This is a genomic window from Vibrio tubiashii (genome assembly GCF_028551255.1).
Lineage (GTDB): Bacteria > Pseudomonadota > Gammaproteobacteria > Enterobacterales > Vibrionaceae > Vibrio > Vibrio tubiashii_B.
Window position 1 is genome coordinate 55,495 of the sequence record NZ_CP117030.1, and the last position, 113,805, is coordinate 169,299.

Annotated in this window: 111 protein-coding genes and 1 pseudogene (2 of these 112 cut by a window edge); 71 read left to right on the forward strand and 41 right to left on the reverse strand. The window is 45.5% G+C overall.

The features are described 5' to 3' along the window. Together LYZ37_RS15560 and LYZ37_RS15565 are read right to left on the reverse strand one after the other, a co-directional pair. On the reverse strand, positions 1–599 hold the 5' portion of the coding sequence (locus LYZ37_RS15560) for a YdcF family protein (protein ID WP_272787826.1). The gene continues 499 nt to the left of window position 1, outside the view; the window shows 599 of its 1,098 coding nt (coding positions 1–599); the start codon lies at positions 597–599; the stop codon falls past the left edge of the window. A 249-nt stretch (positions 600–848) separates the two neighbouring features. Next, the gene (locus LYZ37_RS15565) at positions 849–1,748 is read right to left on the reverse strand and encodes an AraC family transcriptional regulator (RefSeq protein ID WP_272787827.1); all 900 of its coding nucleotides are present in this window, start codon (positions 1,746–1,748) and stop codon (positions 849–851) included. A 145-nt stretch (positions 1,749–1,893) separates the two neighbouring features. Here LYZ37_RS15565 and LYZ37_RS15570 point away from each other — a divergent pair, with 145 nt between their 5' ends. After that, positions 1,894–2,745 (forward strand): helix-turn-helix transcriptional regulator, encoded by an 852-nt coding sequence (locus LYZ37_RS15570; RefSeq protein WP_272787828.1) that lies wholly within the window; start codon positions 1,894–1,896, stop codon positions 2,743–2,745. 95 nt (positions 2,746–2,840) lie between these two features. Continuing rightward, the gene (locus tag LYZ37_RS15575; protein WP_272787829.1) at positions 2,841–3,428 is read left to right on the forward strand and encodes a GNAT family N-acetyltransferase; all 588 of its coding nucleotides are present in this window, start codon (positions 2,841–2,843) and stop codon (positions 3,426–3,428) included. An 89-nt stretch (positions 3,429–3,517) separates the two neighbouring features. On the opposite strand, the gene LYZ37_RS15580 is transcribed toward LYZ37_RS15575, so the two are convergent. The 7 genes from LYZ37_RS15580 to LYZ37_RS15610 all read right to left on the reverse strand — a co-directional run bounded on the left by LYZ37_RS15580 (position 3,518) and on the right by LYZ37_RS15610 (position 11,206). Continuing rightward, positions 3,518–3,784, reverse strand: a complete 267-nt coding sequence (locus LYZ37_RS15580; protein WP_272787830.1) for a DUF2999 family protein — start codon at positions 3,782–3,784, stop codon at positions 3,518–3,520. A gap of 104 nt (positions 3,785–3,888) precedes the next feature. After that, positions 3,889–4,998 carry a lipocalin-like domain-containing protein gene (locus LYZ37_RS15585; protein WP_272787831.1) on the reverse strand — a complete coding sequence of 370 codons (1,110 nt, stop codon included), beginning with the start codon at positions 4,996–4,998 and terminating at the stop codon, positions 3,889–3,891. Beyond that, the gene (locus tag LYZ37_RS15590; RefSeq protein ID WP_272787832.1) at positions 4,998–7,526 is read right to left on the reverse strand and encodes an ABC transporter permease; all 2,529 of its coding nucleotides are present in this window, start codon (positions 7,524–7,526) and stop codon (positions 4,998–5,000) included. Before LYZ37_RS15590 ends, LYZ37_RS15585 begins: the two co-directional genes overlap by 1 nt. A gap of 4 nt (positions 7,527–7,530) precedes the next feature. Beyond that, complete coding sequence (locus LYZ37_RS15595) at positions 7,531–8,250, reverse strand: ABC transporter ATP-binding protein (RefSeq protein WP_272787833.1); 720 nt, start codon at positions 8,248–8,250, stop codon at positions 7,531–7,533. 20 nt (positions 8,251–8,270) lie between these two features. Then, positions 8,271–8,708, reverse strand: a complete 438-nt coding sequence (locus tag LYZ37_RS15600; RefSeq protein WP_069668809.1) for a GNAT family N-acetyltransferase — start codon at positions 8,706–8,708, stop codon at positions 8,271–8,273. 153 nt (positions 8,709–8,861) lie between these two features. After that, complete coding sequence (locus LYZ37_RS15605; RefSeq protein WP_004746437.1) at positions 8,862–9,107, reverse strand: DUF3297 family protein; 246 nt, start codon at positions 9,105–9,107, stop codon at positions 8,862–8,864. Between the two features lie 107 nt (positions 9,108–9,214). Further along, positions 9,215–11,206 (reverse strand): peptidase U32 family protein, encoded by a 1,992-nt coding sequence (locus LYZ37_RS15610; protein ID WP_272787834.1) that lies wholly within the window; start codon positions 11,204–11,206, stop codon positions 9,215–9,217. 202 nt (positions 11,207–11,408) lie between these two features. On the opposite strand from LYZ37_RS15610, the gene LYZ37_RS15615 reads away from it, so the two are divergent. From LYZ37_RS15615 to LYZ37_RS15625, 3 genes are read left to right on the forward strand one after another with little or no spacing between them, the layout of a single operon-like run. Further along, a complete protein-coding gene (locus LYZ37_RS15615; protein ID WP_004746441.1) occupies positions 11,409–11,780 on the forward strand; it encodes a GntR family transcriptional regulator in 372 nt (123 codons plus the stop codon). Further along, the gene (locus LYZ37_RS15620) at positions 11,777–12,646 is read left to right on the forward strand and encodes an ABC transporter ATP-binding protein (RefSeq protein WP_004746443.1); all 870 of its coding nucleotides are present in this window, start codon (positions 11,777–11,779) and stop codon (positions 12,644–12,646) included. Before LYZ37_RS15615 ends, LYZ37_RS15620 begins: the two co-directional genes overlap by 4 nt. Beyond that, positions 12,646–13,476 (forward strand): hypothetical protein, encoded by an 831-nt coding sequence (locus tag LYZ37_RS15625; RefSeq protein ID WP_272787835.1) that lies wholly within the window; start codon positions 12,646–12,648, stop codon positions 13,474–13,476. Before LYZ37_RS15620 ends, LYZ37_RS15625 begins: the two co-directional genes overlap by 1 nt. A gap of 66 nt (positions 13,477–13,542) precedes the next feature. On the opposite strand, the gene LYZ37_RS15630 is transcribed toward LYZ37_RS15625, so the two are convergent. Both LYZ37_RS15630 and LYZ37_RS15635 read right to left on the reverse strand, forming a co-directional pair. Further along, the gene (locus tag LYZ37_RS15630) at positions 13,543–14,406 is read right to left on the reverse strand and encodes a MurR/RpiR family transcriptional regulator (protein WP_272787836.1); all 864 of its coding nucleotides are present in this window, start codon (positions 14,404–14,406) and stop codon (positions 13,543–13,545) included. A gap of 93 nt (positions 14,407–14,499) precedes the next feature. Further along, positions 14,500–15,771, reverse strand: a complete 1,272-nt coding sequence (locus tag LYZ37_RS15635; protein ID WP_272787837.1) for an amino acid deaminase — start codon at positions 15,769–15,771, stop codon at positions 14,500–14,502. A 179-nt stretch (positions 15,772–15,950) separates the two neighbouring features. On the opposite strand from LYZ37_RS15635, the gene LYZ37_RS15640 reads away from it, so the two are divergent. From LYZ37_RS15640 to LYZ37_RS15675, 8 genes are all read left to right on the forward strand, one after another. Further along, positions 15,951–17,390, forward strand: a complete 1,440-nt coding sequence (locus LYZ37_RS15640) for an N-acyl-D-amino-acid deacylase family protein (protein ID WP_272787838.1) — start codon at positions 15,951–15,953, stop codon at positions 17,388–17,390. Between the two features lie 57 nt (positions 17,391–17,447). After that, positions 17,448–17,840 carry a RidA family protein gene (locus LYZ37_RS15645; RefSeq protein ID WP_038187972.1) on the forward strand — a complete coding sequence of 131 codons (393 nt, stop codon included), beginning with the start codon at positions 17,448–17,450 and terminating at the stop codon, positions 17,838–17,840. Positions 17,841–18,064: 224 nt separating this feature from the next. Continuing rightward, positions 18,065–19,579 (forward strand): sodium:solute symporter family protein, encoded by a 1,515-nt coding sequence (locus tag LYZ37_RS15650; RefSeq protein WP_272787839.1) that lies wholly within the window; start codon positions 18,065–18,067, stop codon positions 19,577–19,579. A 69-nt stretch (positions 19,580–19,648) separates the two neighbouring features. After that, a complete protein-coding gene (locus LYZ37_RS15655; RefSeq protein ID WP_272787840.1) occupies positions 19,649–20,611 on the forward strand; it encodes a sugar kinase in 963 nt (320 codons plus the stop codon). A gap of 14 nt (positions 20,612–20,625) precedes the next feature. After that, positions 20,626–21,270 carry a bifunctional 4-hydroxy-2-oxoglutarate aldolase/2-dehydro-3-deoxy-phosphogluconate aldolase gene (locus LYZ37_RS15660; protein WP_069668829.1) on the forward strand — a complete coding sequence of 215 codons (645 nt, stop codon included), beginning with the start codon at positions 20,626–20,628 and terminating at the stop codon, positions 21,268–21,270. A gap of 35 nt (positions 21,271–21,305) precedes the next feature. After that, positions 21,306–23,756 (forward strand): beta-N-acetylhexosaminidase, encoded by a 2,451-nt coding sequence (locus tag LYZ37_RS15665; RefSeq protein ID WP_272787841.1) that lies wholly within the window; start codon positions 21,306–21,308, stop codon positions 23,754–23,756. 331 nt (positions 23,757–24,087) lie between these two features. Continuing rightward, entirely contained in the window at positions 24,088–25,119 is a 1,032-nt protein-coding gene (locus LYZ37_RS15670) for a lactonase family protein (protein WP_272787842.1), read from the forward strand. Positions 25,120–25,126: 7 nt separating this feature from the next. Next, complete coding sequence (locus LYZ37_RS15675) at positions 25,127–25,489, forward strand: RidA family protein (protein WP_272787843.1); 363 nt, start codon at positions 25,127–25,129, stop codon at positions 25,487–25,489. 69 nt (positions 25,490–25,558) lie between these two features. On the opposite strand, the gene LYZ37_RS15680 is transcribed toward LYZ37_RS15675, so the two are convergent. The 3 genes from LYZ37_RS15680 to LYZ37_RS15690 all read right to left on the reverse strand — a co-directional run bounded on the left by LYZ37_RS15680 (position 25,559) and on the right by LYZ37_RS15690 (position 28,453). Further along, a complete protein-coding gene (locus LYZ37_RS15680) occupies positions 25,559–25,711 on the reverse strand; it encodes a hypothetical protein (protein ID WP_004746464.1) in 153 nt (50 codons plus the stop codon). A 142-nt stretch (positions 25,712–25,853) separates the two neighbouring features. After that, the gene (locus LYZ37_RS15685) at positions 25,854–27,446 is read right to left on the reverse strand and encodes a bacteriohemerythrin (RefSeq protein ID WP_272787844.1); all 1,593 of its coding nucleotides are present in this window, start codon (positions 27,444–27,446) and stop codon (positions 25,854–25,856) included. A gap of 134 nt (positions 27,447–27,580) precedes the next feature. Continuing rightward, positions 27,581–28,453, reverse strand: coding sequence for a LysR family transcriptional regulator (locus tag LYZ37_RS15690; RefSeq protein ID WP_272787845.1), 873 nt, complete (start codon positions 28,451–28,453; stop codon positions 27,581–27,583). Positions 28,454–28,613: 160 nt separating this feature from the next. Between LYZ37_RS15690 and LYZ37_RS15695 the strand changes: the two genes are divergently transcribed. After that, positions 28,614–29,603: a haloalkane dehalogenase gene (locus LYZ37_RS15695; protein ID WP_272787846.1), complete on the forward strand. Its 990-nt coding sequence runs from the start codon at positions 28,614–28,616 to the stop codon at positions 29,601–29,603. Next, on the forward strand, positions 29,600–30,202 hold the full coding sequence (locus LYZ37_RS15700) for a short chain dehydrogenase (RefSeq protein WP_272787847.1): 603 nt from the start codon (positions 29,600–29,602) through the stop codon (positions 30,200–30,202). The genes LYZ37_RS15695 and LYZ37_RS15700 overlap by 4 nt, the downstream gene beginning before the upstream one ends. An 80-nt stretch (positions 30,203–30,282) precedes the next feature. Here the strand turns inward: LYZ37_RS15700 and LYZ37_RS15705 are convergent, their stop codons facing one another. From LYZ37_RS15705 to LYZ37_RS15730, 6 genes are all read right to left on the reverse strand, one after another. After that, entirely contained in the window at positions 30,283–30,681 is a 399-nt protein-coding gene (locus LYZ37_RS15705; RefSeq protein WP_272787848.1) for an energy transducer TonB, read from the reverse strand. After that, a complete protein-coding gene (locus LYZ37_RS15710) occupies positions 30,682–31,098 on the reverse strand; it encodes a hypothetical protein (RefSeq protein ID WP_272787849.1) in 417 nt (138 codons plus the stop codon). A 40-nt stretch (positions 31,099–31,138) separates the two neighbouring features. Then, on the reverse strand, positions 31,139–31,498 hold the full coding sequence (locus LYZ37_RS15715; RefSeq protein WP_272787850.1) for a VOC family protein: 360 nt from the start codon (positions 31,496–31,498) through the stop codon (positions 31,139–31,141). Between the two features lie 95 nt (positions 31,499–31,593). Next, positions 31,594–32,058, reverse strand: a complete 465-nt coding sequence (locus tag LYZ37_RS15720; protein ID WP_272787851.1) for a DUF2846 domain-containing protein — start codon at positions 32,056–32,058, stop codon at positions 31,594–31,596. A 138-nt stretch (positions 32,059–32,196) separates the two neighbouring features. Then, on the reverse strand, positions 32,197–32,709 hold the full coding sequence (gene def, locus LYZ37_RS15725) for a peptide deformylase (protein WP_272787852.1): 513 nt from the start codon (positions 32,707–32,709) through the stop codon (positions 32,197–32,199). Positions 32,710–32,732: 23 nt separating this feature from the next. Next, positions 32,733–33,188, reverse strand: a complete 456-nt coding sequence (locus LYZ37_RS15730) for a GNAT family N-acetyltransferase (RefSeq protein WP_272787853.1) — start codon at positions 33,186–33,188, stop codon at positions 32,733–32,735. Between the two features lie 126 nt (positions 33,189–33,314). On the opposite strand from LYZ37_RS15730, the gene LYZ37_RS15735 reads away from it, so the two are divergent. The 12 genes from LYZ37_RS15735 (at position 33,315) to LYZ37_RS15790 (ending at position 45,945) form a co-directional block, all read left to right on the forward strand. Then, positions 33,315–33,914, forward strand: coding sequence for a hypothetical protein (locus LYZ37_RS15735; protein WP_216607145.1), 600 nt, complete (start codon positions 33,315–33,317; stop codon positions 33,912–33,914). Positions 33,915–34,139: 225 nt separating this feature from the next. Then, positions 34,140–36,083 (forward strand): ATP-binding protein, encoded by a 1,944-nt coding sequence (locus LYZ37_RS15740; RefSeq protein ID WP_272788409.1) that lies wholly within the window; start codon positions 34,140–34,142, stop codon positions 36,081–36,083. Further along, on the forward strand, positions 36,080–37,432 hold the full coding sequence (locus tag LYZ37_RS15745; protein ID WP_239823941.1) for a sigma-54-dependent transcriptional regulator: 1,353 nt from the start codon (positions 36,080–36,082) through the stop codon (positions 37,430–37,432). The genes LYZ37_RS15740 and LYZ37_RS15745 overlap by 4 nt, the downstream gene beginning before the upstream one ends. A 211-nt stretch (positions 37,433–37,643) precedes the next feature. Next, the gene (locus LYZ37_RS15750) at positions 37,644–38,855 is read left to right on the forward strand and encodes a glycerophosphodiester phosphodiesterase family protein (RefSeq protein WP_272787855.1); all 1,212 of its coding nucleotides are present in this window, start codon (positions 37,644–37,646) and stop codon (positions 38,853–38,855) included. Positions 38,856–39,108: 253 nt separating this feature from the next. Further along, entirely contained in the window at positions 39,109–40,149 is a 1,041-nt protein-coding gene (gene phnD / locus LYZ37_RS15755; protein ID WP_171320449.1) for a phosphate/phosphite/phosphonate ABC transporter substrate-binding protein, read from the forward strand. A gap of 102 nt (positions 40,150–40,251) precedes the next feature. Further along, positions 40,252–41,037, forward strand: coding sequence for a phosphonate ABC transporter ATP-binding protein (gene phnC, locus LYZ37_RS15760; RefSeq protein ID WP_272787856.1), 786 nt, complete (start codon positions 40,252–40,254; stop codon positions 41,035–41,037). Further along, complete coding sequence (phnE, locus tag LYZ37_RS15765) at positions 41,025–41,825, forward strand: phosphonate ABC transporter, permease protein PhnE (protein ID WP_272251133.1); 801 nt, start codon at positions 41,025–41,027, stop codon at positions 41,823–41,825. The genes phnC and phnE (LYZ37_RS15765) overlap by 13 nt, the downstream gene beginning before the upstream one ends. Beyond that, positions 41,825–42,628, forward strand: a complete 804-nt coding sequence (gene phnE / locus LYZ37_RS15770; RefSeq protein WP_272787857.1) for a phosphonate ABC transporter, permease protein PhnE — start codon at positions 41,825–41,827, stop codon at positions 42,626–42,628. The genes phnE (LYZ37_RS15765) and phnE (LYZ37_RS15770) overlap by 1 nt, the downstream gene beginning before the upstream one ends. Positions 42,629–42,832: 204 nt before the next feature. Then, entirely contained in the window at positions 42,833–44,776 is a 1,944-nt protein-coding gene (locus tag LYZ37_RS15775; protein WP_420794649.1) for an alkyl/aryl-sulfatase, read from the forward strand. A 13-nt stretch (positions 44,777–44,789) separates the two neighbouring features. After that, complete coding sequence (locus LYZ37_RS15780) at positions 44,790–45,248, forward strand: hypothetical protein (RefSeq protein ID WP_171320453.1); 459 nt, start codon at positions 44,790–44,792, stop codon at positions 45,246–45,248. Positions 45,249–45,385: 137 nt separating this feature from the next. Next, positions 45,386–45,571 (forward strand): hypothetical protein, encoded by a 186-nt coding sequence (locus LYZ37_RS15785; protein WP_069668850.1) that lies wholly within the window; start codon positions 45,386–45,388, stop codon positions 45,569–45,571. Between the two features lie 179 nt (positions 45,572–45,750). Then, entirely contained in the window at positions 45,751–45,945 is a 195-nt protein-coding gene (locus tag LYZ37_RS15790; protein ID WP_171320454.1) for a hypothetical protein, read from the forward strand. A gap of 30 nt (positions 45,946–45,975) precedes the next feature. On the opposite strand, the gene LYZ37_RS15795 is transcribed toward LYZ37_RS15790, so the two are convergent. After that, positions 45,976–46,761, reverse strand: coding sequence for an HAD-IIB family hydrolase (locus tag LYZ37_RS15795; RefSeq protein WP_272787859.1), 786 nt, complete (start codon positions 46,759–46,761; stop codon positions 45,976–45,978). Between the two features lie 90 nt (positions 46,762–46,851). Here LYZ37_RS15795 and LYZ37_RS15800 point away from each other — a divergent pair, with 90 nt between their 5' ends. Continuing rightward, positions 46,852–48,174, forward strand: coding sequence for an MFS transporter (locus tag LYZ37_RS15800; protein WP_272787860.1), 1,323 nt, complete (start codon positions 46,852–46,854; stop codon positions 48,172–48,174). Further along, the gene (gene yidZ, locus LYZ37_RS15805) at positions 48,149–49,102 is read left to right on the forward strand and encodes an HTH-type transcriptional regulator YidZ (RefSeq protein WP_272787861.1); all 954 of its coding nucleotides are present in this window, start codon (positions 48,149–48,151) and stop codon (positions 49,100–49,102) included. Before LYZ37_RS15800 ends, yidZ begins: the two co-directional genes overlap by 26 nt. Positions 49,103–49,189: 87 nt before the next feature. Here the strand turns inward: yidZ and LYZ37_RS15810 are convergent, their stop codons facing one another. After that, entirely contained in the window at positions 49,190–49,984 is a 795-nt protein-coding gene (locus tag LYZ37_RS15810) for a nucleotidyltransferase domain-containing protein (RefSeq protein WP_272787862.1), read from the reverse strand. Positions 49,985–50,191: 207 nt separating this feature from the next. Between LYZ37_RS15810 and LYZ37_RS15815 the strand changes: the two genes are divergently transcribed. Beyond that, on the forward strand, positions 50,192–50,509 hold the full coding sequence (locus LYZ37_RS15815; protein ID WP_272787863.1) for a cupin domain-containing protein: 318 nt from the start codon (positions 50,192–50,194) through the stop codon (positions 50,507–50,509). Here LYZ37_RS15815 and LYZ37_RS15820 read toward each other — a convergent pair. Further along, complete coding sequence (locus LYZ37_RS15820) at positions 50,506–51,108, reverse strand: HD domain-containing protein (protein WP_272788410.1); 603 nt, start codon at positions 51,106–51,108, stop codon at positions 50,506–50,508. The genes LYZ37_RS15815 and LYZ37_RS15820 overlap by 4 nt on opposite strands. A gap of 246 nt (positions 51,109–51,354) precedes the next feature. On the opposite strand from LYZ37_RS15820, the gene LYZ37_RS15825 reads away from it, so the two are divergent. The 4 genes from LYZ37_RS15825 to LYZ37_RS15840 all read left to right on the forward strand — a co-directional run bounded on the left by LYZ37_RS15825 (position 51,355) and on the right by LYZ37_RS15840 (position 54,790). Then, entirely contained in the window at positions 51,355–52,245 is an 891-nt protein-coding gene (locus tag LYZ37_RS15825) for a DMT family transporter (protein WP_272787864.1), read from the forward strand. 128 nt (positions 52,246–52,373) lie between these two features. Further along, positions 52,374–52,754, forward strand: a complete 381-nt coding sequence (gloA, locus tag LYZ37_RS15830) for a lactoylglutathione lyase (protein ID WP_272787865.1) — start codon at positions 52,374–52,376, stop codon at positions 52,752–52,754. 14 nt (positions 52,755–52,768) lie between these two features. Continuing rightward, complete coding sequence (locus tag LYZ37_RS15835) at positions 52,769–53,869, forward strand: alkene reductase (RefSeq protein ID WP_272787866.1); 1,101 nt, start codon at positions 52,769–52,771, stop codon at positions 53,867–53,869. A 186-nt stretch (positions 53,870–54,055) separates the two neighbouring features. After that, positions 54,056–54,790 (forward strand): RNA methyltransferase, encoded by a 735-nt coding sequence (locus LYZ37_RS15840; RefSeq protein WP_272787867.1) that lies wholly within the window; start codon positions 54,056–54,058, stop codon positions 54,788–54,790. A 113-nt stretch (positions 54,791–54,903) separates the two neighbouring features. On the opposite strand, the gene LYZ37_RS15845 is transcribed toward LYZ37_RS15840, so the two are convergent. Continuing rightward, on the reverse strand, positions 54,904–56,181 hold the full coding sequence (locus LYZ37_RS15845) for a serine hydrolase domain-containing protein (RefSeq protein WP_272787868.1): 1,278 nt from the start codon (positions 56,179–56,181) through the stop codon (positions 54,904–54,906). A gap of 211 nt (positions 56,182–56,392) precedes the next feature. On the opposite strand from LYZ37_RS15845, the gene LYZ37_RS15850 reads away from it, so the two are divergent. Together LYZ37_RS15850 and LYZ37_RS15855 are read left to right on the forward strand one after the other, a co-directional pair. Continuing rightward, complete coding sequence (locus tag LYZ37_RS15850) at positions 56,393–57,295, forward strand: LysR family transcriptional regulator (RefSeq protein ID WP_272787869.1); 903 nt, start codon at positions 56,393–56,395, stop codon at positions 57,293–57,295. A gap of 141 nt (positions 57,296–57,436) precedes the next feature. Then, on the forward strand, positions 57,437–57,868 hold the full coding sequence (locus LYZ37_RS15855) for a GNAT family N-acetyltransferase (RefSeq protein ID WP_272787870.1): 432 nt from the start codon (positions 57,437–57,439) through the stop codon (positions 57,866–57,868). Between the two features lie 224 nt (positions 57,869–58,092). Here the strand turns inward: LYZ37_RS15855 and LYZ37_RS15860 are convergent, their stop codons facing one another. After that, entirely contained in the window at positions 58,093–59,010 is a 918-nt protein-coding gene (locus LYZ37_RS15860; RefSeq protein WP_272787871.1) for a helix-turn-helix domain-containing protein, read from the reverse strand. 277 nt (positions 59,011–59,287) lie between these two features. On the opposite strand from LYZ37_RS15860, the gene LYZ37_RS15865 reads away from it, so the two are divergent. The 3 genes from LYZ37_RS15865 to LYZ37_RS15875 all read left to right on the forward strand — a co-directional run bounded on the left by LYZ37_RS15865 (position 59,288) and on the right by LYZ37_RS15875 (position 61,966). Continuing rightward, positions 59,288–60,445 carry an alpha/beta hydrolase gene (locus LYZ37_RS15865; RefSeq protein WP_272787872.1) on the forward strand — a complete coding sequence of 386 codons (1,158 nt, stop codon included), beginning with the start codon at positions 59,288–59,290 and terminating at the stop codon, positions 60,443–60,445. Positions 60,446–60,595: 150 nt separating this feature from the next. Then, the gene (locus LYZ37_RS15870; RefSeq protein ID WP_272787873.1) at positions 60,596–61,000 is read left to right on the forward strand and encodes a hypothetical protein; all 405 of its coding nucleotides are present in this window, start codon (positions 60,596–60,598) and stop codon (positions 60,998–61,000) included. A gap of 39 nt (positions 61,001–61,039) precedes the next feature. Then, positions 61,040–61,966 carry an alpha/beta hydrolase gene (locus LYZ37_RS15875; RefSeq protein ID WP_272787874.1) on the forward strand — a complete coding sequence of 309 codons (927 nt, stop codon included), beginning with the start codon at positions 61,040–61,042 and terminating at the stop codon, positions 61,964–61,966. 157 nt (positions 61,967–62,123) lie between these two features. Here the strand turns inward: LYZ37_RS15875 and fdxA are convergent, their stop codons facing one another. Continuing rightward, on the reverse strand, positions 62,124–62,447 hold the full coding sequence (gene fdxA / locus LYZ37_RS15880; RefSeq protein ID WP_004746605.1) for a ferredoxin FdxA: 324 nt from the start codon (positions 62,445–62,447) through the stop codon (positions 62,124–62,126). 181 nt (positions 62,448–62,628) lie between these two features. On the opposite strand from fdxA, the gene LYZ37_RS15885 reads away from it, so the two are divergent. Continuing rightward, a complete protein-coding gene (locus LYZ37_RS15885; protein WP_171320470.1) occupies positions 62,629–64,245 on the forward strand; it encodes an NAD(P)/FAD-dependent oxidoreductase in 1,617 nt (538 codons plus the stop codon). A 128-nt stretch (positions 64,246–64,373) separates the two neighbouring features. On the opposite strand, the gene LYZ37_RS15890 is transcribed toward LYZ37_RS15885, so the two are convergent. Next, positions 64,374–64,715 (reverse strand): hypothetical protein, encoded by a 342-nt coding sequence (locus tag LYZ37_RS15890; protein WP_272787875.1) that lies wholly within the window; start codon positions 64,713–64,715, stop codon positions 64,374–64,376. A gap of 162 nt (positions 64,716–64,877) precedes the next feature. Between LYZ37_RS15890 and LYZ37_RS15895 the strand changes: the two genes are divergently transcribed. The 5 genes from LYZ37_RS15895 (at position 64,878) to LYZ37_RS15915 (ending at position 67,956) form a co-directional block, all read left to right on the forward strand. Further along, positions 64,878–65,405: a DUF2975 domain-containing protein gene (locus tag LYZ37_RS15895; protein WP_272787876.1), complete on the forward strand. Its 528-nt coding sequence runs from the start codon at positions 64,878–64,880 to the stop codon at positions 65,403–65,405. Between the two features lie 10 nt (positions 65,406–65,415). Further along, positions 65,416–65,634, forward strand: coding sequence for a helix-turn-helix domain-containing protein (locus tag LYZ37_RS15900; protein WP_272787877.1), 219 nt, complete (start codon positions 65,416–65,418; stop codon positions 65,632–65,634). A 159-nt stretch (positions 65,635–65,793) separates the two neighbouring features. Next, a complete protein-coding gene (locus LYZ37_RS15905; protein ID WP_272787878.1) occupies positions 65,794–66,249 on the forward strand; it encodes a BLUF domain-containing protein in 456 nt (151 codons plus the stop codon). A 156-nt stretch (positions 66,250–66,405) separates the two neighbouring features. Then, on the forward strand, positions 66,406–67,200 hold the full coding sequence (locus LYZ37_RS15910; protein ID WP_272787879.1) for an MBL fold metallo-hydrolase: 795 nt from the start codon (positions 66,406–66,408) through the stop codon (positions 67,198–67,200). A gap of 24 nt (positions 67,201–67,224) precedes the next feature. Beyond that, entirely contained in the window at positions 67,225–67,956 is a 732-nt protein-coding gene (locus LYZ37_RS15915; RefSeq protein ID WP_272787880.1) for a substrate-binding periplasmic protein, read from the forward strand. Positions 67,957–67,990: 34 nt separating this feature from the next. On the opposite strand, the gene LYZ37_RS15920 is transcribed toward LYZ37_RS15915, so the two are convergent. Further along, on the reverse strand, positions 67,991–69,718 hold the full coding sequence (locus LYZ37_RS15920; protein ID WP_272787881.1) for an ABC-F family ATP-binding cassette domain-containing protein: 1,728 nt from the start codon (positions 69,716–69,718) through the stop codon (positions 67,991–67,993). 452 nt (positions 69,719–70,170) lie between these two features. Between LYZ37_RS15920 and LYZ37_RS15925 the strand changes: the two genes are divergently transcribed. After that, positions 70,171–71,256, forward strand: a complete 1,086-nt coding sequence (locus LYZ37_RS15925; protein ID WP_272787882.1) for an AarF/UbiB family protein — start codon at positions 70,171–70,173, stop codon at positions 71,254–71,256. A 23-nt stretch (positions 71,257–71,279) separates the two neighbouring features. Here LYZ37_RS15925 and LYZ37_RS15930 read toward each other — a convergent pair whose 3' ends face one another. After that, on the reverse strand, positions 71,280–71,624 hold the full coding sequence (locus LYZ37_RS15930; RefSeq protein ID WP_272788411.1) for a rhodanese-like domain-containing protein: 345 nt from the start codon (positions 71,622–71,624) through the stop codon (positions 71,280–71,282). 287 nt (positions 71,625–71,911) lie between these two features. Between LYZ37_RS15930 and LYZ37_RS15935 the strand changes: the two genes are divergently transcribed. Continuing rightward, on the forward strand, positions 71,912–72,655 hold the full coding sequence (locus LYZ37_RS15935) for an oligogalacturonate-specific porin KdgM family protein (RefSeq protein ID WP_272787883.1): 744 nt from the start codon (positions 71,912–71,914) through the stop codon (positions 72,653–72,655). A gap of 154 nt (positions 72,656–72,809) precedes the next feature. Then, a complete protein-coding gene (locus LYZ37_RS15940) occupies positions 72,810–73,658 on the forward strand; it encodes a DMT family transporter (RefSeq protein ID WP_272787884.1) in 849 nt (282 codons plus the stop codon). A 28-nt stretch (positions 73,659–73,686) separates the two neighbouring features. Here LYZ37_RS15940 and LYZ37_RS15945 read toward each other — a convergent pair whose 3' ends face one another. The 3 genes from LYZ37_RS15945 to LYZ37_RS15955 all read right to left on the reverse strand — a co-directional run bounded on the left by LYZ37_RS15945 (position 73,687) and on the right by LYZ37_RS15955 (position 77,176). Further along, on the reverse strand, positions 73,687–74,406 hold the full coding sequence (locus LYZ37_RS15945) for a GntR family transcriptional regulator (RefSeq protein ID WP_272787885.1): 720 nt from the start codon (positions 74,404–74,406) through the stop codon (positions 73,687–73,689). 183 nt (positions 74,407–74,589) lie between these two features. Further along, positions 74,590–76,215 carry a PTS fructose transporter subunit IIC gene (locus tag LYZ37_RS15950; RefSeq protein WP_272787886.1) on the reverse strand — a complete coding sequence of 542 codons (1,626 nt, stop codon included), beginning with the start codon at positions 76,213–76,215 and terminating at the stop codon, positions 74,590–74,592. A gap of 238 nt (positions 76,216–76,453) precedes the next feature. Beyond that, the gene (locus LYZ37_RS15955; RefSeq protein WP_272787887.1) at positions 76,454–77,176 is read right to left on the reverse strand and encodes a GntR family transcriptional regulator; all 723 of its coding nucleotides are present in this window, start codon (positions 77,174–77,176) and stop codon (positions 76,454–76,456) included. 271 nt (positions 77,177–77,447) lie between these two features. On the opposite strand from LYZ37_RS15955, the pseudogene LYZ37_RS15960 reads away from it, so the two are divergent. From LYZ37_RS15960 to manA (LYZ37_RS15970), 3 genes and pseudogenes are all read left to right on the forward strand, one after another. Continuing rightward, positions 77,448–77,918, forward strand: a pseudogene (locus LYZ37_RS15960) (fructose PTS transporter subunit IIA); the annotation flags it as partial. Between the two features lie 145 nt (positions 77,919–78,063). Then, positions 78,064–80,703: a mannosylglycerate hydrolase gene (gene mngB / locus LYZ37_RS15965; RefSeq protein WP_272787888.1), complete on the forward strand. Its 2,640-nt coding sequence runs from the start codon at positions 78,064–78,066 to the stop codon at positions 80,701–80,703. A gap of 189 nt (positions 80,704–80,892) precedes the next feature. After that, positions 80,893–82,080 (forward strand): mannose-6-phosphate isomerase, class I, encoded by a 1,188-nt coding sequence (gene manA / locus LYZ37_RS15970; RefSeq protein WP_272787889.1) that lies wholly within the window; start codon positions 80,893–80,895, stop codon positions 82,078–82,080. A gap of 167 nt (positions 82,081–82,247) precedes the next feature. On the opposite strand, the gene LYZ37_RS15975 is transcribed toward manA (LYZ37_RS15970), so the two are convergent. Further along, positions 82,248–82,895, reverse strand: coding sequence for a MurR/RpiR family transcriptional regulator (locus LYZ37_RS15975; RefSeq protein WP_004744128.1), 648 nt, complete (start codon positions 82,893–82,895; stop codon positions 82,248–82,250). Positions 82,896–83,071: 176 nt separating this feature from the next. On the opposite strand from LYZ37_RS15975, the gene LYZ37_RS15980 reads away from it, so the two are divergent. From LYZ37_RS15980 to LYZ37_RS16005, 6 genes are all read left to right on the forward strand, one after another. Then, positions 83,072–84,475: a PTS fructose transporter subunit IIC gene (locus LYZ37_RS15980; RefSeq protein ID WP_004744127.1), complete on the forward strand. Its 1,404-nt coding sequence runs from the start codon at positions 83,072–83,074 to the stop codon at positions 84,473–84,475. 60 nt (positions 84,476–84,535) lie between these two features. After that, entirely contained in the window at positions 84,536–87,157 is a 2,622-nt protein-coding gene (locus tag LYZ37_RS15985; protein ID WP_272787890.1) for a glycoside hydrolase family 38 C-terminal domain-containing protein, read from the forward strand. 11 nt (positions 87,158–87,168) lie between these two features. Then, positions 87,169–88,872, forward strand: coding sequence for an alpha-amylase family glycosyl hydrolase (locus LYZ37_RS15990; protein WP_272787891.1), 1,704 nt, complete (start codon positions 87,169–87,171; stop codon positions 88,870–88,872). A gap of 12 nt (positions 88,873–88,884) precedes the next feature. Beyond that, complete coding sequence (locus tag LYZ37_RS15995; RefSeq protein ID WP_272787892.1) at positions 88,885–89,481, forward strand: fructose PTS transporter subunit IIA; 597 nt, start codon at positions 88,885–88,887, stop codon at positions 89,479–89,481. A 9-nt stretch (positions 89,482–89,490) separates the two neighbouring features. Beyond that, positions 89,491–90,678, forward strand: coding sequence for a mannose-6-phosphate isomerase, class I (gene manA / locus LYZ37_RS16000; protein WP_272787893.1), 1,188 nt, complete (start codon positions 89,491–89,493; stop codon positions 90,676–90,678). Between the two features lie 173 nt (positions 90,679–90,851). After that, complete coding sequence (locus LYZ37_RS16005) at positions 90,852–91,418, forward strand: nuclear transport factor 2 family protein (protein ID WP_272787894.1); 567 nt, start codon at positions 90,852–90,854, stop codon at positions 91,416–91,418. 42 nt (positions 91,419–91,460) lie between these two features. Here LYZ37_RS16005 and LYZ37_RS16010 read toward each other — a convergent pair whose 3' ends face one another. Continuing rightward, complete coding sequence (locus tag LYZ37_RS16010) at positions 91,461–92,333, reverse strand: LysR family transcriptional regulator (protein WP_272787895.1); 873 nt, start codon at positions 92,331–92,333, stop codon at positions 91,461–91,463. A 161-nt stretch (positions 92,334–92,494) separates the two neighbouring features. Here LYZ37_RS16010 and LYZ37_RS16015 point away from each other — a divergent pair, with 161 nt between their 5' ends. Continuing rightward, positions 92,495–93,466, forward strand: a complete 972-nt coding sequence (locus LYZ37_RS16015; protein WP_272787896.1) for an aldo/keto reductase — start codon at positions 92,495–92,497, stop codon at positions 93,464–93,466. 18 nt (positions 93,467–93,484) lie between these two features. Continuing rightward, complete coding sequence (locus tag LYZ37_RS16020; RefSeq protein ID WP_272787897.1) at positions 93,485–93,877, forward strand: GlcG/HbpS family heme-binding protein; 393 nt, start codon at positions 93,485–93,487, stop codon at positions 93,875–93,877. Positions 93,878–93,947: 70 nt separating this feature from the next. Here LYZ37_RS16020 and LYZ37_RS16025 read toward each other — a convergent pair whose 3' ends face one another. Genes LYZ37_RS16025 through LYZ37_RS16035 form a run of 3 tightly spaced genes read right to left on the reverse strand, consistent with a single transcriptional unit; the run spans position 93,948 to position 97,868 of the window. Continuing rightward, complete coding sequence (locus LYZ37_RS16025; RefSeq protein WP_272787898.1) at positions 93,948–94,793, reverse strand: dimethyl sulfoxide reductase anchor subunit family protein; 846 nt, start codon at positions 94,791–94,793, stop codon at positions 93,948–93,950. A gap of 1 nt (position 94,794) precedes the next feature. Beyond that, a complete protein-coding gene (locus LYZ37_RS16030) occupies positions 94,795–95,415 on the reverse strand; it encodes a DMSO/selenate family reductase complex B subunit (RefSeq protein WP_239823972.1) in 621 nt (206 codons plus the stop codon). 11 nt (positions 95,416–95,426) lie between these two features. After that, positions 95,427–97,868, reverse strand: coding sequence for a DmsA/YnfE/YnfF family dimethyl sulfoxide reductase (locus tag LYZ37_RS16035; RefSeq protein WP_272787899.1), 2,442 nt, complete (start codon positions 97,866–97,868; stop codon positions 95,427–95,429). 200 nt (positions 97,869–98,068) lie between these two features. Between LYZ37_RS16035 and LYZ37_RS16040 the strand changes: the two genes are divergently transcribed. After that, positions 98,069–98,638 carry a molecular chaperone TorD family protein gene (locus LYZ37_RS16040; protein WP_272787900.1) on the forward strand — a complete coding sequence of 190 codons (570 nt, stop codon included), beginning with the start codon at positions 98,069–98,071 and terminating at the stop codon, positions 98,636–98,638. Beyond that, on the forward strand, positions 98,631–99,143 hold the full coding sequence (gene napF / locus LYZ37_RS16045; protein ID WP_272787901.1) for a ferredoxin-type protein NapF: 513 nt from the start codon (positions 98,631–98,633) through the stop codon (positions 99,141–99,143). The genes LYZ37_RS16040 and napF overlap by 8 nt, the downstream gene beginning before the upstream one ends. A gap of 24 nt (positions 99,144–99,167) precedes the next feature. On the opposite strand, the gene LYZ37_RS16050 is transcribed toward napF, so the two are convergent. Beyond that, the gene (locus LYZ37_RS16050; protein WP_272787902.1) at positions 99,168–99,662 is read right to left on the reverse strand and encodes a peptidylprolyl isomerase; all 495 of its coding nucleotides are present in this window, start codon (positions 99,660–99,662) and stop codon (positions 99,168–99,170) included. Between the two features lie 297 nt (positions 99,663–99,959). Between LYZ37_RS16050 and LYZ37_RS16055 the strand changes: the two genes are divergently transcribed. The 6 genes from LYZ37_RS16055 (at position 99,960) to LYZ37_RS16080 (ending at position 107,368) form a co-directional block, all read left to right on the forward strand. Continuing rightward, positions 99,960–101,657, forward strand: a complete 1,698-nt coding sequence (locus tag LYZ37_RS16055) for a sugar phosphorylase (protein WP_272787903.1) — start codon at positions 99,960–99,962, stop codon at positions 101,655–101,657. Positions 101,658–101,767: 110 nt separating this feature from the next. Next, the gene (locus tag LYZ37_RS16060) at positions 101,768–103,117 is read left to right on the forward strand and encodes an ABC transporter substrate-binding protein (RefSeq protein WP_272787904.1); all 1,350 of its coding nucleotides are present in this window, start codon (positions 101,768–101,770) and stop codon (positions 103,115–103,117) included. A gap of 90 nt (positions 103,118–103,207) precedes the next feature. Next, the gene (locus tag LYZ37_RS16065; protein ID WP_008073992.1) at positions 103,208–104,071 is read left to right on the forward strand and encodes a carbohydrate ABC transporter permease; all 864 of its coding nucleotides are present in this window, start codon (positions 103,208–103,210) and stop codon (positions 104,069–104,071) included. A 21-nt stretch (positions 104,072–104,092) separates the two neighbouring features. Beyond that, complete coding sequence (locus tag LYZ37_RS16070) at positions 104,093–105,055, forward strand: carbohydrate ABC transporter permease (RefSeq protein ID WP_272787905.1); 963 nt, start codon at positions 104,093–104,095, stop codon at positions 105,053–105,055. Positions 105,056–105,060: 5 nt separating this feature from the next. Next, positions 105,061–106,158, forward strand: a complete 1,098-nt coding sequence (locus LYZ37_RS16075) for an ABC transporter ATP-binding protein (protein WP_272787906.1) — start codon at positions 105,061–105,063, stop codon at positions 106,156–106,158. 202 nt (positions 106,159–106,360) lie between these two features. After that, positions 106,361–107,368, forward strand: a complete 1,008-nt coding sequence (locus LYZ37_RS16080) for a LacI family DNA-binding transcriptional regulator (protein WP_272787907.1) — start codon at positions 106,361–106,363, stop codon at positions 107,366–107,368. A 100-nt stretch (positions 107,369–107,468) separates the two neighbouring features. Here the strand turns inward: LYZ37_RS16080 and LYZ37_RS16085 are convergent, their stop codons facing one another. Beyond that, complete coding sequence (locus LYZ37_RS16085) at positions 107,469–108,368, reverse strand: LysR family transcriptional regulator (RefSeq protein WP_272787908.1); 900 nt, start codon at positions 108,366–108,368, stop codon at positions 107,469–107,471. Positions 108,369–108,482: 114 nt separating this feature from the next. Between LYZ37_RS16085 and LYZ37_RS16090 the strand changes: the two genes are divergently transcribed. Both LYZ37_RS16090 and LYZ37_RS16095 read left to right on the forward strand, forming a co-directional pair. Continuing rightward, positions 108,483–109,004 (forward strand): NADPH-dependent FMN reductase, encoded by a 522-nt coding sequence (locus LYZ37_RS16090; RefSeq protein ID WP_272787909.1) that lies wholly within the window; start codon positions 108,483–108,485, stop codon positions 109,002–109,004. A gap of 21 nt (positions 109,005–109,025) precedes the next feature. Next, complete coding sequence (locus LYZ37_RS16095) at positions 109,026–110,414, forward strand: MATE family efflux transporter (protein WP_272787910.1); 1,389 nt, start codon at positions 109,026–109,028, stop codon at positions 110,412–110,414. A gap of 123 nt (positions 110,415–110,537) precedes the next feature. On the opposite strand, the gene LYZ37_RS16100 is transcribed toward LYZ37_RS16095, so the two are convergent. Continuing rightward, positions 110,538–111,149, reverse strand: a complete 612-nt coding sequence (locus tag LYZ37_RS16100; protein ID WP_272787911.1) for a LysE family translocator — start codon at positions 111,147–111,149, stop codon at positions 110,538–110,540. A 101-nt stretch (positions 111,150–111,250) separates the two neighbouring features. On the opposite strand from LYZ37_RS16100, the gene LYZ37_RS16105 reads away from it, so the two are divergent. After that, complete coding sequence (locus LYZ37_RS16105; protein ID WP_272787912.1) at positions 111,251–112,138, forward strand: LysR family transcriptional regulator; 888 nt, start codon at positions 111,251–111,253, stop codon at positions 112,136–112,138. A 23-nt stretch (positions 112,139–112,161) separates the two neighbouring features. Here the strand turns inward: LYZ37_RS16105 and LYZ37_RS16110 are convergent, their stop codons facing one another. Further along, positions 112,162–113,190 carry a LacI family DNA-binding transcriptional regulator gene (locus tag LYZ37_RS16110; RefSeq protein WP_272787913.1) on the reverse strand — a complete coding sequence of 343 codons (1,029 nt, stop codon included), beginning with the start codon at positions 113,188–113,190 and terminating at the stop codon, positions 112,162–112,164. Between the two features lie 250 nt (positions 113,191–113,440). On the opposite strand from LYZ37_RS16110, the gene LYZ37_RS16115 reads away from it, so the two are divergent. Beyond that, on the forward strand, positions 113,441–113,805 hold the 5' portion of the coding sequence (locus LYZ37_RS16115; RefSeq protein ID WP_004744111.1) for a PTS sugar transporter subunit IIA. 79 nt of this gene lie beyond the right edge of the window; only the first 365 of its 444 coding nucleotides appear in the window; its start codon is at positions 113,441–113,443; its stop codon lies beyond the right edge, outside the window.

The window sequence follows — 113,805 nt, forward strand, 5'->3', positions numbered from 1 at the left end:
TAACCCAGAGTAACAATCGCTCCCTTGTCTTCTAACTTACCTTGCGCTGCTTTCTCTTTTAGTGGTGTCTCTAGTACGCGATCCACTGTCGAGAAAATTCGCTTCATGTCAGCCGCTTTGCCTGCATTGAGTTTAGATAAAGCATCCATGTGTTTGTTTGACTCAGCTTGGTTGCCTTTAAAGCGTTGCCATACCGCTAGGTAGGCATGTAGATCCACATCATCCGGTGCCACCGTCAGTGCTTGCTCAAATAGCTCAATCGCACGATCAACATTCTTGTTATAAATCTGAGCATTAGCCGCTGAGATAAGAAGATCAGTACGGTATGGTTCCAGTTCGTATGCCTCTAGTAAGCGATCGGTAACAATCTCCATATTACTTGGCATTTTCGCAGTGAACCCAGCATGCGAGATTCGAGCGGGGGATTTAAAGGCTGTCACGGCATCGCTCAGAAGCTGATCAACCACTTGTCTTTTCGTTACGAGCTGGGCGTAATCTGTTGTGGCTTGTACTGTAGAGTCATTAGCAGCAAGAGAGTATGGCGCAGCAGTTAAAGCGATAACGCTACCTAGGGCGAGGGCAATGATGTTCTTCTTCATTAGGAGATCCTAGTGTTGTTATGTGTCGATCTACGTCGACGAATTTTTTGCAGTGTAAAATTACCTCTCAGATAGTCTGTGAATTGGTTCTCACTTTAAATGAAACACTCGACATATGGTTGTGGTTTACGAACTAAGATCACGAACTGTAATTTTAACTCATTGATATAAATGATATTTATGTCATTAATGCATAAGTTGTGAGGGATGAGAAAAGCGGAAAAGCCTGCTTATTCGCAGGCTTTATGGTTACTTAATCGCAGTACAAAAACTGACGTCAGCATGCTGGGTTTGTGGGTCGTAGCTGTGGTAGAGCTCGAAACAAGGTCTGTCATCGTTTTCTAGCCCTGTTTCGATAACTTTACTCATCAAATCATCCCAAGCGAGCGCGTATTGGCTGTGCTGTGTGATGTTTTGGCGCATCACTGCGTACTCCCCTCCGGGAAAGTCTTGCAGTTCTATGCCATTTATTACGTCTGTCTCTTCAGGCACCATCAAACAGATATCGGTACGACATTTATCGCTTGGGGTGATCTCAGGGTTGTCGTGATAGATGAAGATACAAGTATTCTCTGCTAACCCTTTCATTCCAGCCCATTGGTAGAGTCGACCACTGGCTTCTTGATAACCTTCGCCGTAAGGGCCTGTTACTCGGACATAAGCCAGTTTTGTTGCTGTAAAGTTTTGCGTTTCCATTTTGTTGCTCCACGTTGTTAGTTCAGAGCCAGTATATGAATCGCTAGGTTTATCTGCGTTTCCATTCTTGCGCAGCGTGTGTCCAATCTTGCTGTTTCGCGATAATTCAGAAAATTGCTGGTAGTTTTCGCAATCACGAAAAGCGCTCGGCGTTACCCCATAATGTTGCTGAAACGCTTTAGCTAGGCTCTGTGAAGAGGCAAAACCATACTCCAATGCGATGTTTAGTACTGGTTGTTTTGATTTAAACAAATCGTCGGCTGCTGACTGCAATCGCAAACGTCTGACAAAATCAGCGAGGGTTTCTCCTTGCACGGCTTTAAAGGTGCGATGGAAGTGATAAGGAGACAGGTTCGCTAGGGCTGCGACTTCTGGCAAATTGAGGGGTTGGTTGAAGTTCTTTTCCAGATATCGAATCACTGGAATCAGCCTCTTTTGATAATCAACGCGCATTACTGAGCTCACCCTTGCTTAAAAATGACTGTATAAGCGTACAGTAAGTGGGCTCAATTTAAAAATGGAGTTTTGATAAATGCGTAGCGCACAGTGACGAATTGAGTCACACTTATTGCTCATTTCTCCGTAAGCAAGGACAACCATGATCGCTTGGAAGCAGCATTTAGCAGGTTACGAGTGGCTTATTCACCAAGTCTGGTACTTGGAGGTTGAACATGGTGAAGTAATTGATCCAAAACCTCATCTTATTCCCAACCCGCGCGCTCATCTGCTGTTCACTCCTAAGCATCAAACCTACAGCTATGACAACGGTGAAACCTTACTTCGTGTCAAAGGAAGCCACCTACTGACTGCGAATGAAAGCCTCCTTCTATTAGAGGATGAGGCTCCGATCAAACGCATCGGTATTACCTTTAGACCTGAAGGGCTCTATGCCCTCCAATCTGCTTTTCACGATGATGCCCGTGTTAATGCGCTTAACCAGTGTCAGTGGTTTGATTGGCTGAGCCCTTTAATTGATGAGGATTTTCAACAAGCACTATGGCAACAAGATTCACGAGAAGCGTTGTTAGATTCGATAAAACGTCACTTAGACTTTTTAAGGATTGAACCCTGTCGAGCCAAGCCGTTTTTAGTATCGCAGAAGGCAATCTCAGTGATGGACGCGCAAGCTCTAAGTTCACCGGATCTCGCGATAGATATGGAACAGATTGCCAAGCAGTGCGCGTGTTCTCGAAGAACGTTAGAGCGTAGTTTCAAGCAGGTGGTTGGTCTGAGCGTTAAGCAGTATCAGCAAATGGCCCGTCTTGAGCAGATGATTTTGGCACTCTACAAACAACAAGATGCGATCGATTGGGTGAGTTTTTCTCAGCAATTTGGCTTTAGTGATCAGTCGCACTTAATACGCACACTCAAGCAGCAGCTTAGAAAAACGCCGAACAAGTACTTGCAAAAACGCGACCTGACGATAGATATCTACGGTGACTTCGAATAGGAACTTGCGGCGACCAAGACAAGCAAGTTGTCGCAAAAGTCCAATTATTGTCTGGTTGGTTCCACTAAGATAGTTGCCAGATAACGAGGTAACACATGTCATATCAAAAACTAAAACAAGGCCAAACCATTCCATTTAATGAGTCGTTGAATATTCAACTGATTCAAGCGTCTGATCTGCAAGATATTATCGAAATGCTCAATGACGATAAGGTCAACAAGTATCTGTTCTTCGCCCCGGCAGACGATAGCTTATATGAAGGTTTCTTTGGCCCAATCATTGAGAACACAGCTCAAGCGTTCAAAGATGACGTTTGGCCAGAGAGTCCGACGTTTGTCATTCGTGATCAGCAAGGTAAATACATGGGGATGTGTGCCGTGACGTCGGTAATGTTCCTAACGGGTAATTATGAAGTCGGTTATCAGCTACCGACTTGCGCATGGGGCAAAGGTATTGCGACTCGCGCGTGCCAAATGATGACGGAGATTGGGTTTACCGAGCTCAAGGCGCATAAAGTCAGTGCAGATTGCTACTCATCGAATGTGGGTTCATACAAAACGTTAGAGAAATGCGGCTTTAGCCAAGAAGGACGTCAGAAAGACTATTACAAGGTAGAGCAAGGCTTGGAAGACAAACTTTACTACGGTATGACCGCAGAGCAATTCGCCTCTTTCAGTCGTTAAGTGATCAATCGACGCGTTTAAGCAGCAAACAAAAAGGCCGCTATGCCCATGGTCGGGTTAGCGGCCTTTTCTAAATTAAGTGCTAAGTCTTAGCTGCCTTGATTTTGGCTTTGAAGCTTCTCTTTTGCTTCTTCAACTTTTGAGAAATCCAATCCCAACTCATCGACGGCTTCTTTGATTAGCGCAGGGTTTTGCATTACTTGCGCCATCAGCATTTGTAGCTTGTCTTGTGGCAGGCCTAGTTGGCTGATCGTTGCCATCGCTGCAAGAGGGTTTTGCGTCAGAGTTTGGAAGATTTCGTTGATCTGTTCATCGCTGATGTTGTTCTCTTTCAGCAGTGCAATAATCGGGTTCATCATATTTCCTTTTTAATCTATTGATGACTTTGCGCAGCAGTTTATCACTAGGATAGCGTGGATTGAACTAGCGCAAATCTAATTAGCTGAAACTAGATTGCGGCTTAATAACCCGTTAGCTCCATATACCCTGAGCCAGAGTGAGTGCCCTCGATGCGAACCGGGCCTTCCCAATAGGGGACTGAAAGGGGCATTTTCGCTTTTGGGTTGAGCGCTGAAACCACAAGCTCGATTTGCTGGCTCGGAATAGCCACTTGCCACTCGGTTGGGTAATTACGCCCTTGGATTTCAGTTTGTTTGGTCGCGTTTAATTGAATCTCATTGGGTGAAAGGGCGATACCAGAACCGTCTTGTCGCATCAGTCTGGCGCTAGAGTAACTGGCTTTTCCGGTCTTGGAATCTCGCAACTGGAATACCACCAAGCTGGTTTCGTCACTGAGCCTTAAGGCAAACCAGTCCCAACCTTGTTGTGAGTCGAGCAAGAACTGCGAGCTCCATTCTCTGTCGATCCAACCTTTACCCGTTACCTGATGAGTGTTGCCATCAATAATGACTTGGCCAGAAACATCAATAAACGGTTGGCTATAGTAATACGAAGCCACCTGACCATCGGCGCTTTTGGTACTGTAACCTTGCTCGCCCTGTTTTTGATAAGGTGCACTATTAGTGAGTGTCAAAGAGTAGCCAAACTGCTCTGAATTGGCATTGAGTGTGGCGGGGAAGAGGTCGTCGGTTGAAGAGCGCCACTGCCAATCGTCTAGATAAACCCGAAATGGCGATGCATCGACGCCTGCTAGCGAAGCTTGATCGCGTGACCATTTCTCATCGGCATAATGCTTGTCTGGCGTGGTTACTGCGCTATGCGCCATATAAATTTGTTGGCTTTGCCATACGGTTTTTTGCTCTTTGTTTTTCCCATCTTCTGGCGCGGCAGCAAAACGAAACTGTGTCCACTGAACACCGAGCGGATTGCCATTTTCATCGATTAAGTTCGCCGTTAAATACCACCATTCATGACGAAAACTAGGGTGCGCTTGATGATCAGCAGGGAAGTTGAGTTCAACGTCCTTAACCACAGGAGTGAATGGATTGCTCTCGCTTTGAGCCTCTCCACTGCCTAATAGCATTGCCATATTTTGCTGCTGAGGCTTTTCACAGCCAAGCAGCAACAGGCTGCCCAATAGCCAAGTGAGGTTGCGTGCTAAACGATTCATTACAACACCTCGCTTTGCAAACTAGATACGACAGGTTTGCTGACCAATCGCCACAGCGGAATCAGGGTCGCAACTACCGCGACTAAGATAGTGATTGCTGCAATGCTTAGGGCATCACTCCAACTCCACAGGTAACTTAAGCTCCAACCAAAGGCGCGTAGGGTAACGATGTCCGTTAGCACATAACCGACCATAGCGCCGAGGGGTAGAGCGATAATCAAAGTAAAGCTAATCAAAGCGACGATTTGCCCGATGACCATAGTCATTAGCTTACGGCGACTAACGCCAAGCGCGTACAACCTCGCAATGGCGGCTTTGCGCGCGTCGAGCAACATAAAACAAGCGCTAAATAAACCAATCACCGCGACCATTAGAGTCACGCCATTGAGGGCGCGCGTAATGGCGAAGGTTTGCGAGAAAATATTGAGCGCGATGGATTTGATTTGCGCCTGATCATAAAGCTGACTTGGGTGCAGATTCAATTGCTTTCGCAGTTGGTCATAGACGAGATCGGGGTTGCCAGAGACTTTGACGCCAAGGCTGGTGGGCAAGTTGGTAAAGCCGCTTTCACGCCACAACTTTGGAGCCAATAATACTTCACCATTGGGGGAACCGTAATCATGGAATATCGCCCCGACACGCAGAGTTTGGTTTGGAATTGCATCGAGCTCAAGTTCGCTATCGAGCGATAAGCCGAGTTTGACCGCAGTTGGTTCACTGATGGCGACCAACTCACCTTGGTAAAAGCGCTGCCAGAAGTTATCAAGGTGCGACTTGAACACCATGGTTTGCTCTAAGGTATCCTTGTCTTTGGTACCGAGCAAAGTGGGTAAGCCTTGTAGGTTATCTTCAACATAGTATTGCTTGTAGACCGTCTCAACCCCGTCAAATTGCTCTAATGCGCGTTCTACATTGGCTATCTCTCCCTGTGCGGGGCTAACGTAAATATCGGCATGAAGCCTCTGTTCGAGCCACTGCTTTAGCGTCGATTCAAAGCTGCCAACCAAGGTGTTCATTCCTATATTGGCTGTTACCGCAAGTAGCAGTGCCATCATGGCGAGAGAAAGCGGAGAAATGAGCTCGCGCAGTTCAGCGAACAGGTATTGGATCAAACCGGAACGGGTACGCGTTTCACATTCGTTGGCGAGCACGCTGAGTGTTTTGGGCAGATACAGAGGAATCGACACGACAAGTACGCCGAGCCAAGCCATAGTAAAACGGTGATGCTCACTCAGCCATAATCCAGCGAGCGCCGCAGCAGTCAACACAATACCAGTCATGAACAGTTGGTTTTCGTTAGACGTTTCTGGGGCTTGATAAAAACCGCCATGAGAAGAGAGCGGCTGGTTCACTCGCTGTTTAAAGTGCTGCCAACAAGCTAATAGTGTTGCCGCTAGGGTTAGCAGCAGCGCTTGTGCCCACCATTGCCACTGCCAAGTGCCGGGAAGCAGTGTTGCTCCGTAAAGCTGTTCAAGTGTGAGCGCAACGGTTGGGTGCAGCCAATGACTAAGCTGCATGCCCAATACAAAACCGAGTGAAGCACCGAGGGTAACCAGAATGGTCAGTTCAATCAGCAGTGCCGTGAACACCATGTTTTGCCCAACCCCCGCTTGCTGGATTTGGACTAACAGCCGATTGCGTTTGAGTAAGCTGTACTTCACGCCGTTATAAGCGATAAATAGACCAACTAGAAATGCCAATAGGCTCATCGCGGTAAGGTTGAGGTGGAAGCTATCAGTGAGTGAGCCAAGGTCATTGCTTTGATTGTTGGCGATCCATTGTCCTTGCTCGCCGATGAGGTGTTGCCATTTTGCTTGTGCGTTATTACCTGCATTGAAGCCAGCGTCGAAAACGGCAATGTAACTGAGCTGTCCTTGTTTGTTGAGCAACTGCTGGGCAAAGCCAATATCCATCAACATTCGGCTGCCTAATTGCCACTCATCGGGTAATACGACGACACGGGTCGGGACTTCATCCAGAGTCAGCGTTTCTACTTCGCCTAAGTTCTGGTGCTGCGACAAGCTCATCATCACTATGGGTTCACCAGCTAAAAGCTCAGGGAGCGGTAAAGCACTGTCGAATAGAGAAACGTTTTGCTCGCTGTCTGATGATTGTTCGTTGTGGGTTGAATAGCGAGAGCGTGACGAGATAGCAGCAATCAATTCGCTACCTTGTACTGACCAGCGACGACCTTTCTGGTCTCGAACTCGCCCTTCAATTACTGGTAAGGCTGCACTGAGTCCGTTTTGTCTGAGGCTGAAGTAAAGCGATTCAGGCAAATAGTTTTGCCCCGCTGCTGGAATAATCAGGTTTTGCGCTTGAGCACTCAGTTGCTCGGTAGATTCCGCATAGCTGCGCTTAGCATTGAGGTTGATCGCTTGCACGGCAACAAACAAGGTTACCGCCAGCACGATACCAATCAGAATTGCAGCTGCTTGCAGGGGAGCTTGGCGATAATGCGCCGCAAACAGATTCAATGTGAGTCGAGTCTGTGTGAGTCTGATAGGCGAGAATCTAACCTGAGTCATGGTGTTACCCTCGGTCGCATTGCTCTTGCAAAGTAGGGAGGGGTTGCTGCAAATCACCATTGCGTAATTGACCGTTTTCTAGCCGCAAACGAGTCTGCATAAACTCTGCGCAATCGGGGCTGTGGGTCACTAATAGCACTGCAGTGTTGCCTTGTGCGGTGATTTCATTCAATAGCTTCATCACCTCCAATCCCGCTTTTTGGTCGAGATTCCCTGTCGGTTCATCGGCAAGCAGAAGCTTAGGCTTATGAGTCAATGCGCGTGCGATGGCGACTCTTTGCTGCTGGCCGCCAGAAAGGGCAGAAACGTGCCTATCAAGAAGCTGACTGATGCCCAATGTCTCGATGAGAAAATCGCACCAATCGTTCCATTTTTGTTGGTTTAGATGCAGAGGAAAGGCGATGTTTTGTTTTACGTTGAGTGGTGTTAACAGGTTGAATTGTTGAAAGATAACACCGAGCTTTTGATGGCGGAACTGGCTCCATTGCGGATCTTTCCAAGCTGCTGTGTTATCGCCATCTAACCACAATTCACCACCGGAAAGCGGCTCAAAGCCAGCAATAACATTGAGTAGGGTACTTTTTCCGCTACCACTTGCACCTGTCAACGCCACACTCGCACCTGCCGCTAAAGTGAAGTCGACGCCTTCCAATACGCGATGGGTTTCTTTGCCATCGACGAAACTTTTGTTGGCGTGTTTTAGTGACACTAACGGCAAATCCATGCGCGGCTCCTTGCTACTTTTTAGGCTTTGAGTTCTAAGTTGTACTCGTATTCCGTTTCCGAGATCTTTTTAAATCCAAGACGTTGGTATAACTGATAAGCAGGATTGGTTTTTATCACACTTAAACCAACTCGTGATTGGCTAGCTTGAGCTTTTTCGATCAGGTTTTTTACTAATCTGCTGCCAATACTCGCGTTTTGGTAACCCGGATGAATCTGAATTTGGATGAGATACCAGAGGTTTTGATCGGCTTGGTATTCCGCTTTAAACAAACCAATAGGCACTTGATCTAAGGTAATGATTTGAGCACATTCGAACTTGTACTGAATGCGATTCAAATAGTCGTCGAGGCTAATTGGCATGCCGACTTGTTCAAGGTAGTCACGCATTGTGGCGTTGCGTAGGTCGACTAAAAAATCTATGTCTGATTCGAGTGCAGGTCTTAGGGAAATGTTCATCTTTCGTCCGTGAGATGTGAAGGCTTCATATGCAATGAAGCATGACACTTATTCAAGGTCGAGACAAATCGTACTGCAAAGCTATGGGATTAAGCCTCAGATTAAAAACAAAAAACCACCTCAAGCGGTGGTTTAGTTTACAGTCTTATGCGATTAAACGTAGTACGCTTCAACTTCGCCTTTTAGTTGGATAAGCATTGGGTTACCAAAGCGGTCTTTCGCTTTTGGTGATGCGATTTTTACCCAACCTTCGCTAACGCAGTACTCTTCAACGTCTGTGCGCTCTTGACCTTTAAAACGAATACCGATTTGGTGATCGAAGCACTCTTTTACAAAGAAAGGGCTACGTGGGTTACCTGATAGGCGATCTGGTAGAGCTGGTTTAGCTGTATCTGTCATGTTTTTCGACCTTGAAGTCCGTAAAAAAAGTGCGCCATTGTAAGTCACAGATTGCTATAGGTTCAAGACATCTAATGACAGTTATCACAAACGATCTAAGTTTGAACCTACAACCCCTTCAAATACTGGGCATTGGCCGTTGGCTGAATCATGCGATTGATGTTACTCACGTTGTCGTTATTGTGTTGTACTAGGAGCACTAAGAAAGCATCAATCAATTCTGGTTTACTGGCTGTTACTTGTGTTTCGGTTTGAATATCACGCAGATCGATCAACACATCAGTGAACAGTTGCGGTAAGTCTTGCAATACTTGCAGATTCAATACGTTGTGTTCACTGTAGATTGAGTTGTGGCTACCCTTTTGTTTTTGCACTACGTACGGGTTGTCTTTGAGATTAATGATAGATGTACGTTTGTCACAACGCTTCAAACAACCTTTATTGACTTTAATCTTGCGGCAGCCTTCGGTCTGTTGGAACAAGCATTGGCGGCTAGTCAGCAGTGTATTTGGATGGTAGATGCTGTAATAGCTGCGCATGTTTTGCGGACGCTTAATATGGCGCATCTGCTTCATGTTCAACTCGTTGGAGATAAATGCGCCGCTTGCGGCAAACTCTTGTTGTAAACATTTGAATGAGTAAGAGTTGACCGTATTTATCTGCGGGCCTGCGATCCAATCCAGCCCAAGTTCTTGAGCCAAAATGCCTACTCCGGAGTTGTTAGTGATCGAGAGCATGGGTTTTACTGCCTCTAACAGTGTGCGTGCAGCTTGGTAATCGTCACCAATCAAAATCGCAGGAAACCAAGGTTTTAACTGCGGGTTTGCTTGGAACAGCTCGATCATTGCATTCAGTTCAGATGCCAGCCCCATCGGCAGCTGAAAATAGACGTCAACATCAGTGTATTCGCACAGTGCAGCTTCTTGTGGTGATGAGATCAAAACCGATAACTTTGGCGCTCCTTGACGTATTTCTGGCTGAGGTAGCAGGGGCAAAGTAGGTACATCAATCGCCCCTTTTAGGCTGCTAGCAGAAGTTTGTGTTGTAGTGACGTCAAAGTCTTGGGTCTTTTCAGCTACTTTCTCGATGATTGCTGTTTTGTCGTCGTAGAGCTTTTTCTTCACTACTTTTACATCGTCGGCGGATTCGCATTTATAGATTTTCGAAAAGTGTTTCACCGCATGGTCTCGGGGGTTGTCGATGTACATTGCTTTACCGAAGTCACCTTGCAAAAATGCATTGGAGAAATCACGGTTGAAGACGGTGTACAGTTCCGTGGTGTCGTTCGACAGTTCTACGCCATCGCACAAGCGGTCAATCTGTTTACGCCAGTTGTCGACCACGGTGTAAACGTAGTGAGATTTCTTGATGCGGCCTTCCACTTTCAACGAATACACGCCGGCATCCGCAAGCGCTGCCAAATCGCCAAAGGCCGAGTTGTCTTTCATATTGAGTGGGTAGCTATTACCGGTTTTGGTGGTTTGGTACTCTTCACGACAAGGTTGACTGCATCGACCACGGTTGCCTGAAGCGCCATTACGCGCAGAGCTGATGTAGCAAATACCCGAGAAGCCGATGCAGTATGATCCGTGGACAAACACTTCCATCATTACATCATGCTCACGACCAAACTGAGCTAAATGCTTAATCTCACTGATGTTCAGCTCGCGCGATAGATTGACGCGACTTGCCGTCAATCGATTGAGAAACAAAATCTGCCCCTCGTTATGGGTATTGAGCTGAGTTGATGCATGTATATCTAAATCAGGAAAATAGTTTTTGAGAATGTAGGCCAAACCAAGGTCTTGCACGATCACGCCATCAATCGCCGTGGTGTTCAATTGACTAAGCAAGCGCACGATAGCTGGAATTTCGCTTTCTAGAATCAACACGTTAAGAGTCAGGAAGATCTTACAGGTGTGCTGATGCGCAAGCTGCAATACGCCATTCAAGTTATCTAAGGTGAGGTTGGTGGCTCGGTTACGCGCATTGAAACGGTCTAAACCACAATAGATAGCATCCGCCCCAGCGGCAATGGCTGCCTTAATCGAATCTAAATCTCCGCCCGGTGCTAATAACTCAAATTGATCGCGTGTCACTACTTATCTCTTACTCAATAAAATAGGAGCGGTATTTTACGGGGATAAAAAGTGTGATCTAGCGCTGATTAAGGCTTTGTTAATCTGCATCAATTAATTTGTTATCTAAGGCGAGAATTCAGTTAATGGTTGCAATCACTGCGAATTGCTTTAGTGTTATGCTCATGTATAACACTAAAGCGCAATTGATAAGGCAAGCTTCATGACAGATTGGAACGAAACGCAGCCTATCTTTCGTCAACTAGCGGATCGAATTACAGAGCAAATCCTGCAAGGCATTTGGAACGAAGGAGAGGCATTACCTTCGGTTCGAGCCGTAGCAGGAGATTTGAAAATCAACCACATCACTGTGATGAAAGGTTATCAGCTACTGGTGGATGAAGGTCTCGTAGAAAAAAAACGCGGTCAGGGAATGTTCGTGGCACAAGGCGCACTGAGTCAGTTAAAAGCGTCGCAAAAACAGGATTTTATTCAGCAGCAGATCCCGTCAATCGCGGTGAAACTGCAGCAGCTAGACATTCCACTTCAAGAATTTATTGAGCAGTTAACACTGCATGTTGAGGGCAAACAATGAGCGTATTAATTGAAGCTCGGCAGGTAACCAAGCACTACTCAGGTCGAGCCAAAGAGCAAGGCGAAGCGATTAAAAACATTAGTTTTGAACTCAAAGCGGGACAAGTCCTCGGTTTGCTTGGTCACAATGGTGCAGGTAAATCGACCTTGATTAAAAGCCTGCTCGGTGCTCACGACTATCAGGGTGATATTCAAGTACTGGGGCTTGAGCCTATCTCACAGCGCGCCAAAGTGATGGAGCACCTGTCTTATATTTCAGACGTGAACGTGCTGCCTGACTGGATGACGGTAAGACAAATTCTTCGTTACACCGCTGGTGTGCACCCAAGTTTCGATGTGAACAAAGCGCGTGCTGTACTTGAGAAAACCGACATCAAGCTTAATAGCAAAATCAAATCGCTCTCAAAAGGCATGAAGGTACAACTACATCTTGCGATTGTGATTTCGACTGACACCAAAGTATTGATTCTCGATGAGCCGACCCTTGGCTTGGACCTTGTCTACAGAGACACCTTTTATCGCCATCTCCTTGAATGGTTTCATGATGGAGAGCGTGCCCTGATTATTGCTAGCCATGAGGTGTCTGAGATTGAACACCTGCTAACTGATGTGTTGATCCTTAAGCATGGTCAAGCAGTGTTGCAATCGTCAATGGAAAACATTGCCGAAGATTACGTGATCGTAGAAACCACCGATGAACAACGCGCACAAATGGAAGCATTGAAGCCGCTTTCTAGTGAGCGCGCTCTTGGCAGTACGCGTTGGCTGATTCGCAGTGAACAAGCGCAACAACTCGATAGCGTAGACAAAATTTACAATGTAAAACTGGCAGATCTGTTCTTAGCTCTACAGAAGGAGGCAGCGTAATGAATCCTTATTTCTATATGCTAGAGAAAGAGTGGCTAGAACATAAAGTGATCACACGTATTCCTTTGGTGTTGCTCGTGTGTGGTGTGCTGCTACTACTTTCGATCTTGATGAATTCGACCATCCAAAGCAATGTTACTTACGAGCTAACGTATGATGTTAATGGGTTCGAATCTGGTTATGAATTAGGTAAGCAGTTAAGTGGCTTGGCTTTTGGCTTTACTGGCTTTTTGTCGATTCTATTGACCAGCCTTTATTTCCCGAAGACATTACGTAAAGAGCGCCAAGAGGGCAGTGTGATGTTTTGGCGTAGCATGCCTGTCTCTGACCTGACGACGCATTTAGTGAAGCTTGGTTTTGGTTTGCTGGTGACACCTATCATTTGCTCGATGCTAGTGGTGTCTGCTGACTTCCTAATGTGGCTGATTAATCTTGTCATGTCGGAGAAGTTCCCACTGTTCTTCACCGGTGAGTCAATCTTATATGTCTTTACCCATTGGTTTGAGTTTATTGCTCGCATGTGGTTAGTGGGCTTGGCGCTACTGCCACTTGCAACTTTGGCCATGGCCATTTCTCAGAAGGTTAATTCGCCTCTGTTAGTCATGGTGATTGGTTTTTACGTGATTAAACTGCTTTCCACAAACCTGCTAGGGACGTACGCAGTGAGCCATTTTTTACAGGCTGTAACGACCTTGCCATTTGATCTGCTTATAGAGGGCAATCCACTTGTTGCCTTTGCAAATGTTGGTACCGTTAACTTGGTCATCTACTTTGCATTCGGCGTGTTGGGTTTGCTAGCAAGCTTAAGATTAAGTCGCTCAGTTGACTAGAACGCTTTGAAAATAGCAAAGGCGCTAACGGTTGGTTAGCGCCTTTTTGTTTGCGGTGGATTGCTATTAGTCTCCGAGCGGCTGACGGTCTAAGCCACCTCGATATGAGTCTAACGCCAACTTAAGCCGTCGTAGTTTGTCTCTTGAGCGTCGCTTATGGTTGACGGCAAGCGCCATCGAAAGGACATCAACCAAGGCTAACATTGCGTAACGAGACGCAGAAGGTTTGTAGATAAAATCTGTTTCTTGGTGCTCAATCGGCAGTGTGAGATCGGCAATGTCAGAGAGCGGCGTTGAGCTCGGTGTGATGGCGATGATCTTCACCCCGTATTGCTTTGCTAGCTCTGCAGTTTCGACGATGGTCGGGGTGTATCCCGTTGCGGATAGCATAACCAATACATCATTACTGTCTGCGGTAGACGCAATCATACGTGCAAGCAAACCGTCGTTGTAAGCAACCACAGGGTAGCCTAAACGGAATAGGCGATGCTGCATTTCTTGCGAGGCAATCGTTGAGCCTCCACCCATACCGATAGAGATGACTTGTCTTGCATTGTGTAGCCAACCCACAGCGGTATCTATATCGGCTTCGTTGATCAAATTGCGGTTGATATCTAGCGACTGCTTGATTGATTCGTAGATGCCCTGATAACCACTTTGATCTGGCGGCTCAAGAATAAAACGTTGACCAACTGTCAGGGTTTGCGCCAGCTTAATTTTCATATCACGAACGTTTTTACAGCCAACGGCTTTAGCAAAGCGAGTAATGGTGGCTTCGCTCACTTCAGCGTTTTCTGCAAGCTCGGTGATACTCGCATTCGCCGCAGTCTGAATGTCGTCCATGATCAGTTTGGCGACTTTCTTCTCAGCGTCGCGCAGAGCGCTAAAACGCTCAGTGATTTGCGAAATAATATCGACGTCTAAACTCAAGATGTTTTCCTATTCTAGGGAGACCTCTGGTTTGGTCTCCATATCAATGCTTTGCAGTATACCTGATTCATTCAAGCGTAAAAGTGCAGCGGTTTAGAAACGTGTTTCTACCCAATGAGTCACATTGTATTCGTCATCACACACGGCAATAGCACGCCATTTATCGAAGGTTAGGCACGGATGTGAGGTTGAGAAAGCGATAACGTCGCCAACATTGAGTGGGCAATCTGGGTCTATCTCCATAAACGCATGTTGATCCATGACGGCAGTGGTGATGGCATTAGAGACGGAGATGGCTTCACCGTCGCGGTATGCACGCTCTGGAATGGGTAAACCGGCATCAAAGGCGACGTCTCTTTTTCCTAGGCCAACTACGAGTTTACCCGGCTCTGGTTTTGAGATGACGTGTGCCCACACTTCAAGAGAGGACTGTAGGTCACCGCCCAAATCGCACGCTGCCCCTTGGTTTTTCTCTGCTCTCGCCATGACCTTGTTTTGAGCCTCTAGATAGATTCCCGTGTCATGGATGGCGTAGCAACCCGGACGAATGATGGCATCAAGATCGTCGAGGTTGGCAAAACACTCAGAAACCACGTCGTACCAAGCGGAACCTGCACCAGTCACAATAGGCTTACCTGAGATGAGCTGATCGCGAGCCAGTTTACGGCCAAGCGTTATGATCTGATTGAGAAAATCACGAATGGCTTGCTCTGCATTGTCACCGTGAATGACCCCTTCGTAAGCTTCAATACCAGTCAGTGACAGGTGAGATTGCTCGGCGATGTACTGAACAAGGTCGGCAACTTGCTGCTCAGTTCGACAGCCACAGCGTCCACCTTCAACACCGAACTCAATCAAGACATTGAGTTTGACGTCACGGCTAGAAAAGAACTGCCCAAGCGCTTCAACGTTACGCTGTGAATCAACGCAAACATATACATCAACATTATGTTGCTCGATCAGATTAGCCAAGATAGCCATATTGGCTTTGCCGACCACCTGATTGGCGATAATGATGTTACTTGCCCCTGATAACGCCGCAACTTCAGCTTGCGCGGCAGTGGCGACGGTCATTCCCCATGCGCCTTGGTCAAGTTGCTGACGAAACAACGCGGGTGTCATGCTGGTTTTGCCATGCGGGCATAACTTGACGTTGTGGGTTGCGGCAAAGCGCTGCATCCAATCAAGGTTATTGCTGATTCTAGATTGTTGAATAACCGCAGCGGGTAGACTGATTTCTTCGTTGATCAAGCTGTAGGTTTGCTGGCTATCACTCTGATATGGCTGAGACTTTTCGCCACACCCAGGGATGTTGATAGTATTGTTATGATAGTTTTTATCACACTTTTGCTCGAATTCTTTCATCGCAAGCTCACTTCTAACATGGTTTAAGTTATTGATTACTAATATTTGTTGCTGTCTAGGTTAATTTATATGTTAGAAACTATCAAACAAAATGGATTTTTATGTGTGTTTTGTCACTGATTTAAAAACGGGAATTATTATGATGGACACATGCAAACGAGAGACGAAGAGAGTGAACCATGTTGTTCGATACCATAATCAAAAGTGTAGAAGTCTTTGACGGTACCGGCGCTCCAGCATATACCGCTGATGTCGCAATTCGTCACAATCGTGTAGAGCAAATTGGTGAGTTATCTGAAGCGATGGCTAACAAGGTGATTGATGGGCAAGGCTTGGCACTCGCGCCGGGTTTTATTGATGTTCATACTCACGATGATACCAATGTGATTCGTTATCCCGAGTGTCTTCCAAAAATCAGTCAAGGTGTGACTACTGTGATTGTCGGTAACTGTGGCATTAGTGCCAGCCCGACTATATTAGCCAGTGACCCACCTGATCCAATGAACCTGCTCGGTAAGCAAGAAGATTTTAAATACCCAACCTTCGCTAGCTACGCACAAGCTGTGCAGCAAGCGAATCCTGCAGTCAATGTGGCGGCATTAGTCGGTCATACCACTTTGCGTAACAACGTGATGGATGACTTGCAACGCACCGCAACGGATGAAGAAATCGCGCAGATGCGCAGCACGCTTGACCAAGCGATGGCAGAAGGTGCGCTTGGTTTGAGCTCTGGTCTTGCCTATGCGAGTGCGAAACAAGCGACAGCAGATGAGGTCATGCGCTTAGCTCAGGTGCTCGGTCAACACGGCGGCATTTACACCACTCATATGCGTACGGAATTTGAAGAGATCATCTCTGCAATGGAAGAAGCCTTTGAAACCGGTCAGTTCGCTAAAGTGCCGGTTGTTATCTCACATCTTAAGTGTGCTGGTGCTGGCAATTGGGGACGAACAAAAGAAGTGCTTAATGTAATGGATGAAGCGGCGAAACACCAAGATGTGTCTTGTGACTGTTACCCGTACTCCGCAAGTTCATCAACACTCGACCTAAAACAAGTGACCGACGAGATCGATATCTTTATTACTTGGTCAGAAGCTGCTCCTGAACATGCAGGCAAAATGCTCAAAGACATTGCCGCAGAGATGCAGCTGCCATTAATGGAGGCGGCAAAAGCGATTCAACCCGCTGGCGCGGTTTACCACTGCATGGATGAAAACGACGTTAAACGCGTTTTGAAATACAAACTGACCATGGTGGGCTCGGATGGTTTACCTAATGACCCGCACCCACATCCACGTTTGTGGGGTACTTTCCCGAAAGTGCTTGGCCACTATTGTCGTGAAGAGAAACTGTTTTCATTAGCAGAAGCCATTCACAAAATGACGGGCATGTCAGCCAAGCGATATAACTTAAAAGATCGCGGCGAAATAAAAGTCGGGGCTTACGCAGATTTAGTTTTATTTAACCCAAATACAATAAAAGATACTGCAACCTTTGAAAATCCTATTTCAATGGCTAAAGGTGTTGAATCTGTATTTGTTAATGGTGAATTGTCTTATTTATCTGGCGATGTAACCAAAAATAGAAGCGGCGTATTTATTTATAGAAATGACGCCTAAAAATTAAAATTAATTATTTATTATCAATTTAATAAAGTACTTATACTGGAGAATATTATGTCTATTAAGCGTTACGGTGTAGAAGGTGGTACAGGCACTGGTGGTCAACACCTTCCATTTGCACGAGCGACTGAAGCAGGCGGTTTCCTATATGTTTCTGGTCAAACACCAATGACCGACGGTGAAGTGGTAGAAGGTGGTATTGTTGACCAGTCTCGCCTAGCGATTCAAAACTGTGTCGATATCATGACTGAAGCAGGCTACACACTAGAAGATGTGGTTCATGTAAAGGTTGTTTTAACGGACTCTCGTTATTTCCAATCATTCAATAAGGTGTTCAAAGAGTTCTTTGGTGAGCACCCGCCAGCACGTATCTGCATGGTGTGTGATTTGGTCGTTGACGTGAAGGTAGAAGTCGATGTGACTTGTTACCGCGAAGATCGTCGATAGACTTCACAAATAACAATTAAGAGTGCCGGAATAATTTCGTTCCCTGTTAATATTGTTTCGGTGCTCTCATCCCTACAAATATAATTCTTTGTTGTGCAGCAAAATAAATATTAATTAAATATAAGCGATTGTTATATTTAATTATTGTCTGAAATAGATGAAATAATACAACTGCAAGAATTATATTAATCTGAAAGATGGATTTTGACATTGAGAGGTGTCCAATGAATAGTACACTTTTTCTTACTGGCTTCGGTGCATATGTAGTATTTCTGATTTGGCTTGGATGGTTTGTTTCGCGCAACCAAAAGTCGGGGGAAGATTTTCTATTAGGTGGCCGTGGCTTACCTCTGTTTCTTGTATTAGGTACAACCGTCGCGACTATGGTCGGAACGGGCTCAAGTATGGGCGCGGTTGGCTTTGGTTATGCTAATGGTTGGGCTGGTGCGCTTTATGGCATCGGTGGTGCCATTGGTATCTTGCTTCTTGCGCTATGGTTTGCTCCGGTTCGTAAACTGAACTTTATGACCATGAGTGAAGAGCTTGCTTACTATGTGGGTGCAAATCGCATCGTTAAAAACGTGGTTGGCTTGCTTATCTTTATCGCTTCTATTGGCTGGTTAGGCGCGCATATTCTTGGCGGTGGTATGTACCTCGCTTGGATCGCTGATATCGACCTTAACCTAGCGAAAATCATCATTGCTGCGGCGTTCACTATCTATGTTGTGATTGGTGGTTACACTGCGGTTGTCTGGACGGATACGATTCAAGCAATCATTCTATTTGTTGGCTTCATTCTGATGGCGGTTCTATCGGTTCAACATATCGGTGGTATGGACAACCTATACGCAGCTATGGACCCAGCCGCAACGAGCTTCCTAGCAATTGAAAAACTGGGCATCATTCCAGCGGTATCTTTAGCGGTTGTGATTGGTGTTGGTGTACTTGCGACGCCTTCATTCCGCCAACGTATCTACTCGGGTAAGGATGTATCTACAATTCGCCGTTCGTTCATTGGCTCTGGCGTGCTGTATCTATTCTTCTCAATCATCCCTGCAATCATTGGTATGGCTGCACATGCGATTGACCCAACACTAGACAACCCTAACTTCTCGTTCCCATACATTGCTGCAACCGTATTGCCAGTAGGTATCGGTATGATTGTTCTGATTGCGGGTCTGTCAGCAACCATGTCGAGTGCAAGCTCTGATGCGATTGCGGGTGTGTCGATTCTACTGCGCGATGTTTACGTTATGTTCACTGGTCGTGTGCCAAACAAAGAATCCATGCTCAACTACTCTCGCCTAGCGCTGGTTGTGGTTATCGGCTTTGCTCTACTGTTTGCTCTGACTTCAAACGACATCATTGGCTACATCACTAAGATGATTTCTACTGTTATGTCAGGCATGTTCGTGTGCGGAATGCTAGGTCGCTTCTGGAAACGTTACAACTGGCAAGGTGCTATCGCGACACTTGCTGGTGCTTCAGTGGCTTCATTCACTGTCATGCTTAACGCGGATTACACAGCCTTCTGGGGCAACCCAGTGATTCCATCTTGTCTGTTCGCACTGACTGCGGGTGTCGTAGTGAGCCTATGTACTCCTGCTAACCAAGTCAGCCCTGAAATGGCAAGAGCAATTCTTGATGATGAGCGTGCTCTGATGGAAATGGAATTGTCTGACTCAGGCGTCTTAGAAGAAGACAAATCTTCACAACGTCCTGCCACTCAAACTAGCTAGTTTTCTCCACAACTTTGGCTCTGCCTAGCAGAGCCACTGTTTTTTTACTTTTCAAGATTAAGGTGTGTTATGTCGGCATCTTCTAATTTTAACATTGCTTTTTTTGGCGAGTGTATGGTCGAAATCAGTGGGTCTCCACTGAGTAAAAAATTCGGCGGTGACACGCTCAATACGGCGCTTTACCTGTCTCGTTTAACTCAAGATCAAAATGTCTCTGTGCACTATGCGATGGGGCTTGGTCACGATGAATTGTCTCAGAGTATGTTGGAAAACTGGCATCATGAAGGCATTCAAACTGAGTTGGTCGAACGCATTGAGAACAAACTGCCCGGCCTATACATGGTTGAAACGGATGAGACTGGTGAGCGTCACTTCCACTATTGGCGCAGTGATGCCGCAGCCAAGTTTTATTTTAATAGCGAAAGCCAAACCAAGCTTGAAGCTGCACTGGCTGATAAGGCGCTAGATGCGGTGTACCTAAGCGGTATCAGCCTTGCCATTCTAGACGACGATTCACGTCAACGCTTACTAGATGCCGTTAGTACCTTCTCACTTCAAGGTGGAAAGGTGATATTCGATAACAACTATCGCCCGCAACTTTGGTCAACAGAGCAAGCGCAACATTGGTATGCAAAACTTCTACCTTACGTCGATATTGCTTTGATTACAGAAGATGATGATCACATTGTCTGGGGCAGTGAAGAGTCGGTGCAAGCGAGATGTCTGCGCCTTGGCTGCAAAGAAGTGGTGATTAAGCGTGGTTGCGAGCCTTGTAAAATCATCACCACTAGCGATCAAGGCATAGAAGAGCGTTATGTTGCGGCAAGTAAAGTGAACAAAGTCGTCGACACGTGCGCCGCAGGGGATTCGTTCGCCGCAGGTTATCTTGCTGCTCGCCTAACCGGAAAAAGTGCCAGTGCCTCAGCGCTATTAGGCCATCAATTAGCTTCAACCGTTATTCAATACTCAGGCGCGATTATTCCTGTCAGCGCGATGAGTGAACTTATTATTGGGTCACAAGACCAGAAATAGAATCGGAAACTATTATGTCTCTACAAGCTACATCTCAAGAAATCATCAACAAGCTACAGCAGTTCAAAGTTGTACCTGTTATCCAAATCAACAAGGTTGAACATGCAGTCCCTCTAGCCAAAGTTCTGGTTGAAAATGGCCTACCCGTCGCTGAAGTGACCTTCCGTACTGAGGCGGCAGCAGACGCAATCCGTGCAATGCGCGAAGCGTATCCTGAAATGTGCATTGGCGCGGGAACAGTACTGACGTCAGAGCAAATTGATCTAGCGAAAGAAGCCGGAAGTGAATTCGTGGTTGCTCCAGGCCTTAATCCAAACACAGTTCGTCGCTGCCAAGAGATAGGCATGCCTGTTGTTCCTGGAGTCAATAACCCAAGCCAAGTGGAGCAAGCACTAGAGCTTGGCTTAACCTTCCTAAAATTCTTCCCTGCGGAAGCATCTGGCGGCATTAGCATGGTCAAGTCTCTGCTTGCTCCATACGTTGATGTGTCATTCATGCCAACTGGTGGCATCGGTAAACACAATATCAACGACTATCTAGCGATTGACCGAGTGATTTGCTGTGGTGGTACGTGGATGGTGGCTCCAACACTGATTGAGAACGAACAATGGGATGAGATCGCGAAGCTTGTCCAAGAAGCGGTTGCGCATGTTGCGTAATTGAATCGAACATTAGTAAATTTGGGATGACACGGATGAACAAAGCAACGTTAGCACTACTTATTTCTGGCTTAATGGCGGGGCAAACAGCGATGGCAATGGCTCCTAATACTGATCTTAATCTTATGCCTTACCCTCAGGAAGTCGAACTGGGGAAAGGGCAAATTGCGCTCGACAAAGATTTTAGTATCTATGTAAAAGGTTATGACTCTGAGCGTGTTCAATTCAATGTAAAACGCACGATGGAAAGGCTTTATCGTCAAACTGGTTTACCTATGCTTCATTGGCAAGCCGAGTCTGAGAAAGACGCAACTTTGGTGATTGATATTCGCAAGGCACCAAAAAGCCAAGTACAAGACATCGAGAGTGATGAGTCTTACCAACTGGATGCTAAGAATGGTCAAATTGTTATCCGCTCTGAGCGTCCATATGGTGCGCTACATGGCTTAGAAACCTTCCTCCAGCTAGTGACAACAGATGCTAAAGGTTATCACGTGCCAGAAGTGTCGATTGAAGATGAGCCACGCTTTAAATGGCGTGGTGTTTCATACGATACGTCACGTCACTTTATCGAGTTCGACGTGATTTTACGTCAGCTTGATGCGATGGCATCGGCGAAGATGAACGTCTTCCACTGGCACATTTGGGATGACCAAGCGATTCGTATTCAGCTAGATAACTACACTAAGCTCTGGTCTGAAACGGCAGATGGTGACTACTACACCAAAGACGAGATTCGTTATGTGGTGAACTACGCGCGTAATCTTGGCATTCGTGTTATTCCTGAAATTTCTCTACCAGGGCATGCTTCCGCGGTTGCTCATGCTTATCCAGAATTGATGTCTGGTGTCGGCGAGCAAGCTTACCCTCAGCAGCGTGGATGGGGCGTGTTTGAGCCGCTGATGGACCCAACCAACCCAGAACTGTACACCATGCTCGAAAGTGTCTTTGATGAGGTGGTGGAGCTGTTCCCTGATGAGTACTTCCATATTGGCGGCGACGAGCCGAACTACAAGCAGTGGAAAGAAAACCCGAACATTCAGAAGTTTATTGCTGACAATAACCTAGATGGTGAACGTGGCCTGCAATCTTATCTCAACACGAAAGTGGAAAAGATGCTTGAGCAGCGTGGTAAGAAAATGTCTGGTTGGGATGAGATCTGGCATAAAGACTTGCCGACTTCAATTGTTATCCAAAGTTGGCGTGGACACGACAGTATTGGTCGTGCCGCTAAAGAAGGGTATCAAGGGGTACTTTCAACGGGTTACTACCTAGACCAGCCGCAACCGACAAGCTACCACTACCGCAATGACCCAATGCCAGCAGGTATTACCGTTGACGATAAATTGCATAGTGGTGAGCGATTCGCAACCTACGACTGGGTTAAACCGCGTAATAAAGGTGGCCCACGTAAAGGTAATCTGACCATCATCGAAGCAAAAGATGGCACTTACCGCGCGTTTACTGATTACAACGGTAAGTCTCGCCAAGAAGTTCATATTCTTGAATATGTGCCGGGCAAAGTGTTCCGCGGTCATTTCGACAACTTTATGTCCTACACCGAGTTCAACTATGAGTTTGCTGGTGGCAAGCTTAAGCCAAGTAGTTATCAGCTTATCGGTAACGTTCGCTGGCCTGCGACAGGTGAGCTAGTGGCAGGAAGTTCAATCAAGGGGTCTGTTATTCCTCAGCCAAACGGCGGCTACCCTGCTGAACTAACCAAAGATGAACAGAAACTCATCTTGGGTGGTGAAATTACCATTTGGGGTGAAAACCTTGACTCAATGACTATCGAGCAGCGTTTGTGGCCGCGTAGCTACGCGATTGCTGAGCGTTTATGGTCTAGCCAAGAGCTTACTGATGAGCGCAGCATGTATCGTCGTATGAATGTGATGGATACGTGGTCTGAAGTCTCCGTTGGCTTACGTCATCACGCTGACGCCAATATGATGCTTAAGCGCCTCGCAAATGGTGCGGATGTGATGCCTTTACAAACACTGGCTAAGTACATTGAACCAGCGCAGTATTACGCGCGTCACTGGGAGAAGTGGATATCAACGCCGAACAAAGGCGATCTTTACAACCAATATGAACGCTTAAATCGCTTTGCTGATGCGCTACCGGTAGAAAGCTTGGCGGTATATCAGATGAATGATTTGGTTGAGGCGTTTGCTAAGGGTGATAAAGCCGCTCTGGTTACATTGCAAGGCTATTATCAAGCGGTGAAGTTTGCAGCCACTCAGGCTAAGCCAATCTTTGCAGCGAATGTCGCGTCAGTTGATACGGTTGCAGTGGCAGACGCAAGTGTGCGAGTAGCAGACTTAGCCTTAACGTTAATTGAAACGGCTAAGCAGGGTCACCAAGTTCGTGCAGCGGATGCGGCAGAGTATCAAGCATTGATTGATCAAAATGCCATCATCATTGATGAAACGATTGTCGCCATTGTTAAACCAACTGAGAGCTTACTTAAAACTCTGAGTAAATAATGGTTAAACCATTTGCCGTTAGGGTCTGTTGACCTTTTGAGCTGATTTTTGCAGCAGTTTGTGGGTTCTTTATGCAAGGCAGAGGCTTTGAATTGTAGCTGCTCTACCTGATAAGCTGATAACGCAGCAGAAGGGAACCACAAATGCTGCCCGAAGGGTTCGGCTAAAAGCGTTTTACTCTTTGTTGAGAGGTGTTTTGCTTAGAATGACTAGGCGGCAAACCTCTCGCCGCGATTAAAACGCTTTTATCTCGAACAAAATTTAACCGCAAAAGGTCAACAGGCCCTAGCGTCTCCTAGCGGCAAACTCCTTTTTATTTGGATGTATTACAATGCAAGTAAGCGGTCACTTACGGTTTTTCATCGGAACCTACACTGATTCCCCGAGTCAGAGCCAAGGCATTGCTCAAATCAGCTTAAATCCACAGACTGGTGAACTGACTCGCCTCGACAATTTCTACCCACTACGTAATCTTTCTTACCTCAAACAAACCCGCCAAGCTCTATATAGTTTTTCAGAAGTTGCTCAGCAAGACGGCGCACAACTTGTCTGTATGCAAGGGGGCATCAATCACGCGCTGCCTATTTTAGGCGACTACCCTTGCCATTTAGACGTTTGCGAGAATAACCAATATCTTGCCGTTGCCAACTACGGTTCTGGTGATGTCAACGTGTTTGCTCTTGGCGATGATGGTGTACCAAGAGAGCTCGTGACGACGCTGTTTGAAGAGGGTAAAGGCCCCAATCTTGATAGACAAGCGTCCCCGCATGCGCACCAAGTCGTGTTTCAGCGCACGGAAAAAGCGTTGGTAAGCGTGGATTTAGGCAGCGATGCCATCCGCTTCTATCACATTGAGCAAAACCAATTTCTCTTGCAACAAACGCTAGCTTTAACACCTGGGTCTGGACCTCGCCATTTGGTGTTCAATCGCTCTGAAGATAAAGCTTATGTTGTGTGTGAGTTAAGTGAAACCTTGGTTGTGCTGACTAAAACAGGCGCTGGCTGGCAAGTGTCACAGCAGTCAGACTTAATCCCAAATAGGGAGAAAGGAGAAGCGGCGTCCGCGATTAAGTTGTCGCTAGACGAGAGGTTTATTTATGTGTCATGTCGACAGCAGAACGTGTTGAGCTGCTTTGATGTTTCGCAACCTACAGCGCAATGGCTTGGCTTAACCGATTGTGGCGGTGATTTTCCGCGTGATTTTACGATTAGCGCTTGTGGCGAGTGGGTAGTCGTCGCTAACCAGCATTCCAATAATCTTACTAGCTTTCGTCGTGATTTGAAGACGGGAGCCTTAGTCGCAACAGGATACCAGTGCCAAGTTGCCGCACCTGTCTGCGTAATTGAACAAAATAACGATTGAGAACAGTATGACAATCCACCGTATTAACCCTACAAAACGTTGGTCAGATGTAACGGTATTTAATGGCATTGCCCACTTTGTCGAAGTGGCTGAAACGGATACCTCCGCAGATATTAAGGGTCAAGTGCAGCAGATTTTTGATCAAGCTGAGCAGATGCTGGCAAGCGTCGATAGCGATAAAACGCGTATTTTGTCGGTCACTATCTACGTGACAGACTTTGCCAATTTCGATGCCCTTAATGAAGTATGGGATAACTGGTTTGTGGAAGGCACAGCGCCAAGTCGTGCCTGCGTTAAAGTCGAACTTGCAGATCCTAACCTGTTGGTTGAAATGGCGTTTGTCGCGGCTGCGGGTGAAAAGTATCAGTAGTATTTGCTGAGCAGAAACGTAAAAGGTAGCGAAATCGCTACCTTTTTTGATCGTGTATTTGCCGCGTGATTACGCTTTTTGTAGGTCGCGAGCTGGGTAAGTCAGTGTCATACCATCTACTGTTACTCGAACGTAGAAGCCGCCGCTGCTTAGACCAACAACCACCATCTTACCGAAATCAACGCCTTTTGTTGCGACAACAACATCATCAATTGCAAACATGGAAACACCTTGAAGTTAATGGATAGAATTAATCTCTCGGCGCGGATTTAAACAGCAATTGCTCCTGACAACTAATCAGGTTTTTTGTCGTCACAATCAAATAAATTACTTGTAGTGTAAGCTTACAATTTGACTACGCTTGTTAGTTTAAATTGTTGTTTTTAAATGAGTCTACGTAAGCTTTATCTTCTTTCATAATATGGTTTTTAAGCCAGTTTTTGAGAAACGTCATTAACTCATCGCCGATGTCTTCCCCTCTTTCAACGCGACGCTGAAAATCTAAGACCTCTTTTACCAACTGTTGATGCGCCTCCACATGATGACTGGTTTGCTCGTAGCCGATTTGTTCGAACAATGTCTCTTCGTATGCAAAGTGGTTAGCAGTGTAGTCAATCAACCCTTGTACGACGCGTTTGATAGATGACAACCCGTAGTTATGTTTCAGCAAGTAGTAGAGCTCGTTGATAAGGTGAAGTAAGGTTTGGTGCTGTCTATTTATTTCCGGTAATCCGATATCGAGTTGAGCGTTCCATTCCATCAACTTTTCTCGCTTGGCTTCATGGGCTTCAATTTGATTCGCATCGGTTGCAAAGCGATGGAGTAAGGAGTCAATTTCCCCAGACAAATTACGTACGGTAATACTGGCAATCAAGGTTTCCTGAGTGGCACGTACGTTGTTATCGGATTCCGAGGCGATAAGCGCTAGGCTCTCTTGTAAGCTATGAGTTTGCCCTAGTTGTTGCTCGGAGGATTGAGCAATATGTTGACCGTAAGTACGTACCTCGTCGATTTGTTGGTTAAGCTCTTTGAATGTGTGCTCTGCAGTCGACGCAATTTCTAATGAGCGTTGCATGCTCGATTTGTTCTCTTGCATGGTTTCTAGCACGTCGTCTGTTTTTGCTTGAAGGTTGGTAATCTTAGTCCGGATCTCTTCGGTTGCTTCTTGAGTCCTTTGTGATAAAGAGCGGACTTCGTCTGCAACGACGGCAAACCCTCGGCCTTGTTCGCCTGCGCGGGCACTTTCTATTGCTGCATTAAGTGCTAGCAAGTTGGTTTGCTCGGCAATGGAACCTATGGTTTCCATCACTTGGCTAATTTGCGCGGTTTCTTCCATCAGTGACTGAAAATGTTCATTAGAGTTATCGATATGCTGATTGGCGTTATCGAGAGCTTGCTCTAGGGCAATCATATCCCGCGTACCTTGGTCTGCTTTGACTTTTGCCTGATTGGCCAATGTCGCCGTTGACTCACAGTAGCTAGAGACATTCTGAGTGATTTCAGAGAGCTGTCCGATGATCTCTTTAGCGCTATCTACATCTTGCTTTTGGCCTAGCGCTCCTGTTTTGGAAATGCCCGAATCTTTTTGGACAGTGCCAGCGACTTCGACTAAACGAGCGGTTGATTTGCGAAGTGCGTGTACGGTTCGCGAAATATCCTCACCAATTCGGTTGAACGAGCGCAATAGTGGCGCATTGAGGGTATCACTGGTGTCGATCCTGACGGTAAGATCACCTTCAGACAGATGTGCCGCGGCTTGTTTAAGCTGAGCTAATAATCCAGTGACGGAGCTAATAGCACAAACCACCACCAAGTGATAAAGCAGCAAGAGTGCGAGCCATAACCATGATTGTTCAATGAATAGCTCAATAGCAATAGGAAGAATGAACAAGGTTAGCAGCATTGACCACTGCATCGAAGAGAGTCGATTTAAGCTAGAAAATAATGATCTAAACATACGCCAGCTCCTTGGCCGGAAATCTGTTACTCACTTCATTAAATTTAGGCGATAGATACAGAATGACCCACCGAAATCAGACAATAATTTGATTAAAATTAATTCTAAAGGGCTAGTTTTCTAAGTTGCTCACCTTAGTCTTCGGTGAGCTCACTGAAGGTAGCTTGAAAATAGTCCCACACTAACTGACCAACGGGGCCAAGCGCTGTGGTTTTCTTGCGCGCAACATATATGGGTACGTTGAGTGGTTCAATAGTTGAAACAGGGATGAGCCCTGGTTCATGCTCGATTTCATGTGTGGCGAGTCGTCCCCAACCTAAGCCACTTTTTATCAGCGACTTTTTTGTTTGGTGATCAGAGACATACCACTGCAAGGCTTGCTTGACGATCCCCGAGTCTGGGTTTGACTTGTAGGATGATTTAACCACGACTTGCGGGTATTCATACAAATCACTCTGTTTGATTTGGTCTAGCTTAGCCAAAGGGAACTGGTCTGAAATGAATACGGGCAAACTCAGGCTATCAATACGCTGATACTCCACCAACTCTTGGTTTAGCTCTCTTACGGCATAAATACCGATATCCACTTTATCATCCAACAACATACGCTCGCCTGAGGCGGTTTCTATGTCTAGATGAATTACAGTCTCTGGATAGGATTGCTTAATGTGTTTGAGAAGCTCGGTTACTTTGTCGGTCGGGAAGATCGCACTAATACTGATTTTAAGTTCACTTTCGACTTCACTGTTCATCTGACGCGCGAAAAGGTCGAACTCGTTGGCAGCATCGAGCAAGCGCTGGATTTTTTGCAGCAGAACTTTGCCTTCTCTGGTAAGAGTCGGGCGGTAAGTGTCACGATCAAAAATCTCTATTTGATAGTGATCTTCAACCTGTTTAACGGAATAAGACACCGCGCTACGCGCTTTAAATAGCTTTTCGCTTGCTTGGCGAAAGCTACCTTCCTGATGAATCACGTTAACAACGTGTAAATGTTCTAAGGCAATCATGGTCTAATAATATGACCGTTATGGTCTAAAAGCTATGCTTTTTTCGTTCATGTCTCTCTTCTAAAGTAACTCCATCGCCAGAAAATACTCAGCTTAACCAAGCGGTTTGTTCGTACTGGCAGAAGATGGCCAACTATTTTGAACATTTAGGAGTGAGACTATGACTTTCCAGATTTTAACGACCCCAGATAGCGCATTTGTCGACCTACCTGACTACCCATTTGCCCCCAACTATATCGAGGTTGAGGGAATGCAAATGCACTTCATTGATGAGGGCGAAAAGGACGCTCAGGCTATTTTTCTGCTTCATGGTCAGCCTTCGTGGAGCTATCTCTACCGCCATATGGTGCCTGTGCTCGTGAAGGCAGGATATCGCGTCATTGCCCCTGACCTAATTGGCTTTGGTAAGTCTGATAAGCCAGCGACAAGTGATGTGCACACCTACGCAAATCATGTTCGTTGGATGACAAGCTTTATTCGTCAAATTGGTGTTCGCCATGGTGCGGCATTTATGCAGGATTGGGGTGGAATGATTGGCTTACGCGCTTTAGCGAATGAACCTCAATGGTTAGATCGTTTGGTCGTCGCCAATACTGCTCTCGCTGAGATGAACGGCTTAGAAAAGTTTATGGTGCCAAAAGTGTTGAAGGTCATGGCTGCTGCGGCAGGTAAAGCAACGCTCGCTAAATTGTCACACAAGATCAACTACGGCAATTGGGCTGGATACTTCAGACATAGCGAACAGCTAGAGATTGGCAAAGTCATCCAAATATTGACGACCAAAGAGCTGAGTAGTGAGGAAATGCGAGCCTACGATGCACCGTTCCCGTCATCTGAGTTCTATGCAGCACCACGAAAAATGCCTGAAATCGTTGCCGCTGAACTTGATGAAGTGAATAAGGATTGGAGAAAACTTAAACAGTGGCGCAAGCCCGTGTTGACACTATTTAGCGATCAAGACCCATTCCTTGCAGGACAAGGCTACGACGAGAAATTCCAGAATAATTTCCCTGGTGCTTCGGGCCAACCACATATCACGATAAACAACGCATCCCACTTTTTACAAGAAGATCAATCTGTCCAACTAGCCAACAAAATGGTCGATTGGTTAGAGCAAACACAATATAAACAAGAGAAGGTAACAGTATGAAAGTATTAGCAATTGGAGCAAATGGTGTCATTGGACAAGCCGTCGTTAACCAACTGAGTCAGAATCATCAAGTGATAGCGGTTGGGCATAGCCGTGGAGAGGTGACCGTCGACATTGAAGATCAAGCGTCGATCAGAGCTTTGTTTGAGCACGTTGGTCAGGTAGATGCGATTGTTTCTATGGCGGGTAACGGTGAAATGGGCAGTATCGCAGACATGCCAAGCTCAGGTTATGCGGAGGTTTTAAAGGGTAAGCTGATGGGGCAGGTTAACCTCGTTCGTATTGGTCTGGAATATTTGAAAGAGGGAGGTTCTATTACCTTAACTTCTGGTCAGGCTGCCAACTACCCAATGGCGGGTACAGCGGCGATTTCTATTGGTGTAGCTGGTATTAATGCGTTTGTCGGTGTTGCTGCCTTAGAGCTTGAAGAGGGTAAGCGTATCAATGCGGTCAGCCCTGCTGTAGTTAAAGAGACTTTAGAGCAATGGGGCGTTGATAGCAGCACAGGAATTCCTGCAAGTGAGGTGGCTAAATTCTATCAACACAGTATTGAAGGGAGTGACAACGGACAAATCTTTGATGCTGTTTTAGCTCACTAGTATTAACAAATGCAAAACGCTCAACAGATGGTATGTCTGTTGGGCGTTTCTTTCAAAGTGAGCAGCGAGTCGACCAGGCACTATTTATCTTCAAGCTGATAGGCCATTGGAAAGACTACGGTGATCGGGTGGGGAGCAGTGTGCTTTGGAAACTTTGTTGCGAGTATTGTTTTTGTTGCAGCGGTATCCAAAATGGTATGCCCTGAACTTTCTAATATAGTGAGCCCAATGACACTCCCTTTTTGATTGATGTCTGTCTGTATCATTGCGGTACCTTCCAGCGACAGACTTCTTGCCTCTTGTGGATAGTACAGATTAGATGACAGCCTTTTGATGTATTCTTGCTGATCAAACCCTACCGCATCAGTTGTGTGTGTGGCTGTAGTACAACCTACTGCGAGCAGAGACCATAGTAAAAATAACATTCTTATCGAGATGGATTGATAGATCGATTTCATATTCAAGACAATAAGGCCCATCTATTTTTTCGTTCCAATCACTTGGAATTGATCGACGAACATACCTTGGCTAATCATCCAAGTATCTTTAGGTTTATAGAAGTAAAACTCCCACGTTACTGGATGATTTTCATGCTTTGCCACTTCCACAATACGGACCAGAGAAGGAGATAATTCTTCATAATGAATATTCTCCACTCCAATGATTGAACCGTACATGGCTAGCACTACTCCAAGTTGTTGTTTGAGAAGAGTTAGTTGTTGTTTATTGGCGCTAATCGTCGGATTATTGCTAAATAGCTTATCGATAGCTTGAGTTGATTGTTCAGAAGAAAGCTCTTTGAAGAATTTGTCTACCTGCTCTTTAGGCTGACCCTCATACGCAGAGGCAGTGCCAGCACAAAACAACAGAACTAATCCTGCCATTAACTTCTTCATATAAATACTCCTATAATTTTTTTGTTGCGAACTGTTGATACTACTGATGGGGATTGGTTTGGACTATTGAGAATGTATTGTTATTGCAATCAATAATATGAGTCATTAAGCCGCCCCAAAACTGCGGTTCAGGAGGCCCGGTAAACCTGACATCGCGCTGAATCAATGTTTCAAAGAAGCTGTGTATGTCATCAACTTCTAAGCTAAAACCCAAGAATCGACCACACTCAAATTCTCCGATTTCTTCCACTTCGAGTAACAACTGGACATTGTCTAACTGATAGCCAACAAATCCATCATTTGCGCTGCCAAAGACCTTATGTAGTCCCAATTTGTGGGTGTAAAACTGTTCGGATTCTTCAACAGATTTACACGGAATACGCATTGTGTTCATTTTCATCAGTGTGTCCCTTGATATTTAACGTCGAGTTAAGCGTTACCGATAGATCTTTTATCAAGTTTAGTGCCGAGATGATTTTCTGCGGCTAACTGATACTAGATTGAAGAGCAATTGCCGTTTTGCGCCATTTCGGTTTTTAAAACCTGTGATTTACCGTGTGTTTCATCGACAAGCTCAACACCAGCGCCACCGACAAACACGCCCATTTTTATGTATTGATTGATAAAGTAGTTGCGTCCTTCGTCAGTGAAAAGCGTCACATGGTTTTCTGAGAATTCAGATTCGGTACTGATAATATGTTCTTGGTTGCCTTTCACCTCATGATAGAAGAACACCCCCGGGGCTGTTTCGCCAATACATTCGCCATCGACATAGACAAACTTTTTAAGCGCAGCGCCTACAAACGCATCTTCTCGATAAACGTAAATACCCGAGTTGCCTTTTTGTGGGGCAGGGAAGGACTTAGCATGTTGTGAAACCTCGGTATCTACCGTAGGAACAGAGGCACAACCAGAGAGTGCGAGGAGTAGAGCAGAACAAAGAAACAATTTATTTTTCATATGATTAACCTAGCCTTTATAAAATCGGTGGCAAACATACAACAAAATAATAATTTAGTGATTGTTATTGGTAATAATTGTGATTCTCATTAAGTTTTAAGTGTGGGCGATTTAGCTTCTCGCCCATTTAATGAGCACTTAACGAGCCTTAGCTTGGCTTTTTACGTATTTCTTTACTTTCTTCATTGCCATTTGGCGTTTCAGGGGCGACAGGTAGTCGATAAATAAATTACCAGAGAGGTGGTCTATTTCGTGCTGCATCACGATGGCTAGGAACTCATCACTTTCAACTGTGATCGGATTTCCCTCTCGATCCAGCGCGGACACAACCACTGAAGTAAAACGTTCAACTTCAGCGTAGTAATCTGGGACAGACAGGCATCCCTCTTGACCAAAGGCTTTGTTTTCACCACTAATGACTTCCGGGTTAACTAGGATTAGTGGCTCATCTCTGTTATCTGAAAGGTCAATGATCACCACCGCTTCTTTACGACCTACCTGTGTAGAAGCCAAACCAATACCGTTGTCAGTCGCATATAGGGTTTCGAGCATATCGTCGATTAGAGTTTGTATTGACGCAATGTCCGTGACTTTCTCAGCGGTTATCTTGAGGCGCGGATCTGGGGCAGTGAGAATATCTAATACAGCCATTTCTTCATTCTTACTAAATTAAATCATAGGGTTAGTTTAAAACCTTCATGACTTGCTTTAAAGCCTAATTGCTCGTAGAACCTGATTGCGTCTGGGCGAAGTTTGTCGCTGGTGAGTTGAACCATGCTACAACCTTTCTTTCTCGCAAGCTCTATAGCATGTTCAAACATACGTTCTCCGAAGCCCAAACCTCGGTATTTTTCATGGATTCGAACGCCTTCAATAAGGCAGCGCCAACTACCAATATGAGTGAGATAAGGAATAAACGTAAGTTGTAGCATGCCGACAAGTTGGTTTTGTTTCTCTACTACTAGTAGAAGGTTGTTTGGGTCTGCATCAATTGCCTCGAAAGCTTCGATGTAGGTATTGTTCAAAGGTAGGGAAGGGTCTTCTCTTTTGTTACCTAATACGTCGTTGGCAAGTAGCGATACAAGATGCTCCAAGTCACTCATAACTGCTGTTCTGTAGTCTAGTTTCATGTCGGCCTCCTTCATGTTCGGTTCACTAACTTACAGAAAAGACGATTCTTTGGCTATTCACAGGATAGTGAACCTCCAGAACAACATCTTAACTGCCTTGGGCGCATTGAGCATGAGATAGATCAGATGAGTCTATGTTTTAAGTTCATTTTGATGCATATTGAAGTTCAACAAATGAACAATGGAGGTAAAATGGGGACGTCAGTTTTTCTTAGCTACCCAAACGCATATACCCAATGCCAACTTGATTTCATTTCTGCTCTCTCTTGTTATCTCACTGAACGTGGCTACTCACCAAGAACGTTAGGCGTAACAGACTACGATTTGGATGCACCGCTGAAGTCGATACGACGTTTAATGTCGGAATCTAATGGTCTGATTACGGTCGCTTTTCGTCGCTATTATGTTGAACAAGGGGCTGCGAAACCCGGGAGCTCGTCAGAGTACGATATCAGTCAGCAGTGGTTTACTAGCCCATACAGTCAAATTGAGCCTGCAATGGCATTCCAGCTGGGGTTGCCTGTGTTGATCTTGCGCGAAAGCCGAGTCATCGCGGATGGAATCTTAGATAAAGGCGTGCTTGGTACGTATATGCCGGAATTTCATCTGGGTGGCTCATGTGCTCAATATCTTCACTCGCGTGAATTCAATCAGCTGATTAGGAAATGGGAATCTCAGGTCGAAAGGGTCGTCGAAAACCGTGGCAATCCACCTGTTCTCTATTAAGGACAGCAGTGAATAGAACTTTTGCACTTGGTTTTTATGCCATGCCTCTAAAGTCTATTCACGCTTTTAACTCCTACTTTCACAAAATTTCTCTTCGTCTATTCCACAAATCTGATACAGATAGCTTTATTAATAAAATGTAGTGATGTTTTATATGCTTTGTTAATGGTGTTTGTGCTCTAAAAAGCCAGACATTTAGCTAGTGGGAATATCTTTGTGAATCAGATGCTTGGTAGAGACTCGTCGGTTTCTGATACCGAACCAATGACGAAAAAAACGCATCGCGCTAAGTTTAAGTGGCGGGGCATCGAAGTGCGACTGGGTCTCGCGCTGGCAATGCTATCGATGACGACGTTACTGCTTGCCCTTTTTAGTTCGACCACTTATGACAAGCTAGAAAGCGCGTTGCTTGAGCTCAAGGAAAAAGAAATCCCCGCCCTTGAGCAGGCGGCTAGGCTAAACGATATGGTGCGTTTGGTGATCACGGAATCGTCTCAGCTGGTCTCAGCCGATTCGAACCTTGAAAGGCGCAATGCCATGGTTCGTATTGAAGACAGCATAGAAGAGATGAACCAAGTTCTTGCCCATTTTCCTGAGTACCATGCTTACTTTAAAGACTTGATTATGCAGGTGAGTAACAGCCTGAGTTTACTCTATCAAAGCGGTGAAGAATCGCGGCAGCTCAACAAAGAGTTACGCAACCTGCTGGAAGGTTTTTATCCTCTCTTGCAGCAAGTGAGTGAAGAGCTTGATAGCTTACCTGCGGAGCAAAAGTCCCGTCTTCAGTACAGCCAGCTAAAGGCGTTGTTGTTCTATCAATTAGGCTTGGTTGAGAAGCTTTATAACGATGGCAGCTTCAACGAGTTGGATTACACAACCTACCGTCTAGAGCAATTGGGACAAGATTGGTTTAGCTTGTGGCTCGAAAGTGGGCTCGCTGAATCTTTGCCTGCGCTCGATGAAAAGCTTTCAGTAATCTACACCCTTGCCTCTCGCTCAAGCCGTTTAGTCCAGCTCAAGAACCAAGCGTTGGAGCACTACTATCAGCAGGAATTCTTACTTGAAAACAGCCGTAAATACCTGCATCAACTCTCCGTTCAAATAGAGCGAAATACGTCTAACGTTAACTTAGAAATTGATTCGTCGATTGCCCATGTACAAGCCTCGTTAGCTTCAAACCGCACCTTCTCGCTTGCTCTCTCGGTGTTTAGTCTATTTGCCGCAGCAGGGATTGCTTGGTTCTACGTGCGCAAGAATATTTTGGAGCGCCTGCTTAACCTGAGAGACGATATGTTTGCCATCTCAACAGGGCACTTGGATACCGATATTGAGTTAAAAGGGCAGGATGAAATAACCCAAATGGCGAAGTCTCTACAAGTATTCCAAGCCACCGCAAAAGTAGTGAAAAAAACCAACCAAAAACTGGAAGCTGAAGTCGAAGAGCGCAGATTGGCAGAAGAGAAACTTCGCGTCACTCAAGACGAGCTGATTCAAGCAGGCAAGCTTGCTGCACTGGGGCAATTGAGTGTTGGAATTACTCATGAAATGAACCAACCTTTAACCGCGATCAGCAGTCATACTCGCAGCGCGCAAAAGTGGCTAGAGCAAGATCGTTCAGATAAAGCGACCCAGAATCTGCACAAAATAGAAACCCTGCTGGGTAAAGTCGCGGCTCTGACGCGTCACTTGAAAGCCTTCTCGCGTAAGAGCGATGGCAAAGTGAGCTCGGTAGCGGTGATGCCTGTTGTCAACGATGCGATAGAGCTCTTTGCCAATAAGCAGATACCGATAGTGCTCGACTGTAATCTCTCTTCTTGTGAGAGTGTTCGAGCAAACCCGATTCGCTTAGAGCAAGTGTTAGTTAACTTAATCAGCAATGCGATTGACGCCGTAGAACAAACCCCTGAGCCGCTTATTTTGGTGTCTGTCTCTAGAGTAGGAGAAGAGGTTAGGATTGCGGTTAAAGACAATGGCAAAGGCATAGTCGCTGACGATATTCCTCATATTTTCGACCCATTTTATACCCGTAAAGAGGTGGGCAAGGGCTTAGGATTAGGGCTCTCTATCGCTTTTAATATCATCAAAGATTTTGGTGGTTCAATTCGGGTTAACTCACAGCCGCAACAGGGCAGTGAGTTTGTTGTTCATTTAGAAGGCGCAAGAACATGACGATGGAAAAGCAAATCACCCTCATTGACGATGAATTGGATGTCGTAGAGGCAGTCAGTGAGATGCTAGAGCTTGAAGGCTTTAACGTAACCAGTTTTACCGACCCGAAAGCGGGTTTGAAGTCGTTATCTCCGGACAGTAAGCAAGTTGTTCTATGTGATGTACGTATGCCGCAACTTGATGGTTTATCCATGCTAGATGCGATTCAAAGTCGTTCGCCTGCGTGTGAAATCATCCTGATGAGTGGTCATGGTGATATTCCGATGGCGATTGAAGCGATGAAGCTTGGTGCTTTCGACTTTATTGAAAAGCCTCTACAAAGTGATGAGCTGATAGAAAAGCTCAACCTCGCTTCAACGCAGGTGCAGAACGCACCTGATACGCTGTCGGATACGCCAGAGCTACCGATTGAGAATGTCGTGATTGGGGTTTCTAGTCAAATGGAGATGGTACGAAGCCAAGTGTTGGCTTTGGCTCGAACTGGGGTGGATACCATCATCAATGGTGAAACAGGAACGGGCAAAGAAGTGATTGCTAGAGCCCTGCATCGTTACTCAAAACGCCGTGATAAGCCGTTTGTTGCCATTAACTGTGGCGGTATGACGGAAAGCATCATTGAGAGTGAGTTGTTTGGGCATGAGGCAGGCTCTTTTACCAGTGCGAATAAAAAGCGTATCGGGAAAATTGAACAGGCAAACGGTGGCACTCTATTTCTTGATGAGATTGAAAGCATGCCAATTGCGGTTCAGATTAAGTTGCTCAGAGTGATACAAGAGCGAGTCATTGAACGTGTTGGCGGAAACACACTGATTCCAGTTGATATTGTTGTGGTTGCAGCAAGCAAAGCTGATTTATCGGAGCTGAGTCAGCGCGGTGAGTTTAGGGCCGATCTGTTTTATCGACTCAATATCGCCAGTCTAAATTTACCGCCATTACGCCAGCGCAAAGAAGACATTCAGTCTCTGTTTAGGCACTTTGTGGTTCAAGCTAGTCAAAAATACAAAACGCGACCATCGACCCTCTACGCTGAGCAAATACAACAGCTATGTCGTCATGACTGGCCCGGAAATGTGCGTGAGCTAAGAAACGTCGCAGATCGATTTGTCTTGGGCATTGTGGGCGAAGGGTTTGATTTGCAGGCACCGTCGACTCAAGGTAGTGAAGCCTTTGCGTTTGAGCAGCAAATGGAGCAGTACGAGCGCAATGTTCTCACAGAAGCGCTAATCGAAATGGCAGGCAATATTAATGAGGTCTCGCTACGGCTAAATCTACCGCGCAAAACCTTATATCGAAAGATGAAAAAGCATCAATTGGATAAAGAGAGCTTTAAAGCGAATCGCACCAACTGAACGATAGACACAAATGACTCAATATAACGGAGTGATAGTGTGGCTGAAGTTATATTATTGAATTTTAAGGTTAAATTATTTGGCATGGAGAGTGCAATAGAGTAACCACTCTGATTTAAACTTGCGGAAACAAATCTGTAAAGCGGATGTAAACCGTTGTTGTCAGAGTCGATTAAAAATCAATAAAACAATTTGCTGCAAGGAGAAACCGATGAAGCAAATCTTAACCAGTGGTATCACTCTATTGTTAGGTGTTAGCTCAATTGCCATGGCGGGCAACGAACCAGCGCAGGTCGGCCCGCGCCCTCTCTATCTCGTTAGCGATATGGAAGAGAGTCCTCTAAAAACTAAGCTTGAAAGCTGTAGTGACGGCCCATTTTATCGTAGCGATTTTTCGATTGGTCACCGCGGCGCAGCAATGCAGTTTCCTGAGCATACCAAAGAGTCGTACCTTGCTGCGATTGCGATGGGAGCAGGTGTACTTGAATGTGATGTGACCTTTACTAAAGATAAACAATTGGTTTGTCGTCATTCACAAAGTGATCTCCACACTACAACCGATGTTCTTGCTCATCCTGAACTTGCTAAGAAATGTTCAGTGCCGTTTAAACCAGCTAATCCTGAGACTGGCGAGGATGCTCAAGTCGAGTGTCGTACCTCAGACTTTACTTTGGCTGAGTTTAAAACCCTGAAAGGCAAGATGGATGGTGCAAACCCGAAAGCCACTACTATTGAAGAATACATGAACGGGACGCCGGGGTGGCGTACTGATTTGTACTCACAAACCGGTACTTTGATGACCCACGCTGAAAGTGCAGCGTTGTTCAAAAAGCACGGTGTGAAGGTTACTCCAGAGCTGAAGTCAGCCAAAGTTGAAATGCCTTATCAGGGCTTCAGCCAAGAGAATTATGCGCAGAAGCTAATTGATGAGCTGAAAGCGGCAGGGTTTACAGCCAAAGATGCTTATGTTCAGTCATTCAACCTAGATGACGTGAAATACTGGATTAAAAACGAACCTGAGTTTGGTAAACAAGCCGTTTACCTCGACGATCGTGTTTACAATCTAGAAGGCTTTACTGCGACGCTAGAGAACATGAAAGCGCTATCTAAAGATGGTGTTCAAATCATTGCTCCACCTCTATACGCGCTGATTCAGTTAGACGATAAGAATGCGATTGTTGCATCAGAATACGCGAAGCTAGCCAAACAAGCCGATCTCGATATTATCGCTTGGACATTAGAGCGTTCTGGCCCACTTGCGCAAGGTGGCGGTTGGTATTACCAAAGCGTTACTGAGCAAATTAACCAAGATGGCGACATGATGAAAGTGTTGGATGTGTTGGCGAAAGATGTTGGCGTACTAGGCGTATTCAGTGATTGGCCGTCAACAGTCACTTACTATGCTAACTGTATGGATATCTAATCGGCGATACTGTCTAAGTTAGCAAGATTTTTTACTAAAGATGAAGGGCTTTCGAGCCCTTTTTTTAGTTATAAATTCCATGAGACAAAAATGACCCAAATACCGCGGCTCGTACAAGACACATTTGACCCAAATTAAATGGTGCTAGATCTGGTTGTTTTTAAAATATTGAAAATATTAACAAAAATAGATGGCATGTCCCCTGCAATAGCAAAGATGAACATCAACAATAACGTGAATGTAAGGTTCTAATATGAAAAACAGTGTAAAAGGATTGTTAATCGCTGGCTCTTTGCTGCTTCCATCTATGGCGATGGCAAGTGAGTGTGCTAACCGTGGGGTACTGGATGAAAGATATTGCGATGAAAACCAAGATTTAGTGGCAGATTCACCAAAAGACTCGAATGAGTGGATCGACCCAAGCACCTTGGTTTTTACCTACACACCAGTAGAAGACCCAGCGCTGTATAAAGATGCGTTTGCCGATTTCCAAGCACACCTAAGCAAAATCACTGGTAAAAAGGTCATTTACTACACTGTTCACTCTAACTCGGCTCAGGTAGAAGCCATGCGCTCTGGTCGCTTGCATGTCGCGGGTTTCTCAACGGGCCCTACAGGCTACGCAGTAAACCTAGCGGGCTATGTGCCAATTGCGGTAAAAGGTGACGAAGCTGGTTTCCAAGGCTACAACCTAGTGACTATCGTTCGTAAAGACAGTGGCATTAACGAAATGGCAGACTTGAAAGGTAAACGAGTTGCCCATACTTCGGCCTCTTCAAACTCTGGCAACCTAGCGCCACGTGCTTTGTTCCCAGCACAAGGTTTGGTGCCAGATGAAGACTATAAAGTGCTTTACTCAGGTAAACACGATCAATCTATCCTAGGCGTATACAATGGCGACTACGATGCAGCGCCTGTTGCATCAGATGTGTATGACCGCATGGTTGCGGCTGGTCGTGTTGATGACTCTGAACTTAAAATCATCTACCGCAGCCCGCGTTTCCCAACATCTGCATTTGGCTACGCTTACAACCTAAAACCTGAACTGGTAGAGAAAATTAACGAAGCTTTCTTTAGCTACCGTTTCACTCCAGAGATGAGTGCGGCATTTAAAGGCGCAGACCGCTTTTCACCAATTACCTACCAAGAGGATTGGTCAGTTATCCGCGATATCGCTCATGCAACAGGCACGGCTTACACAAAAACCGGTCTGAAAAAACTGGCTGAGAAAGATGCAGCTAAGCGCGCTAAGAAAAAAGCAGCTGAGCTAGCAAAGCAAGCCACCAACCAATAATAACTCTCTAACAACGTCAAAAAGTACGGTGCCTAGTGTGTAGGGCACGGGCATCGTACACCCTAAATTTGGGCTCAAAATAAGAAAACAAGGAATAGTAGTATGGCCGTAGCAAGCTGTGACGCATCAAAATACGACGGAATAAAGATCAACAATCTCTTTCATGAGTACGTGGCAGGTAAGCCAATCCTTAAAGGCATCGACATTGATATCGATCAGCCGGGCATCATTGCCATCATAGGCCCATCGGGTACAGGTAAAAGTACCTTATTGCGTTGCATCAACCGCTTAAACGACCCGACCAGCGGTGAAATCTTGTTTGAAGGTGAAGACCTGACAAAACTGCAGGGGCAAGCATTACGTAAACAGCGTCGTCACATCGGGATGGTTTTTCAAGAGTACAACTTGGTTGAGAGACTAACGGTAATAGAAAATGTGCTCAGTGGGCGTTTAGGCTACATGTCTTCATGGAACGCTTGGCGTAGAAACTACTCGAAAGAGGATTTACAAAAAGCGTTCGAGCTTCTTGAGTTCGTTGGCTTGCAAGACTTTGCCAATCAGCGTGCCGATAGTCTTTCTGGCGGTCAGCGTCAACGTGTCGGTATTGCGCGTGCCGTGATGCAAGACCCATACATCTTATTGGCGGATGAGCCAACCTCATCTCTCGACCCTAAAACCGCGGTCGAGATTATGGAACTGATGGAGACGTTTTCCAAAGATAAGCAAATCCCTGTTCTGGTGAATATCCATGATGTGAACTTGGCGAAGCGTTTTGCCAATCGCATCATTGGTATGTGTAACGGTAAAGTGCATTACGATGGCAGCCCAGAAGGTATTAGCGAAGAAGATCTGAAGATCATCTATGGAGGTGAGTCATGGCTAGATTAAGCACGTCACCTTCTTCGGTAAACGTTGAGAACCCCTTTAAAGCATCATGGGCGAGTCGAGTCGGCGTGGTTGCTGTGGTTGTTTATCTGTTTTACAGCTTCTCGACTCTGAACCTTAGCTTTGAGCGATTGATTATCGGTTTTGGTGAAAGTGAGCGCTTGCTATCTCGCATGTTTCCACCCGATTTCTCTCGTTCGAACCTGCTACTTAGTGGCTTAGCAGAGAGTTTACAGATAGCGATCATCTCAAGCTTCTTTGGCATCGTTATCTCTTTGTTTCTCGGTCTTTTGGCGGCAAGAAACATGATGCCATCGATTGTCTCAACACCAGTACGTGGTTTTATCGCGCTGTGCCGATCATTCCACCCAGTCATTATTGCCATCTTATTCGTTAAAGCCGTGGGCTTTGGCGCGTTAGCGGGGATTCTGACCTTGGTGTTTGCTTCGATTGGTTTCATCGCCAAGCTTTTTGCTGAAGCCATTGAAGAGATCTCGTTTAAACAGGTTGAAGCCATTCGAGCAACAGGGGCAAGCTTTGCGAGTGTGATTTTGTTTGCGGTGATGCCACAGGTATTTACGCGCTTTATCGGCTTTGCTAGCTATCAACTTGACTCAAACCTACGTAACTCAACCATGGTGGGCATTGTTGGTGCAGGCGGTTTAGGTGGCACTCTTTTCTCTGCTTTCCAACGTTTTGATTACGACTTTGTTGCCGCCATTCTTATCACCATTATTGCACTGATTCTTGTAGGTGAATTCTTATCTAATGTAGTAAGGAGAATCTTCTAATGACAACCGCTTCAATTGATAGAGAGTGGCAGCGTTTTACGTTCAATGAGCGTTTGGCAAGGTTCGCCGCCTATTTGTGTTTTGTATCAGCGATAGTTTGGTCTTGGCAGACTGTAGAAATCATTCCAGAGTTCCTCTACGACGCACCAGCGCAGTTTGGTGACATGTTTAGTCGCATGGTTCCGTTGGATTACGGTTTCTACCCTGAAATGATTCATGCAGCCCTGATTGAAACCCTGCACATTGCAACTCTTGGAACGCTTTTCACTTTGATTCTCGCTATTCCATTAGCCTTGCTAAACGCACCTAACATTACGCCAAGCAAAACATTAAACTGGATTGCACAGTTCTTCTTGGTTTCTTCGCGTTCGGTTAACTCACTGGTATGGGCATTGCTGTTTATCGCTCTGTTCGGTCCTGGCGTATTAGCAGGAATCATGGCGATTGCTGTTCGCAGTGTGGGCTTTGTCGGTAAACTTCTCGCAGAGGCGATTGCTGAAGTGAATATGGGAACAATCGAAGCCTTAAAAGCGACGGGTGCCTCTTGGATGAGTATTCTGCTTAAAGGCTACTGGCCTCAAGTTATGCCGGCTTTTTTCTCGATTGTCTTATTCCGTTGGGATATCAATGTTCGAGAATCTGCCGTTTTAGGACTAGTAGGCGCTGGTGGTATCGGCGTAGTGCTTAACGACGCGCAAAACCTGTTCGAGTGGCAAAAAGTGTCGATGGTCCTAGTGAGTATCTTCGCTGTTGTTATTCTCGCTGAAGCACTGGTGGTGCATTTGCGTAAGAAGCTGATCTAGATGTCGCACAACACAAAATAGAATTACGAGCCTACGGGCTATTAACGGTAAGGGCAGGCAATTCCTGCCCTTATTTGATCTTACGTGGAGAAGAGGAAATAAAGCTTTGATTTGCCTTGATTTGCATTTGAAGTGTAGAAGAACTGGTCTACGCTTTAATTGTTCAATAAGATGCATATCAAGGAGAAGGTTATGAAGCCAATTATGGCGATAGTATCGTTAGTTGTTTTCTCGTCAGGACTCTACGCGGCAGACCCGAAACCAGCGACTGACGCCACAATAGCAGTAAACAATAAGGTTAAGCAGACTCTTCCTTTCAGCGACAAACAAGATTTTGAAGATGCGCAACGTGGATTTATCGCTAAGCAAGATGTTGTCACCATCAAGAATGAAGCTGGTGATGTGGTTTGGGATCTCGAAGCTTACAAAAAATACATCACCTTGGAGAATCCAGCACCTGACAGCGTAAACCCGAGTCTATGGCGCAATGCCCAGTTAAACATGATCAATGGGTTATTCGAGGTTACAGACGGCATCTACCAAGTCCGTGGCTATGATCTTTCGAATATCACTTTTGTAGAGGGTAAGACGGGATGGATTGTATTTGATCCACTTATCTCCCAAGAGACTGCAAAAGCCGCTTTAGAGTTTATCAATGCAGAGCTTGGTGAGAAGCCAGTTGTTGGGGTGGTTTACAGCCACAGCCATATCGACCACTTTGGTGGTGTGAGAGGTATCGTTGATGAGCAAGATGTGAAGGATGGTAAAGTTGAAATAATAGCCTCGCATGATTTTACTGAGCATGCCGTATCTGAAAATGTGATTGCAGGGAATGCGATGGGGCGACGGGCAGTGTATATGTACGGTGCTCTGTTACCTAGAAATGAGCGTGGTGGCGTGAATGGCGGGTTGGGTCAAACAACGTCAACTGGATTGGCGACGTTAATCGAACCTACAGACATCATCGAGAAAACGGGCGAAGAGCGCACCATTGATGGTATTAAAATGGTGTTCCAGTACACCCCAGGTTCTGAAGCTCCAACTGAAATTAATACCTATTTCCCTGATAAAAAAGCGCTTTGGATGGCTGAAAATTCCACCAATACTATGCATAACATCCTTACGCTGCGCGGGGCTCAGGTACGTGATGCCCTAAAGTGGTCAAGCTATCTTCAGGAAACGATAGAGATGTGGGGGGATGAGGTTGAGGTTAAGTTCCAAAGTCACCACTGGCCAATGTGGGGGCAGAAAGAGATCGTAGAGTATTTCAAGAAACAACGTGATATGTATAAGTACACTCACGACCAAACTGTGCGATTGATGAACCAAGGATATATCGGTTCAGAAATTTCAGAGATTATTCAGTTTCCCGATGAGATAGAAAATAATTGGAGTACTCGTGGGTACTACGGCACTTTGCGCCACAATAGTCGCGCGGTTTATCAACGTTACATGGGTTGGTACAGTGGCAATCCTTCTGATTTGAACAACCTTCCACCTACCAATGCTGCGGTCAAATATGTGGAATATATGGGTGGTGAAAGAGAGACGATTAAGAAAGCTCAAACTGACTTTGAGGCGGGTAAATATCGTTGGGTAGCAGAAGTTATGAAGCATGTCGTTTTTGCTAACCCTCAAAGTAAGAAAGGTAAAGCTTTGCTGGCTGATGCTTACGAGCAGTTAGGCTATCAAGCTGAATCTGGTCCATGGCGCTCTGTCTATTTACAAGGTGCTTATGAATTGAGAAACGGGACACCGTCAGCAGGAGGAACAAACACTGCTTCGCCAGATATCATTAAAAATATGCCACCGGAAATGTTGTTTGATTACCTAGCGGTAAGGATTCTTCCAGAGAAAGCCTCGGGCAAAGCATTTGCGATTAATCTGAACTTCACAGATTTGGATGAGAAGTACACGCTATATGTAGAGAATTCCGTCTTAAATCATACCCGTAAGCAAAATGATGACCCCGATGTAACTCTTACCTTGACTAAGTCGGCTCTTGATGACGTCCAGCTTGGTAACGTCACACTAGAGCAGGCGATTGCGAATGGGGATATAGTTCTAGATGGGGACAAAGGTGTGTTCAAAGACTTTGTTGGTATGCTTGATACCTTCAATTTCTGGTTCAATATCGTGACTCCGTAGTAAGGAGAACAAAATGGACAGAAGCGCATTGTTGCTCATTGCTTTTGCTCTCATGTTAGCAAGCCCACAGAGTAGTTGGGCTTGCTCTTATGACGGACAATTTAGCAACCCGTTTTCTGAAAGCTATCCGGGGTCACTGGATGTGGCTATCTCAACACAAGAAGCGATACGCAGTCAGTCAATTGAGCAGCCAGAGAGTTTAGTCGGAGTGAATGGACTACGACGCGCAAGCTGGTGGTTAAATGTTATGGTAGAGCTGTACCCTCAGCTCCCCACAGGGACATATATCTATTTAGTGGACAGCCAACTCTGGTCTCATCATCAAACAAACAATCGCTTGGCTATACATGTAGCGACCCCAAGCTCGGACTCTGAAATATTGTTGATTTCGGAAGCGGCCCTCCACAACTTAGTAAACGAAAGCATTACCCTCAATACTGCATTAGAGCTCGGAATTGCAAGACGGCTCTGAGCAGATCGTAGTTACTAAAATCCGCAGTCAATAAGCGAACTAGACTTAGGCCTAGTTCGTTTATCTATAAAAAAGTCATTACTGATAATGCTATCAACTAAACTTAAGGAGTACTTGATGTCGTTTTGGAGGTAGCTATGGATGTTCTAGTTCAGTTTGATAGAACCGGAAGCTATCAAGATAATCCGTGGGATCTGCCAGTTTCATACCAGAAAGGAGAGATCCACTCAGTGACTCCTCTTGCCGCGATTGTGTTGATTGATAGGCGCGAAGCTCATCTCTATTTTCATGAGAAAGACAAGCAGTTCAGCACCGAGAAATGAAGTTTAAGCGGTAAGTTAAGTCCAAGCAATGGTAGAGGAAATTGCTATTGTTGCACTTGGGCTTATGGTTTCGCTCGCCTTGAAACTACTCGCTGGTACTGTTTAAAAAAACTCATTACTAATAAAAGTCTCAATTACGAACTAAACTTAAGGGATGCTCGATGTGTTAGGAGGTAAGCATGGAGTTTCTTGTCCAGTTCGACGAAGAGGGTTTGTACCAAAACAACCCATGGGACATCCCAGTTCCCTATATGAAAGGGGAAGTGCGCGCACTTAACCCTCTTCTTGCTATGGTAATGATTGAAAGGAATCAAGCCCACCTGTACACCAACCTTAAAGATAAGCGACTGCCTATCTCTCAAGGGGAAGAGTGATCTAACCTTAATTGAGACGTAGTAGCTACCCTACTGCGTCTCTTTTTGTGCCAGTAGCTGTTTTGCAAACTCGGCAAATCCATAACCACCCGGCTGAGTCATGAACAAAGAGGGTTTGTGTGTCAGCTTATCCCAATAGTGCTGGATGTTTTTCACCCCAACAGTCAAGGGCAAGGTTTCAAACATTTGTTGGTCATTAAGCGAATCACCGACATAGCAACACTTGGTCAAAACATCTTGCTCAGTTAACCCTTTCGATTTTAGATATTCGAATGCGCTGTTACGTTTTGAGTGATTGCCGTACCAAGCATTGATATGGATCGAACTCGCCGTCGCATGCGCGCCTAATTCGTGAATACGGGCGACTATCTGCTCTACGATAGTGGCACTTAGTGGCTCTCGATTTTGGCCGATATCAATCGCGACTTCACACAGGCGATAGGCTTGGTCTAGGGTCAAGTTTACTTGTGGGTAATCTGCGAGAATATCTTCTACTTGCTGCTTTAGCTGGCTTTGTTGTTCACGCATCTTTTGCAGTGGTACAGAACTGGTAAGAGAAATGCCCTTGGTGCTTTTTTCCAAAGTAAAAGCCCCATTCTCACCCAGTACTGCATCGACAGGCCAAAGCTGAGCAATATGATCGCACCAACCTGCACACGCTCCAGTCACCGCGACAACTTTAAGCCCCTGTTGCTGTAATTCTGATAGCGCAATCAGTGTTTCCGGTGGCAGTTTGCCTTGCCATGTCAATGTGTCATCGACATCCGTCAAAACCCATTCGATGGACTTCCATTCCTTTGAAAGTACGTTTTCCATATTGATTATCTAATGCTGTTTAAAGAACTGTTTATCTTATGAAATTTCACTCTGTATTTCAGTGAAGTGGCTTAGGTTAATGAATAACTGATGAGAGATAAGATAGTCGTTTTTACCGATGTCGTAATTGGAAATGCTTGTTGTCATAATGGCAACGCGCCAAACGGTGGAGTATCGAATATTATCCTCGCAAACGATTACTATATAAGTGAGGTAGCTATGTCCCGATTCCTTTTATGCGCATTTTCCTTTGTGCTTCTTTATCCTACGGCCATTGACCTCTACCTTGTTGGGTTACCTCAAATCGCCGCCGATCTAGCCGCAACGGAGTCACAGCTTCATATGGCGTTTTCTATCTACTTGTCAGGTATGGCAATGACGATGCTGTTTGTTGGTCGCCTTGCTGACCGATTCGGGCGTAAGCCAGTTGCTATTGCTGGTGCCATTGTTTTTGCTATTTCTTCTTGGCTCGGTGGCGCATCTCAAACCAGTGATGCTTTCCTGATGATGCGTTTTTTCCAAGGCGTAGGGGCAGGGTGTTGTTATGTGGTGGCCTTCGCTATTTTGCGCGACACACTAGACGATCAAAAGCGCGCTAAAGTGCTCTCTATGTTGAATGGTATCACCTGCATGATCCCTGTTTTAGCACCAGTCATTGGGCACTTAATCATGCTGAAATTTCCTTGGCCTGTCCTGTTTAGTGCGATGGCGGCAATGGGGGTTTTAGTCTGCCTGATTGCGACGTTTGTGTTGAAAGAAACCTTGTCAAGACAGCCAAATGATCAGTCTAACAGCGAAGAACCTGGTCCTAACGAAACGCTATGGAACCGTTATTTCCTTTCTAGAGTTTTGTTTACCTCGCTTGGTGTGACGGCAATTCTTACCTATGTAAATACCTCTCCAATGATTGTCATGGAGACACTGAACTTTAGCCGCGGGGAATACTCAACGGCAATGGCGCTCTTGGCTATGGTAGGGATGTCGACTTCATTTTCAGCACCCATTGCCCTGTCTTACTTTAAGCAAGGAACCTTGTTGCTAGGCTCACAAATCATTACTTTGACGTCGGCTATCGTCATCCTCGCGGCTCACTTGAATGGCGATAGCTCGACGCTTTACATGCTAGGTTTTGGCTTGATTAGCATGGGGTTCTCTATGGGGTTTGGGGTCGCGATGAGTCAAGCACTTAGCCCTTTTTCAAACAAAGCCGGTTTAGCCAGTTCGGTACTGGGTATTTCTCAAGTGTGTTGTTCCGCGTTGTATATCTGGTTTATGGCATGGATTGGTGTATCTGCAGTAAATATGTTGCTCATTGCATTGGTTGCTGGTGGCGTTATCGGCATCGCTTTAATACTATTAGGGGCAAATCAACCACGTAGCGATCTTCATGAAGAAATCACTTGCACGCCTTGATCTGAATTTACTGCTCACTCTGCAATTGTTGCTACAAGAGCAGAGTGTGACCAAAACGGCAAAGAAGCTCAATGTCACGCCTTCAACGGTAAGTAAGGCATTGGGCAAGTTGCGTGATTGGTTTGATGACCCGTTGTTCGTCAATACTCCGCAGGGTTTAAGACCAACGCCACTGGCGATAAGCATGGAAGAGAGTCTGTCTGACTGGCTACTTATTGGAAGCCAAATTGTCTCAAGACGTGGTGATGAAGCACCAACAGGTGTACGTTTTAATCTTGGGGTAGAGTCTCCGTTATCTTTGATCATGGTTGATGAATTGACTAAGCGCATTCATCAGACTTACCCAGATTCTAAGATAAAATTTACTAACTGGGACTATGACTCTCTAGAGGCCATTGCCCGTGGAGACGTCGATATTGGCTTTACGGGTAGAGAGAGCCACCCTCGTTCAAGAGAGTCGCTTGAACTGCTGCCTTACTACATTAATTTTGAAGTGCTCTTTACTGACTTGCCCTTGGTTTACTTACGCAAAGATCACCCAGCGTTGGAGCAGGAATGGAATTTGGAGACGTTTCTCAGCTACCCACACATTAACGTGACGTGGGAGAAAAAAGAGGGCTGGGCTCTGGATGACATACTGATAGAGTTAGGCTTGACCCGGAACGTTAACTTAACCATGTCGGGGTTTGAGCAGGGTCTGTTTGTTGCAGAAAAAGCCGGCCATGAGATGATCACCACCGCCCCAAAATATTGTCAGAAATATTGCCAGCAACTCCACCCAGATCTGGTTGCCATGCCGATTCCATTAGATGAGGAGCAGCAACAGAAACTTAAGATCCCATTCACCATGATTTGGCATAAGCGTAATAACCGCAATCCAAAGATCAAGTGGCTGCGAGATACGATAAAGAGCTTATATTGTGATTAGATGAGCACTACCAATCAGATCATCTAATCTTTCCGCTGGCATAAAAGTAAGGGGACGGATGTCCCCTTGATTGAGTCAATTATTGAGTTAGCGGCTGAGTTCTTTGTGGAAGTAATCCAAACATAGCTGCTGCGCTTGTTGATTCACTTCAACCTCTTCATGCTGACGAAGGCTGAGATACAAATCAGTGATTTTTTCAAAAGCAGCAATGAGTGCCTGTTTTTCAGGCTTCACAACGGTTTCTTCTAGTTGAGCAGCAAAGTCTGGTAAGCGAGTTTCAACCTTTCTTACGCCTGAAGGTGTCAACCCTTGTTGTTTTAAAGCCAACGGAGAGAGCGCAACAGTACGCAGAAATGAAAGAAACTCGGTCGCCTCAAAATACTCACCACGCGCTATTTTTGTTGCTCCATAATGCACCCATATCCAAAACCTATCTTCAACCCACTGAGGATCGGGTTGAGGGTAATGTGGCTGCTGAGTAGCAAAGATGTCAGAGAGACAAGTCCCTCGCTGCCAAAGAACTTGAGTGTTATCGACACGTGCGGCTGCATCCGGCAAAGAAACGAACTTGAAGTCGACGTGGACAGCGCCCGGCTCGTAGATAGAAATCACTAAACGTGGTTCGCCAACGTGCTCTCCGGTGAAAGCTGCGACCTTTCCCTCTACCTTGTCAATAAGATCAAATCGCTCTTCCATGATGCTAGGAAAATCGTCTGGATTGATAGCAACCACAATATCTAAGTCGCTGTATTTATCCATAGTGTCAGAGGCATAAGAGCCACTAGCCCCGAGGCCGACGATTCTAGGATCTTGAGAGAAACAAGCGACAATTTTTTCCAGTAGCTGCTTGTGTGATTGGGGAAGAGTGGTTGGATATTTCATATTTTACCTTTAATCGAATTCGATGTGAGAACTGCCAAAGACAGTTAGTGCGGTAAAATTAACGCAGCATTACAAAGTAGCTTTAGTCGTGGTTAAATGCAATCAATATCGCTTGCAACGTCGAAGCCGAGATGTTGATAATTTCAGCTGTGACATCTCATGATAAACTGCTTGGCTTATGAGTCTACGTACATAATAGGGACGGATATGGATAATTTGTTAGCGGGGTTACCTCAAGCGCTGAATGAAGAAGTGTTTGAAGACATTGTTTCCGGTCGGGATGTACGTATTGAACGAATCCTCTCTCATGGTCAAAGCTCACCGGAGTCTGGTTGGTATGATCAAGATGAGAGCGAGTGGGTGATGGTTTTGTCTGGGTTTGGTGTAATTGAGTTTGAAGATGGCCGTATCGTTAAGCTTGAGCAGGGCGATCATGTCAATATCCCTGCACACTGCAAACATAAAGTGAAGCAGACCGCTCAAGACGAGATAACGGTCTGGCTAGCGGTTTTCTACAAAGGCTAAATTTCACTCGCGAGTTGGGCTAAATACGCGCGCATGTACTGAGTTCTGATTCTTGCCTCGGTTTTAGCCGCGTCAGTGTTCATCATCTGCTCAAGTTTAAACAGCTTGTTGTAGAAGTGATCGACGGTGTAGTTTTTATCATCATACTCTCGATTCTCACAAAATGGATCGTCTGAACTGTATAAGCTTGCGCCAAAGTTAGTACTTACTTGTAGGCAGCGAGCAATCCCTATCGCTCCCAAGGCATCAAGGCGATCTGCATCTTGCACAATTTGCGCTTCGAGTGATTGCGGTGTGATATTTGCGCTGTAACTGTGCGCGACAATCGCATGATGAATGGCATCTAAATATTGAGCTGGGTAGCGGATGGAAGTAAGGAATTCGATTGCTTTGTCGGCTGCGACCACAGAGCTTTTGCTGCGTTCAGGATGGTTTTTAGCGAAGGTGAAACAATCATGCAGATAAGCGGCGGGTAGCACCACCTCTAGCTTGGCGTTTTCTTGCGCACATAGGTTGCGTGCGGTTTTGACGACACGTTTAACGTGATTGATGTCGTGCGCGGGATCTTGAATCATCTCCTTTGCAATAAACTCAAACATGGCTTGAGTGTACTTTTCTACAGTTTCCAAGCGAACTCCTATGATAATGGTTTGATTTCGAACAGACTAACATAGCGATGATCCGCTACTGTCATTTCAATGTTCGAGTTTCTTGACCCGTCTATTAGTGTCACCTTTAAGCTAGATTCTTCGCAGTTAATTTCGAGGCATTGAATCTTGCATACTCTCCATAAATTCAGTAGCTATACTCAGCCATTTACTCGCAGGCTAGACCAATTACCTCCCATGTGGAAAGGGATTGCTTTAGCGCTATGTTCAACAGCAATGTTTACTCTGGTCGGTGTTATTGTTCGAGTGCTAAGCGATACCATTGACGTGTTTCAAATACTGTTTTTCCGACAACTGGTGTTTATTGCCTTGTTGATGCCAGCTATGGTTCGTAGCCTAGACATTTTGCTTAGACCTAAACGAGTCAAGCTACACGCGTTACGTATTTTAGGTGCGTTTATTGCTCTTTACTTTGGTTTTGTCACGGTAAGTAATATTCCTTTAGCCGATGCTACGGCACTCGGCTTTACTCAAGTGCTGTTTGTAGCGTGTATCTCTAAGCTTTGCTTGTCAGAGCGCATCACGGCTACGCGCCTATTCACCATCATTGTGGGATTTATCGGTGTGATGATGGTGGTTCAGCCACAGTTCCAACAAGCTTCACTGCAATATACCGGAGCAGGCTTACTGGCTGCAATGGGGGCTGCTGTGGCTGTTATCTGCGTGCGAAAAGTGGCACAAGAAGAGCCTAGAATTACGCTACTTGCTTATCAGGCGCTGTTTGTAGGAATCATGGCTTTGTTACCAAGCCTAGCAGCTTGGCAGTGGCCGAGTTGGTCGGAGTTAGGACTACTACTATGTGTTGGCGTGCTTTCATCAGTGGCGCAGTGGATTGGTGTGACGGCTTATAAATATGGTGAAGCGAACGTTATTGCCAACGTCGAATATGGGAAGATTATTTACTCTGTTGCTCTTGGGTACGGGTTGTTTAGCGAAGTTCCCAATGAGCTTGCGATACTTGGCCTACTCGTGATTGTTGCTAGCGCCGCTTTGCCGATTGCGTATCACCACTTCAAATCCTTTATGGTTAACAAATTGAATGATGATAACAAATCATTATTTAAATAATAAAAAACGATAATTTCCTGTCCTTTAAACTTGGTCGTATTCTTGGTGCAAAGTTTATGACACGAACCACCGACACAATAGCCCGCGAGTGACTCTAGGCTGTTGTCGCTATCGACAAGGGGGAAATGATGAAATTTCTGCACACCATGATCCGCGTGACTGATTTAGAAAAATCGCTCGAGTTCTACACTAAGGTGCTAGGTATGCGCGTTCTGGATCGCACTGAAAATACCCAGTACCGCTACACGCTCGTGTTTGTCGGTTATGAACAGGGCGGCACAACGATTGAGCTGACTCATAACTGGGATACAGGCCAGTACGAAATGGGCAATGCATTTGGTCACTTAGCACTAGGCGTTGAAGACATTTACGCCGCTTGTGATCAAATTAAAGCCTTAGGTGGCAATGTGACTCGTGAGCCTGGTCCAGTAAAAGGCGGCTCAACACATATCGCCTTCATCACCGATCCTGATGGTTACCAAATTGAACTGATTCAAGTCAGCAAGTAATGGGGCATAGACTAATGAAAGACGCACTATTTCAACCTATTCAATTAGGCAAACTTGAACTTAAAAATCGCATTGTGATGCCGCCGATGACTCGCTCACGTGCTAGTCAGCCGGGTAATGTGGCAAACGATATGATGGCGACGTACTACGCTCAACGTGCTGGTGCGGGCTTAATTGTGGCAGAAGGCACTCAAATTTCTGAGATGGGTCAGGGTTACGCTTGGACACCGGGTATTTACTCAGCAGAGCAGATTGCGGGCTGGAAGAAAGTCACCGATGCCGTTCATGCAAAAGGCGGTGCGATCTTTGCTCAGTTGTGGCATGTAGGACGGGTTACTCATCCAGATAATATTGGTGGAAAACAGCCAATCTCGTCGTCTGCCTTAAAAGCTGAGAATGTAAAAGTCTTCATCGATAATGGCACAGATGAGCCGGGGTTTGTCGATGTTGTAGAACCACGCGCGATGACCAAAGAAGATATTCAAAAAGTGATTGAAGAGTATCGCTGGGCTGCGCTAAATGCGATTGAAGCTGGCTTTGATGGTATTGAACTTCATGCGGCGAATGGCTACTTGATCAACCAGTTCATCGATTCTGAGGCGAATAACCGCACAGACGAGTACGGTGGCTCAATTGAAAACCGTCTGCGTTTCTTAGGCGAAGTGGTCGAAGCGATGACAGATGCAATTGGCGCGGATCGCGTTGGTGTACGTTTAGCTCCGTTCACATCACTAAATGGCACAGTAGATAAAACTCCAGTAGAAACTTACACGGCGGCAGCGGCTCTACTTAACAAGCTCAATGTTGTTTACATGCACATTGCTGAAGTGGACTGGGATGACGCTCCAGATACCCCCGCTGAATTTAAAACCGCAGTGCGCGAGGCTTATCAAGGAACGATCATCTACGCAGGTCGTTACAACACTGAAAAAGCGGCGCAAGCGCTGAATGATGGTTTAGCCGATATGGTGGGTTTTGGTCGCCCATTTATCGCAAACCCTGATCTTCCGGCTCGCATCGCGAACGACTACCCACTAGCTGAGCACGACCCTGCAACGCTATTTGGTGGCGCAGAAAAAGGCTTGCTTGATTACCCTGAGTATCAAGCTAGCTAATTGAAGCGAGTCAAACTAAGACAAAGCACCTCACAACCCCCAGTGAGGTGCTTTTTTGTTATTAGCCTCGTGCTCAAGACTGTAACTAGAATCAGAGTAATCTTGGTTGGCCTCTTTAGCTCAACAAGGCTTTACTCTATAATTGCCGCGCTTTTATCTGGGTTAGCCCATCATTGTGGAAAAATTATGATTTCAAAAAACCAACTTAAACTACTTCGAGCTCTTGGCCAAAAGAAGCAGCGTAAAGCGCATGGTCTGTTTTTGGTGCAAGGAGAGAAGAACGTACTTGAGTTGGCGAATAGCGCGCTAACGGTAAAGCAGGTGTTCGCTACACCTGAGTTTCTTGCTGATTATCACGCTGAGCTAAGTGGATTCGATTGCATCGAAGCATCACTTGATGAACTGACGAAAGCGAGCACTTTAGTCAGTAACAATGCGGCGATTGCCGTGGTCGAAATCCCAAGTGTAGATACACCAAAAGCGCAAGGCTTGATGATTGCGCTCGATGGCGTGTCTGATCCAGGTAACCTAGGGACTATCATTCGTGTTGCCGACTGGTACGGTATTAAACACATAGTCGCAAGTGCAGATTGTGCTGACCCTTACAACCCAAAAACCATCAGTGCCACAATGGGCAGTTTTGGTCGTGTGACGGTTAGCCAGCTTGACCTGCCAAGTTACCTAGAGCAATCAAACTTACCTGTCTATGGTGCTTTCCTCGAAGGTGAAAGCGTGCACAAAACCGAGTTTGCTGCCGAAGGCATTTTACTGATGGGCAGCGAATCTCACGGCATTCGCGAGCAAGCTGCTAAGTTTGTTACCGACAAGATTACCATTCCTGCTTTTGGTGGTGCGGAGTCACTCAATGTTGCGATGGCAACAGGCATCATCTTAGATAACTTGCGTCGCCAGCACGGCTAAGCGCAGGATTGCTTCACTTTGCCAGAAAACTAAAGTTGCCCGCTTATTCAAAGTGAGTCAACTTTAGTTCTCCAGTTCTCCAGTTCTCCAGTTCTCCAGTTCTCCAGAGCAACTTACTTAACTAGCGCTTCAACAATCGCAGGAACAAATTGGTGGAACTGCATTACAGCGAAGCGTGGCGTTTCTGCCATTGGGTAAGCGCCGTTAAGTGCGATTACCGAGTTTGCTTCTTTGTTCATTACACACATTTGGCCGTTAACACCCACCATTGCTAGGTATCGTTTGCCACCAATTTCTAGCATTCGGAATTGGTCTTTGTAGTAGCCGTCAGCTAGGGCTGACTCTTTGCCTTTTATCCAAGCGCTGCGTACCGCGTCGTTACCTTCCCATAGGTCTTTAACGAATTTCGCTGGTAGTACTTGCTCGCCTTTTTCGTTCTTGCCTTCGTTAAGGAACAGCAGACCAACACGTGCAAGGTCTTTGGTAGGCATGTTCATACCAGTAGAGCCCATGCCTAGACCGTGCTTATCAGACATGAAGTAAGCATCAGCGGCTACGCCTACTTTTTGCAGTAAATCTTGCTCTAGGATGTTTGCAAAAGGCTTACCTGTTGCTCGGTCAACAATAAGACCTAGTAGTTCACTGTTTACGTCTTGGTAGTCGTACTTTTCACCCATTGCGTAATCTTGGCGCTCAGTGATTAGTGGGAAGAAGTCCATCGTACCGCCTGGGTATTTGGCAGACATCTCTTGACCATAGTAGCCTTGCGCTTCAGATAGGCGAGTATCCCAGTACTTCTCAACTGTACCTGCTGCTAGCACTACTGCAGTGCGCATGTCAGAAACTTCTTGAACCGTTGCCGTTTCAAATGCCGTGCCTTTTAGCTCTGGTACGTATTTGATGGCTTTATCTTCCCAGTTAAGCTTGCCTTGACCTACCGCTATGGCTGCTGCCATCGCAGTAAAAGACTTGGATACTGACATATCAAGGTGTGGAGAGAACTCGTTTAGACCGTTGCTGTAGTGCTCGTGAACGATCTTGCCATCTTGCAGGATCATCGCGTTGTGGTTCTGGAAACGGTTCATAAGAAAGTGAGTTGCTGAGATCGGACCGTCGTAGTCTTGGATCATCACTTTATCTAGATCGAGTTGCTTATCGCTCTTTTTAAGGTCAAGTACGTAGTCGCCTTTGTGTAGCGTGTAGCTATGAGAAAACTTGTAAACGTGAGGCATCGACGCTGAAACGTACTCTGGATCATCCCAGTTTTGACCAGTCATACCGATAGACTCTGCTGCTGCAATGTAATCTTGGTCTGGTTGGTTAAATGTTACTGCTTGCACGCTGAATGCTGCAGTAAGCGCAATGGCTGTAGCTAGGAATGTTTTTTTCATAGTATTATCTCGACGGAATATTTATCTAGTTAGGGTACGTAATTTCACCAAATAGCCTTTTAATTACAGTTGATTAACGTCCAATTTGGGCGGTTGCTTAATTGAGTTTGGTGATTAAGGTATGCAGCAATATTAAGCTATACGCCAGTAGTGACAAACTTCGCTATCGTGCGTAATATGCACGATAAGTGTTGAGGCAAGGAGTGAACTGATGCTCGATATTCTAGATAGTTTAGATATAGGGAAGTTAAAAGCTTTCATATTCACCTATGAGCTTGGGAGCTTTTCGCTTGTGGCGCAAAAGTATGGTAAGCACTCCTCAACCTATAGCCGCAGAGTCAGTAACCTAGAGATAGATTTAGGCGTCGATCTGTTTGAGCGCAATGGTGTTCACCTTGTTGCTACTGAGCATGCGAAAGTTTTGTATCATCCAGCCAAATCTCTATTGGCCGAAGCCGAGCACTTTGCACAGCGTGTCGAGTTGTGTTTAACCAATGATGAAACTCACCTAACTGTCGCGATTGACTCTGCTTTGCGCTGTTTTTCTCCTAGCAAGGCAATCAGCCAAGCTCTCAGAGAGTTTCCCGCCACCGAAATTGATATTCTCGGTGGTAACTCGGCGCAAGTGATGGAGTATATGGCCGAGCAAGAAGCAGATGTTGGTTTGGTGCTCAGTAATTTTCAAGTACCAAGCAGCACCATGAACATTAAAGTATTTGAGTTTGAAATTGTTCGTGTCATGTCACCAAGTTACGCTGAGCGCACTAACGTTAAACTTGCCGAGGAGTTGGAGCCTGCTTTTATACGCGGTTTAACTCAGATCGTATTATCTCCACTCAATCGGTTGGGCGTCAGTACTCAGAACTACAGTAGTCATCTAGTCAATGTCGATAACTTTGAAATGGCGAAATCCCTAGCAGTGGATGGTGTAGGTTGGGCTAGTTTACCAAGAGCAGAGTGCGAGCGAGAACTGCAAACAGGAGAGTTGGTCGCGTTTCGTGGTGTCCATGAATCGGATCTAAAGTGGTCAGTCGATGTACTGTGGCCAATGGACAAAGCTCAGGGAGCAGTCGCAAAGCGCTTGGTTGATTTGATAGCAACGAATGCGAACTGATTTGAACCGCTAGACTGACGTAGGAAGGAGTAGGGAATCTCACTAAGCGCCCGTACACCAAACTAGACGCCATACTTTCTCTTCAGCTAGAATCCCAATCGCGGCTGCACATGAATTTCAGTCAACTTAAGAGACAAAACGATGATTGTAGAAAATGTGCTTCCTGAGTATTACGCAGAAATGCTTGATGTTTGGGAAAACTCAGTCCGAGCAACTCATGATTTCATAACAGAAGACGATATTGAGTTTTTTAAACCCATTATCATTGAACAGGCTTTTCCTGCTGTCACGTTAAGATGTGTAAAAAAAGAAAATGGTTCAATTCTCGGGTTTGTGGGGACTCACGAATCAAAGATTGAAATGCTGTTCATCTTAAACGAGGCAAGAGGGCAAGGCATTGGCGCTGTGCTATTGCAATATGCAATAGAGCAGTTAGGCGCGACGAAAGTCGATGTAAACGAACAGAACCCGCAAGCGGTAGGATTTTACGAGCACATGGGTTTTAAGGTCGTTTCACGCTCGCCTGTTGATGATATGGGAAAACCTTTTCCAATTTTGCACATGACACTCTAAAGCTCGGTTTGTCGTAACTCAGCTTATTAATAAGCAACGCTTGTTAGAAGAAACGCCCAAAGCCAATAACTTTGGGCGTTTCCGTATGTGATAGAAAGAAGTCTCTGTCAGTTTTTAACTCAAGGTTTGAGTCAATTGAATTGGTTGAGCTAACTTACTTGTGCCCCATTATGAGCTAACAAGCAATAAATCAGTGATGAAACGGATCATGTGTTCGGATTTACTTAGTGACGAATATTATCAGCTCGATATTCAGAAGGAGTCATCCCTACCTTGTTTTTGAATAGTCTTGAGAAATATTGTGGATATTCAAATCCTAGACTATAGGCGATAGTTGCTACGGAGTCTTTACTCGAAAGTAAGCGATCTTTGGATTTTTCAATAAGTGCATAGTGAATCCAATCTTTCGTCGTTTTACCCGTTTCAGCTTTCAGAGCGTCACTCAGGTATCGACCGGTCATTTTCATGCCTTTAGCTAATTCTTCTACTTCTGGGATTGAGGCAGACTCTTGAATCACTGCTTCTAATCGAGTGTCCAAAAGAGTAGAAAATTGGTCATACACCGAAGTGTCTGCCTCTTTACGCATTAGAAATTGGCGATGATAGTAGCGATTGGCATACATCAATAAGGTACTGACTTGTGACAAAATTAGATCTTTACTGAAGGCATCTAGATTGTTGTTACTTTCAGCCTCAAGCGCATCAAATATCATCGCCATGTGTTGCTCTTCTTTCGGTGAAAGGTGTAGCGCTTCGTTCACCGAGTAATTGAAGAACTGATATTGCTTTAACTCTTCTTGTAGCTTGTGCCCACGGATGTAATCAGGATGAAAGCAGATGGTGCGAGCGACAGAGTCGATCTGAATGCCACTGGCTGTTATCTCTTGGTTGGGTGCAAGGAAAAGCATGGTGCCATTTGAACAATCATATTTTGTGCGCCCATACATGAGTTCACCAGAAACAATGTGCTTGAGCGATATCGAGTAGAAACTGGTGGAGAGCGAAATCTCTCCTGCACAGTTAAGTTGGTTGTCATCACTGTTTGAGCTCATTTTTATCACGTCAATGAGAGGATGCTCTGGCGGACGAAGACCTAGGGCTGCATTGTGCTGTGCAATCGTTTGAAAGTGGAATATTTTCATAGTTGAACCTCATGGTGTAACGCAGACTTAGCATCAGTCAAAAACAATAACCCACGCCCATGCGGATTAGTGCGAAAGCTACTATGCGGTAATCTAGGCAGAAACACAGTATATAAAACACCGTAATGTGTATACAAAACAACGAAACGGCTCATTTCGGGAATTTGTATACAACTCTCGTGGTTTTGTGCACTGCTTAAATTATAGCCACCACTTATGATGAACTCCGAATCGAAAGAGCAATTGCGCTCCGAGAAAAAAAAGGTTTTCTAAAAGTATGTCTGCAAATCTATCTAAATTGCTGTTACTGAACATCGTCTTCGCTTTAGCTGGGTGTATTTCTAGCCCAGCAACCTCATTAAACCAGTCACAGGATTATTACGAATACCTTCAACCATCTTTTTCCGAGTATTTAACGGTGACCGAGCAGTGGCTAGCGGAAAACCGTGGTTACATCGGCGATGATCGCGATAAAGAAATCTCGATGAACATGCCATTCGAGCTGACTCCAAAACACAAGACAAACAAGGCTGTCTTATTGGTTCATGGTTTGGGTGACTCACCCTACAGCTTCTCGGATATTGCTCCCTCCTTGCAAGCACAAGGGTTTCATGTAGAGGTTTTGCTACTTCCCGGTCATGGCAGCAAGCCTAGCGACTTAATGCTGCCAACTTACAATGACTGGCAAACAATCGTTGATCATTATGCTGGATTATTAAAACAACAGTACCAAGAAGTCTGGTTGGGCGGTTTCTCTACTGGAGGAAACCTAGTCACCATTCATGCTATCGAAAAAGGTGGTATTGATGGCCTTTTGCTGTTCTCTCCTGGCTTTCAGTCTCAAACGCCATATCTTGAAAAGCTAGCGCCTGTCGCTTCTATTTTTTTCGATGGCTATACCACTGATGAGGACAACCTAGCTCGCTATAACTCAGCGCCACTAAAAGGGGCGATCGCCTATTCACAAAGTGCAGCAAAACTAAGAGAGCTCTTGAAAGAGAATCAAGTGGAGATCCCGACCCTTGTTGTTCTAAGTGAAGCAGACAGCATTATCGATCCAAAAGCGGTACACGAGTTTTATCAGCAGCGCTTTACGAACTCAAACAATCAGTTGCTTTGGTACGGCGAGTCAAACATTGAGCAAGACACTGTGACAGTGTCGAGCATGAAGCTAGATGAGTTAAGGATTAGTACCGCATCACATATGAGTCCGTTATTTGCGCCAACCAATGCTCATTATGGCCAAGATGCAACCTACACGATGTGTATGAATAGCATGGATAGCGATGCGGTAACTTACTGCGAGCAAGGAGGGGAAGTCTGGTGGTCGGCTTGGGGGTACGAAGAAAACGGCAAGGTTCACGCTAGATTGACGTGGAATCCTTACTATCCAGATCTTGAAAGAGCGATGCTCGATGTGGCACGAGCTCAATAGAGAAACCCTCCTTTTACACAGGGTTCTAAGTTAGCTTTTCAGTCTCGTAATTATGTATACAACTCTTGCAGTTTTGTGCACTGCTCTTCGGCTGCATAGAACGTAAGATAACCTCATCGAATGCCAGACAACTTCTGAGAGGTGATACCTATGAGACAAAATGAAACACAGTTAAGTCAGTTGATTCAAGCCGTTAGCGGCCAAAAAGTTCATCAGATCAGATGTGGCGATCACCGTTTTATCGATATCACCATTGTACAAATGGAAGGTCGTTTCTTTGTTAGACAGTACAAGTTCAACAAGCGTAGTTGGTATGACGCATTTATCAATAACCCAAGCTTGGATGGTGAACCTAATGGTGCAATGAAAGTTGGTAATCTAGAGGTGTTAGTCAATGGCAAAGCTCCTGAAGATCTACCTATGGTGACAGCTCGGGTCAATAAAGCCTACCGAAAGTTATTGGGGCTGATATACCCAGTAATACGTTTAACATTTGACCGAAAAAAGCACGAAGCAGCAACGCTAGAGCTAATACCAGTGTTTGAAAGCAAATAAGGCAAGCTTAATTTAGTAGCAGAAACAAAAGGTAAGACTATGAATATTAGACAAGTAACATTCAAATCATTTGGTGTAGACCTGGTTGGTAATCTCTATGTGCCTGAAGGATTTGACGAAAACAAAAAATACAAAGCGATCTTAGGTGCAAGTCCGTTTCCGCAGGTGAAAGAACAAGTGCTAGCAACCTATGGTGCAGAAATGGCACAGTGTGGTTTCATCTTCCTTGCATTCGACTACTTGGGAATGGGCGACTCTCCGGCACTTCCTGGAGAACACATGCAGTCTCGTTACATGTTTCGTCTGATCGAAAACACGTGGGATGCGGTATCTTTCTTGTGCTCGCTACCTTATGTTGACGAAGTCTACGGTCTAGGCGTTTGTCAGGGAGGTTCAATCATGGCGTCTTCAGCCGTAACCGACCACCGTATTAAGAAGATGGCTCTTGTGTCCGGCATGATGGCAGCTGATGCCTTCCAATGGACAGATACAACCACAGTTCAACAAATGATCGCGGGTGCAAACGCTTCTAAACAGCAAATGTTTGAAACAGGAAAACCGGATTATGTGGCGCCATTTGGTCTAAATGACGAACAATCAAAAGAGGAGTTCGTTGGTGAAGCCGCTTTCCCTGAAATGGCAGGTGAAAGCTATGACTATTACGGTCGTGATGGATATCGAGGCCCTGTCGCGGTCGAAAACTTCACTAACATGCATGTGGCAGATCAGCCAATGCAATCCTTGTTCTCTCTTTGTGAACACTATGCTGACAAAATTGTGCAACCAACGCTAGTTGTCTATGGTCAGGATGCGCCAACCGCTATTTGCTCAACTGCGTTTGTTGAAAAGTTGACGAATGAACATGAAGTGCTATCTCTTGCTGAATTTAGCCACGTTGATTTCTACTACAAGCCAGAGGCAGTAAGACTATCGGCTGATGCGGTTGCTGATTTCTTCAATAAATAACCTAATCCATGTAAACGTTTTAGTGTAAATGAACTAAAACGTTTCTGTCCAAAAACAAGTTAGAGATCCCTACTCACTCGTTCCATGTTCGTAAGGATGACCCAAAAACAAAGGGTTGACACAAAATGCCAACCCTTCAAAAATTCTCGCTTTCTCGCTACTTCTCTAGCATGCCTAGCTTGTCTGGCACACCGTTCCATTTTTCGGCTTCATCCATGGCAGGCTTTACTTCGGTTTGTACTGGCCAAAGTTCGGCAAGTTCAGCATTTAACTCAATGAAAAGGGTTTGATCGTCTGGCACTTCATCTTCTTGGAAGATCGCGTGCGCATCACATTCATCAACACACAGACCACAATCAATGCACTCGATTGGGTTGATGACCATAAAGTTTGGGCCTTCATGAAACGCATCTGCCGGACATACAGCGACACAGTCAGTGTATTTACATTGGATACAGTTATCAGTTACGACAAACGCCATGATGAATGCTCTTGTATAAGTCAAAATTGAGGAAAGGGGATAATACTCATCCCAAGCCAAAATTCAATATGTTTGATTTAGTATGACAGACAATTCAATTTCTCGTAAAATGCGCGCCATTGTGAGCTGACCGTTCGTCAAACGGTTTTGGCTAAGACACCTATCTATACGAGACATCAACATGATACGTTTAAATGAAATCAAACTTCCTCTTGATCATGAGGAAGAGGCGCTGACTGCCGCCATTACCAAGAAGCTTGGCATCTCTGAAGACCAAGTCATCTCTTACAATGTATTTAGACGTGGCTACGATGCTCGTAAAAAAGCCAATATTCTATTGATCTACACGCTAGATGTGGTGGTTGAAAATGAAGCTGCGCTACTTGAGCAGTTCGTTAGTGATCCGCACGTAAAAGAAACGCCAGACATGGAGTACAAATTCGTTGCCAAAGCGCCTGAGAACGTGACGGAACGTCCTGTGGTTATCGGCTTTGGTCCATGTGGTCTGTTCGCAGCACTGATTCTTGCGCAAGCTGGATTTAAACCTATCGTTGTTGAGCGTGGTAAAGAGGTTCGTGAGCGTACAAAAGATACCTTCGGTTTCTGGCGTAAGCGCACTCTAAATACGGAATCAAACGTACAGTTTGGTGAAGGTGGTGCAGGTACGTTCTCTGACGGTAAGCTTTACAGCCAAGTAAAAGATCCAAACTTCTACGGTCGTAAGGTAATCACTGAGTTTGTTGCAGCAGGTGCACCAGAAGAGATCATGTACGTAAGTAAGCCGCACATCGGTACCTTTAAGCTGGTAACGATGATCGAGAAGATGCGTGCGAAAATCATCGAACTGGGTGGTGAAATCCGTTTTAGTACTCGCGTTGACGATATCCACATGGATGGCGAGCAAATCACGGGTCTAACTCTATCAAACGGCGAAGAGATTAAATCTCGCTACGTTGTTCTAGCCGTCGGCCACAGTGCACGTGATACGTTTGAAATGCTGCACGATCGCGGCGTGTACATGGAAGCGAAGCCGTTCTCGGTTGGTTTCCGAATCGAGCATAAACAGTCAATGATCGATGAAGCGCGCTTTGGTCCTAATGCGGGCAACCCAATTCTTGGCGCAGCAGACTACAAACTGGTTCACCACTGTAAGAATGGTCGTACTGTGTACAGCTTCTGTATGTGTCCGGGTGGCACAGTCGTCGCCGCTACATCTGAAGAAGGCCGCGTTGTGACTAATGGTATGAGCCAATATTCTCGTTCAGAGCGTAACGCAAACAGCGCGATCGTGGTGGGTATCGACCCAGAGCGTGATTACCCAGGTGACCCACTAGCAGGTATCCGTTTCCAGCGTGAGCTAGAATCTGGTGCTTACGTACTTGGTGGTGAGAACTACGATGCGCCAGCGCAGAAGATTGGTGACTTCCTGAAAGGTCGTGATCCAAGCGAAATCGGCGACGTTCAACCATCATTTACGCCAGGTATCCACTTAACGGACATCTCTAAAGCGCTACCAGATTTTGCCATTGAAGCGATTCGTGAAGCCATTCCAGCGTTTGATAAGAAGATCAAAGGCTTTGCATCAGATGATGGTCTACTAACAGGCGTAGAGACTCGTACATCTTCTCCAGTTTGTATCAAGCGTGGTAAAGACTTCCAGAGCATCAACCTAAAAGGTTTCTACCCAGCGGGTGAAGGGGCTGGTTATGCGGGCGGTATCCTTTCTGCGGGTATTGACGGTATCAAGGTAGCTGAAGCTCTTTCTAAGGCAATGGTTGCTGACCTAGAGAACGCTTAATCCCACTAATCCAATATCTAGGCTCTTCTGTTAATGCAAAAGGGCCTTTTTTATATCTACGTACTGTATCTCGCTCGGAAAAGTGATTATGAAGTCCTATTTGAGCTGCTGTGACCGAAGATCAAACTCTAATCAATATCCCATTTAACCCCGACGCTCATTTCTCCATCCTCACTTGACTGGACGCGAGTTTCTATTCCTTTGTTAGGGAATTGGGTAATGTAACATTCTACGTTGCCACTTTTTGACGCAGGTTTTTCCGTGTCAAAGTAGTTTTGGGTTTTCTCTACGCACTTATCTCCTGAATATTGTTTTTGTATTGGTGTGGTCTCTTCATCGTATGGGGATGGCTGCCATTGGACGGGAGCAGAGATTGTATGGTCTTGAGGTAACTCATCAAGGAATGTACCTGCAAAGACATTGCCGGCAAATGTGGGTAGTAAGAAAGCTAGGAATAAATACTTAATCATAAAGGTGTGCCTGTTAAAAAGTTTGAGCGAAGTTCTTTTTATAAACTAGAGCTAAAATAACACCAGTGCAATAAAAAATTATCGTTTTACGATAATTTTTTATTGCTAGTTAGCTGTTGCATGCCTAAGATATACTGAAGTTAAGTTCAACTAGGTCTTCTCATGACACAACAATCTATCAGCAAATTCAGCCGAAAGTTGTTAATACTCTTTTGGTTTTCTCTTATTTTCACTGCCGTGCTAAACACTGTTTTCTGGTTTTCAGCGACCATATGGGATGTTGAATGGTTTAATGCTAATTTCCCAGTAGAGGTGACCTTGCCTTTGAGTATCACTCGGTCATTGATTGGTTTTATACCAAGCATGCTGACAACTTTTCTAACAATGGCCTTATTGTGGCAGTTGATAGTCTTATTCCGCTTGTACGAGAAAGGTCAGATTTTTGAGCGTCAAAATACACTGTGTTACAAAAAGATCAGCTATTTACTGATGGCAACACCTTTCGTTCAGCTTATCATGGGCATACTTCTTAGCTTTGTATTATCGTACAATGAAGAAGGTTGGAACATATCCTTTGAAGTGAATGACGCTGATATCACCATGTTTGTTATTGGGTTAGTTGTTCGCGTCATTGCAGTGGTAATGGAAAGAGCGGCTGAGCTTCAAGAAGAAAGTGAGCTGACAATTTAAGTGAATTTTTATGGCAATTGTAATTAACCTTGATGTGATGCTCGCTAAACGAAAGATGCGCTCAAATGAGCTGGCTAAATTAATTGGCATTACCGAGCAGAACCTATCAGTGCTTAAAAATGGTCGCGCTAAAGCGGTCAAGTTAACCACTTTAGAGGCCATATGTAAGCATTTAGATTGCCAGCCTGGAGACTTGCTGGAGTACGCTCCTTCGGATAACGATCTTTAGTTAATCTCTTAACGAGACGGAATATCAGAACGCCAGAGTAACACTCTGGCTTTCTGATATTCCAAGGGGTGTAGTGATATTTACTTCGATTAGTGATTGTTTTGTAAATTACTCGGAAGGTGACTATGCTTTACCTAATATGCACCTTTGAGTATATCCATGGAACTTGTAAAGCTTATCTATGTGAGCACAGTTAGCGACGCGTTTACGCTCTCTTCTTTTGAGGAGATCATGGCATCGGCTCAAAGACATAATAATGAAAACAGCATCACTGGAGTTCTCTACTTTAACCACAAGTACTTTATGCAATATTTAGAGGGTGATGTTTCAGATGTCGACTCTACGTATAGCCGAATCGTGAAAGATGTGCGCCATTACAATGTGAAGTTACTCGACAAAAGCATGCTGGACTCTCGACAGTTTGGTTGCTGGTCGATGGCCTATATTCTCCAGTCTGAGATACTAAAGCCACTCAATTTATACTTTATGGACTCACCTGACTTCGATCCTTATCGCCTTAATACGCAGTCTGCCAACGAGATTATTACCGAGCTTAAAAGTTACTTACCACTCGCGCATTTGCATAGTGGTGGTTTATCAAAAGTTTATCGGTAACTGATCTTTTCTACTCCTTACATCATCTTTTTGTCTTCGCTAGGGAGTGCATTTTTAGGGGCACTTTTTCAGTCAAAATATCTATGACGGTCTACACTGATTATTGTCCGTCTCTCAATTTTCCCTTCTAATTTGACCCCCTCTCAAGGAGGAACAATGGCATCTCAGAGTATTCAAGATTTCTTTCATCCTGTTTCGGGAACGATCAGTTATGTTGTTGCCGATAAGGAGACCAATGAAGCGATTGTTATTGACCCCGTGGCTGACTACGACGTTGAAAATGATGCCATTAGTTATGAATCTGCGCAGGAGATACTCGCTTATGTCGAGACTCATCAGTTACACATAGTGGCTATTTTGGAAACGCATATCCATACCGATCATCTGTCAGGTTCCTTCTATTTGAGTAAGCAACTTCAAGTGCCAATTTATGTATCGGAAGGTGTTAAGGAAGTCTATGCAGATTGGAAAGAGGAGCTGTGTTTAAGTGAGCTTTACCATTTTGAGCACTTTTTACTTGAAAACGAGCAGATGGACTTTGGTCATTCACACCTCGAAGTGATCAATACGCCAGGGCATACGCGTTCAGATGTCTCATTCAAGATAGGAGATGCACTGTTTGTCGGTGATTCGCTGTCTTTTCACAACACCGGAAATGTCGATGTCCCCGGTGGCAATGCGGAGAAGATGTTTGAATCTATTCGCAAATTGTATGCACTAAAAGACAGTACCGAAGTGTACCTCGGGCATGATTGTTTAGATAGTGAAGGGCATCCCCAACACAAAACGACGATTGGAGAAGAAAAGCATCAAAATGAGATGCTTAATGCTTCAACCAGCAAGCAAGAGTTTATTGATCATCGTGGGGAATGCGACCAAAAGGTTACGCCACCAAAGCTAGTTAAGCCGGCGCTAGAGTTTAACCTTACGTCGTTACGCTCCGGTGCTTAGAGTCGATAAAGTGGGGGGCTAGCTATGATTATCCGGTTTATCACAATATGTATGTTGTTTGTCTTTTCAGCTCAAGCACAGGTTCCTTCGCGCATAGTATGGACGATACAGGATGAATGGCCGCCATATGTTATCGATTCTGCAGAAGTGAAAGGTTTAGCCTATGAGATCATTTCGGAAGCTTTTTCTGAACAAGGTTACACCATTAAAAATACCATTAAACCTTGGAGCCGTGCTTTAAGAGAAGTGACGACTCAGCGCTATGATATTGCGCTGACCGTTTGGAAGAGTAGCGAGAGACTAGAGTACCTTGACTTCAGTGATGCCTATCTGACCAATTCACTCATCTTTGTCACGCTTAAAGAAAACGCATTCAGTTATACAGGGCTAGCAAGTTTAAACGAGAAGCGGATAGGAGTATTGCGTGGCTATGCCTACGATGATGACTTCTTGAAATCGAATGCTTTTGATCGGATGGATTCTGATAGCTTAGCCACCAATGTGAGAAAGTTAAAAGCGGGCCGGATCGATGCATTAGTGGCCGATAAGTTCTTTTTCTTATGGTATGTAAAGAACAACGAATTAGAGATTAATGACTTCGCTTTGATCGACAAACCATTAGCAGAGAACCCTTTGTACATTGCTATCAGTCGTGATCATCCAAACAAAGAGAGTATTCTTTCGGCTTTTAATGCTGGCCTGAAGTCACTGCAGCAGTCAGGAAGAATTGCCGAGATGATTAAAAAGTACGAATAAAGTAGGGCACCTGATGGTGCCCCTAATTTCTATGTTACAGTTGACTGCTAATCCTCTCGATCTCCTCACGCCAATCTTGCTGCAGGTTGGGCTTTTGATGTTTAGGTTTACGCTGAAGATCTTCTTCAAGTAACGTTTCTAGCTCTATCAAACGCTCCAACAGTTGCTCTTCGCTAGTTAGCTTTCCATCGAAGGGATTCAACTCCTGTTGGTTATCTGGTGCTTGAACAGCTAACGCTGTGTCAGGATGTTCGGCTATCTGTTGATACACCTCTTCAGCACTTAGGTATTCGGTCAATGTACCATTGTTGATTAACCAGAAACGATTGCAGCTTTGTTCAATGAGGCTACGGTCGTGGCTGACAATGAGTGCTGCACCATTAAACTCATTTAAAGTCGTAATCAGCTCTTCTTTGCCTTCCATATCCAAGTGGTTGGTTGGCTCATCAAGAAACAACAGATGGTACTTCGCAAGGGTTAAGCCGATAAACAATAAGCGAGCACGCTCACCGCCACTGAGTGAAGCCACATCTTGGTTGTGCCTCGCATACTCAAAGCCTGCACCAATCAGCGAACGCTTAGCTAACTCACTACTCACGGATGAAAAAGTCTGTAAGGCGTCGCTTATAGTGTCAGTGTCTTTCAGCTGCTTGAGAGACTGGTCGTAGTATCCTAAGCGACACCTGTCATGGAAGGTGACAGCTTGTGAGCTCAATGGGTTTATCTCAGCGAGATAATGTCGGTAAAGTTGGTTAAGCAGGGTTGATTTACCGAAGCCATTACTTCCTAAAACTGCAATTCTGTCGCCACTTTTTACGCGCATTTCTACCATTTTAAATAGATGGAAATGGCTATCAGGAGGCGTAACGCTAAACTCGCCGGTTTCAAGCAGTCGGTTGGCAGGCAGAGCTTCACCTTGCAATATAAGCTGCCAAGGTGTGCCTTCTGTCAGCTTTGTTTGAGCTTCCTCCAAGCGCTCTTTTCTCGCGAACATGGTTTTTGCTTTACGGGCGAGATCTTCGTTGTCATAAACCTTACCCCAGGTCGCGAGCCGTTTGGCACTTTTCTCTATTCGGTCTATCTCTTTTTGCTCATTGGCATGTCGAGCTTGGTCTTGCCGATCTTTCTCACACAGTGCGGCTCTTGCTTGAGTGCAAGGTAGAGCAAAATGATGAAGAGATTGATCTCGCATGACCCAAGTCGTATTTGTCACTCGATCCAGCAAGGTTTGGTCGTGTGAAACCAAGACAAAAGAGCCTTTCCAATTGGAGAGAAACTGCTCTAGCCAAAGTAACGAAGGTAAGTCTAAGTGGTTACTTGGCTCATCGAGAAGCAGTAAGTCTGGCTGATTGATAATGGCTCTCGCAATAAGCAATCGCATCTGCTGACCGCCACTGCAATTGGCGACAGGCATATCTTGCTCAGAGTCAGAAAAACCAAGCTCGGCTAGCACCAGTTCAGCGCGCCAGTCGTCATCGACGCTTAATGTTTCGGCTAAAGCTTCACGGATACTTTGGCTATAAAGGTGCTCAGGAACATGTTGCTCTACATAGCTCATAAGGCAATGAGTTGCTTTGGCTATGTGACCTTCGGTTGGTTCGTATTGACCATTGAGTAGCTTCAATAGCGAGCTTTTGCCACAGCCGTTATGACCAATGAGTCCGATTTTATCACCACGATTAAGGGTGAAGGTTAGCGCTTTAAACAGCGGGTTTGAGGTGTAAGAAAGAGTTAGTGATTGTGCAGTTAAATAAGTACTCATAATTTTCTCAAGAATTTGGGGCGCAAAAGGCCGTTGTCTGTGCTGACAATAATTCTTCGAGCTTGAGGGAAAGTACTCGGGGACGTTATTCGTCTATAGTTGATATTTCGCTCAAGTCGAGATTATCGCAGCGCGATATCTAAAACTCTTGAGCGAGCCTTCATGCCATAAAAGCGTGGGTTGATTGAACACCACAAAGACATAAATTCCTCCTTAAGTTAGTTATAAAAGTGTTGCCACTTTCGGTTATTCGTTGATGAGCATTTTAGCGCCATTGTCACCAATGTACAGAAAACTATCAGGGTTCAAGATAGCTTCGTGATAACAATCATAGGCTTATACTTTTGGCTTACGCCTCATCTCTCAACCCTGAATTTATAAATTTGGGAGGATTCACACCATGTTGCTGTTGATAAAATCACCAAATACACATCCCAGACAAGGAGTCACCTGTGAATCAACGTCAGTCACAACAGCAAGAGTTTGACCTAAGTGAACGTAACCTAATTGTCGGTTGCGCTAAGCAATGTCCTATTTCTCCCGAGTTATTGGCAGCCACCACTGCTGACTCTGATTACGTTGTCGACACCTTTCAAAGTGGACTAACCGCAGAAGTGTTTCGCGTTCGTTTTGATGGCAAAGATTACACTCTGAAGAAAAAGCGCCCAGAGGCGAAAGTGAAAAACCTCGATGGTCAGTACTCCTTCCTTAACGAAGTCCAACGCCGTTTCGATATTCAGCAGCAAAAAGACGATATGAGCACTTCGCAAGATTTCGAGTGCATAGTGTCTACGGTTTATGCTGATTATCGCTTAGGCATTATTCTGTCTGATTGGATTGAGGGGGAACCCGTTGAGCAGGTAACGAGTTCAATGCTCTCACAGCTGTTTGCCACCTTATCTGCGTGCGAAAAGATAGGTCTATTTGAATGGGATTTATGTGGTGGAAACCTGCTTGTTGATGAGCAGCAAAAATTATGGCTGTTCGACTTTGGTTATATGTATCCGTTCAATCCTATGAAAGAACTTAACAGCAATGGGCTAGAAGCACCTATGTTCAACTTCTGTGAGCGTTTTGAGACTCGCTTCTTATCTGGCTGGTTATTGGAAAATGATTACTCTCATCGTGAATCGTTAGCCATATATAAGAACGTAAAGCATGAGGCAATGAGCATTTTAGTTCAGCAGCTCAACGGGTTAAAAAGTAGATCGGCTGACTCGGTGGTGATAGCCGAAAAAGAGGCGCTGGTTAAGCGATATCAGCAGGCGCTAGAGAGCGAAGACAATCTAAACGCGCTGTTTCGTTTGGAAATGTTTCGCTCGCATGTACTCGATATTGAGGATGATCTTGATGGTCAAAGCTGTACACCGACCACCATTAAACGAGTGGATTTAGTACTGTCGATGATCCGCGAGCACTACAATGAGCTCAAGCAGGAAGGTGGATTTTTCTATCACAATGAAGGGAAAAGCCAGCAAGAGCTTATTCAGTCATACAGTCACAAGCGAGAGTTGGTGAAACGGTATCAAATTAAGTAAAAGTAGTTTTTCGAGAAGAGCTATCAGTGTTGACTCTCAAGCATCTCAGCTAAACCGCCAGCGTTATGCAAGTTGGTAAAGCCTTTCGCTTTTAGATACTGATAAGCCTTCCCTGAACGATTGCCACTACGACAATAGAGTACTATCTGAGTATCTTTGGCGATATCGGCAAAGTGAATGTTTAGCGCTGAGAGCGGGTAGTTCACAGCTTGTGGTAAATGCCCGTCTGCGAACTCCGGTGGCGTTCTGACATCAACAATCATTGCGCCTTGCTCTATCCATTGCCAGCCTATTTCTGCTCGCTCAGAGGCGATAGCTGGAAGGCTTAGCGCAGCCAATAACGTAAAAAGTAGTGTGAGGCGCTTCATGGTAGTTCCCTTTTGCTGTAACTCACTCAGCATATCTGATTGCTCTCTTTTCGCCGCGAGATAAGTCACAACATCTACTCTTTGCCCGTTTCGTAGCGATTTTCCTGTCACATTTTCTTACGTGTTCCTTTGAATAGAAACAACCTAGAAACATCTGCTGTGACTTGGGGCTCAATAGAATCTTGATACAGCGAATGTATCACCATACCTTTTACCGAGTTTATTCGTAGCCCTATATTTGGCGTCGCTGACAGCACATTTTTATAAACATTTTTAAAGGTCTACGAATGAAACTCCAAACCCTAATTTGCGCAGCTTTGCTTGCAGGTGCATCGACTTCTGCTATCGCTGGAGAAACCAAACTTGATGTTCGTTTTGGTTACAATACGACGTCAGAAAATCGTGATAGCCGCGTGAAGTTTATGCACACCTTCGACAACGGTTTTTACTTTAGTGCAGAAGCGGCTCAGCTACATAACGACGCTTACTTTGGCAGCAATGATGCTAACAACCCAGACAAAAACGGCCTGCAAGCGGCGGCTCAAGAGTTTGAGGCGTCTTACAAGTTTAATCTCAATGAGGATTGGTATTGGTCTCCGGGTTTGGTCACAGTCACAACTTCAAACTGGACGGAATATCGCCCGTACTTAAAGCTAGGAACCACGTTTGACAATGGGGTGTCGATGACAGGTCGCTACCGCTACAACTGGTCAAATGATGCTAACGGTAAGCAGTATTTGGATGGTAGCGGCACAACACGCGGTGCATCAAATCAGTTTGATTTGTGGATCTCTAAAAACATTGGTGATTGGGGGTTAATGTATAACCCTCGCTACCGTGTTCAAGACGGTGTTGATCAGGGTACGGGCCGAGACGATTACTGGGAGCACACCATCATGGTTAACTATAAAGTCGATGAGACTTGGACGCCATACATGGAGTTGGTATCGGTAGACGAGACTTATGTTGATAGCAATGGTAATCGCGAAAATGACTACGCGGTGCGTTTTGGCGTTGTAATGAATCTGTAGTGTAGTTTTTTCTCTATCTGTCCTTTGCCAGTCAGTTCATTGACTGGCTTTTTTATGCCTGATTCTTTATAGCTAATCCGTCTTAACCAGAATGATTAAAGCTATTACAAGCGCTTGATTACCCACTACACTCTTCTAGCTAAAAGGGAGAGTCATGCACACTATTTCACTACTTGTCGTCGCGCTAATTGCCTTCGCTGCCAACTCATTTTTTTGTCGCTTAGCATTGGCGAATCACGCTATCGATCCGGGTTCTTTCACTTGGCTACGACTGGTTTTTGGTGCGACTACACTGCTGCTTATTCAAAGTTGGCGTGGCCATATGAGCTATCGCTTCTTTACTGATAAACACAGCTGGTGGTCAGGCATCTCTCTTTTTGGTTATGCAGTTTGTTTTTCGTATGCTTATACCCAGCTGAGTACGGGAACCGGCGCTTTGATTCTGTTTGGTATGGTGCAGCTGACCTTAGTGGTGTTTCACGTTGTTTCTGGTAATCGCTTAAGTGCGAAAGAGATGCTAGGTATTGGGGTGGCTCTATCTGGCTTTACTATTTTAATGCTACCGTCGGCAGAGGCTCCGAGTTTGAGTGCCGCTGTTCTAATGCTCGTTTCTGGCGTCTGTTGGGGTATTTTCACTCTGTTAGGGCGCCAAAATAGCGTTGCTTCAGTGTCTATTACCCAAGGGTTTATACTCGCAAGTGTGCTTGCTTTTGCTGCCAGCCCACTACTTGTGTCGATTGAAACTATCACAACTGATGGCGTTTTGTGGGCGTTACTGTCGGGCGTTTTTGCTTCCGGCTTTGGCTACATCTTATGGTATCAAGTTGTAAAGCACATCTCAGTTCTTCAGGCGTCTGTCTCTCAGTTAGCGGTGCCTGTGATTGCCTTTGCCGCAGGAAGTATAGGGCTAGGTGAGTCGATAACGCCAATATCAGTACTGTCTTGCCTATTAGTTCTTGGAGGCATTGCGCTGATATTCGTTGCTAAGTCTAAAGTGCAGTAATACAAAAAGAGCCCTTAGAGGGCTCAGTTTACGATTTACGTCTTTTGGCGACCAAAGTGAATTTATAGTCACTAGATTTAAAGCAGTTGCGACTATATTCGAATACAGTGTCATCGTGTAGGTAGCTGCGAGTGCGCTTTTCAATGATCGGGTCAGCAGGGCTAATGCCTAGCAACTCAGCAACATCGTCAGCTGGTAGGATTGGCACGATTTCTTGCTCACTTCTATCTATCACCAGTTTTTTTTGCTTCTCAATATAATCATATTTCGAGCCTTGCATCACTTGATAGGTAAGATCCGGGAACATGTCGACCGGCATCCATGTTTCTTCAACGGTGATTGGGTTGTCATCGACAAAACGAACGCGTTTTACGTAGAAAATTCGAGCGCCTTCGTTGATGTTTAAGTGTTCGGCTAGTGTTAACGAGGCAGATTGAATTTCAAAGGCAATCACATCGCTATGAGTTATCCCACCTAAATGAGCCCATTTTTCCGCAAAGCTACTTTGTTGGTAGATATCGTAGTTAACCTTATTCTCTTTAACGTAGGTGCCGCTACCTTGAATGCTCTCTAGCTCTTCATTTTCGATCAGTAGCTTGAGCGCCTGGCGAACGGTTACTCGGCTGGCAGAAAACTCTTCGCACAGTTGAGCTTCTGTTGGCAGCGCCTCACCTACCTTGTAAATCTTACTGCTGATTTTTTCTCGAATGGCGTCAGCTATTTTGCGATACAGGGGCAGTCTTGCCATGTAAACCTCGAAAATAATACAAAAGAGACAGGTGACAACGACTTGTGATCACCTCTAGAGGCTTAATGATACGAATTAAAGCACTGAATACAAGAAATGGTTGTTGAGTGAGTGAGCTGATAATACAAAAAAACTCCAAGCGGGGGAGACTTGGAGTTTTGGAGCATACTAAGTGAGGGTGAGTTAAGCTTTCGCTTCAGCTAACTTCTTTTCTTTTTGGTTTCCTATAACTTTTAATCCGATGGTTAGTGCCATTGACACTGCAATACCGATGACGAAGTAAGTAAGCCAAGCCACAGGGTTACCGATAACCGGTAGCATGAACACTGCGCCGCCAGCTACGGTACCAATCGTAATCTTAGAAGATAGAATTAACGCAGCCGCTACACCACCACCAATCATATGTGCTGGGATGATACGCATTGGATCTTTTACAGCGTAAGGAATAGCGCCTTCAGTGATACCACAGAAACCTAAGATAGCAGTTGATGGACCTGCCAAGCGATCTTCTTCGTCGAAGAAACGTTTGAATACCACAGACATAATACCTAGTGACATACCTGGAATACATTTCGCAGCAGTAAAGGCTGCGTAGAAGATTGATGCATCACCAGCGAAGTCGCCACTTGTACCGACACCGATACAGAATAGGTAAGCGGCTTTGTTTACCGGGCCACCCATATCGAAACAAGCCATAGCACCAAGAATGAAACCAAGAATCAGTAGGTTGTTTGTACCCATTGACGTTAGCCAATCAACCAAACCACTGTTTAGCATCGCAAAGAACTTACCAGGGCCTGCATACATAAAGATTAGCGTTGCAATACCCGCGAGTAGAGGTGTGATGATAATCATCTTTACTGACTCTAGTACCTTCGGCACTTTGATCTGGCGGACAAGCATAACGAACAAGGCTGCTGCTGCACCGGCTACTAAGCCACCTAGGAAGCCGCCAGTCACCACAGAGATCTTACCGAATCCGCCACCAACAGCGACGAAACCGCCAACGAAACCGGGAGCTAGACCAGGTTTACCCACCATACCGTAAGCCGTGAATGCCGCAAGCACACAGATTAACAGTGGGTTAAAGGCTTTTAACGTACTGTAGTATAAGAAGTGAATAATGCCTTGGAACGAAGACTCAAACTGCGCTTTTGCTTCGGGCTGCGCAATAGCGGCATAGACTTCTTTTTTAATCGCACCAATTTCACTGTTTGCTAACCCTTCAGCAGCGTTAATAATGCCTAGGTCTGCGTATGTTTTACCCGTGTATTCAACCAGTATCGCTTCATCATAAAGGTGGGTGTAATCGTAGCCGAAGAATAGGTTTAGAAGACCTACGCAAAGACCACCGATAATAACAAGAGGAATGATGTGAGATACGCCTGAAAGAGCTCCTTTGTACCAAAGTTTTAAGAAGCTGGCGATCATATTGTCGTTGCTCTCTTCCTTCTCGGCAAACTTGTTGGCTGTCGTGGTTGTTTTCGCTTTTGAGCCACCTGCTTTGACCTTCTCTTCTAGTGCATCAAGCATTTCATCAGCGGCTTTGATGCCATCTTTAACCTTACCTTGTACAGATGTTAGGCCCTCGAAGCGCTCAGCTTCAATTACGCCTACGTCAACAGCGTAGATAATGCCATCGGCTTCCATGACATCTTGCGCGGTTAGTTTTCCATCAAGGCCATTCGCACCTTGCTTCTCGACTTTTATTTCCCAACCGCGCGCGGCTGCTTTCTTTTCTAAATTTTTAGCCGCCATGTAGGTGTGCGCTACACCGGCCGTACATGCTGTAATCGCTAAGATTTTCATCTGATGTTCCTTTGCGTCGTCTCTCGTCATTTGAGCGACAAATAGGTCACTCAATGATTATATTCTTACCTAATTTGTTTTAATCATCTGTGATAACTCTCACAAGTTGTATTATTTGTATTTAATTTGTTTTTTTTGTTTTGATATGAAAGTAATACAAAATTATCTTGCAACGCTATAGTACTGAAATATATATGAATTAGATACACGACGACATTTAATAATAATAAACCCCTATTTAAATAGAATAGCTTGTATTCGCCCTATGACGCTTAGAGGTGAGGGTAAATTTATAGTTGTTGGTTGTGAAATAGTTTCGGCTGTACTCGAAGATGGTGTCATTTTCTAGGTATCCGCGAGTGCGCTTTTCTATAACGGGTTCCGTAGGATTGATACCAAGCAATACCGCCACGTCACTTGGTGGAAGAACGGGCATGATTTCTTGCTCACTTCTATCTATAACCATCTTCTTTTGCTTTTCGATGTAGTCATATTTAGAACCTTGCATCACTTGGTAACTGAGGTCCGGGAACATAGTCGTTGGCATCCAAGTCTCTTCAACCGTAATGGCGGTCTCGTCTAGGAAACGTACTCTCTTGATGTAGAAAAGGCGCTCGCCTTCATTGACTTCCAAGTGTTCTGCCAGCGTTAATGAGGCTGCTTGTACCTCGAAAGACAAGACATCGCTGTGCGTTACTCCCTGCAAATGAGCCCACTTCTCAGCAAAGCTGCTCTGTTGGTAGATGTTGTAGTTTATTTTGCTCTCTTTTACATAGGTGCCACTACCTTGAATACTTTCTAGCTCTTCTTGTTCGATTAGAAGCTTAAGCGCTTGGCGTATAGTGACGCGGCTGACAGAGAACTCTTCGCGTAGTTGTGCCTCTGTAGGTAGTGCTTCACCGACCTTGTAAATACCGGTGCTAATCTTATCTCTAATGGCATCAGCGATTTGTCGGTACATGGGTAATCTTGTCGTCATATCCTAGATAGCCTCTTGCGTATTAACCTGTAGAACCGCTCTAACAGGTCTTAGTGTGTGACTTTTGACTTGGATAATACGAATTTAACCCAGATTAATAAACAAAAAGAATACAAATATGGTTTTATAACTCCAATTCAATACATATTGTGATATTTTCGAGATCTATGTCACGGTTTATTTGTATTTGATTGGTATTATTGTTGGCGTATAAACAGATAACCCAAAAGAACGTGAACACGGGGCTAAAACTATGAACCTTACAACGCTTACTAACTCATCACTGATTAATCTACAAACGACGTTTGAAAGCCGTGACGCAGCAATTGAAGCACTCGCTGAGCAGCTCGACCAACAGGGCAAGTTGCACGACAAAGAAGAATATTTAAAAGCTGTGTTTACCCGTGAAGAGCATGGTGCAACGGCGCTAGGTGAAGGCCTTGCCGTTCCACATGGCAAAACCGACGCAGTAAAAGAAGCAGCATTTGCAGTTGCAACCCTAAAACAAGATTTGAAATGGCAGGGCATTGATGAAGAAGAGGATGTAAATCTGATCTTCCTAATTGCAATTCCTAATGCTGAAGCGGGCTCTACACACATGCAACTGCTGACCGAGCTGACAAGTACTTTGATTGATGATGAAGTTCGTGAAGCGGTACTTAGCGCGACTACGGTAGAACAAATTTTTGCACTTCTTAGCGATGAGGAAGAGCAAATTGAACAGGCAGCCGAAGAACCTGCACCAGTAGTTGAAGAGAAGAAAGGGTTGTTTGGCTCTATTGCTTCAAAGTTATTTGGATAACTCAGCGTTTACTCAAAAGCCATTACTCATTTAAGTCGCACAGCACAGTCTTTACAGGTACAAAACAATGACTAAATCACGCGTTCATATTACCCCACACATGCACTGGGATCGTGAATGGTACTTCACCACTGAAGAGTCTCGTATTCTTCTAGTGAACAACATGGAAGAGATCATGCAACGTCTGGAGAGCGATCCAGAATACAAATACTATGTACTTGATGGTCAGACCGCTGTCCTTGAAGACTACTTTGCTATCAAGCCCGAAAATAAAGAGCGTGTACGTGACCTAGTTCAAGCCGGCAAACTTATTGTCGGTCCTTGGTACTCTCAAACTGACACTATGCAGGTTGGTGGTGAGTCAATCGTTCGTAACATGTTGTACGGTCTACGCGATTGTCTAGAGTTAGGTGAACCAATGAAAATTGGTTACTTGCCAGACTCGTTCTCAATGAGCTCACAGTTGCCAATGATCTATAACGGTTTTGGCATCGATACAGCGATGTTCTGGCGTGGTTGCTCTGAGCGCCACGGTACCAACAAAACTGAGTTCTTATGGCAATCTAATGATGGTTCAGAAGTGGCTGCACAAGTACTGCCTCTTGGATATGCGATTGGTAAGTACCTACCTCAAGATGAAGAAGGGTTGCGTGCTCGCCTCGACAAATACTTCCCGGTGTTAGAAAGACCGTCAGTGACTAAAGATATCCTGCTGCCGAATGGTCACGATCAGATGCCAATTCAAAAAGATATCTTCGAGGTGATGGACAAGCTACGTGAGGTTTACCCAGAACGTGAGTTTGTGATGAGCCGCTTTGAAGAGGTGTTCGACCGCATCAAGCAAGAACGCGATCAATTAGACACAGTAAAAGGCGAGTTTAACGATGGCAAATACATGCGTGTGCACCGTACAATTTCGTCAACTCGTATGGATATCAAGCTGATCCACGCTCAGGTAGAGAACAAGATCGTCAACATCCTAGAACCGCTTGCTTCTATCGCTTGGTCGCTTGGTTTTGAATATCACCACGGTTTGATTGAGAAAATGTGGAAAGAGAGCATGAAGAACCATGCCCACGACTCAATTGGTTGCTGCTGTTCAGACAAGGTGCATGCGGAAATCCTTAACCGTTACATCCTAGCCGACGATATGGCGAGCAATCTGATCACCTTCTACAAGCGTAAAATCGTTGATCACATGCCAGCTCGTGAAGGCTGTGACAAGCTAGCTTTCTTTAACCTATCGCCATACGAACGTGAAGAGGTGATCAACACCACCATTACTATTCGTGCAGAGCAGTTCAACATCTTCGATGATAACGGCAACCCAGTTGAGTACTTCATCCAAGATCAGCGAGTGATCGACCCAGGCAAGATCGACCGCCAGATCGTCCACTACGGTAACTATGACCCGTTTATTGAGTACGATATTCAGATTAAACAAGCTGTACCTGCGATGGGCTTTACCACTTTGCATATCCAGGGCAACGAGAAAGGCACGCAGAAAATTGCCGAGCAGAAAGATTACCTGCTAGAGAACGAGTTCTATACCGTCAAAGTGAACGACAACGGTACCCTAACCATCTTGGATAAACAGACCGAGATGACTTATGACCAAGTGCTGAAAGTTGAAGATGGCTCAGATGATGGTGATGAATACGACTACTCGCCATCTCGCAAAGAGTGGCTGCTTTACTCCGATGAGTTCAAAGTCGAAACCGATATCAAACACCAAGGTTTCCAATCTGTCGCTAGCATCAAACTACGTATGGATGTACCAGCTAATCTGCAAGAGCGCGAAGAGCGCACAGGACAAAACGGCTATGTCGATGTCGATTGCCAAGTGGTACTGAAAGCAGGTTCACGCCGTATCGAAGTTCGTATGGAGCTAGACAACCAAGCTGATGACCATCGTGTACGCGTGCTTATCCCAACGCCATTTGTGTCTGAAAGCGTAGTTGCTGATAACCAGTTTGGCCTTATAACTCGACCAACTAACGATCCTGCAATGGAAGTATGGGAGCAAGAAGGTTGGAAAGAAGCGCCAGTGCCAGTGTATCAGCTGATGAACTTTGCTGCTGTTGAGAATCAGACAGGTGGCTTGGCATTGATGACAAATGGTCTGCGCGAGTTTGAAGTAATATCAAGCCAAGGCAATGAAGAACGCGATACCTTTGCCCTTACTCTGCTGCGTGGGGTAGGGGTTCTAGGTAAAGAAGAGTTGTTGTTGCGCCCAGGACGTCCGTCAGGGATTAAGATCCCGACCCCAGATTCACAAACGCGTGGCAAGTTAGTGTGTGAGTTTAGCCTACTTGGCTTTGCTGGCAACCATATCGAGGCCAACGTCATGGCTCAAGCACGAGACTATGTAACGCCAATCGAGTGTTACAACAAGATCCCGTACAACGCTATGAAGCTAAACGTCGGTGAGCAAGACAAGCCGTTAACTTACTCGCTTCTTGCGAAAACGCAGAAAGGCGCGGTGCTTAGCGTACTGAAGAAAGCGGAAGATCAAGACGCATTGATCCTACGTGTCTACAACCCGGCTGAAACTGGTGAAATTGAAGATAGCGTCGCTTTTACTAGGAGTATCACTTCATGGCAAGAGACCAGTATGGATGAGCGAGTACGTGATACTGAAGTCGCTAGCCAGAGCTTTGGTGCACTTAAAGCGTGTCAGGCTAAATCATTCCAAGTGAAGTTCTAAGCCAAAGACCGCTCGGCCCTTGCGATTAGAGGGCCGAGCTACTAACAACAAATTATTCCCATAGCATCTTCCACTAACTAGCGGTGATGAAGGCGGGATTCGCTCATCTCGAAATCAAGGGTTGGGCGGTTGGTAAGCAAGGTTGGCTCGATATTTAAGGTCAACACATAGATTTGAGAGAGAAAGATTATGTCTCTGTTTAAGCTTGATAACGTTATCCAAAATTACGCATGGGGTAGCCGAGATTCCATTCATGAACTGTTTGGTATCAACAATCCAGATCATCAACCGCAGGCCGAGATCTGGATGGGGGCTCATCCCAACGGCTGCTCTAAGCTGGGTGAAACGGGTGAGCCGCTTTCAGACGTGATTGAGCACAACAAGATGGATGTCTTAGGTGGCTATACGGCATCACGTTTTGGCGAGCTGCCATTTTTGTTTAAAGTGCTCGCAGCAGAAACGCCGCTTTCTATCCAAGTGCATCCAAACAAGCAGAAAGCTCAGCGGGGCTTTGAGCGAGAAAACCAACAAGGGATTCCGCTAGATGCTGCTCACCGAAACTATAAAGATCCTAACCATAAGCCTGAGTTGGTGTATGCGTTAACTTTTTACAAAGCGATGAACGGCTTTCGTCCCATTGCGGATATTGTTGCCCTGTTTAAAGAGGCGAACATACCGAGCCTGGCTCAAGAAGTTACTGATCTTGAAAAACATGCTGATAGCGCAGCGTTACAAGAGTTCTTTACCACGATTATGTCACTTGAAGGTGAGCGAAAAGAGGTGGCGTTGGCTGAGTTAGAAGCGGCACATAATCGACCAGCCAAAACCATGATGGGTCGCGAAGCCATGCAATACAGTGCTGAGTTTAACCAGCATTATCCTGGAGACATAGGTTTATTCTCACCACTGATGCTAAACACGGTTGAATTAGCACCTGGTGAAGCAATGTTCTTGTATGCGGAAATTCCACATGCCTACGTGCAGGGGACTGGGTTAGAGATCATGGCAAACTCAGACAATGTATTGCGAGCGGGATTAACGCCTAAATACATTGATGTTGCTGAACTGATTGATAACACCAAGTTTGAGCCGATTAAGCCTGAACATATTCGCTTAGCGCCTGTGCCAAGAGAAGGCAAGATGAGTTATCCAATTCCGGTTGATGACTTTGGATTCGACATTCTAACCGCCACTGATGAGAGCAAGAGCCAATATCTGCGCAGCGCCGAGATTCTATTTTGTGTAGAGGGCGAAGTCACCATTACTTCTGAAGGTCAGCAATTGACGCTTAAACCGGGCGAGTCACTGTTTGTCAGTAATAATTCTAATCTTTACCAATATCAAGGGAACGGCATTTTGGCTCGTGCGTACAATTAGTGCCCCCGTGCTAGTTATATGCAAAATGAAATGTCGGAGCTCAGCGACTACTAGCTTTCTTCTGGGCTCAGTATTGGTTTTAATGGTCGTTAACTGTTTGTGAGCTGACAAAAAGGTTTGACCATGCCCGCTGTATCAGGCGGGTTTTATTTTTGCTTGAAAAAGAACTAACCCGCTAACAGCTCTCGTCCGATCAAATCGACTAGCTCTAAGATATGGATTTGAGATTCTCGATGATATGGAGAGATACCATCGACCTGTTCTTCCAAGTCGAGGTTGATACCTGCTATGCCTGCCAATGTTGAGCCTAAATGACTTATTGCAAAAACCTTTAATCCTTTGCGCTTTGCATTGTGGGCCATATCGACCACAGCTTGAGTCTCTCCTGATTTACTAATTAGGATGACGGTTCCTGATTCTGCGCGAGCTAACTGGTGAATATCGGTAATGACTAAGTGAGGAATGTTAGCGAGGGAAAGAAAACGCGACAAATACGAAACGCTTACAATTGATGCCCCACGAGAATATAGATAGACCACCGGAGAGTGAATCAGCGACTGAGCTATCTTGTCGACTCGCTGCGCTTGGTCATCTCCCTGAGTTGTTGGTGCGACATCTTTATTCAGGTCGTCGGCGAGTTTGTATCTGAGCTCAGTGTAGCTCGCATAGCCCATCTTTTTACACACCCGATTTACCGATGTTGTTGTGGTCAAGGCCTTGTTGGCTATCGTCTTGGCTGAGACTGAATCTAGCTCTTTGGCGTGGCTGATCAGGTACTCATATATGACTCGTTCGATCCCTTTAAAGGTATTCATCGCTTACACTAAGACTTAATAACAGAATGGTTATTATTAGGCGTTAAAATGCGGGAAATTACCTTGATAGTTATCACAAAAGTATCGTCATACATGGGTTGTACGAGGAAACTGTACCTTGATACATCACCGCTAAATATACTTGCCGCAGTTGATAAGTATAACGGTGAACAACCATGAGTAAGAAAAAACTCGTTGCAGTGACCGCTTGCCCTACCGGCATTGCACACACCTTTATGGCGGCTAAAAAAATCAAAGCCTGGGCTGAAAAGCAAGGCTATGAAGTGAAGGTCGAAACGCAGGGAAGTGATGGTGTTAAAAACAAACTCACTGCTCATGATATTGCAACCGCAGACGGCGTTGTTCTGGCGGTTGATGTACCTATTATGGACATGGAGCGTTTTGATAACGCTAATCCACTTCAGGTTCGCACTCAAGAGCTGATTAAACGCGTTGATGATTTGCTTCCAACCGTATTTTTGCGCGGCAAAGAGAAATCAGATGGGGGTGTAGAAGTGCATGATGAAAAGCGCTCTGCTTACCAAGTCGCAATCGGCCATATCATGACGGGTATCAGCTACATGCTGCCAGTCGTGGTACTGGGTGGTCTTCTGATGGCGGTGGCGAAAATCACTGGTGAGTTCATTGATATCTCAGGTACCCCTATCCAAACCCTAGATAAACTTGGTTTCATGACCATCAAGTTTATGTATCCAATCTTTGCGGGTTACCTAGCGTACTCGATTGCTGGCAAACCAGCGCTGATCCCTGCCTTTATCGGCGGCTTGATGACCGATGAACCTTATAAGCGTTTCTTTGATTTAGAAGGCTGGGCCCCATCTGGCTTCTTTGGTGCGATTGCGATTGGTTTCCTTGTGGGTTATCTGGTTCGCTACCTTAATGATGTAATTAAGGTGAAAACCGAACTGACCACACTCAAGACCATGCTACTTGTCCCGGCGGTGACGGGTGTCGTGATGGTGCTTACTATGGAGTACGCGATTAACCCATTCTTTGGCGCTGTAAACCTTGCGATGATCGACCTGTTTACTCAAGCCGGTGATGCTGGGCGCGGGATCTACTCAATGGTAATTGCCGCAGGTACAGCCTTTGACTTAGGTGGTCCAATCAACAAAGCAGCAGGTTCGGTTGCGCTTGGTTTGAATGGCATGGGGGAAGGGTTTGACCTGATTGCTCGTGAGTTGGGTATCGTTATTCCACCAATCGGTGTGGGTATCGCGGCGCTGCTTGATGGCAAGTTCCGCAAACCAGTATTCTCAAGTGAAGAGCGCACGGTCGGTAAAACTTCTCTGATGCTGGGCCTAATCGGTATCTCAGAAGGTGCGATTCCATTCATTCTGAAAAATCCGAAGATGATTCCAATCATGATTCTGGGTTCAATTATCGGTACGCAATTGGCTGTCGTTCTCAACGTATGGCAAAGCCTACCACTACCTGCCGTTTGGGGATGGTTCCTATCTTCTGACCCAATCAGCTACACCATTTCTGTTATCGCGGGTTCTATGTTTATCGCTATAGCTCTATTGCTGTGCACTAAACCTGACCACGCAAAAGCCTAAACACGTCTAACGGGGAGGCTCGCCTCCCCAAACTATCAAGAATTTATCGAGAGTTTCCCCATGGCAAAAGTACATGTCATTCCTCACACTCACTGGGATCGTGAGTGGTATTTTACTCAGCAAGACAGTGACGTTCTGGCAACTTATAACTTCACCAAAGTAATTGAAACTTTGGAGAACCAACCAAGCTACAGCTGCTACCACCTAGATGGTCAATCTGCGATTGTTGAAGATTATCTCAAAGTGCTTCCGAACATGCGTGAGCGTATGGCTAAATTGGTGAGCGATAAAAAACTCTTTATCGGCCCTTGGTACACTCAGACCGATACCTACAATGTAGCAGGCGAGTCAATTATCCGTAACTTGAAGTACGGCATGCATATCGCAGAAGAACTCGGTCACAGCATGAAGGTTGGTTACCTACCGGACACCTTTGGTCACAACGCGCAAATGCCGACACTGTTCAAGGGAATGGGGATCGATAACATCGTATTTTGGCGTGGTATTGATTACGACCAACACGTAGAAAAATCGCACTTCTTCTGGAAATCGCAAGGTGGAGATTCAATCTACGCTTACAATCTAGTTCATGGTTACGGCGCGGCGAAAAACATCGTTCCTAATGCAGACCATCTAGACAAAAAAATCTTCCCGATGATTGACAAGATTAAGTCGCTGTCAGGTCTTGATGAAGTGCTGATCCCATCCGGTGGCGATCAGGTCAGTATTGACCCGAATCTACCGGAAACTTTGCAAGCTGCCAGCGAACGTTCGCCTGCTGGGGACATTTACACCATCTCATCGATGGAAAGCTTTGTTGATTTTCTTCGCCGCAACAGCAGTGAATTTGAAACTTACCAAGGTGAGTTCAAAGCGCCGCGATACACTCGTATCCATAAGACAATTGGCTCTGTTCGCTACGACATTAAAAAGCTCAACTTCGAGATTGAGCAGTTCTTACTCAAGAAGCTTGAAGTCGTGATTGCGATTGCTAAAGCACAAGGCATCATAGTTCACACTGAGCTGGTGGATATGGCTTGGAAGAAGATCCTTGAATGTCACGCCCATGACAGTATGGGTGGGTGTAATAGCGATGCCACCAACGCAGATATCATGCACCGTCTAAAGCAAGCCGAAGAGATCTGTCACGGCTTATACAACCTAGTGGTGAAAGAGATTGCTAGTAGTGCATGTGATGACAATGAAGTGATGATCTTTAACGGCCAAATCACACCATTTGACGGTGTTGCAAAGGTTGTCGCTTTCTCTAAGCACCCGTCTATTGCCTTGTCGGATGGTAAAGCCCTGCTTGCGACCGAAATTCTTGCGCGCGAGACCTTAGATGGTGGCAAGGTCATTGAAGTGACTAAAGATGGTGAGAAAGAAGTCGCCGTGCCGCCATACTACCGCTTTGAATTGAACGTGAAGGTGTCCAACCTTCCTGCGATGGGCTACCAAGTCTTCCAAGTGGTTGAGTCAGAGTCAGCGATGCTTACGCAGAGCAGTGATGTTCAAACGATTGAAAATGCGGCGTTAACCGTCACGTTGAAAGATGGTGAACTGAGCTTAACCCACAAAGCAACAGGCCGCGTGATTGAACAGTTGCTGCGTTTTGAAGAGCAGGCTGATGATGGTGACTCTTACGACTTCTCGCCTTTAGAAGGAGACGAACCACGTTATCTCAATGAGTTAACTTGGCTATCAAGCCAAGTAGGCGAGACTGAGCAGACAATGACGCTGCTGGCAACAATGCCTGTGCCTTCAGATTTAGAGTCGCGTCAAGCAGGTAATGAGCTGGTTCAAGCCAGTTTTGAAATTACATTGACACTAGATGCCAATGACGAGCAGCTAAAAGTCTCAATTCACACTGTAAATCAGGCGTGTGACCACCGCGTTCGTGTACTGATTAACTCCGATGTACAAAGCCAGGAATCCGTCGCTACTCAGCCGTTTGCTGTGATGACGCGTCCAATTGCCCCGAGTGTTGAAGGCTGGCAAGAGCGCTTCCGTGAGTGTCCGATTGATATTGAAACCACAGATGGTGCGGTTGCGATTGAGCAAGCCGGTAAAGCGGTGGTGGTAAATGGTCGCGGCCTGAAAGAGTTCCAAATTTTACCAGATGAGCAGAGTGATGTGATTGCGCTGACGCTGTTTAAAGCGACGGGCAAGCTAGGTAAAGATGATCTGTTGTGGCGCCCGGGGCGAGCTTCTGGCATCAACAATACCGTGGTGTATACGCCAGATGCTCAGCTGCAAAAATCGATGAGCTTTGCTTTCTCGATTGCGATGCCGACAGATGCAAGCCATCTAACGCTGCGAGTCCTAGAAAGCCAATATCTCGACCTGCCGTTTAGCTACCAGAAGCAGTCACTAAACAGCTTTGAAAATCGTCTCGAACGTTTCCAAGTCCGCTTTGACACCCGTTCAGCGGTGAAGTCATTCAGCCTGTTTGAAGTGAATCAGCCACTGACGCTTTCAAGTATTGGTCACTCCTTCTATCAAGACAATGCCGTGATTGTGCGCCTGTTTAATGCCACAGAGGATGTGCAGCAACTTGATACCACGGCGTTTGCCCATTTTGCTCAGGTGGAGCGTGTAAATTACCGCGAGCAGAGTGTGGAACAAGAGTGGTCAGTCAAACCGAACAACTCAATCGACCTACGCATTGGCTTTAAAATCTAGTGGAGCAGAGTATGAACAACGAGAAAATTTACCAAAAAGTCGCTTTGCTCTACGGAGATGAGCAAGCGGAAAGCATCACCCAAGAAATCCATGCCCTGGTTGAAAAGTGGCAAGGCAAAGCACCGAATTACGCTAACTGGGTCGATGAGACAACATCTTATCTCATTACTTACGGCGACAGCGTACAAGAGCAAGGCCAGCCTACTTTAGCGACGATGAAAACCTTTGCTGATAAGTATCTGAAAGGCGCCTTGAGCAACATTCATATCTTGCCAATGTTCCCATATACCTCAGACGATGGTTTTAGTGTGGTTGATTATCGCAAAGTCGATCCTAACTTAGGCGACTGGAGTGAGCTTAACGCATTAGCTGAAAACTTCGACTTGATGTATGACTGCGTGATTAATCACATCTCTAAAAGTAGTGACTGGTTTCAGCGCTTTTTAGCCGGAGATGAAGCTTATCAAGATTACTTTATTGAGTCTGACCCAAGCCTAGATTATTCGAGTGTTACGCGCCCCCGCGCATTACCGCTCCTAACACCGTTTACCAAGGCTTCGGGTGAGACAACTCATGTGTGGACTACCTTCTCTGAAGACCAGATCGACATTAACTTTAAGAGTCCACAAGTCCTGCTCGAAAGCATTGATATTTTGCTGATGTATGCGGCAAATGGTGGTCGTTCGATTCGCTTAGATGCGATTGGTTTTATCTGGAAAGTACTGAACTCGACCTGTATCCACTTAGAGCAAGCTCACGAGATCATTAAGTTGTGGCGCATTGTGCTCGACGAGGTGATGCCGGGTTCTCTGCTGATCACTGAAACCAATGTACCGCACAAAGAGAACATCTCTTACTTTGGTCAAGGCGATGAAGCGCACATGGTGTATCAGTTCCCACTGCCACCATTAACCTTGCACGCGTTCTTAAGTCAAGATAGCCAAGTATTAACAACTTGGGCTAAAGGTTTAACGGCAGAGGCGATGGAGTCTCTCAATACGGGACGCAAGACAACCTACTTTAACTTCCTCGCTAGCCATGATGGGATTGGTGTACGCCCAACAGAAGGGATCTTGAGCGATGACGATCGTCTAATGATGTGTCAGCACGTCGAACGCAAAGGTGGACGAGTTAACTACAAGAATAACGGTGACGGCACCCAGTCTCCTTACGAACTGAATATTAACTATCTGAGTGCGGTGACGGAGCCTAGTGATAGTGACGAGTTAAAAGCGAGCAAGTTCCTAGCTGCGCAATCTATTTTGCTCTCGTTCATCGGTGTGCCTGCGGTTTACTATCACAGCTTACTTGGCAGTGAAAACGATGTACAAGGGATGCTGGATTCGGGCATTAACCGCCGCATCAACCGTGAGAAGTTTGACTTTGCTCAGCTAGAAACTGAGCTGGCTGAAGAGGGCTCGTTACGTCAACGTGTTTACAGTGAAATGACGCGTCTTCTCCAGTTGCGTAAAGGGCAAAAAGCCTTCTCACCAAGCTCATCTCAGCAAGTGCTAGAGCTAGGTCATGGACTGTTTGGACTTAAACGCGGTGAAGGGGAAAGTGCGATTCAATTTGTGGTCAACCTATCGGAGCAAGCAGCGGAAGTATCGCTAGCAGCAGGTGGTTTGGATCTGATTTCACAGCGCGAGTTCGATGCGCAATTTACACTTAAACCATATCAATTTGTTTGGCTGACTCAGCCGCAAGCCCAGTAGTAGGAGTCAATGATGAAACTAGCTAACTTAACGTCTGAAAATCTAATCATGCTCGATGCTACCTTTGATGGGCGCTTCGCAGCGATCAATGCCTTGGTCGACAAAATTGATCAAGCGGGCAAGTTAACTGATCGTGACCAGTTCCTTGAAGCCGTGCTGAAACGTGAAGATGAAGGCCCAACAGCGCTCGGTGAATACTTAGCGGTGCCACATGGTAAGTCGCCAGCAGTAAAAGAGCCGGTGTTTGCGTGTGCGTTTGTTAAAGATGAGATGCAGTGGAAAGGTCTCGATGGCGATGAGCCAGTGACTATGATCTTCCTATTGGCGATTCCGCCAGCAGAAGCGGGTTCGACCCATATGGAAGTGCTGACTACACTGACTTCTTCATTGGTGGACGATGATTTCCGTGACCAACTGCAAGCGGCAAACTCTCCGCAGCAAGTGATGGCGCTATTTGGTGCAGAGCAAGAGGCAGAGCAGCCAGTTGAGTCAGCTCAAGATGAGCCAAATTCAACCGAAGAGTTGGCGCAAGATCTTAGCCGCTTTGCTTATCCGTTGGTGCTTGGGGCGGGTGTGCTGATTTCAGCATTCCTCTTCCTATTACTTTAATGGTGCGTTATGTCTGTTTTTAAACTGGATAACGTTATTCAAAACTACGCGTGGGGCAGTAAAGAGTCGATTTCTAAAATGTTTGGAATCGATAACTCGGACTGCCAACCACAAGCGGAAATTTGGATGGGGGCACACCCCAACGGATGCTCGCGTGTCGCAGCAACGGGAGAGCTGCTTTCTGATGTGATCGCCCAAGACAGCAAAAGTATCTTTGGGGATTACACTGCGATGCGTTTTGGTGAGCTGCCTTATCTGTTTAAAGTGCTTGCGGCAGAAACGCCGTTGTCGATTCAGGTTCATCCAAGTAAACATAAAGCGGAAGCAGGATTTGCACGTGAAAATGAGCAGGGGATTGCACTAAACGCTGCCCATCGTAACTACAAGGATCCGAACCACAAGCCTGAGTTAGTGTATGCGCTAACCTTCTACAAGGCGATGAATGGATTTCGGCCTATCAGTCAGATCATCGACTTGTTCCAACAAGCGGGCATTGCAGCCTTAGATACCGAGGTGAGTGCGCTTGATGCGAAACCAAACAGCGATGGCTTACGTGAGTTTTTCACTGCCATTATGTCTTTGGATGAGCAGAGAAAAATCAGCGCATTAGAACAGCTTGATCAAGCATTGATACGTGGCCCTAAAACTGCCTTGATGCGTGAAGTGTTTGAGTATGTGGCGGAGTTTAACAAGCACTATCCGGGTGATATTGGTTTACTTTCTCCGTTGTTTCTTAACACGATTGAGTTAGCGCCAGGTGAGGCTATGTTCCTTCATGCTGAAACGCCGCATGCTTATGTTCAAGGCACTGGGCTAGAGATCATGGCCAACTCGGACAATGTGCTGCGTGCAGGCTTAACGCCTAAGCATATTGATGTGGATGAGTTGACTGATAACACCTTGTTTGTCTCGACCAATCCGGAGCAAATTAAGCTGGCACCTATCTACAAAGAAGGAAAGCAGAGTTATCCTATTCCAGTGGATGACTTTGGCTTTGACATCTTGACTGCCAATGATGCTATTAAGCGTCAATACCTTCGCAGTGCTGAGATACTGTTCTGTGTTGAGGGAGAGGTTGAGGTCGAAGTAAATGAGCAAGCGCTGCGACTAAAACCGGGAGAATCAGTGTTTATCAGCAATGATTCAGGTATGTACAGTTACCAAGGTAATGGCACCCTAGCACGCGCCTACAACTGACAAATATGCTTAATCAATCAAACCCACCACCTTGGTGGGTTTGTTAGTTTAAAGCTAATAATAAAGTAGGATTACTGGTTCTTATTTTAATCAATATCGCTCTCTATACTGTGTTCATCCAATAACGAGAGGCAACCATTTAGCCTCTACTCACCAGTAATGAGGGATACCAGATGAACACAACAAAGAGCCTGAAAACACTTCTTCTAAGCCTATTTGCAGCGGCAAGTTTTAACAGTGCTGTCGCAGCAGAATCAACCAACACGCAAGCGATGCAAGACGCAGTCGAAATCAACAACCCAACGCTGTGGCCTAAACCTGCTAACCCTGTAGCTAAGGGGTCAGAGCAGAGCGGTGCATTGAAAGTGGTACAAGGATTTTTTGCTGCATATGGCGCAGGTGATATGGAAACACTCAAGCAGTATGTTGCTGAAGACGTTGAGTGGCATATTCCTGGTCGCCATAATCTAGCTGGCACTAAACGCGGTATTGATGAGTTTGTTGGATTCTTCAATCAATTAGGCAAAGCCGGCTTTAAAGCGGAAGTGATGATTCTGGCAGCAAACGATACTTACGTGATTGATGCTCACCGTGGTTGGAGTACCGCAGAAGGTGAGAAGATCGATGTGAACTGGGTTCTACTCTATCAAATTGAAAACGGTAAAATTCAACGAGTACAAAATTTCTCAGGTGATCTCTACCGCTCAGATGAATTCTTTAACCGCTTCTTTAGCGAGTAATTGAAGCGACTATTCATACTATCCCCAAGCTTGCTTGGGGATTTAGTCTTTCTGTTCAAAAGCGTAATCGGTATTTTCGAAATAGCTTTTAACGTACTCAATAAAGGTGATGAGTTTTGCTGGTGGGTAAACCGGTTGGGGATACAAAAGATAAAAGGTGTTTGTTTGCCCTGAATTCTGTTCACTCAACACTTCTCGAAGCTCTCCTCGCTCTACTTCTTGCTCGACGTAATAACTTGGTACCCGAACAATTCCTCTTCCCTCTAATGCTTGTTGTTTTAATACGTGGTTCTCGTTGGTCTTCAACCAGCCAGATACGATCGGATCACTTGACTTCAGTGGCCAGTTTGTCTGGTGAAGGGTTGTCAGGCAACTATGGTCTAGAAGATCGCCTTCAACCTCTGGAATGCTATTGTTTGCTAGATAGTTGGCAGATGCGACCAGAATGTGTCGATAGCTAAACAGTTTATGCGCGACCAGGTTATCTGGCGGGGTATTGGTGGCACGGATCGCTAGATCGATATCATCTTGAATAAGGTTGTGTTTGGTAAAGCTTGAGTTAAGTTCAAACTCTATATCAGGGTGCAGCTGCTTGAACTTAAAACAGATATCGCTAAGAAATGCTTCAGTAAACATCTTGGGAGCGGTCAGGCGAAGCAACCCACTAACCTGTTCGTTTTCCTCTTGGACATTATCTCTAAACGTGTGGATTTGATGCTTGATTTTTAAACCATGGTTATAGGCTCGCTGGCCTTCGGCGGTTAAACGCATATGGCGAGTCGAGCGCACCACAAGCTTTGTTTTAAGCTCCTCTTCAAGCGCTTTAATTTGCTTAGACATATAGCCCTTGGATATGCCGAGCTTCTCAGTTGCTTTGGTAAAGCTGCCCTGTTCAGCAAGCTCTAAGAACATCATTAGCCGCTCTACGTTTTTCACATCCACTTGTTTAAGCTCACTTCATTGATTAGTTAGGTTTCCTAATAGTAAACAGTGTTTTTACTATTAGCTAGTTTATTGAACTGAATGGAAACAATAATATTTGTTCAACAGAATGAGAAACTTAACTGGTGACCGCTATGGATCAATCTCCGATTAGTAAGTACTTACCTAATGCAAGCCAATTGGTGTATGGGTGCATGGGTTTAGGTGGAGGGTGGAATGATAACCCTCTACAGGCCGATGACATCAGGCAGGCACAAAGCGTTGTTGAAACTGCACTGGAGTCAGGAATCAATGTCTTTGACCATGCTGACATTTACACCTTTAGTAAAGCTGAGCAAGCCTTTGGTGAGGTGCTAAAGCAAAGCCCTTCGTTGCGAGATGCTATGTACTTGCAATCTAAGTGCGGTATTCGTTTTGAAGATGAGTTTGGCCCTGGAAGGTATGATTTTTCTGCTGAGTGGGTGACAGAATCATTAAACGGCATATTAAGCAGACTTAATACCGAAAAACTTGATGTGTTCTTGCTGCACCGCCCAGATCCTTTGGTTGAGTTAGATGAGTTAGCAAGTGCTTTGAACCAGCTAAAACAAGCGGGCAAGTTTGACTACCTTGGCGTGTCGAACATGAATCATCACCAAATTCAGTTTTTACAGTCAGCGTTAGATATGCCGATTGTGGCTAACCAAGTTGAAATGTCACTAGCGAAGTTAGATTGGCTAAACGATGGTGTGATGGTCGGTACACCAAGCCAGCAAGAGATCAATTTTGCCAGTGGTACATTGGAGTACTGCCGTGCAAACAGTGTTCAGCTTCAGGCATGGGGTAGCCTTGCTAGAGGCGCGTTTTCTGAGCAAGGTCGCCATTCAGACAGTGAAAGTGTTCGCAACACCGCTGAATATGTGGCGACGCTTTGCCACAAGTACCAAGTTCCAAGCGAAGCGATTGTACTGGCGTTTCTACTTCGTCATCCGGCAAGTATTCAGCCTGTTATTGGCACTACTAACCTTGAACGCATTAAAGCGTGCGCTACTTCAACCTCGGTTACCCTGACTCGTGAAGAGTGGTACAGCCTATTTGTTAAAGCGCGTGGCCATGCGCTGCCTTAGTTTAGATTGGAGAGAACTATGCTTAATCAAAATAATGTACAAGCCCTGATAAATGAGGCGATTAGCAAAGCGACAGCGGCAAGCCAATCTATTGCAGTGAGTATTTGTGATACCCACGGTGAGCTACTGGGCTTCATTCGTATGGATGGTGTCAGTCTACAAGCAGGAGTGCTGGCGCAAAGCAAAGCGTATACATCAGCTCGTGATCGTCAGCCAAGTGGCAACCTCGGCGCTTGGGTGCGGGAAACAGGCAAAACACTCTCCTACTGGACAGATCCAAAGATCACAGGTTTTAAAGGCGGCCTACCGATTGAGCGAAATGGTGTCGTTGTCGGGGGCATCGGGGTCAGTGGTCTGAGTGAAGAAGAGGACGAAACGCTAGCGATTGAGGTACTTAACGCGGTGTTTTAGTTGTCGTTTATAGGCCAAAACAAAAATCCCCAAGTTTTTCAACTTGGGGATTTTTATTAGCAGCGATTGGTTATAAACCTGAAGTCATGTGTAGGCTGTAGAACAAACCACGACCAATCAGCTCTGAAGCGAGGATTAACACTAACGCTACGCTTAGGTTGACCGGGTTAACACTTGATTTGTTGATCATTGGTAAAGCCCAAATCAGTAGGCCAGCCATCAACAACGCGACTTGGACGCCAAGGTAGACCCCGAAGCCATCAACCAGTTGGGATGCTTTAACCACAGAAGTTTGAATGTCACCAATTAGGTTAGCTTTACCCATTGTGACAACAAGGCTCAGCGCCACAGCTACGACAGCAAGCATGATGATAGTGCGGTCAACGGTGAAGCGTGAATCATTCGCTGACACAATCACAAGTTGAGACAGTAGTAAACCTGCAACCACCATAGTCATGATGAAGCTCAGTGGTGTGTAGGCGTTAAACCAAGTCGGCACGGTATCAATCATGTAGACGTTAATCATCGCGTACATGAAGATCGCCCCAAGCACCATAGCACCAATCATCAGCGCTTTTTGGATACCCGCTCCACCTTTTTTCAGTACAGAAAGTAGCCATTGCAAACCACCTACCGCAAAGAAAGCGGCACCGAAGAAGATTTCATTCGATAACCATGCGGTTCCCACTTGGTTTAGTGCGTTGAAGGCACGGAATGGAGAGCCTAAGTGAGTAGTAGAGAATAGAAACCCCACTCCCATCAGAGCCCAAAGTACAAACATCGGCACTTTGTAGCTGTTGATTTTCTCTTCATCATGACCCATTGCCAGTGCGCGAGCACTGACTAGGATGTAGCCACCCACAGCGGTTTGCGCTAACACCGTAAAGAAGATTAACGAATACTCATGGAAAATCATCTTACACCTCCTTCGGGTTAGCTAAGAAACCACTGGTATCACCGGTTGGTTTTGAGTTTTTGTTTAGCTTAATCACTATGTTTGGCAGCGTTAGGCTAGAGGATGGTAATGGTGCCACATCAGCTGTGGTGCCGTATTTTTCACGTAGTTCGCCGATCTCACCAAATTCAAGTGCGCGCAGAGGACAAGATTCAACACACATCGGCTGTTTGCCTTCTGCCACACGCTCATAGCAGCCGTCACACTTAGTCATGTGACCTTTCTCTTTACTGTATTGTGGGGCGCCGTAAGGGCAGGCATTGCTACAGTGCTGACAACCGATACACACGTCTTCATCAACGACGACAAGACCGTCTTCGGTACGCTTGTGCATTGCGCCAGATGGGCACACTTTCACACATGCTGGGTTAGAGCAGTGGTTACAGGCAATCGATAGATAGTAAGAGAAGACATCTTTCTGTACCCAAGTGTCGCCATCTTGAACAAAGCCACCACCAGCGTATTCGTAAACGCGGCGATAGTTACGTTTGATGTCTAGGTCGCGGTAATCTTTACAAGCAAGCTGGCAAGTTTTACAACCTGTGCATTTACTTGAATCAATGTAAAAGCCGTATTGTTTCATTCCAACCTACCTTATGCTTTAACTGCTTTGATCTGAACAAGGTTTGTATGCTGAGGGTTACCCTTAGCAAGCGGACTTGGGCGCTGTGTGGTCAATACGTTGATTGAGCCAGCGTGGTCGACTTTCTGACCATCAGGTGCATACCAAGCACCTTCACCAAGTGCGACAACACGCGGTAAAATACGTGGGGTCACTTTTGCTGGGATACGAACCTCGCCACGGTCATTGAAAATACTGACCATGTCTCCGTTTTGAATACCGCGCTCTGCAGCATCAATCGGGTTGATCCACACTTCTTGACGAGCGGCTGCTTTAATTTCAGCCACGTTGCCGTACGTTGAGTGACAGCGAGCTTTATAGTGGAAGCCCGTCAGCTGTAGTGGGTACTTGCTCGCTAGTGGGTCATTATGACCTTCGAATGAGTCTACATAGATAGGTAACGGGTGAATGACATCGCCATCTTTGAGTTCCCAAGTCGCCGCGATTTCAGCCAGTTGCTCGGAGTAAATCTCAATCTTGCCACTAGGAGTGTTGAGTGGATTCGCTTCTGGGTCGTTACGGAAATCTTCGTAAGCTATGTAGTCGCGGTTGTATTGGCGCTTGTAAATACCTAGCTCTTTCATCTCTTCGAACGTAGGGAGTGATGGGTCTTGCTTGCGCGTTTCAGCGTAAAGGTGTTCTACCCATTGCTCTTGAGTTCGACCTTCGGTAAAGGCCTGCTCTACTCCCATACGTTTAGCAATTTCACTACACATCTCATAGATGCCTTTTGCTTCGAATTGCGGCTCGATCGCTTTTTGTGCATAGATAAAGTAAGGCGCATTAGCGGCTTTACCATCCATTGCCCAGTCATCTTGCTCTGACGTTGTTAAGTCTGGCAGGATGATGTCTGCGTATTTTGCTGAAGAAGTCATGTGGTTATCGATCACTACGATCATTTCACACGCCTTGTCATCTTGCAGAATATCGTGTGTGCGGTTGATGTCTGCATGTTGGTTGATCAAGCAGTTACCCGCATAGTTCCAAATCATCTTGATTGGGTTTTTAAGACGCTCTGCGCCACGAACACCATCTGTCTTATCAGTCATCTCATGGTGACGGTAGATTGCATCCGTCCAAAGAAACATTGAGATAGAGGTTTCGATTGGGTTAGGGACAGTTGGGAAGCGCACAAATGGAATGTTGATGTCACTTTCACGTGCACCTGTTGAGCCGCCTGCAACACCGACAGAGCCTGTAAGCAGAGAAAGCATAGCGATCGCGCGACAAGCTAGCTCGCCGTTTGCGGTGCGTTGTAGTCCCCAACCTTGGTGGATAGCACAAGGTTTGTTCGTGCCCATTTCACGTGCAAGCTTAACGATGGTGTCGACTGGAATACCGGTGATTTTTGAGGCCCACTCAGGTGTCTTCACAATGCCATCTTCACCCTTACCGAGAATGTAAGATTTGTAATCGCTGTTTTTAGGCGCAGAGGCAGGAAGCGTCTTCTCATCGTAACCGACACAGTATTTATCTAGGAACGGCTGATCAACAAGCTCTTCTGTGATCATGACATAAGCCAAACCAGCAACAAGGGCAGCATCGGTAGATGGGCGAATTGGAATCCATTGATCTTCGCGACCGCCCGCAGTATCTGTGTAGCGCGGGTCAATGATGATGGTTTTCGCGTTCGACTTATTCTTACTTTCAACGTAATGGTGAATCAAGCCGCCGCCAGACATACGCGTTTCAGCTGGGTTGTTACCAAACTGAACGTTGAGCTTAGTATTGGCTAAGTCAGAGAAAGAGTTGTTGTTTGCCCAGCCACCGTAGGTGTAGCTCAAACCTTTGGCGATTTGTGCAGTCGAGTAGTCACCATAGTGGTTTAGGTATCCACCACATAAGTTCATAAGACGAGCAATCAATGTTGACGCAGGTGGCCAAGACTTAGTTACTGTGCCGCCAAGTGTGCCTGTACCATAGTTGAGGTAGATAGAATCGTTACCATACTCTTTGATAAGACGCTGCATCGTACCTGCAACTTCATCGTACGCTTCTTCCCAGGTAATGCGCTTGAACTTACCTTCACCACGCTTACCCACGCGCTTCATTGGGTATTTGAGGCGGTCGGGGTTGTAGACACGACGACGCATCGAGCGACCACGCAAACAAGCTCTTACTTGTGTGCTCTCGCCGTAAACATCGCTGCCGGTGTTGTCGGTTTCAACGTACTTGATTTCACCATCTTGCACATGCATACGCAGCGGGCAACGTGAACCACAGTTAACGGTACACGCACTCCACACAACTTTTTCGTCGACGTGTTTTGAAACAGCAGCAGCAACAGGTTTTGAAGTGAATGGTAAGCTGATACCACTGGCCAATGCAGCAGCGCTACCTACCGCCGAAGAGGCTTTGATAAACCCTCGGCGAGTAAGATTCATTACTCCAGATTCTTTTTTGTTATTCGTCATACAAAGATGCCTTTTATATTACTAATGGATAATACCTTATAGGTAGTTTGTGCTTGGTAATATCAAGGATTGGACTGGTTTTGATAAAAATCAAAATAACGTGCTATAAATTTTAATAATTGTATTTTTGACATTCATTTAATATTAAATAGTGAATGATAATTTATAATTAATCACAGTTACATTTAATGAAAATAGAAATGATTATCGATACCGCGAAGTTGTTGGGAATATTATTCCATCAAAAGAAAAGCAAGAATGAGCTAATCGAGCTTACTACCGCACTTTTTGAAGATGGGGTATTGAGTGAGGCGACTAAACAGTCCTTATTAGAGCTTGATGAAGACACATTAAGCGCTGACTTTACAGAGCTTTTTGAAGGTTTGGGTGAGATGAAAGCTCCGCCATGGGGATCTGTTTACCTCGATAGAGAAAAGGTTGTCTTTGGTGAATCAACGGTTCAATATCGCCAATTTTTATCAGATAACGAAATTGAATTAAATACGGGTATTAGAGAGCCTGAAGACCAATTTGGATTGATGCTACTAGCGTTTGCTTTTTTATTAGAAAGCAACAAAACGAAATCCGCAAAAATATTAATGGAATCCCACTTATTAGTCTGGGGAATGATTTACCTAGATTTATTAAATAAAGTTTCACACAATAAGTTTTATAGCCTGTTAGCCCTAGATGTTTCTGATTGGTTAAACAAACTTATTATCGACCTTGAGTTAGTCGTTGAAGAGAAGAAAATATATTTAAATGATTGAAACTATTGATACAAATCGCAGAGGTTTTCTTTCTCGGCTATCTAAGCCAGTAAGTCGTTTATCTGAGCAACCAGAGCAAACGCCGAGAACTGGGCCGCGACCACCTAAAGCTGTGGATGAGGCGCTTTTCTTGCGTCTCTGTGATGGTTGCGGCGAATGCCAGCGTATTTGTCCCAATAGTGTTATCGAGATGAGGGATCAAACAGCAAGGCTCAATCTGGATTACAACGAGTGTTCACTATGTGACGAGTGCACTAAGGTGTGCTCCAGTGGGGCGCTACACGCTTCTCAGATGAATAAAATCAATCTACGACCAGACTTCTCTCAGAGCTGTAACAACTACCTACAAATTGATTGTCAGCAGTGCGCTATTGGGTGTCCTCAATCAGCAATCCGTGTTGAAGAGGGGGAGCGTCCAGTGGTAGACGAAGAAAAATGCAATGGCTGCGGGCAATGCCGTAGCCATTGTTATTTAGGTGCTATTTCAATGGCTTTTTATTCATAGCGATTGTCGGCACAAACAAAGTGTTTAGTCAGTGATGGTTACTTTGTTGATCTTAATTGTGTCTAAAGGCACGTCATCATGACCTTTTTTACTGCCAGTCATGGCTTTACCTATGTTGTTCACCACGTCCATCCCTGCGGTCACTTTACCAAACACGGCATAGCCCCAGCCTTGGTTGGTTTTGGCGGTATGATCAAGGAAGTCATTGTCATCTAGGTTGATAAAGAACTGTGCTGTAGCAGAATGCGGGGCATCAGTTCGAGCAAAAGCGATGGTACCGGTTTTGTTCTTTAGGCCGCGGTTCGCTTCATTCGCGATAGGCGCATGAGTCTCTTTCTCGGTCATGTCTTCAATATGACCGCCACCTTGAATCATAAATCCATCAATCACGCGGTGGAAAATCGTTCCCTCATAGAAGCCTTCTTGGCAGTAACGCAGAAAGTTCTTTGAACTCACTGGCGCTTTTTCCATATTTAATTCAATTTCAATATCGCCGTAAGTGGTTGATAAAATGATCATTGTTATTACTCATTGGGAAAGAAAACCCTGCGATTATAGCAAGAAATAGGGCTATCGGCTCGTCGTGTTCCTTCATATACACCTTAATGACTCCTATGTTAATAGTGATCGTATTCACGAAAATTCAAAACCGGTTTTGATCATTTTATAAATGAGATTTAGGTCAAATTATCATCAGAGATTCATGTTTAGACTAATTGGTAGTTTGAATGTTAGTGGCGACTCGTATCTGTGTCGTCAATTTTTTAAATCTCATCAAAACCGGTTTTGGTGTGTTTTTAAGGTAACGGGATAGAAATGAACCAGAAGCAAGTTAAATTGGATAGCGTAGCTAAAGACCTGCAACAGATTCTCGCTGGTGTGTATTCACCAGCTCAGCTGAATGCACTGATCCCTAAGCTAGTCAAAGTAGTTGGTGCTCACGCCTCAGTGGAAAACAAAAAGCAATGGGTCGATCAGAACGACATCATGTTGATTACATATGGTGACTCTATTAAGCAGCCTGGTCAGTTTCCTCTTCAAACATTGAATGAATTTTTGAATCAACACGCACAGGAGGTTCTTTCTGCTGTGCACATTCTACCTTGTTACCCATACACATCAGACGATGGTTTCTCTGTGGTCGATTACTGGAAAATCAATCCAGAACTTGGTGACTGGAACAACGTACAGGCGTTGGCGAAAGACTACGACTTGATGTTTGATGGAGTTATCAATCACATTTCGCAATCCAGTGACTGGTTCCAAGGTTACCTAAAAGGTAATGATAAGTACCGTCACTTCTTTACCGAAGCTAATCCCGATCGAGATTACAGCTCGGTCACTCGACCTCGCGCATTACCTTTGCTGACCAAGTTTGAAACGGCGCACGGCATCAAGCATATCTGGACAACCTTTAGCGCTGACCAAATTGATCTGAACTTTCGTACCCCAGAAGTGTTCCTGAAAATCGTTGAACTGCTGCTGTTCTATGCCGAACAAGGTGCAACGTATATCCGATTAGATGCGATTGGTTTTATGTGGAAAGAGCTCGATACACCATGTATTCACCAACCGCAAACACACGCCTTGGTCCAAGCCATGCGTGCTGTGATGGACGCCGCTGCGCCGCACGTTAAGCTTATTACTGAAACCAACGTGCCGCATAAAGACAATATTAGTTACTTCGGCAACGGTAGTAATGAAGCACATCTGGTTTATCAATTCCCACTTCCGCCACTGACTTTGCATACCTTGCAAACTGGTAACAGTGAAAAAATCGTCGAGTGGATGGACAGCTTAGAGCCTTGTACCGAGAGCACTACTTTCTTCAATTTCCTTGCTTCTCATGATGGTATTGGCGTGCGTCCGGTCGAAGGCATTTTGAATAAGCAACAAGTTGATCACCTGCTGAACGTTGTGACGAGTAACGGCGGTCGTGTCTCTTATAAAGATAATGGCGATGGCACCCAAAGCCCTTATGAACTCAACATCAACTTCTTCGACGCCGTTAGAGATCCGCAGGTAAGTGATGCAATCAACTTAGATCGCTTCATGGCCGCGCAGTCGATTCTGCTTTCGCTGGCGGGTGTGCCGGGTATATACGTCCACAGCCTACTTGGCTCGGGTAACGATTTGGCTGGTCTAGAAAAGCTAGGCTATAACCGTGCCATCAACCGCGAGAAATTGGATCGCGAAACCGTTGAGGCAGAGTTGGCCCTGCCAGCGTCTCGTCGTGCTCAGGTTCTCGCTAGGTTCAAACAGCTGTTGAGTGTAAGAAAACAGCATAGCGCTTTTGCGCCAAATGCATCCCAACGAATTGTGAAAACCGGCAACCAACTTATTACGTTAGTGCGTGGAGAAGAGGTTGTGGTGGCGATCAATATTTCAAGTCAGGCGGTTGAACTCGATACCAATGCTTTGCTGCCAGGTATTCGCTGTGACTTGATTTCAGGTAGTGCTGTAACAGGTGTTACCGAACTAAAACCATATCAAGTGATGTGGTTGAGCAAGTAATTGCCATTAAAGCTGAGGGGTAGTGGATTAGCCCTCGCACCCACCATGCTCATTGAGTAGCTATAGTGGGTAAATAACTATATGAGTCCTAACATTGAAAGGATATAACGATGAAACTTAAAACTCTGACTCTTGGCCTTGCTGCCGCCGGACTGACGCTATCTTCGGTAGCGCAGGCTGCAACGGTTGAATACTGGACCATGCAAACGCAATCCGATCGTCTTCAGACGATTGAAGTGATGGCGGATGTGTTCGAAGCCCTTAACCCAGGTATTGAAGTAAAAGTGGTCGCTGTAGATGAAAACGATATGCCTAAGCAGATCGCAGCCGCAGCGGCATCGAACACTCTCCCTGACTTGATTGAGGTTGGATCTAACTTGTCTTTGGCATTTGCTGAGCAAGGCATCACCGATGCAGATGCAGCGACCGCTGTAGTCAACAGCCTTGGTAAAGATCGCATCTACAAAGGTGCGCTGAAAATGGTTGAGGACCCAGAGCAGAATAAGTTTGTTGCCGTTCCTTACAGTGGTTGGGTGCAAGGGATTTGGTACCGAGCGGATTGGTTTAAAGAAGCTGGGCTTGAGCCTCCTACGACGTGGGAAAACATCGAAAAAGCGGCTAAATACTTCAACAAACCAGAGCAAAACCAATATGGTATTTTGATTGGTACTAAAGCTGACAGTTATGCAGAGCAGGTTTACACTCAGTTTGCCTTGTCCAACGATGCAGGTCAGTTCGATAAAGAGGGCAATCTTGTCTTCAATTCGGCTAAGCAAAAAGAGGCGCTGGATTTCTACAAGCAGTTATCTGAATACACGCCACCAGGTCCACAAACCTGGCGTGCTCGTGATTACTACTTGCAGGGTAAGTTGGCGATGTTCTTCTACTCGACTTACATCATGGATGACCTAGCGTTGGCTGAGGCAGCAGCCAGTTCGCTAGGCACCAGTAACTTTGCTGACTTAAAAGGAGCTACGTTCGATCCTGATTTGGCGAAGAACACTCGCTTAGCTACCACGGTGACCCACTCTTCTCCTTCTACTTTTGGTACCTTGACTGGGTTCTCAATCATGAAGAATGACAACAAGCAAGACTTGGAAGCAACCAAGGCCTTCGTTGAATACATGAACGAGAAAGACCAAGTGGTGGCTTACTCACATATGGCGCCGGGTGGTCACTTGCCTATGCTGCGTGATATCGCAGAAACCGATGAGTTCTTAAATGATCCTAAAGGCATCTTCAACCGCTATGGTAAAGAGTCAATCAAAGAGATCATTGCGGGTTTCGACAACATCAAAGATTTCTCGATTGTTGACGGTAAAGCCTTCCCTAAATCAGGCGAAATCTTCTCCAAACAGATCATTCCTCGCATGATTTACAGTGCCGTCATCGAAGACCAAGACACGCAAAAGTCGTTGGATTGGGCTGAGAAAGAGATGCAGCAGATTATCACTAAGTAATAGTTGTAAGATGGGAGCGACGGTCACTCGCTCCCCATTTATATCGATTTGATAAGTCGTTGTTCAAATTGATATTAGAAGGATTTTCCCATGACTCCATTAGAGAGAGCGGAAGCTCGGTTCGGTTGGAAACTTGTTGCTCCAACCATAGGTATTATCGGACTTCTGATACTCTACCCAATTGTGTTTAACGTCTACTTAAGCTTTTTTGATGTCAAGCTAAATGGCGATAAGACATTTGTAGGTATGGCGAACTACATTAAGTTGCTTGCCAACCCTGATTACTATTCATCCATCGCAACCACAGGCGTATACCTTTTTGGTACTGTCGTTGGTACCACAGTCCTCGGTCTTGCTGTTGCACTGTTGATGAAAAATCCATTCAAAGGTCGCGGCTTGGTTAGCGCGGCGATTTTGATGCCTTACTTCGCCCCAGTTATTTCTGTGGTCTTTGGTTGGCAGTTCCTATTCGATCCTGTGAACGGTGTGTTCAACTGGTTGATGGTCGACGTGCTTCACCTATGGGATGCGCGTAGCAACTTGATTGGTGAGCCTGATACCGCAGTGTGGGTGGTGATCATTTTTGATGTGTGGAAGCACTTTCCGATCGCCTATCTATTGATTCTATCTAAGCTGACTTCGATTCCTAAGGATCAATATGAAGCAGCAGCGATTGACGGCTACGGGCCCGTGGGACGCTTTTTCCACGTTACGCTCCCTGAGATCTACTTCGTTCTGGCGACGGTGGTGATTTTGCGCCTGATTTGGAACCTCAACCGCTTTGAAGATGTATTCCTATTGGCGCCAAATGTAGAAACACTGCCAGTGTTTACCTACTACCAAGCTTTTACTGGGGTCATTGACCAAGGTCTGGCGGCGGCCACATCTGTCATTCAGTTCAGCGTGTTGTGTGTGCTGATTTGGTTCTACGTGAAGAAAATTCTGAAGTGGTAATAGCTATTCCTAGGTGAAAAAATGTTAGGTAAACCAACTATTAAAGGACGTATTGGATTTGCACTGGCGATCTTCTTGCTAGTCAGCTTTTGTTTGCTGCCGTTCGCGCAAATCTTATCGACGTCACTGAAACATCAATTTGACTGGGGCAACCCGTCACTGATCCCTCAAGTGATTAACTTAGAGGCTTATAAAGAGCTACTGGGTTTAACCGAGGAAAAAGCGGTTGAGATCCCTGCGGCGATTCAAAAAGTGTTGGCAAATCCAGCGCTGCCTCAGGACAAAAAAGACGCCATCATGGCGAAGTACACCAGCAACAATGATGTATTCCCGTTTGGCCGCTTTATGCTTAATAGCTTTGCTATCTCGGCTGGCGCTGCCATTGTTTCTCTGGTCTTTGCCGTGATGGGGGCTTATTCCATCTCTAGACTGCGCTTCAGTGGGCAAGTGGTAGTGCAACGCTCGGTTCTGTTTGTCTACATGGTCGGTGGGGTGCTGCTTATGGTTCCACTCTACCAGATGGCTGTAAATTTGGGATTGGCAACCAATATGTGGGGCAGCTTGTTCAGCTTGTTTGCTATCTACATAGTGCAAACTCTGCCAGTGGCGTTGTACATGCTAGGTAATTACTTCCGCACCATTCCGTTTGCGTTAGAAGAAGCGGCGATGATGGATGGTTACTCGCGCAAGGAAGCAATCTGGAAGGTGGTGTTGCCGCTGTCGCTACCAATGCTAGCTACGGTATTTATGTACTGCTTTATTATCGGCTGGAACGAGTACCTATTTGCTTCGGTGTTCCTAAAACAATTCAAAGAGTTCTATACATTGCCATTGGCACTTCAAGAGCTGTTCGTCTCTAAAAACGCGATTTGGGATCGCATTATGGCAGCGTCAATGCTGACTCTGGCTCCGGTTGTTGTGTGTTTCTTGTTTGCTATGCGTCATATGGACGGTGGTAAAACTGATGGTGGTGTGAAAGGTTAATTATTATGGCTGCTATTTCTTTAAAAAATATCGTTAAGAATTATGGTGATACTAAGGTTGTTAAGAACATCAGCCTAGATATCGAAGATGGTGAATTTGTTGTTTTAGTCGGTCCATCTGGCTGTGGTAAATCGACCACTCTGCGTATGATTGCCGGTCTTGAGCAAGCTACATCGGGTGAAATCACTATTGGTGACCGAGTGGTAAACGATGTTGAACCTCAACACCGAAACATTGCCATGGTGTTCCAGAACTACGCGCTTTACCCTCATAAAACGGTAGAGGAAAACATTGTGTTTGCCTTGCGCCGATTGAAAATGGATGAAGCGGAAATCCAGCGTCGCCTTTCTGAAGTGGCGAAGATGCTTAAGCTAGAAGAGTACCTCAAGCGAAAACCAGCTGACCTTTCTGGAGGTCAGCGTCAACGTGTGGCAATGGGGCGTGCTATTGTGCGCGATGCGGATTGTTTCTTGTTTGATGAGCCTTTATCAAACCTCGATGCTAAGCTGCGTAACCACATGCGTACGGAGATCGCTCAGATCCATAATCAGTTTGGCCGCACCAGTGTCTATGTAACCCACGACCAAGTTGAAGCAATGACGTTAGCCGATAAAGTTGTGGTGCTGCGTGATGGAATCATCGAGCAAGTGGGCTCTCCGATGGAAATCTTCCTTAACCCGGTGAATGTTTTTGTGGCGACCTTTATTGGTTCTCCATCAATGAACATCCTGAAAGGCAGGTTGTTTGCTGACTATCTAGAGCTTGGTGAATTCAAATTGCCAAGAGCGCTGCTTTCTAGTGTTCATTATTCTGATCCTGTACCGGAAGAGGGGGTAGAAGTGAAAGTCGGTATTCGTCCAGATTTCTTTAACGATAAAGACTTCTTTGCCGAGAGTGATACCACCTTCAACTTTGCTCAAATCGGTATCGAGCTCGTTGAGCCGATGGGTTTCGATAAAGAAGTACTGTTTAAGTTTGGCGATGAGGACGTGAAAGCGCGGCTCGATTTACGTTCTGAAGTTGAGCGAGGTGAGAAGATGGACTTGCTGGTTGATCTCTCCAGAGTGTTGCTCTTTGATGCGCAAACTCAAGAGCGTCTCTAAGCGGTGAAGTCCTCCAGCCAGTCTGGGGGACTTTTTTGTTTTCCTTATTGCAACGGTTATCTCGAAATTGCGTCAAGCATTTGCACTTTCAATCGTTATATCCGATCTTTGCGAGTAAAATAATGGCTTCCTCAGCAACAAAATCAGGCAGTTGCCTTGTAAGTGACTGAGAAAGTCAAACAACCAAGAGTTAAAAGCGATTATGTCGATAAAAAAATTAGCAGAGCACTTAGGGCTATCCAAATCGACGGTCTCACGCGCTCTGAATGGCTACACAGATGTCAATCCTGAAACGCGGCAGAAGGTGTTAGCGGCAGCACAAGAAATAGGTTATCGCCCCAATCCTACCGCTAAGCGTTTGGCTTCAGGTAAATCACGTAACGTCGGTATTATCCTTCCTTCTAATTCCAGAATGTTTGTTTCGCCTGCCTTCTCGAAAGTGTTGGCGGGGGCATCGGCACTATTGGCCAAACATGACTACCAACTGATTGTAACTACTATCTCTGAGTGGCAAGACGAAGCGAAAGTCTATGCGGATTTTATTGAGAGTGGCTTGATCGATGGTCTGTTTATTGTCCGAACTCGCAGTGATGATGAGCGTATTGCTATGCTCAAAGAGCGTGGCTTTCCTTACATTTGTCACGGCTTTGATGATGGGTTTGAGCCGAACTGTTTTGTTGACGTTGACAACGAACAAGCCTTTTATCAGATGACCAAGCGTCAGATTGAACAAGGGCATCAACGTATCGCTTTCCTTGACGCTCCGATTGAATTGACCTTGTCGAAATCTCGCAAGCGCGGCTATCAAAAAGCAATAGAAGAGGCGGGATTAAAGATCGACCCGCGTTTGTTGCTCAACGGTGAGTTAAACGAAGAAGCGGCGATTCGCATGGCGAAAGAGGTGCTCTCTTTAGCGGATAGACCAACGGCAATTTTATGCGCCGATGACACCATGGCTCTGGGTACTATTGCCGGATGTGAAGAGCTCGGTTATCAACCGGGTAAAGACATTGCGATTGCCGGCTACGGTGATTATGAGCACAGTCGCTACAGTAAGCCGTCCATCACCACTCTGCGCTACGACACACACGGAGTGGGAGAAGAGATGGCGAAATTGATGCTCAATAAACTGGAGAATAAAAACTTCCCCACCTGTAACTGGTATCAAGCGGAAATCGTGCCGCGCCAGTCAGATCAGTTAGTTGATTGATTAAGCAAGATTCTAAACGAAATACAAAGCCCACCTAATGGTGGGCTTTGTTCATTTTGGGCAATTAAGATAAGTTTTCGTCCTCTAACCCCGACTAGTACTAGTTAGCTGCTAAGTTTTCCGCCATAAAGTCGATAAAGGCTCTGACTTTGGCTGACATATGTTTGCGGCTGGGATAAACAAGGCACAGATCGATTTTGTGCTTAGGTAAGTCGCTAAATAATTCAACTAACCTGCCTGTCGCAATCGCCTCTCTGGTGTGCTCTTCTGGTAAGCGAGTAATACCAATCCCTTCTAAACACATGCTCATTTCCATTTCCGGGCTATTGGCGGCAAAGACACTGTCCACCTCAACTTTGATCATTTCGCCATCATTGTTGTTGTATTCCCATAAATTGGGGTTCTTTTGGTAGCTATAGGTAATGGCTTTATGTTGGTTTAGCTCGGAAGGGTGCTTTGGTGTGCCGTATTTGCGTAGATAGCTTGGCGCAGCAACCGTCACGGCTTGGGCGGTTTTAATCCTTCGGCTGATCAAACTGGAATCGGCCGCTTTATGCACAGCGCGAACGGCGATGTCGATACCTTCAGCTACGAGATCTACTCTGCGATCACTTAAATCTACTTCAAAGGTCACTTTGGGGTATTGGCTCATAAACTTAGCCAGCATTGGGCTGAGTTCCACCACACCAAAGCTGACCGGACAACTGATTCGTAGGTGGCCTTGAGGTTCACTCTGTTTGCCACCCAGTGCATTTTCAATTTCTTGAGCGCTTTCCACCAGCTGTTTGCAGCTTTCGTAATACAGCTCACCTTCGGGAGTCAGGCTCAGAGTTCGCGTTGTGCGGTGCATTAGTCGAACACCGAGGCGTTCTTCTAACTTAGACATCTCTTTACTGATATAGGAGGTCGAATGACCCGTGATTTGAGCGGCATGGGTAAAGCTTCCGCTGTCCACCACATGGACAAAAGTTACCATGCCATCTAATAGCTTTGTCTTCATCTGCTGTGTCTATTAAGAGTCATATGGAAATAATCATTACACATTTACCCTATTAATCAACTAGAGGAATCAAACTATAGTGAACTTAACGCAAAGATAAACGAGGATTTGAACATGAAAGTACTGGCATTTGGCGCAAGCAACAGCAAGAACTCAATCAATCAACAGTTGGCATTATACGCAGCAAAACAGATCAAAGGTGGAGAGGTGTCACTGATTGATATCAATGACTTTGAAATGCCTATCTTTAGTGAGGACAGAGAAAAAGAGCTCGGCTCACCGCAACAAGCGCAGCAGTTCTTTAAAGCGATTGGTGAAGCAGATGTGGTGGTTATTTCTTTTGCTGAACATAACGGCTCTTACACGGCAGCATACAAAAACCTATTCGACTGGACTTCGCGTATTGATATGAAAGTGTTCCAGAATAAATCGGTCATTATGCTGGCGACGTCTCCGGGTCCTGGTGGAGCGAGCAGTGTACTAGGCGCGGCTCAAGGTTCTGCACCCTACTTTGCCGCTGACGTGAAAGGCGCTTTGTCGCTAGCTAGCTTCTACGACAACTTTGACTTAGAAAAAGGGGTCGTGACGGATGAAATGTTTAACCAGCAGTTACTCGACATCGTTGAAACCCTATAGTTAATCTGCTTGGAACTGGTCATGTCTCAACCTCTGCTCACCAAACCCGTCAAGTCGGCATTACTTTCAATGGCTGCGCCTGCAGCCTTTGGCATGTTAATGACGTTTCTTTTCCAACTGGTCGACAGTTACTTTGTCGGCCAGTTAGGAACCCAACCTCTGGCGGCTATGAGTTTTGCCTATCCGGTTTATATTCTTGTTGTCAGCCTGTTTATGGGCATTGCTTCAGGCGTCTCTGCAACTGTGGGGAAAGCGCTCGGTGAAGATAATCAGCGTAAAGCTCAGTCGCTGACGACTTTCTCCGTCCTCTTGTTTAGTGGCGTAACATGTCTACTTGGTCTTGCGGGTTATGCGCTAATGCCTAGTACGTTTGCTTTGTTGGGGGCGAATGCAACCACCATTGAACTGATTGGCCAATATATGGGGCCGCTTTATCTAGGCATGTTTTTGCTAGTCGGTGGGCTTATCGCTAATTCAGCCTTGATGGCAAAAGGCATTATGATTCAGACTACATTGGTGATGGCATTAGGTGGCATCACCAATGTGTTGTTCGACTATTTGCTTATTTTTGGTAAAGGGCCTTTCCCTGAACTTGGTTTGATGGGGGCGGCGCTGGCAACCTTGATCTCATGGCTGGTGATCTTAGTGCTGATGCTCGCGTTATTACACAAGCACGCTTTGCTCTCACTGCGTTCCATGTTCAATATCAGTGCCCAAGCAAAAGAGATCCTGACCATATCAACGCCTGCAATTGCGGCTCAGATCTTAAATCCTGTTGCTATCGCGGTGATAACCAGTTTGGTAGCACAATATGGTGACAGCGCGATCGCCGCTTACGGCATTGCGACTCGAATCGAATCTTTATTGTTGACCGGAATACTTGCCCTTAGCGTGATTCTGACGCCATTTGTTGCACAAAATTATGGCGCTCAAGAAAAGCAAAGGTTGGCTCAAGTGATCGCTTACTCCGGCAGAATGACCGTCTACTGGGCGATTTTAGTGTTCGCGATACTGGTTTTATCCATCGATTCGATAATGGCTTTGTTTACTACCGACAATGACACCATTGCCCATGGCCGTTGGTACTTAATTTGGGTTGGTATCTCTTTTCCGGCTTACGGTTTGGTGCTCATCACCAGTGCATTCCTTAATGGTGTTCAGCAAGCTAAGGTATCGCTCAAACTGACTTTGGTGAAATCACTTGGGTTGACGATTCCTCTCGCTTTTCTCGGTGCCCAGTTTGGTAGTGAGTACATCTGGCTGGCAATTAGCTTGGCGAATATTCTCGGAGCGCTGTACGCGAGACGTCTACTCTACCAATGGCTTGAACACCATCAATCGACTTTGAGTAGTCACACGCCAATGCTCGACTATTGGCACGATGTGAAAAGCTTGTTTCGTCTGACGTAACCTACTGACACGCGTTGGATTTTGGGGCGTGGAGCACCATCATCTTGGCTCTAGCTCGCCTATCATTAAGGTGCCCCAGACAACCTACTTGGGGCATGTAGACAACGCAAAACTTTTAGCTCATTACCCCTTAAGCCCCAGTGCCAAACCGAATAACAAAAGCCCCGCTCCACACAGTTGATTAAGTCGATGCTTGGCTTTACTCAGTATGGTTTGCAGCTTGTTAGAGGAGAAGAGTAGTGCGACTAGTACAAACCACAGGCCGTGTAGAAGCATCATATAGCCACCATAAATAAGGGCATTGTTGTTACTTGATGCGTCATTGGTCATTACCTGACTGAAAATACTTAAGAAAAACAGCATGGTTTTAGGATTAAGCACATTACAAAGAAAGCCTTCACCTAGATAGCGCCAAGCAGACTTGGTCGCACTCGGCTCGATTGCATTAGCTGGCGCTGAGGAGCGCGCGAAAAGCCCCCTTAATCCTAAGTAAATTAAGTATCCTGCACCTAGGTATCGAACCAGATTAAACAACCATTCATTTTGTGAGATTAGGTAACTAATGCCGAGCATCGAGTAAGCAATATGAACACCGATGGCAAAACTGATCCCCAGTGCACTCATGACTCCCGCTCTACGGCCATGATTAAGACTGTTTCTAAGTACCAGAACAAAATCAGCTCCTGGACTAATCACGATTAAAATGCCCAATAGCGCTAAACTTACTAACTCCATATTTATTCCCAGTTTGATTGGATTACGGCTGGCATTGTAGGTAAATCTGGTTGTGCCTATAATCGAAATGAATTCTATTTTTATGTGAGAAAAGTTCACTAATGAGGCATCTTAAATCTTTTCATGTTTTTCATGTTGCAGCGCAGTGCTCAAATTACAGTGAGGCTGCAGAGCAACTGAACATCACGCACGGTGCAGTAAGCAAGCAGATCAAAGTGCTGGAAAACTATCTCGACCAGACCTTGTTTGTGAAGCAAGGAAGAAATGTCCGCTTGAGTCAGCAAGGTGAGTTGCTGAAAACCTATACAGAGCAGGCTTTTCAAGCGCTTGAGACGGGGGTAGCTAAGTTAGAAACACACAATCAAAACGTACTAGAAGTCTCTTGTGAGCCGACACTAACCATGCGTTGGTTAATGCCTAGGTTATCTACGTTTAACGATGACTTCGCTACGGATGTGCGCTTATCAACCGCAGGCGGAGCAATCAATCTGGAGCGATCTGGATTATCCATGGCGATACGACGAGATGACTTTGCTATTCCCCATGACTATCAGCAAACTCCTTTAATTGAAGAGTGGGTTGGACCTGTGATGTCACCAGAGTACTGGCAACAAGTAGAGCAGGATTTAACTACCATGAAACTGCTTCATAGCCATACACGTCCATTGGCTTGGGAAAATTGGTGTAATGAGCTAAACAAACCGGAGCTGCTAGCCAATGAGCAACAGACTTTTGCTCATTTTTATTTCTCACTTCAAGCCAGTGTTGATGGGTTAGGGGCAACGATAGGCTCTTACCCCTTGGTTGCTGATGATTTGCAACGTGGTAACCTCATCGCACCTTTTGGTTTTGTACCATCGGGGCATAGCTACACCTTACTCAGCAAAAATCAGCCAGCCACAAAACTAGAAGATCAGTTTCGTTTGTGGCTACTGGAATCCTTTAAAGATTGTGAACCCGAGATCGCTCAACAGCTTATAAATATCTGACGTTGACTGAACAAACTAACTACTTAATTGATCGCAGTGCTAGCCCTGCGCGTTAGCTTAAAGCCGATATCTGTTACGGCTTCAACTCGGTCGCCTTTGATCTGGTGGAGCAGTTTTTCCGCCGCTTTGGTTCCCATTCGCTCGTAATCGACTTCTGCACAAGTTAGGCTCGGGTAGGCATGCTCTGCCATTGAAGAACCCTCTAAACAGATGATCGCAATGTCGGTTGGAACCTTGAGCACTCTGCGGTGACATTCAAATAAAGCGCCGATGGCAATCTCTTCATGGCTACATACCAACGCATTGAGAGTGGAGTCGCGCAGCAATAGCTTAGCCAAACCTTCAGCTCCGAGTTGTGAAGAAGGGGCCTCGTGCGTGGTTAGAAAGTGATCCGGTGTTAGATAGTTTTCTATCATCGCGCTTTGCCAGCCATGGAGTTTGCGCTGGAGGGTTGAATGCTCACCACGTGCACCAATAAAGCCAACATTATTAAAGCCTTGCTCGATAATATGTTTGGTACAGGATTTCCCGATGTCGAAATGATCGACACCAATATTCAAGTATTGGGCGGTAGAGGTTAGCTCGGCTATCTCAAGTACTGGCGTATTTGCTGCTTCTAACAACTGGTGGGTGCGTTTGCTGTGTTCTCCACCAAAAAGTACCACCCCCGCAGGGCGACTTTCGAGAAAAGTTGAAAGCAGTTTTTCTTCTTGATCTACCGAGTAGTCGCTGTAGCCGAGAATCAGTTGGTAGCCCGCTTTGTTTAGGGTTTGCTGGAAGCTAGGTAGAAACAAGGCACAAGATTTTTCGATCAATGAAGGCAGGATCAAAGCAATCGAATAGCTTTCAGCTGAGGCTAATGCGCCCGCCGCTTTATTGGGAATATAACCTAGCTCATCAACGACTTGTTGAATCTTTTCTCGCAATTTATCAGACACCAAGTTTGGTGTTCTTAATGCTCGCGAAACGGTCATCGAACCCACACCGGCCTTTTTGGCTACATCGGCAAGCGTGACTTTTCCAGTGCTTCTGCGTTTTCGCGGTTCGCTCATTTTTTATTTTCGTTTTTTAATTTATTAATTCGCCGCGACATCTTATCACAGCCCTTGGGTTGAAATGATATTAGCGCATTAGATGGTGATCACAAGCATATGAAACCGCATTAAGAACAATAAATGGTAGCGCTATCACAGTTTATGATAGCGCTACCAGATAGCGATATCATTTGTGATCATTGTCCGGTTTTTCCACAAGGATCATCGCTAGAGTAGCGCCATCAAAACAACAAATCGGAAAGATCCAATGCTAAGTGAACTGATTACCTCTGATGTGATTCGAGTCCATGCTGAAGCCAGCGACTGGAAAGACGCTGTTCAAAAATCGTGTCAGGCATTGCTTGATAATGGCGCTGTTGAGCCAAGCTACGTAGAGGCGATTTTTCGCTCGCATCAAGAGCTCGGTCCTTACTATGTCGTTGGCCCTGGTATGGCGATGCCGCATGCAAGACCAGAAGATGGCGTTAATCGTTTATCACTTGCGATCACTGTGATTCAAAACGGCGTTAACTTTGACTCTGAAGGTAATGACCCTGTGAAGATGTTAGTGACGCTAGCGGCAACGGATAGCGATAGCCATGTCGGTGCTATTTCAAAACTGGCTGAGCTGTT

Excerpts from the sequence above, each read along its gene's own strand:
- LYZ37_RS15990 (WP_272787891.1), top strand. The coding sequence starts at position 87,169 with ATGAACAACGAGAAAATTTACCAAAAAGTCGCTTTGCTCTACGGAGAT.
- phnD (WP_171320449.1), top strand. The coding sequence starts at position 39,109 with ATGAAAAACAGTGTAAAAGGATTGTTAATCGCTGGCTCTTTGCTGCTT.
- LYZ37_RS15690 (WP_272787845.1), bottom strand. The coding sequence starts at position 28,453 with ATGATTGCCTTAGAACATTTACACGTTGTTAACGTGATTCATCAGGAA.
- LYZ37_RS15930 (WP_272788411.1), bottom strand. The coding sequence starts at position 71,624 with ATGAAGCGCCTCACACTACTTTTTACGTTATTGGCTGCGCTAAGCCTT.
- LYZ37_RS15685 (WP_272787844.1), bottom strand. The coding sequence starts at position 27,446 with ATGTTTAGATCATTATTTTCTAGCTTAAATCGACTCTCTTCGATGCAG.
- LYZ37_RS16040 (WP_272787900.1), top strand. The coding sequence starts at position 98,069 with ATGATTATCGATACCGCGAAGTTGTTGGGAATATTATTCCATCAAAAG.
- LYZ37_RS15600 (WP_069668809.1), bottom strand. The coding sequence starts at position 8,708 with ATGAACATTTCCCTAAGACCTGCACTCGAATCAGACATAGATTTTTTA.
- phnE (WP_272251133.1), top strand. The coding sequence starts at position 41,025 with ATGGCTAGATTAAGCACGTCACCTTCTTCGGTAAACGTTGAGAACCCC.
- LYZ37_RS15870 (WP_272787873.1), top strand. The coding sequence starts at position 60,596 with ATGAGACAAAATGAAACACAGTTAAGTCAGTTGATTCAAGCCGTTAGC.
- gloA (WP_272787865.1), top strand. The coding sequence starts at position 52,374 with ATGAAATTTCTGCACACCATGATCCGCGTGACTGATTTAGAAAAATCG.
- LYZ37_RS15860 (WP_272787871.1), bottom strand. The coding sequence starts at position 59,010 with ATGAAAATATTCCACTTTCAAACGATTGCACAGCACAATGCAGCCCTA.
- LYZ37_RS15915 (WP_272787880.1), top strand. The coding sequence starts at position 67,225 with ATGATTATCCGGTTTATCACAATATGTATGTTGTTTGTCTTTTCAGCT.
- LYZ37_RS15785 (WP_069668850.1), top strand. The coding sequence starts at position 45,386 with ATGGATGTTCTAGTTCAGTTTGATAGAACCGGAAGCTATCAAGATAAT.
- LYZ37_RS15775 (WP_420794649.1), top strand. The coding sequence starts at position 42,833 with ATGGCGATAGTATCGTTAGTTGTTTTCTCGTCAGGACTCTACGCGGCA.
- LYZ37_RS15735 (WP_216607145.1), top strand. The coding sequence starts at position 33,315 with ATGAGTCTATGTTTTAAGTTCATTTTGATGCATATTGAAGTTCAACAA.
- LYZ37_RS16110 (WP_272787913.1), bottom strand. The coding sequence starts at position 113,190 with ATGAGCGAACCGCGAAAACGCAGAAGCACTGGAAAAGTCACGCTTGCC.
- LYZ37_RS15575 (WP_272787829.1), top strand. The coding sequence starts at position 2,841 with ATGTCATATCAAAAACTAAAACAAGGCCAAACCATTCCATTTAATGAG.
- LYZ37_RS15840 (WP_272787867.1), top strand. The coding sequence starts at position 54,056 with ATGATTTCAAAAAACCAACTTAAACTACTTCGAGCTCTTGGCCAAAAG.
- LYZ37_RS15940 (WP_272787884.1), top strand. The coding sequence starts at position 72,810 with ATGCACACTATTTCACTACTTGTCGTCGCGCTAATTGCCTTCGCTGCC.
- LYZ37_RS15625 (WP_272787835.1), top strand. The coding sequence starts at position 12,646 with ATGAATCCTTATTTCTATATGCTAGAGAAAGAGTGGCTAGAACATAAA.
- LYZ37_RS16100 (WP_272787911.1), bottom strand. The coding sequence starts at position 111,149 with ATGGAGTTAGTAAGTTTAGCGCTATTGGGCATTTTAATCGTGATTAGT.
- mngB (WP_272787888.1), top strand. The coding sequence starts at position 78,064 with ATGACTAAATCACGCGTTCATATTACCCCACACATGCACTGGGATCGT.
- phnE (WP_272787857.1), top strand. The coding sequence starts at position 41,825 with ATGACAACCGCTTCAATTGATAGAGAGTGGCAGCGTTTTACGTTCAAT.
- LYZ37_RS16080 (WP_272787907.1), top strand. The coding sequence starts at position 106,361 with ATGTCGATAAAAAAATTAGCAGAGCACTTAGGGCTATCCAAATCGACG.
- LYZ37_RS15900 (WP_272787877.1), top strand. The coding sequence starts at position 65,416 with ATGGCAATTGTAATTAACCTTGATGTGATGCTCGCTAAACGAAAGATG.
- LYZ37_RS16095 (WP_272787910.1), top strand. The coding sequence starts at position 109,026 with ATGTCTCAACCTCTGCTCACCAAACCCGTCAAGTCGGCATTACTTTCA.
- LYZ37_RS16050 (WP_272787902.1), bottom strand. The coding sequence starts at position 99,662 with ATGATCATTTTATCAACCACTTACGGCGATATTGAAATTGAATTAAAT.
- LYZ37_RS15680 (WP_004746464.1), bottom strand. The coding sequence starts at position 25,711 with ATGTTTGCAATTGATGATGTTGTTGTCGCAACAAAAGGCGTTGATTTC.
- LYZ37_RS15855 (WP_272787870.1), top strand. The coding sequence starts at position 57,437 with ATGATTGTAGAAAATGTGCTTCCTGAGTATTACGCAGAAATGCTTGAT.
- LYZ37_RS15650 (WP_272787839.1), top strand. The coding sequence starts at position 18,065 with ATGAATAGTACACTTTTTCTTACTGGCTTCGGTGCATATGTAGTATTT.
- LYZ37_RS15875 (WP_272787874.1), top strand. The coding sequence starts at position 61,040 with ATGAATATTAGACAAGTAACATTCAAATCATTTGGTGTAGACCTGGTT.
- LYZ37_RS15620 (WP_004746443.1), top strand. The coding sequence starts at position 11,777 with ATGAGCGTATTAATTGAAGCTCGGCAGGTAACCAAGCACTACTCAGGT.
- LYZ37_RS15745 (WP_239823941.1), top strand. The coding sequence starts at position 36,080 with ATGACGATGGAAAAGCAAATCACCCTCATTGACGATGAATTGGATGTC.
- LYZ37_RS15975 (WP_004744128.1), bottom strand. The coding sequence starts at position 82,895 with ATGAATACCTTTAAAGGGATCGAACGAGTCATATATGAGTACCTGATC.
- LYZ37_RS15920 (WP_272787881.1), bottom strand. The coding sequence starts at position 69,718 with ATGAGTACTTATTTAACTGCACAATCACTAACTCTTTCTTACACCTCA.
- LYZ37_RS16075 (WP_272787906.1), top strand. The coding sequence starts at position 105,061 with ATGGCTGCTATTTCTTTAAAAAATATCGTTAAGAATTATGGTGATACT.
- LYZ37_RS15845 (WP_272787868.1), bottom strand. The coding sequence starts at position 56,181 with ATGAAAAAAACATTCCTAGCTACAGCCATTGCGCTTACTGCAGCATTC.
- manA (WP_272787889.1), top strand. The coding sequence starts at position 80,893 with ATGTCTCTGTTTAAGCTTGATAACGTTATCCAAAATTACGCATGGGGT.
- LYZ37_RS16005 (WP_272787894.1), top strand. The coding sequence starts at position 90,852 with ATGAACACAACAAAGAGCCTGAAAACACTTCTTCTAAGCCTATTTGCA.
- LYZ37_RS15660 (WP_069668829.1), top strand. The coding sequence starts at position 20,626 with ATGTCTCTACAAGCTACATCTCAAGAAATCATCAACAAGCTACAGCAG.
- LYZ37_RS15715 (WP_272787850.1), bottom strand. The coding sequence starts at position 31,498 with ATGAAAATGAACACAATGCGTATTCCGTGTAAATCTGTTGAAGAATCC.
- LYZ37_RS15995 (WP_272787892.1), top strand. The coding sequence starts at position 88,885 with ATGAAACTAGCTAACTTAACGTCTGAAAATCTAATCATGCTCGATGCT.
- LYZ37_RS15905 (WP_272787878.1), top strand. The coding sequence starts at position 65,794 with ATGGAACTTGTAAAGCTTATCTATGTGAGCACAGTTAGCGACGCGTTT.
- LYZ37_RS15825 (WP_272787864.1), top strand. The coding sequence starts at position 51,355 with ATGTGGAAAGGGATTGCTTTAGCGCTATGTTCAACAGCAATGTTTACT.
- LYZ37_RS15750 (WP_272787855.1), top strand. The coding sequence starts at position 37,644 with ATGAAGCAAATCTTAACCAGTGGTATCACTCTATTGTTAGGTGTTAGC.
- LYZ37_RS15985 (WP_272787890.1), top strand. The coding sequence starts at position 84,536 with ATGGCAAAAGTACATGTCATTCCTCACACTCACTGGGATCGTGAGTGG.
- LYZ37_RS15595 (WP_272787833.1), bottom strand. The coding sequence starts at position 8,250 with ATGGATTTGCCGTTAGTGTCACTAAAACACGCCAACAAAAGTTTCGTC.
- LYZ37_RS15730 (WP_272787853.1), bottom strand. The coding sequence starts at position 33,188 with ATGAAACTAGACTACAGAACAGCAGTTATGAGTGACTTGGAGCATCTT.
- LYZ37_RS15935 (WP_272787883.1), top strand. The coding sequence starts at position 71,912 with ATGAAACTCCAAACCCTAATTTGCGCAGCTTTGCTTGCAGGTGCATCG.
- LYZ37_RS15740 (WP_272788409.1), top strand. The coding sequence starts at position 34,140 with ATGCTTGGTAGAGACTCGTCGGTTTCTGATACCGAACCAATGACGAAA.
- LYZ37_RS15945 (WP_272787885.1), bottom strand. The coding sequence starts at position 74,406 with ATGGCAAGACTGCCCCTGTATCGCAAAATAGCTGACGCCATTCGAGAA.
- LYZ37_RS16025 (WP_272787898.1), bottom strand. The coding sequence starts at position 94,793 with ATGATTTTCCATGAGTATTCGTTAATCTTCTTTACGGTGTTAGCGCAA.
- LYZ37_RS16015 (WP_272787896.1), top strand. The coding sequence starts at position 92,495 with ATGGATCAATCTCCGATTAGTAAGTACTTACCTAATGCAAGCCAATTG.
- LYZ37_RS15885 (WP_171320470.1), top strand. The coding sequence starts at position 62,629 with ATGATACGTTTAAATGAAATCAAACTTCCTCTTGATCATGAGGAAGAG.
- LYZ37_RS16060 (WP_272787904.1), top strand. The coding sequence starts at position 101,768 with ATGAAACTTAAAACTCTGACTCTTGGCCTTGCTGCCGCCGGACTGACG.
- LYZ37_RS15700 (WP_272787847.1), top strand. The coding sequence starts at position 29,600 with ATGAAAGTATTAGCAATTGGAGCAAATGGTGTCATTGGACAAGCCGTC.
- LYZ37_RS15645 (WP_038187972.1), top strand. The coding sequence starts at position 17,448 with ATGTCTATTAAGCGTTACGGTGTAGAAGGTGGTACAGGCACTGGTGGT.
- LYZ37_RS15695 (WP_272787846.1), top strand. The coding sequence starts at position 28,614 with ATGACTTTCCAGATTTTAACGACCCCAGATAGCGCATTTGTCGACCTA.
- LYZ37_RS15835 (WP_272787866.1), top strand. The coding sequence starts at position 52,769 with ATGAAAGACGCACTATTTCAACCTATTCAATTAGGCAAACTTGAACTT.
- phnC (WP_272787856.1), top strand. The coding sequence starts at position 40,252 with ATGGCCGTAGCAAGCTGTGACGCATCAAAATACGACGGAATAAAGATC.
- LYZ37_RS15605 (WP_004746437.1), bottom strand. The coding sequence starts at position 9,107 with ATGACAGATACAGCTAAACCAGCTCTACCAGATCGCCTATCAGGTAAC.
- manA (WP_272787893.1), top strand. The coding sequence starts at position 89,491 with ATGTCTGTTTTTAAACTGGATAACGTTATTCAAAACTACGCGTGGGGC.
- yidZ (WP_272787861.1), top strand. The coding sequence starts at position 48,149 with ATGAAGAAATCACTTGCACGCCTTGATCTGAATTTACTGCTCACTCTG.
- LYZ37_RS16020 (WP_272787897.1), top strand. The coding sequence starts at position 93,485 with ATGCTTAATCAAAATAATGTACAAGCCCTGATAAATGAGGCGATTAGC.
- LYZ37_RS15720 (WP_272787851.1), bottom strand. The coding sequence starts at position 32,058 with ATGAAAAATAAATTGTTTCTTTGTTCTGCTCTACTCCTCGCACTCTCT.
- LYZ37_RS15665 (WP_272787841.1), top strand. The coding sequence starts at position 21,306 with ATGAACAAAGCAACGTTAGCACTACTTATTTCTGGCTTAATGGCGGGG.
- LYZ37_RS15795 (WP_272787859.1), bottom strand. The coding sequence starts at position 46,761 with ATGGAAAACGTACTTTCAAAGGAATGGAAGTCCATCGAATGGGTTTTG.
- LYZ37_RS15820 (WP_272788410.1), bottom strand. The coding sequence starts at position 51,108 with ATGTTTGAGTTTATTGCAAAGGAGATGATTCAAGATCCCGCGCACGAC.
- LYZ37_RS15950 (WP_272787886.1), bottom strand. The coding sequence starts at position 76,215 with ATGAAAATCTTAGCGATTACAGCATGTACGGCCGGTGTAGCGCACACC.
- LYZ37_RS15710 (WP_272787849.1), bottom strand. The coding sequence starts at position 31,098 with ATGAAGAAGTTAATGGCAGGATTAGTTCTGTTGTTTTGTGCTGGCACT.
- napF (WP_272787901.1), top strand. The coding sequence starts at position 98,631 with ATGATTGAAACTATTGATACAAATCGCAGAGGTTTTCTTTCTCGGCTA.
- LYZ37_RS15640 (WP_272787838.1), top strand. The coding sequence starts at position 15,951 with ATGTTGTTCGATACCATAATCAAAAGTGTAGAAGTCTTTGACGGTACC.
- LYZ37_RS15675 (WP_272787843.1), top strand. The coding sequence starts at position 25,127 with ATGACAATCCACCGTATTAACCCTACAAAACGTTGGTCAGATGTAACG.
- LYZ37_RS16030 (WP_239823972.1), bottom strand. The coding sequence starts at position 95,415 with ATGAAACAATACGGCTTTTACATTGATTCAAGTAAATGCACAGGTTGT.
- LYZ37_RS15790 (WP_171320454.1), top strand. The coding sequence starts at position 45,751 with ATGGAGTTTCTTGTCCAGTTCGACGAAGAGGGTTTGTACCAAAACAAC.
- LYZ37_RS16065 (WP_008073992.1), top strand. The coding sequence starts at position 103,208 with ATGACTCCATTAGAGAGAGCGGAAGCTCGGTTCGGTTGGAAACTTGTT.
- LYZ37_RS15580 (WP_272787830.1), bottom strand. The coding sequence starts at position 3,784 with ATGAACCCGATTATTGCACTGCTGAAAGAGAACAACATCAGCGATGAA.
- LYZ37_RS15815 (WP_272787863.1), top strand. The coding sequence starts at position 50,192 with ATGGATAATTTGTTAGCGGGGTTACCTCAAGCGCTGAATGAAGAAGTG.
- LYZ37_RS16085 (WP_272787908.1), bottom strand. The coding sequence starts at position 108,368 with ATGAAGACAAAGCTATTAGATGGCATGGTAACTTTTGTCCATGTGGTG.
- LYZ37_RS15635 (WP_272787837.1), bottom strand. The coding sequence starts at position 15,771 with ATGAAAGAATTCGAGCAAAAGTGTGATAAAAACTATCATAACAATACT.
- LYZ37_RS15890 (WP_272787875.1), bottom strand. The coding sequence starts at position 64,715 with ATGATTAAGTATTTATTCCTAGCTTTCTTACTACCCACATTTGCCGGC.
- LYZ37_RS15590 (WP_272787832.1), bottom strand. The coding sequence starts at position 7,526 with ATGACTCAGGTTAGATTCTCGCCTATCAGACTCACACAGACTCGACTC.
- LYZ37_RS15810 (WP_272787862.1), bottom strand. The coding sequence starts at position 49,984 with ATGAAATATCCAACCACTCTTCCCCAATCACACAAGCAGCTACTGGAA.
- LYZ37_RS15850 (WP_272787869.1), top strand. The coding sequence starts at position 56,393 with ATGCTCGATATTCTAGATAGTTTAGATATAGGGAAGTTAAAAGCTTTC.
- LYZ37_RS15800 (WP_272787860.1), top strand. The coding sequence starts at position 46,852 with ATGAGAGATAAGATAGTCGTTTTTACCGATGTCGTAATTGGAAATGCT.
- LYZ37_RS15980 (WP_004744127.1), top strand. The coding sequence starts at position 83,072 with ATGAGTAAGAAAAAACTCGTTGCAGTGACCGCTTGCCCTACCGGCATT.
- LYZ37_RS15705 (WP_272787848.1), bottom strand. The coding sequence starts at position 30,681 with ATGGGCCTTATTGTCTTGAATATGAAATCGATCTATCAATCCATCTCG.
- fdxA (WP_004746605.1), bottom strand. The coding sequence starts at position 62,447 with ATGGCGTTTGTCGTAACTGATAACTGTATCCAATGTAAATACACTGAC.
- LYZ37_RS15565 (WP_272787827.1), bottom strand. The coding sequence starts at position 1,748 with ATGCGCGTTGATTATCAAAAGAGGCTGATTCCAGTGATTCGATATCTG.
- def (WP_272787852.1), bottom strand. The coding sequence starts at position 32,709 with ATGGCTGTATTAGATATTCTCACTGCCCCAGATCCGCGCCTCAAGATA.
- LYZ37_RS15895 (WP_272787876.1), top strand. The coding sequence starts at position 64,878 with ATGACACAACAATCTATCAGCAAATTCAGCCGAAAGTTGTTAATACTC.
- LYZ37_RS15780 (WP_171320453.1), top strand. The coding sequence starts at position 44,790 with ATGGACAGAAGCGCATTGTTGCTCATTGCTTTTGCTCTCATGTTAGCA.
- LYZ37_RS15955 (WP_272787887.1), bottom strand. The coding sequence starts at position 77,176 with ATGTACCGACAAATCGCTGATGCCATTAGAGATAAGATTAGCACCGGT.
- LYZ37_RS15585 (WP_272787831.1), bottom strand. The coding sequence starts at position 4,998 with ATGAATCGTTTAGCACGCAACCTCACTTGGCTATTGGGCAGCCTGTTG.
- LYZ37_RS15910 (WP_272787879.1), top strand. The coding sequence starts at position 66,406 with ATGGCATCTCAGAGTATTCAAGATTTCTTTCATCCTGTTTCGGGAACG.
- LYZ37_RS16090 (WP_272787909.1), top strand. The coding sequence starts at position 108,483 with ATGAAAGTACTGGCATTTGGCGCAAGCAACAGCAAGAACTCAATCAAT.
- LYZ37_RS15570 (WP_272787828.1), top strand. The coding sequence starts at position 1,894 with ATGATCGCTTGGAAGCAGCATTTAGCAGGTTACGAGTGGCTTATTCAC.
- LYZ37_RS16105 (WP_272787912.1), top strand. The coding sequence starts at position 111,251 with ATGAGGCATCTTAAATCTTTTCATGTTTTTCATGTTGCAGCGCAGTGC.
- LYZ37_RS16070 (WP_272787905.1), top strand. The coding sequence starts at position 104,093 with ATGTTAGGTAAACCAACTATTAAAGGACGTATTGGATTTGCACTGGCG.
- LYZ37_RS15615 (WP_004746441.1), top strand. The coding sequence starts at position 11,409 with ATGACAGATTGGAACGAAACGCAGCCTATCTTTCGTCAACTAGCGGAT.
- LYZ37_RS15670 (WP_272787842.1), top strand. The coding sequence starts at position 24,088 with ATGCAAGTAAGCGGTCACTTACGGTTTTTCATCGGAACCTACACTGAT.
- LYZ37_RS16035 (WP_272787899.1), bottom strand. The coding sequence starts at position 97,868 with ATGACGAATAACAAAAAAGAATCTGGAGTAATGAATCTTACTCGCCGA.
- LYZ37_RS16010 (WP_272787895.1), bottom strand. The coding sequence starts at position 92,333 with ATGATGTTCTTAGAGCTTGCTGAACAGGGCAGCTTTACCAAAGCAACT.
- LYZ37_RS15865 (WP_272787872.1), top strand. The coding sequence starts at position 59,288 with ATGTCTGCAAATCTATCTAAATTGCTGTTACTGAACATCGTCTTCGCT.
- LYZ37_RS15655 (WP_272787840.1), top strand. The coding sequence starts at position 19,649 with ATGTCGGCATCTTCTAATTTTAACATTGCTTTTTTTGGCGAGTGTATG.
- LYZ37_RS16055 (WP_272787903.1), top strand. The coding sequence starts at position 99,960 with ATGAACCAGAAGCAAGTTAAATTGGATAGCGTAGCTAAAGACCTGCAA.